General features: G+C 50.3%; 88 protein-coding genes, 1 tRNA gene, 1 other RNA gene and 1 pseudogene. 43 read left to right on the plus strand and 48 right to left on the minus strand.

Annotated elements, in window-relative coordinates; all coding sequences use genetic code 11:
• Nucleotides 1-21: 21 nt before the first annotated feature.
• Nucleotides 22-375, plus strand: coding sequence for a transmembrane 220 family protein (locus tag ACKWCC_RS09085; protein ID WP_413995610.1), 354 nt, complete (start codon nucleotides 22-24; stop codon nucleotides 373-375).
• On the opposite strand, the gene ACKWCC_RS09090 is transcribed toward ACKWCC_RS09085, so the two are convergent.
• The gene (locus tag ACKWCC_RS09090; RefSeq protein WP_413995611.1) at nucleotides 370-2,253 is read right to left on the minus strand and encodes a DNA polymerase III subunit gamma/tau; all 1,884 of its coding nucleotides are present in this window, start codon (nucleotides 2,251-2,253) and stop codon (nucleotides 370-372) included. The genes ACKWCC_RS09085 and ACKWCC_RS09090 overlap by 6 nt on opposite strands.
• A gap of 182 nt (nucleotides 2,254-2,435) precedes the next feature.
• On the opposite strand from ACKWCC_RS09090, the gene rnpB reads away from it, so the two are divergent.
• Nucleotides 2,436-2,734, plus strand: an RNA gene (gene rnpB / locus ACKWCC_RS09095) — RNase P RNA component class A.
• Between the two features lie 81 nt (nucleotides 2,735-2,815).
• Here the strand turns inward: rnpB and ACKWCC_RS09100 are convergent.
• The 7 genes from ACKWCC_RS09100 to ACKWCC_RS09130 form a co-directional block, all read right to left on the minus strand.
• Complete coding sequence (locus ACKWCC_RS09100) at nucleotides 2,816-4,483, minus strand: formate--tetrahydrofolate ligase (RefSeq protein ID WP_413995612.1); 1,668 nt, start codon at nucleotides 4,481-4,483, stop codon at nucleotides 2,816-2,818.
• A 116-nt stretch (nucleotides 4,484-4,599) separates the two neighbouring features.
• Nucleotides 4,600-4,767: a Lacal_2735 family protein gene (locus ACKWCC_RS09105; RefSeq protein ID WP_413995613.1), complete on the minus strand. Its 168-nt coding sequence runs from the start codon at nucleotides 4,765-4,767 to the stop codon at nucleotides 4,600-4,602.
• 151 nt (nucleotides 4,768-4,918) lie between these two features.
• Nucleotides 4,919-6,346, minus strand: coding sequence for an amidohydrolase (locus tag ACKWCC_RS09110; protein ID WP_413995614.1), 1,428 nt, complete (start codon nucleotides 6,344-6,346; stop codon nucleotides 4,919-4,921).
• A 106-nt stretch (nucleotides 6,347-6,452) separates the two neighbouring features.
• Nucleotides 6,453-7,925 (minus strand): cryptochrome/deoxyribodipyrimidine photo-lyase family protein, encoded by a 1,473-nt coding sequence (locus ACKWCC_RS09115; RefSeq protein WP_413995615.1) that lies wholly within the window; start codon nucleotides 7,923-7,925, stop codon nucleotides 6,453-6,455.
• Complete coding sequence (locus ACKWCC_RS09120; protein ID WP_413995616.1) at nucleotides 7,925-9,229, minus strand: cryptochrome/photolyase family protein; 1,305 nt, start codon at nucleotides 9,227-9,229, stop codon at nucleotides 7,925-7,927. Before ACKWCC_RS09120 ends, ACKWCC_RS09115 begins: the two co-directional genes overlap by 1 nt.
• Complete coding sequence (locus tag ACKWCC_RS09125) at nucleotides 9,230-9,922, minus strand: SDR family NAD(P)-dependent oxidoreductase (protein ID WP_413995617.1); 693 nt, start codon at nucleotides 9,920-9,922, stop codon at nucleotides 9,230-9,232.
• A 114-nt stretch (nucleotides 9,923-10,036) separates the two neighbouring features.
• Complete coding sequence (locus ACKWCC_RS09130; RefSeq protein ID WP_413995618.1) at nucleotides 10,037-10,534, minus strand: SRPBCC family protein; 498 nt, start codon at nucleotides 10,532-10,534, stop codon at nucleotides 10,037-10,039.
• A gap of 147 nt (nucleotides 10,535-10,681) precedes the next feature.
• Here ACKWCC_RS09130 and ACKWCC_RS09135 point away from each other — a divergent pair, with 147 nt between their 5' ends.
• From ACKWCC_RS09135 to ACKWCC_RS09145, 3 genes are all read left to right on the plus strand, one after another.
• Nucleotides 10,682-11,887 carry a hypothetical protein gene (locus tag ACKWCC_RS09135; protein WP_413995619.1) on the plus strand — a complete coding sequence of 402 codons (1,206 nt, stop codon included), beginning with the start codon at nucleotides 10,682-10,684 and terminating at the stop codon, nucleotides 11,885-11,887.
• Nucleotides 11,888-11,975: 88 nt separating this feature from the next.
• A complete protein-coding gene (locus ACKWCC_RS09140) occupies nucleotides 11,976-12,821 on the plus strand; it encodes a DUF2911 domain-containing protein (protein ID WP_413995620.1) in 846 nt (281 codons plus the stop codon).
• Between the two features lie 266 nt (nucleotides 12,822-13,087).
• Nucleotides 13,088-13,627: a hypothetical protein gene (locus tag ACKWCC_RS09145; RefSeq protein WP_413995621.1), complete on the plus strand. Its 540-nt coding sequence runs from the start codon at nucleotides 13,088-13,090 to the stop codon at nucleotides 13,625-13,627.
• 120 nt (nucleotides 13,628-13,747) lie between these two features.
• On the opposite strand, the gene ACKWCC_RS09150 is transcribed toward ACKWCC_RS09145, so the two are convergent.
• Nucleotides 13,748-15,484 carry a sodium:solute symporter family protein gene (locus tag ACKWCC_RS09150; RefSeq protein ID WP_413995622.1) on the minus strand — a complete coding sequence of 579 codons (1,737 nt, stop codon included), beginning with the start codon at nucleotides 15,482-15,484 and terminating at the stop codon, nucleotides 13,748-13,750.
• Nucleotides 15,485-15,598: 114 nt separating this feature from the next.
• Nucleotides 15,599-18,130: a PIG-L family deacetylase gene (locus ACKWCC_RS09155; RefSeq protein WP_413995623.1), complete on the minus strand. Its 2,532-nt coding sequence runs from the start codon at nucleotides 18,128-18,130 to the stop codon at nucleotides 15,599-15,601.
• A 491-nt stretch (nucleotides 18,131-18,621) separates the two neighbouring features.
• Between ACKWCC_RS09155 and ACKWCC_RS09160 the strand changes: the two genes are divergently transcribed.
• Entirely contained in the window at nucleotides 18,622-18,915 is a 294-nt protein-coding gene (locus ACKWCC_RS09160; protein ID WP_413995624.1) for a hypothetical protein, read from the plus strand.
• Nucleotides 18,916-19,014: 99 nt separating this feature from the next.
• Here ACKWCC_RS09160 and ACKWCC_RS09165 read toward each other — a convergent pair whose 3' ends face one another.
• From ACKWCC_RS09165 to ACKWCC_RS09185, 5 genes are all read right to left on the minus strand, one after another.
• On the minus strand, nucleotides 19,015-19,578 hold the full coding sequence (locus ACKWCC_RS09165) for a mechanosensitive ion channel domain-containing protein (RefSeq protein WP_413995625.1): 564 nt from the start codon (nucleotides 19,576-19,578) through the stop codon (nucleotides 19,015-19,017).
• 3 nt (nucleotides 19,579-19,581) lie between these two features.
• Nucleotides 19,582-20,532 (minus strand): septum formation inhibitor Maf, encoded by a 951-nt coding sequence (locus ACKWCC_RS09170; RefSeq protein WP_413995626.1) that lies wholly within the window; start codon nucleotides 20,530-20,532, stop codon nucleotides 19,582-19,584.
• Nucleotides 20,533-20,754: 222 nt separating this feature from the next.
• Complete coding sequence (locus ACKWCC_RS09175; protein WP_413995627.1) at nucleotides 20,755-21,342, minus strand: Maf family nucleotide pyrophosphatase; 588 nt, start codon at nucleotides 21,340-21,342, stop codon at nucleotides 20,755-20,757.
• Nucleotides 21,343-21,352: 10 nt separating this feature from the next.
• Entirely contained in the window at nucleotides 21,353-21,880 is a 528-nt protein-coding gene (locus ACKWCC_RS09180) for a KdsC family phosphatase (protein WP_413995628.1), read from the minus strand.
• A complete protein-coding gene (locus ACKWCC_RS09185) occupies nucleotides 21,864-22,628 on the minus strand; it encodes a Rossmann-like and DUF2520 domain-containing protein (RefSeq protein ID WP_413995629.1) in 765 nt (254 codons plus the stop codon). Before ACKWCC_RS09185 ends, ACKWCC_RS09180 begins: the two co-directional genes overlap by 17 nt.
• Before the next feature lie 137 nt (nucleotides 22,629-22,765).
• Here ACKWCC_RS09185 and ACKWCC_RS09190 point away from each other — a divergent pair, with 137 nt between their 5' ends.
• Nucleotides 22,766-25,957: a cytochrome c biogenesis protein gene (locus ACKWCC_RS09190; protein ID WP_413995630.1), complete on the plus strand. Its 3,192-nt coding sequence runs from the start codon at nucleotides 22,766-22,768 to the stop codon at nucleotides 25,955-25,957.
• 206 nt (nucleotides 25,958-26,163) lie between these two features.
• Here the strand turns inward: ACKWCC_RS09190 and ACKWCC_RS09195 are convergent, their stop codons facing one another.
• Nucleotides 26,164-27,465: a M14 family metallopeptidase gene (locus tag ACKWCC_RS09195; protein ID WP_413995631.1), complete on the minus strand. Its 1,302-nt coding sequence runs from the start codon at nucleotides 27,463-27,465 to the stop codon at nucleotides 26,164-26,166.
• A 684-nt stretch (nucleotides 27,466-28,149) separates the two neighbouring features.
• Here ACKWCC_RS09195 and ACKWCC_RS09200 point away from each other — a divergent pair.
• Nucleotides 28,150-29,328 carry a trans-sulfuration enzyme family protein gene (locus ACKWCC_RS09200; RefSeq protein WP_413995632.1) on the plus strand — a complete coding sequence of 393 codons (1,179 nt, stop codon included), beginning with the start codon at nucleotides 28,150-28,152 and terminating at the stop codon, nucleotides 29,326-29,328.
• A gap of 127 nt (nucleotides 29,329-29,455) precedes the next feature.
• Nucleotides 29,456-30,172 (plus strand): bacillithiol biosynthesis deacetylase BshB1, encoded by a 717-nt coding sequence (gene bshB1, locus ACKWCC_RS09205; protein WP_413995633.1) that lies wholly within the window; start codon nucleotides 29,456-29,458, stop codon nucleotides 30,170-30,172.
• Here bshB1 and ACKWCC_RS09210 read toward each other — a convergent pair.
• Together ACKWCC_RS09210 and ACKWCC_RS09215 are read right to left on the minus strand one after the other, a co-directional pair.
• On the minus strand, nucleotides 30,169-32,163 hold the full coding sequence (locus ACKWCC_RS09210) for an ATP-binding protein (RefSeq protein ID WP_413995634.1): 1,995 nt from the start codon (nucleotides 32,161-32,163) through the stop codon (nucleotides 30,169-30,171). The two genes, bshB1 and ACKWCC_RS09210, sit on opposite strands and share 4 nt — an antisense overlap.
• 291 nt (nucleotides 32,164-32,454) lie before the next feature.
• Entirely contained in the window at nucleotides 32,455-34,419 is a 1,965-nt protein-coding gene (locus ACKWCC_RS09215) for a tetratricopeptide repeat-containing sensor histidine kinase (protein WP_413995635.1), read from the minus strand.
• Nucleotides 34,420-35,126: 707 nt separating this feature from the next.
• Here ACKWCC_RS09215 and ACKWCC_RS09220 point away from each other — a divergent pair.
• Nucleotides 35,127-35,202 (plus strand) — tRNA-His (locus ACKWCC_RS09220).
• A 163-nt stretch (nucleotides 35,203-35,365) separates the two neighbouring features.
• Here the strand turns inward: ACKWCC_RS09220 and ACKWCC_RS09225 are convergent.
• Nucleotides 35,366-36,925, minus strand: coding sequence for a M28 family peptidase (locus ACKWCC_RS09225; RefSeq protein ID WP_413995636.1), 1,560 nt, complete (start codon nucleotides 36,923-36,925; stop codon nucleotides 35,366-35,368).
• 270 nt (nucleotides 36,926-37,195) lie between these two features.
• Here ACKWCC_RS09225 and ACKWCC_RS09230 point away from each other — a divergent pair, with 270 nt between their 5' ends.
• A complete protein-coding gene (locus ACKWCC_RS09230; protein WP_413995637.1) occupies nucleotides 37,196-38,074 on the plus strand; it encodes a phytanoyl-CoA dioxygenase family protein in 879 nt (292 codons plus the stop codon).
• 12 nt (nucleotides 38,075-38,086) lie between these two features.
• Here the strand turns inward: ACKWCC_RS09230 and ACKWCC_RS09235 are convergent, their stop codons facing one another.
• Together ACKWCC_RS09235 and ACKWCC_RS09240 are read right to left on the minus strand one after the other, a co-directional pair.
• Nucleotides 38,087-38,782 (minus strand): SGNH/GDSL hydrolase family protein, encoded by a 696-nt coding sequence (locus ACKWCC_RS09235; RefSeq protein WP_413995638.1) that lies wholly within the window; start codon nucleotides 38,780-38,782, stop codon nucleotides 38,087-38,089.
• Complete coding sequence (locus tag ACKWCC_RS09240) at nucleotides 38,779-39,270, minus strand: hypothetical protein (protein ID WP_413995639.1); 492 nt, start codon at nucleotides 39,268-39,270, stop codon at nucleotides 38,779-38,781. Before ACKWCC_RS09240 ends, ACKWCC_RS09235 begins: the two co-directional genes overlap by 4 nt.
• Nucleotides 39,271-39,363: 93 nt before the next feature.
• On the opposite strand from ACKWCC_RS09240, the gene ACKWCC_RS09245 reads away from it, so the two are divergent.
• Nucleotides 39,364-39,846: a hypothetical protein gene (locus tag ACKWCC_RS09245; RefSeq protein WP_413995640.1), complete on the plus strand. Its 483-nt coding sequence runs from the start codon at nucleotides 39,364-39,366 to the stop codon at nucleotides 39,844-39,846.
• 202 nt (nucleotides 39,847-40,048) lie between these two features.
• Here the strand turns inward: ACKWCC_RS09245 and ACKWCC_RS09250 are convergent, their stop codons facing one another.
• A complete protein-coding gene (locus ACKWCC_RS09250; RefSeq protein WP_413995641.1) occupies nucleotides 40,049-41,533 on the minus strand; it encodes a S10 family peptidase in 1,485 nt (494 codons plus the stop codon).
• A gap of 215 nt (nucleotides 41,534-41,748) precedes the next feature.
• Here ACKWCC_RS09250 and ACKWCC_RS09255 point away from each other — a divergent pair, with 215 nt between their 5' ends.
• Entirely contained in the window at nucleotides 41,749-42,888 is a 1,140-nt protein-coding gene (locus tag ACKWCC_RS09255; RefSeq protein WP_413995642.1) for a Gfo/Idh/MocA family protein, read from the plus strand.
• 97 nt (nucleotides 42,889-42,985) lie between these two features.
• Here ACKWCC_RS09255 and ACKWCC_RS09260 read toward each other — a convergent pair whose 3' ends face one another.
• The 3 genes from ACKWCC_RS09260 to ACKWCC_RS09270 are packed head-to-tail and all read right to left on the minus strand — an operon-like array spanning nucleotide 42,986 to nucleotide 44,652.
• Entirely contained in the window at nucleotides 42,986-43,750 is a 765-nt protein-coding gene (locus ACKWCC_RS09260; protein ID WP_413995643.1) for a TIGR02757 family protein, read from the minus strand.
• Nucleotides 43,751-43,759: 9 nt separating this feature from the next.
• Entirely contained in the window at nucleotides 43,760-43,960 is a 201-nt protein-coding gene (locus ACKWCC_RS09265) for a hypothetical protein (RefSeq protein ID WP_413995644.1), read from the minus strand.
• A 2-nt stretch (nucleotides 43,961-43,962) separates the two neighbouring features.
• Nucleotides 43,963-44,652, minus strand: coding sequence for an ABC transporter ATP-binding protein (locus ACKWCC_RS09270; RefSeq protein ID WP_413995697.1), 690 nt, complete (start codon nucleotides 44,650-44,652; stop codon nucleotides 43,963-43,965).
• 182 nt (nucleotides 44,653-44,834) lie between these two features.
• On the opposite strand from ACKWCC_RS09270, the gene folE reads away from it, so the two are divergent.
• Both folE and ACKWCC_RS09280 read left to right on the plus strand, forming a co-directional pair.
• Nucleotides 44,835-45,434: a GTP cyclohydrolase I FolE gene (folE, locus tag ACKWCC_RS09275; RefSeq protein WP_413995645.1), complete on the plus strand. Its 600-nt coding sequence runs from the start codon at nucleotides 44,835-44,837 to the stop codon at nucleotides 45,432-45,434.
• 229 nt (nucleotides 45,435-45,663) lie between these two features.
• Nucleotides 45,664-45,963: a hypothetical protein gene (locus tag ACKWCC_RS09280; RefSeq protein ID WP_413995698.1), complete on the plus strand. Its 300-nt coding sequence runs from the start codon at nucleotides 45,664-45,666 to the stop codon at nucleotides 45,961-45,963.
• 372 nt (nucleotides 45,964-46,335) lie between these two features.
• Here ACKWCC_RS09280 and ACKWCC_RS09285 read toward each other — a convergent pair whose 3' ends face one another.
• From ACKWCC_RS09285 to ACKWCC_RS09320, 8 genes are all read right to left on the minus strand, one after another.
• Nucleotides 46,336-46,911 carry a type 1 periplasmic binding fold superfamily protein gene (locus ACKWCC_RS09285; protein WP_413995646.1) on the minus strand — a complete coding sequence of 192 codons (576 nt, stop codon included), beginning with the start codon at nucleotides 46,909-46,911 and terminating at the stop codon, nucleotides 46,336-46,338.
• Nucleotides 46,912-46,958: 47 nt separating this feature from the next.
• Nucleotides 46,959-49,355, minus strand: coding sequence for a TonB-dependent receptor (locus ACKWCC_RS09290; RefSeq protein WP_413995647.1), 2,397 nt, complete (start codon nucleotides 49,353-49,355; stop codon nucleotides 46,959-46,961).
• Nucleotides 49,356-49,424: 69 nt separating this feature from the next.
• Nucleotides 49,425-49,721 (minus strand): SH3 domain-containing protein, encoded by a 297-nt coding sequence (locus tag ACKWCC_RS09295; protein WP_413995648.1) that lies wholly within the window; start codon nucleotides 49,719-49,721, stop codon nucleotides 49,425-49,427.
• A gap of 53 nt (nucleotides 49,722-49,774) precedes the next feature.
• The gene (locus ACKWCC_RS09300; RefSeq protein WP_413995649.1) at nucleotides 49,775-50,092 is read right to left on the minus strand and encodes a DUF6787 family protein; all 318 of its coding nucleotides are present in this window, start codon (nucleotides 50,090-50,092) and stop codon (nucleotides 49,775-49,777) included.
• A gap of 520 nt (nucleotides 50,093-50,612) precedes the next feature.
• Entirely contained in the window at nucleotides 50,613-51,245 is a 633-nt protein-coding gene (locus ACKWCC_RS09305) for a DUF937 domain-containing protein (RefSeq protein WP_413995650.1), read from the minus strand.
• Nucleotides 51,246-51,312: 67 nt separating this feature from the next.
• The gene (locus tag ACKWCC_RS09310; protein WP_413995651.1) at nucleotides 51,313-52,272 is read right to left on the minus strand and encodes a D-2-hydroxyacid dehydrogenase; all 960 of its coding nucleotides are present in this window, start codon (nucleotides 52,270-52,272) and stop codon (nucleotides 51,313-51,315) included.
• Nucleotides 52,273-53,337 (minus strand): 3-phosphoserine/phosphohydroxythreonine transaminase, encoded by a 1,065-nt coding sequence (serC, locus tag ACKWCC_RS09315; RefSeq protein ID WP_413995652.1) that lies wholly within the window; start codon nucleotides 53,335-53,337, stop codon nucleotides 52,273-52,275.
• A 69-nt stretch (nucleotides 53,338-53,406) separates the two neighbouring features.
• A complete protein-coding gene (locus tag ACKWCC_RS09320; RefSeq protein ID WP_413995653.1) occupies nucleotides 53,407-54,471 on the minus strand; it encodes an acyl-CoA reductase in 1,065 nt (354 codons plus the stop codon).
• Nucleotides 54,472-54,567: 96 nt separating this feature from the next.
• On the opposite strand from ACKWCC_RS09320, the gene ACKWCC_RS09325 reads away from it, so the two are divergent.
• Entirely contained in the window at nucleotides 54,568-54,921 is a 354-nt protein-coding gene (locus ACKWCC_RS09325) for a 4Fe-4S dicluster domain-containing protein (RefSeq protein ID WP_413995654.1), read from the plus strand.
• Nucleotides 54,922-55,048: 127 nt separating this feature from the next.
• Here ACKWCC_RS09325 and speB read toward each other — a convergent pair whose 3' ends face one another.
• A complete protein-coding gene (gene speB, locus ACKWCC_RS09330) occupies nucleotides 55,049-55,834 on the minus strand; it encodes an agmatinase (RefSeq protein WP_413995655.1) in 786 nt (261 codons plus the stop codon).
• Between the two features lie 239 nt (nucleotides 55,835-56,073).
• Here speB and ychF point away from each other — a divergent pair, with 239 nt between their 5' ends.
• The 6 genes and pseudogenes from ychF (at nucleotide 56,074) to ACKWCC_RS09360 (ending at nucleotide 65,002) form a co-directional block, all read left to right on the plus strand.
• Nucleotides 56,074-57,168: a redox-regulated ATPase YchF gene (gene ychF / locus ACKWCC_RS09335; RefSeq protein WP_413995656.1), complete on the plus strand. Its 1,095-nt coding sequence runs from the start codon at nucleotides 56,074-56,076 to the stop codon at nucleotides 57,166-57,168.
• A gap of 151 nt (nucleotides 57,169-57,319) precedes the next feature.
• The gene (locus ACKWCC_RS09340) at nucleotides 57,320-59,185 is read left to right on the plus strand and encodes a DNA topoisomerase IV subunit B (RefSeq protein ID WP_413995657.1); all 1,866 of its coding nucleotides are present in this window, start codon (nucleotides 57,320-57,322) and stop codon (nucleotides 59,183-59,185) included.
• 156 nt (nucleotides 59,186-59,341) lie between these two features.
• Nucleotides 59,342-62,032, plus strand: coding sequence for a DNA gyrase/topoisomerase IV subunit A (locus ACKWCC_RS09345; protein ID WP_413995658.1), 2,691 nt, complete (start codon nucleotides 59,342-59,344; stop codon nucleotides 62,030-62,032).
• Nucleotides 62,033-62,172: 140 nt separating this feature from the next.
• Nucleotides 62,173-63,129, plus strand: coding sequence for a sterol desaturase family protein (locus ACKWCC_RS09350; RefSeq protein ID WP_413995659.1), 957 nt, complete (start codon nucleotides 62,173-62,175; stop codon nucleotides 63,127-63,129).
• A gap of 342 nt (nucleotides 63,130-63,471) precedes the next feature.
• Nucleotides 63,472-64,269 (plus strand): TIGR00266 family protein, encoded by a 798-nt coding sequence (locus ACKWCC_RS09355; protein ID WP_413995660.1) that lies wholly within the window; start codon nucleotides 63,472-63,474, stop codon nucleotides 64,267-64,269.
• Nucleotides 64,270-64,410: 141 nt separating this feature from the next.
• Nucleotides 64,411-65,002: pseudogene (locus ACKWCC_RS09360) on the plus strand (DUF2461 domain-containing protein).
• A gap of 5 nt (nucleotides 65,003-65,007) precedes the next feature.
• On the opposite strand, the gene ACKWCC_RS09365 reads toward ACKWCC_RS09360, so the two are convergent.
• Nucleotides 65,008-66,570 (minus strand): M81 family metallopeptidase, encoded by a 1,563-nt coding sequence (locus ACKWCC_RS09365; protein WP_413995661.1) that lies wholly within the window; start codon nucleotides 66,568-66,570, stop codon nucleotides 65,008-65,010.
• Between the two features lie 140 nt (nucleotides 66,571-66,710).
• On the opposite strand from ACKWCC_RS09365, the gene ACKWCC_RS09370 reads away from it, so the two are divergent.
• The 3 genes from ACKWCC_RS09370 to ACKWCC_RS09380 all read left to right on the plus strand — a co-directional run bounded on the left by ACKWCC_RS09370 (nucleotide 66,711) and on the right by ACKWCC_RS09380 (nucleotide 69,781).
• Complete coding sequence (locus ACKWCC_RS09370) at nucleotides 66,711-68,411, plus strand: GMC oxidoreductase (RefSeq protein ID WP_413995662.1); 1,701 nt, start codon at nucleotides 66,711-66,713, stop codon at nucleotides 68,409-68,411.
• A gap of 5 nt (nucleotides 68,412-68,416) precedes the next feature.
• Complete coding sequence (locus tag ACKWCC_RS09375) at nucleotides 68,417-69,010, plus strand: gluconate 2-dehydrogenase subunit 3 family protein (RefSeq protein ID WP_413995663.1); 594 nt, start codon at nucleotides 68,417-68,419, stop codon at nucleotides 69,008-69,010.
• A gap of 189 nt (nucleotides 69,011-69,199) precedes the next feature.
• A complete protein-coding gene (locus ACKWCC_RS09380; protein ID WP_413995664.1) occupies nucleotides 69,200-69,781 on the plus strand; it encodes an NUDIX domain-containing protein in 582 nt (193 codons plus the stop codon).
• A gap of 101 nt (nucleotides 69,782-69,882) precedes the next feature.
• On the opposite strand, the gene ACKWCC_RS09385 is transcribed toward ACKWCC_RS09380, so the two are convergent.
• Nucleotides 69,883-71,151, minus strand: coding sequence for a D-alanyl-D-alanine carboxypeptidase (locus ACKWCC_RS09385; RefSeq protein WP_413995665.1), 1,269 nt, complete (start codon nucleotides 71,149-71,151; stop codon nucleotides 69,883-69,885).
• Between the two features lie 171 nt (nucleotides 71,152-71,322).
• On the opposite strand from ACKWCC_RS09385, the gene ACKWCC_RS09390 reads away from it, so the two are divergent.
• On the plus strand, nucleotides 71,323-71,535 hold the full coding sequence (locus ACKWCC_RS09390; RefSeq protein WP_413995666.1) for a hypothetical protein: 213 nt from the start codon (nucleotides 71,323-71,325) through the stop codon (nucleotides 71,533-71,535).
• 51 nt (nucleotides 71,536-71,586) lie between these two features.
• Here ACKWCC_RS09390 and ACKWCC_RS09395 read toward each other — a convergent pair whose 3' ends face one another.
• Nucleotides 71,587-72,525 carry a hydrogen peroxide-inducible genes activator gene (locus ACKWCC_RS09395; RefSeq protein WP_413995667.1) on the minus strand — a complete coding sequence of 313 codons (939 nt, stop codon included), beginning with the start codon at nucleotides 72,523-72,525 and terminating at the stop codon, nucleotides 71,587-71,589.
• A 174-nt stretch (nucleotides 72,526-72,699) separates the two neighbouring features.
• Here ACKWCC_RS09395 and ACKWCC_RS09400 point away from each other — a divergent pair, with 174 nt between their 5' ends.
• Complete coding sequence (locus ACKWCC_RS09400) at nucleotides 72,700-73,611, plus strand: sterol desaturase family protein (protein ID WP_413995668.1); 912 nt, start codon at nucleotides 72,700-72,702, stop codon at nucleotides 73,609-73,611.
• A gap of 148 nt (nucleotides 73,612-73,759) precedes the next feature.
• On the opposite strand, the gene ACKWCC_RS09405 is transcribed toward ACKWCC_RS09400, so the two are convergent.
• Nucleotides 73,760-74,707, minus strand: coding sequence for a DUF1853 family protein (locus tag ACKWCC_RS09405; protein WP_413995669.1), 948 nt, complete (start codon nucleotides 74,705-74,707; stop codon nucleotides 73,760-73,762).
• A gap of 23 nt (nucleotides 74,708-74,730) precedes the next feature.
• On the opposite strand from ACKWCC_RS09405, the gene ACKWCC_RS09410 reads away from it, so the two are divergent.
• Together ACKWCC_RS09410 and ACKWCC_RS09415 are read left to right on the plus strand one after the other, a co-directional pair.
• A complete protein-coding gene (locus ACKWCC_RS09410) occupies nucleotides 74,731-75,885 on the plus strand; it encodes a vWA domain-containing protein (protein ID WP_413995670.1) in 1,155 nt (384 codons plus the stop codon).
• Between the two features lie 67 nt (nucleotides 75,886-75,952).
• A complete protein-coding gene (locus ACKWCC_RS09415; protein ID WP_413995671.1) occupies nucleotides 75,953-77,431 on the plus strand; it encodes an AAA family ATPase in 1,479 nt (492 codons plus the stop codon).
• A 115-nt stretch (nucleotides 77,432-77,546) separates the two neighbouring features.
• On the opposite strand, the gene ACKWCC_RS09420 is transcribed toward ACKWCC_RS09415, so the two are convergent.
• Nucleotides 77,547-78,032: a hypothetical protein gene (locus ACKWCC_RS09420; RefSeq protein WP_413995672.1), complete on the minus strand. Its 486-nt coding sequence runs from the start codon at nucleotides 78,030-78,032 to the stop codon at nucleotides 77,547-77,549.
• Nucleotides 78,033-78,411: 379 nt separating this feature from the next.
• Between ACKWCC_RS09420 and ACKWCC_RS09425 the strand changes: the two genes are divergently transcribed.
• Nucleotides 78,412-79,194, plus strand: a complete 783-nt coding sequence (locus ACKWCC_RS09425) for a tRNA pseudouridine synthase A (RefSeq protein ID WP_413995673.1) — start codon at nucleotides 78,412-78,414, stop codon at nucleotides 79,192-79,194.
• 344 nt (nucleotides 79,195-79,538) lie between these two features.
• Nucleotides 79,539-80,630 (plus strand): magnesium/cobalt transporter CorA, encoded by a 1,092-nt coding sequence (gene corA / locus ACKWCC_RS09430; protein WP_413995674.1) that lies wholly within the window; start codon nucleotides 79,539-79,541, stop codon nucleotides 80,628-80,630.
• An 86-nt stretch (nucleotides 80,631-80,716) separates the two neighbouring features.
• On the opposite strand, the gene cysM is transcribed toward corA, so the two are convergent.
• Nucleotides 80,717-81,601 (minus strand): cysteine synthase CysM, encoded by an 885-nt coding sequence (gene cysM / locus ACKWCC_RS09435; RefSeq protein WP_413995675.1) that lies wholly within the window; start codon nucleotides 81,599-81,601, stop codon nucleotides 80,717-80,719.
• Nucleotides 81,594-82,385, minus strand: a complete 792-nt coding sequence (epsC, locus tag ACKWCC_RS09440; RefSeq protein ID WP_413995676.1) for a serine O-acetyltransferase EpsC — start codon at nucleotides 82,383-82,385, stop codon at nucleotides 81,594-81,596. Before epsC ends, cysM begins: the two co-directional genes overlap by 8 nt.
• Before the next feature lie 95 nt (nucleotides 82,386-82,480).
• On the opposite strand from epsC, the gene ACKWCC_RS09445 reads away from it, so the two are divergent.
• Nucleotides 82,481-83,161, plus strand: coding sequence for a DUF2461 domain-containing protein (locus tag ACKWCC_RS09445; protein WP_413995677.1), 681 nt, complete (start codon nucleotides 82,481-82,483; stop codon nucleotides 83,159-83,161).
• On the opposite strand, the gene ACKWCC_RS09450 is transcribed toward ACKWCC_RS09445, so the two are convergent.
• Nucleotides 83,147-83,560 (minus strand): glyoxalase, encoded by a 414-nt coding sequence (locus ACKWCC_RS09450; RefSeq protein WP_413995678.1) that lies wholly within the window; start codon nucleotides 83,558-83,560, stop codon nucleotides 83,147-83,149. The two genes, ACKWCC_RS09445 and ACKWCC_RS09450, sit on opposite strands and share 15 nt — an antisense overlap.
• Nucleotides 83,561-83,995: 435 nt before the next feature.
• On the opposite strand from ACKWCC_RS09450, the gene ACKWCC_RS09455 reads away from it, so the two are divergent.
• Entirely contained in the window at nucleotides 83,996-84,397 is a 402-nt protein-coding gene (locus tag ACKWCC_RS09455) for an acyl-CoA thioesterase (RefSeq protein ID WP_413995679.1), read from the plus strand.
• 20 nt (nucleotides 84,398-84,417) lie between these two features.
• On the opposite strand, the gene ACKWCC_RS09460 is transcribed toward ACKWCC_RS09455, so the two are convergent.
• Entirely contained in the window at nucleotides 84,418-85,710 is a 1,293-nt protein-coding gene (locus ACKWCC_RS09460) for a dipeptidase (RefSeq protein ID WP_413995680.1), read from the minus strand.
• 141 nt (nucleotides 85,711-85,851) lie between these two features.
• On the opposite strand from ACKWCC_RS09460, the gene ACKWCC_RS09465 reads away from it, so the two are divergent.
• The 7 genes from ACKWCC_RS09465 to ACKWCC_RS09495 all read left to right on the plus strand — a co-directional run bounded on the left by ACKWCC_RS09465 (nucleotide 85,852) and on the right by ACKWCC_RS09495 (nucleotide 95,687).
• Nucleotides 85,852-87,615, plus strand: a complete 1,764-nt coding sequence (locus ACKWCC_RS09465) for an ATP-binding protein (protein WP_413995681.1) — start codon at nucleotides 85,852-85,854, stop codon at nucleotides 87,613-87,615.
• Nucleotides 87,605-87,976 carry a response regulator transcription factor gene (locus ACKWCC_RS09470; RefSeq protein ID WP_413995682.1) on the plus strand — a complete coding sequence of 124 codons (372 nt, stop codon included), beginning with the start codon at nucleotides 87,605-87,607 and terminating at the stop codon, nucleotides 87,974-87,976. The genes ACKWCC_RS09465 and ACKWCC_RS09470 overlap by 11 nt, the downstream gene beginning before the upstream one ends.
• A gap of 3 nt (nucleotides 87,977-87,979) precedes the next feature.
• Nucleotides 87,980-90,385 carry a HEAT repeat domain-containing protein gene (locus ACKWCC_RS09475; RefSeq protein WP_413995683.1) on the plus strand — a complete coding sequence of 802 codons (2,406 nt, stop codon included), beginning with the start codon at nucleotides 87,980-87,982 and terminating at the stop codon, nucleotides 90,383-90,385.
• Nucleotides 90,375-91,805, plus strand: a complete 1,431-nt coding sequence (locus ACKWCC_RS09480) for a glycosyltransferase family 2 protein (RefSeq protein WP_413995684.1) — start codon at nucleotides 90,375-90,377, stop codon at nucleotides 91,803-91,805. The genes ACKWCC_RS09475 and ACKWCC_RS09480 overlap by 11 nt, the downstream gene beginning before the upstream one ends.
• Complete coding sequence (locus ACKWCC_RS09485) at nucleotides 91,806-94,166, plus strand: sulfatase-like hydrolase/transferase (protein WP_413995685.1); 2,361 nt, start codon at nucleotides 91,806-91,808, stop codon at nucleotides 94,164-94,166.
• On the plus strand, nucleotides 94,163-95,404 hold the full coding sequence (locus tag ACKWCC_RS09490; protein ID WP_413995686.1) for a YaiO family outer membrane beta-barrel protein: 1,242 nt from the start codon (nucleotides 94,163-94,165) through the stop codon (nucleotides 95,402-95,404). Before ACKWCC_RS09485 ends, ACKWCC_RS09490 begins: the two co-directional genes overlap by 4 nt.
• A 142-nt stretch (nucleotides 95,405-95,546) precedes the next feature.
• A complete protein-coding gene (locus ACKWCC_RS09495; RefSeq protein WP_413995687.1) occupies nucleotides 95,547-95,687 on the plus strand; it encodes a hypothetical protein in 141 nt (46 codons plus the stop codon).
• A gap of 272 nt (nucleotides 95,688-95,959) precedes the next feature.
• On the opposite strand, the gene ACKWCC_RS09500 is transcribed toward ACKWCC_RS09495, so the two are convergent.
• Nucleotides 95,960-96,823 (minus strand): sigma-70 family RNA polymerase sigma factor, encoded by an 864-nt coding sequence (locus ACKWCC_RS09500; RefSeq protein WP_413995688.1) that lies wholly within the window; start codon nucleotides 96,821-96,823, stop codon nucleotides 95,960-95,962.
• A gap of 94 nt (nucleotides 96,824-96,917) precedes the next feature.
• Between ACKWCC_RS09500 and ACKWCC_RS09505 the strand changes: the two genes are divergently transcribed.
• On the plus strand, nucleotides 96,918-97,256 hold the full coding sequence (locus tag ACKWCC_RS09505; protein WP_413995689.1) for a hypothetical protein: 339 nt from the start codon (nucleotides 96,918-96,920) through the stop codon (nucleotides 97,254-97,256).
• A 58-nt stretch (nucleotides 97,257-97,314) separates the two neighbouring features.
• A complete protein-coding gene (locus ACKWCC_RS09510) occupies nucleotides 97,315-98,244 on the plus strand; it encodes a 2-hydroxyacid dehydrogenase (protein WP_413995690.1) in 930 nt (309 codons plus the stop codon).
• Nucleotides 98,245-98,463: 219 nt separating this feature from the next.
• Here ACKWCC_RS09510 and ACKWCC_RS09515 read toward each other — a convergent pair whose 3' ends face one another.
• The 4 genes from ACKWCC_RS09515 to ACKWCC_RS09530 form a co-directional block, all read right to left on the minus strand.
• Entirely contained in the window at nucleotides 98,464-99,054 is a 591-nt protein-coding gene (locus ACKWCC_RS09515; protein ID WP_413995691.1) for a tyrosine-type recombinase/integrase, read from the minus strand.
• A 217-nt stretch (nucleotides 99,055-99,271) separates the two neighbouring features.
• On the minus strand, nucleotides 99,272-99,475 hold the full coding sequence (locus ACKWCC_RS09520) for a hypothetical protein (protein WP_413995692.1): 204 nt from the start codon (nucleotides 99,473-99,475) through the stop codon (nucleotides 99,272-99,274).
• A gap of 397 nt (nucleotides 99,476-99,872) precedes the next feature.
• Entirely contained in the window at nucleotides 99,873-101,510 is a 1,638-nt protein-coding gene (locus ACKWCC_RS09525) for a M12 family metallo-peptidase (protein ID WP_413995693.1), read from the minus strand.
• Between the two features lie 3 nt (nucleotides 101,511-101,513).
• Nucleotides 101,514-101,813 (minus strand): hypothetical protein, encoded by a 300-nt coding sequence (locus tag ACKWCC_RS09530; RefSeq protein WP_413995694.1) that lies wholly within the window; start codon nucleotides 101,811-101,813, stop codon nucleotides 101,514-101,516.
• Between the two features lie 422 nt (nucleotides 101,814-102,235).
• Between ACKWCC_RS09530 and ACKWCC_RS09535 the strand changes: the two genes are divergently transcribed.
• Entirely contained in the window at nucleotides 102,236-102,487 is a 252-nt protein-coding gene (locus ACKWCC_RS09535) for a DUF4158 domain-containing protein (RefSeq protein WP_413995695.1), read from the plus strand.
• Nucleotides 102,488-102,578: the final 91 nt, after the last annotated feature.

Genomic DNA, 102,578 nt, shown 5'->3' on the forward strand with positions numbered 1-102,578 from the left:
ATACGCCTAAGAACAATAACTATGGATCTTTTTTTTAAATTTTTGGGATTTCTCTTTGCGGTGCTTTTTGCTGCCGGTGCCGTGGTACAGCTCAATGATCAAGATGCCGTGGTCTGGGTGGTCATTTACGCCTTGGCGGCCGTGATTTCCCTTTTGTTTGCCCTGGACAGAATTGGATATGTGGCACCCTTGCTCTTGGGCGGGGCCTGCCTTTTCTTTGGTATTTATCTATACCCCGATGATTTTCAAGGCTTTGGTTTGGATGATGGTGATATTGCCACGGTGGAACTGGGCCGCGAGGCCTTTGGCCTATTGATCATTGCAGCGGTCCTTTTGATATTTGCAGCAAGGATCAGGCGGAGGTCCGTTCTATAGATCCAGGTCGAACTCTTTTCTCAAAAGGTCTATGACCGGGTTCTTTTCCCGTAGTTTTTGGTACTTTTCTTCCGGGGTAAAGGCATATTTCTTGGCACTTTCCTCGTTTACCGCGATCTCTAGCCTAATGAAGTGGTTGTTGAGCTCGGTCCTGAGATACTTCATGAGATGGTATTGTTCCCGCTCGATCTCTTTTTTCATGGTACCGTTGGGCAGCTCAATATGGATGCTGTGGTCCGCACCCAGTTTAGGGGTGTCCGTACTCAGGAGGGAGGCAAGGATTTTTTGTCCTTTCGCATCGATGTCCTTCACAAAATTTGCCCAATGCCTCTGTAGGGCTTCCTCCGTAAAATCTTCCCTGGGCAGCTTGTCCTCGTCAATGACCACCTCTATTTTGTTCAGTTCGTGCGCCTTTTTGGCCTGAAGGCTCTTTATGGACAGTCCCGATACTCGTTTTCGGCCAAGCTCGATGCCAATTTTTTCGGCTGGGGCAGGGGTGTGTTGCCCGTTCTTGTCCTCGGTCCGTTCGGCTTCCGTGGGATGCTTTGGTTCCGGTGGTGCCTGGGGCACTTCTTTTTCCGCTGCTTCGGCTAAGTCGGGTTCCTTGTGTGGCTCCTCTACCGGCAATTCCTTTTCGCTGGTCGTTCCGGTGCTCAACGAGGGTTTCGTTGGGGGTGCCATGTCCGTTTCGGTGGCGTTTTCCTGTGGTTTTTGGGAGATTGGCGGGGACGCTTTGGGCAGGCCCCTGTAAAAGGCGGCCGGGGCAATAAAACTGATTTCTTGGTTCTGGAGGGCTACGGATTCAGGATTTTTTTTTTCTCCATTAAAATCAATGGAGGCCAGTTTCATTAGGGTCAGTTCCACCAACAGCCGTTGGTTTTTGCTGGTCCTGTATTTCAGGTCGCAATCGTTGGCCATGTCCAGGGCCTTTAACAGAAAGGGATTACTGGTGCGCCGTGATTGTGCCGCGTACTGTTTTTGTGCGTCTTCGCCCACTTCCAAAAGCGCCACGGTTTCTTGGTGCTTACAGACCATAAGGTCCCTGAAGTGGCTTGCCAGGCCATTGATGAAGTGGTGGCCGTCAAATCCAAGGGAAAGGGTATGGTTAAAGAGCAGTAGCAACTGCGGTATTTGGTGTTCCAAAATAAGGTCCGTGGCCTTGAAGTAGGTCTCGTAGTCCAGCACGTTCAAATTTTCCGTAACGGCTTTCCTGGTCAGTTCCTTGCCGGAAAAACTCACAACGCGGTCAAAAATGGAGAGCGCGTCCCGCATGGCACCATCCGCCTTCTGCGCTATGATATGGAGGGCGTCCGCGTCTGCGTTGATGCCTTGGTTTTCTGCGATGTACATCAGGTATGCCGCCGCATCCTTTACCGTGATGCGCTTAAAATCAAATATTTGGCATCTGGACAGGATGGTGGGAATGATCTTGTGCTTCTCCGTGGTGGCCAAAATGAAGATGGCGTGGTTGGGCGGCTCTTCCAGGGTCTTTAAAAAGGCATTGAAGGCGGCCTGGGAGAGCATGTGCACCTCATCAATGATATAGACTTTGTATTTTCCCACTTGGGGCGGAATGCGTACCTGGTCTATGAGATTCCTGATGTCGTCCACGGAATTGTTGGAGGCGGCATCCAGTTCAAAAATATTGAAGGCGTAGTCTTCGTCCTCGTTTTCGGTGCCGTCGGAGTTGATCTGCTTTGCCAGGATACGGGCGCAGGTGGTCTTGCCCACGCCCCGGGGACCGCAGAAAAGCAGGGCCTGTGCCAAATGATCGTTTTCAATGGCATTCTGGAGGGTATTGGTAATGGCCTGTTGCCCCACAACATCGGCAAATGTCTGGGGCCTGTACTTACGGGCCGATACTATGAAGGGTTCCAAGGCTGCTGTTCTTCTGTTCAACAAATATAAATACTGGGAGGAAATGTAGCTTGTTTTTACCTCGCTTATCATTCATAGTTATCAACAATTGGAGTACCTTTGGCCACAGCAGGCCACCTTATCGCTGCATGCTGGACTTGTGCCAGCGCCCACGTCCTGGTTTACACGGCGTGGGTCCCGATAAAGTTCGGGGTGAAGAGGAAAGTCCGGACACCATAGTGCGGCATAGCGGGTAACGCCCGCCTCCCATGTCCATTGGATGTGGGACGGACCAGTGCAACAGAAAGCAAGTACAGTTAGGCTGTAGTGAAATCAGGTAAACTCTATGCGGTGAAACGCCACGTATATCGGCACTTGAGGGCGGCACGTCCGAGTCGAAGGGTAGGCGGTTGGAGCCTTGGGGCAACCCTTGGCCTAGATAAATGATAAGGGCCCCGATTCCGTTGGGGAACAGAATCCGGCTTACGGCCTGCTTTTTTTATCCGTTCCCCTTTAAAAATCCCGCCCCCAAAAAACGGGTTCGCTTCTCCGGCCCATTTTCAATTGTGCAAGGGTTTTGGCATCAGAACAAGCCCACGATTTCCCCTTCTTCGCTGATGTCCATGCCTTCACTGGCCGGGTGCGCGGGCAATCCGGGCATTCGCATGATGTTGCCGGTTATGGGGATCAGGAACCCGGCTCCGGCCGCAATCTCCACCTCGCGCACCGTGATGATAAAATCCTTGGGCCTGCCCAAGAGCTTGGGGTTGTCCGAGAGCGATTTTTGGGTTTTGGCAATGCAAATGGGCAATGCTTCCAGCCCCAGATCGGCAATGGTGCGCAGATCGGCCTTTGCCTTTGCGGTGTAGTCCACGTGCTTGGCCCCATAGATTTCCTTGGCAATGGTCTCAATTTTTTCGGTAACGGGCAGGTTCCATTCATAGAGGGGCTTAAACGTTGCCGTATTCTTGTCCACGGCGTCCACCACCAGCTGTGCCAGCTCCTTGGCGCCCTCACCTCCTTTTTCCCATACCTCTGCCAGGGCCAGGGCAATCCCGTTTTTCCGGGCAAACTGGGCAATGACCTGTACCTCTTCGTCGGTATCGGTAAGAAATTTGTTTATGGCGATAATGGCGGGGGTGTGGAACTTGGCAATGTTCTCCAGGTGTTTTTCCAGATTGGGCAGTCCCTTGCGCAGGGCCTCCACGTTGGGTTCTGTCAAGGTCTTCAAGGATGCCCCGCCATGATACTTCAATGCCCTTATGGTGGTGGTAAGCACCACTGCCCTGGGGGTTAGCCCGGCGCTCTGGCATTTTATGTCAAAGAATTTTTCGGCACCGAGGTCAAACCCAAATCCGGCTTCGGTTACCGTGTACTCGGAATGGGACATGCCCATCCTTGTGGCTATGACGGAATTGGTGCCCTGGGCTATGTTGGCAAAGGGTCCGCCGTGAATAATGGCAGGGTTTCCGGCAATGGTCTGTACCAAGTTGGGCTTAATGGCGTCCTTTAGAAGTACGGTCATGGCGCCTTCGGCTTTGAGGTCCCTGGCGTAGATGGCGGTTTTGTCATGGGTATAGCCCACAAAGATATTGCCCAGCCGTTTCTTTAGGTCCTGAAGGTTTTCGGCCAGGCACAGGATCGCCATGATTTCCGAGGCCGCCGTAATGTCAAAACCGGTCTCTCGGGGCACTCCGGAGGTGGTGCCGCCCAGGCCTACGATCACGCGCCGCAGCGCTCGGTCGTTCAGGTCCATTACCCTTTTCCAGGTAATGGTTCTGGGGTCCAGTTTCAGCGAGTTGGTCTTGCTTTGTATGTTGTTGTCTATAATGGCCGCCAGGAGGTTGTGTGCCTTTTCGATCGCGGCAAAATCCCCGGTAAAGTGCAGGTTGATGTCCTCCATGGGCAGCACCTGTGACCGGCCTCCCCCGGTGGCCCCGCCCTTGATGCCGAACACGGGCCCCAAAGAGGGCTCGCGCAGCACAACGGTGGTTTTTTTCCCCAGGAGGTTAAGCCCCTCTGACAGCCCTATGGACATCGTGGTCTTACCTTCTCCCGCAGGGGTGGGCGAAATGGCCGATACCAAAATGAGCTTGCTTTGGGCCACCTTGTCTTGGTCTAAGGCGCCCAAAGGAAGTTTGGCCTTGAACTTGCCGTACATTTCCGTGACCTCAGGGTCCAATCCAAATTTGGCAACTATTTCGGTAATGGGCCTAAGGGCCACTTCTTTTGCAATCTGAAGGTCTGTCATGGGCTGGGTCTTTGTTATCCGCCCAAAATACGAAACATTGGCGTGCCCACCAAGATGTTTGGCATTGGCATAATAAAAACACAAGCCCTGGCGTGCTTCATTCCCACGAAAGCACGTTATTCTGCCAGCGCGTCAATTTTCTTCTGGATTTCATCGGCCTGTGAATACTTGTCGTCACTGGCCTTCCTGTTGGTCTTGGAGAGGTCAAAAGCCTCTTTCATGAGCTTTTGGTACTGTTCCTGTAGTTTTTCTTTTTCTGATTTCTTTTTGAACATTCCGAACATAGCTTTTTTTTTTTAATATTAATGTTGATGGCAATTCCCCTAAGGGCCTTGCCCTAAGGCGTGTGGCTTTCCTTTTTTTGGCCGCCCGCTATTTTTTGATGGTTTTGTGGCACGGGTAAGCCTGGCCCTTCGGTGGTTCGGTTGGTTTGTTCTAGTTTTGGCCAATGGGGGGCGGCCCCTCGATCATGGGCTCGTACACTTCGTCCCCTTTTCTGGTCTTGAATTCTTCGGTGACCTTTTGCACCAATTTTTTGTTTTCAAACAGGTCCACCATGGTCATCGCCATCGCCTTGGAGGCATACACCATTCCCTTGTGCCCAATGCTCATGCCCCCGCAGGCCACAACGGCCCAAGAGTGCCAAGGGGTATCCTTGGGTGCCACGGTGACCCCAAGGTTAATGTTGGGTACGTTCCAGCTCACATCGCCCACATCCGTAGATCCGCCACCGGGTATTTCCTTGGTTTCCTTTAAGGGGTATATCTTACTGTCCATGCCCACTTCCGGTTTTCCCGTGGCCTTTTGTATGGCTTTTCCGAATGCATCCTCTTCCGCCGTGTAGGTTATGGGCCCCAGGAGTTCAAGGTTCTTTTGCATGATTTCCCCTCCCGTACGGTTCACAAGGGTTTCATAAATTCCTGAAACCAAGGAAATTTCATGTGTTACATTTGCCATGATGGCGGCTCCTTCGGCCATGGCCTTGACCCTTTCATAGGTTGGTAACATGACCTTTCTCTTGGGGTCCCTGACACGGACCCAAAGTTTGGCGTAATCGGGCACCACATTTACCACTTGCCCGCCGTCCTGTATGTGGTAATGGATTCTTGAACTGGGCAAAATATGTTCCCTGTAGTAGTTGATGCCGGTGGTGTAGAGTTCCAGGGCATCGGAGGCGCTACGCCCGTTCCAAGGATCTCCTGAGGCGTGCGCCGCCTGTCCGTGAAATTCCACTATAAAATCGATCAGGGAGAGTCCGCTCTGCACGTCGGCCTCAATTCCTGAAGATGGATGCCAACTGATGTTCACGTCCACATCGTCCCAAAGCCCCGCCTTTACCATCCATACCTTGGCAAAGTATTTCTCCTCTGCCGGGGTGCCCAGAAATTTTACGGTACCCTTTATTTTGCCCGTTTCCATCAGTTCTTTGATGGCAATGGCCGCGCCAAGGCTGGCGGCACCGAAAAGGTTGTGTCCACAACCATGCCCTGCGGCTCCCTCCTGTAACGGCTCCTTTTCCGGACTGGCTTTCTGGGAGATTCCCGGTAGGGCATCATATTCCCCCAAAATGCTGATCACCGGACTGCCGGAACCGTAGGTGGCCGTGAATGCGGTGGGTATGTCTGCCACCCCCCTGGTGACGGTGAGGCCGTTCTTCTCGGCATAGTCTGCCAAAATGCGGGCCGATTGGCTCTCGTTGAAGGCGGTTTCTGCCAGCGCCCAGATGGAGTCGCTGATCTTTATGAGCGCATCTTTGTGGTTTTCCACGGCCGCAATGACGGTTTTTTTGGTGGTGGTCATCTTTTGTGCGGTTGCCCCAATGGTCATGGTCAGGGCGCAGCACAGCAAAATAATTCGTTTCATTATGGGTTCATTTTAAGTGATTGGTGCCTAAAGATACCAAAATTACGGTAGTTGTCCGTTTTCAACCATTCCAGGGGTGGCGTGCCGTTTGCCCATGTTGCGTTGGCTAATCATGCCGGTCCCAGACCGGCCTTCCGGGAAGCGTGTGTTTTTTCACTATGCGGTGGCCTTCCTTCTTTATCTGGGGCCTTTTTTTGTAGGCGTACAGGGTGTCTCCGGCAAAGGTGCGCATCTTTTTTAGATCAACTATGGGCCTGGGGTAGTCCTTGCCCAGCTCAAAGCCCAGAAAGGCCTGTTCCATTGGGGGCATGGTCCATGGTTCGTGCACATAGGCAGCAGGAATCTGTGCCAGTTCGGGCACCCATTTTTTTACAAAGGCCCCAGAGGGATCGTGTTCCTTGCCGTTTTTCACCGGGTTATAGATCCTAATGGTGTTTACCCCGGTCTCCCCGGACTGCATGTTCAATTGCGGAAAATGGATGCCGGGCTCAAAATCCAGAAAATGCCGCGCCAAATGTTCGGTGCAATCTTGCCAGGGCTGCCAGAGCAGGTGGGTAAAGAAAGAGGCCAGCATGGCGCGCAACCTGAAATTGACAAAACCGGTGGCGGTAAGGCAGCGCATGGCGGCATCCACCATGGGCACGCCGGTCTGGCCCTCGCGCCAGGCCTTTTGCAGTTGGGGCCTTTTTTCCTTGACCAGGGCATGGTAACCTTTGTTCACGCTGTGGAACTCCATACTGCCTTCCATCTCAAATTTTTGGATGAAATGTGCCTGCCAGCGCATTCGCGATAGAAAAGCGCTCAATTGTCTTTTGTTTCCCTTGTCCTTTTGGGCCGCCACAAACTGGCAGACCTGTCGGGTGGAGATGTTGCCCCAGGCCAGATAGGGAGAGAGCCTGCTGCTGTGAAGCCGTGACGACAGGGGTTTGGAGTAGTGCGCATTGTATCCGGCCATGCGGTCTTGCACAAAACTCCTTAGGTATTTCACGGCCATGGTGCTTCCGCCGCGCTGCAGTGCTCCATTGTGCGGGGTATGGAGGTTTACTTTCGTAAAATGGGCCTCAATGAGGGCATCCACTTCTTCCTTACCATAAAAATGGCCTTGTTCCATTTGGGTGCGCACGATGGGCGCGTTGATGAAGGCCACCCAATCATCTTTCCAGCGCAAGCGGTTTTTGAGACCGCGGAACACGCCATTGTTAACGCTTTCATGCCATTGCGTACCTTGTTCCCTGCACCAACGGGCCACCGCTTTGTCCCGGTCATAGGTCATTTTCATTCCGGTTTCTTGGTGGGAGAACAATTGGGTAATGGGCTGGTGCTGCTGCAAGCACTCCAAAACCTGAAGAATGGGCGTGTCTACAATGAGCATTTTGGTGCCGTGGGGTGCCAATTGGCCCTGTAGGTCCTCCAGGCTTTGTTTAATGAAATTTAGGTGCATTTCGCTGTAATGGGGGTCTTGGGTCCAAAGGGGCTCAAAACTGTACAGCAGCAATATTTTTTGCCCGCTGGCAATAGCCCGTACCAAGGGTTCGTGGTCCGTTACCCTCAAATCCCGTTTAAACCAGACCACCACCATTAGCCCACCGCTTCCTTGTACACTTTAAGGCAACGTTCCCGCGCCATCTTGTGGTCCACCATTTTGTCCGGGTAGCTGAGCTCTTGCAGCTCCGGAACCCATTTGTCTATATATTTCCGCTGCTTATCAAACTTGTCCACTTGGGTCATGGGGTTAAAGATGCGGAAATACGGGGCGGCATCCACGCCGCTTCCGGCGGCCCATTGCCAGTTGCCCACGTTGCTGGCCAGTTCAAAATCCAACAGCTTCTCAGCAAAATAGGCCTCGCCCCATCGCCAGTCGATCAAGAGGTGCTTGCAGAGAAAACTGGCCACGAGCATGCGCACCCGGTTGTGCATGTACCCGGTCTGGTTCAGCTCGCGCATGCCAGCATCCACCAGGGCGTAACCGGTTTGTCCGTTCTTCCATTTTTCGAACTCCTCCTCTTGGTTGCGCCAGGCAATACGGTCGTATTTGGGCTTGAAGGCCGCGTTCACGGTATGGGGAAAGTGCCAGAGAATCTGCATAAAGAATTCGCGCCAAATGAGTTCGCTCCAAAACACCTCATTTTCCTCTGCTATGGCCTTGCGCACCATTTGCCTTACGGAAACGGTGCCAAAGCGCAAGTGGGGGCCCAATCTGGAGGTGCCGTTCTCAATGGCCGGAAAATTACGGGTGTCCTCGTAATTTTGAATCAGGTGCTTGCTCACCGTATGATCCGGTACGGCAATGCCCGATGTTGTAAACCCCATATCTTCCAGGGTACACACCGGAAGCCGACTATGATTTACAAAGTTGGAAAAGTCCACGGCATGTTCCGTGAGATGGGTTTTGGGGTTAAAGAGCTCCTTCCATTTGTTCTTATAGGGCGTGTACACCACATAGGGGTCGCCGTCGTTCTTCACGACTTCATCTTTCTCAAAGATCACTTGGTCTTTAAAGGTATGGAACGGAATGCCATGGTCGCTGAGCAGTTTGCCTATTTCTGCATCGCGTTCCTTGGCATAGGGCTCATAGTCGTGGTTGGTGTAAACGGATGCAATGTCGTGTTCCTTCAAAAGTTCCTGAAAGACATGCTTGGGGCTGCCGTGGTGCATGGCCAAAGAACTGTCTGCCTTCTCCTGTAGGGTTCTCCTCATCTTGCCCAACTGCTGGTGGAGAAAACTTACCCGGGCATCGTCCTTGGGCAGCCTGTCCAAAATGTGCTCGTCAAAAATGAACAGCGGAAGCACCGGCACTTTGCCCTTCAAGGCGGCGGCGAGGCCCACATTGTCCTCCAGGCGCAAATCCCTGCGAAACCAAAAAATTGAGATGGGCTCTTTCATTTACGATATGTTTAAGCTGCCCATTCCGCCGTCCACGCCCATGACCTGTCCGGTGACCCAAGTGCTGTCTTCACTGAGCAGAAACACGGCGAGGTTGGCAATGTCCCTTGCCGTGCCCACCCGCTTCAAGGGGTGCCGTTCTGCCATCATCTCCCTTTTCTTCTCGTTGTTCAGCAGGCGCTTTGCCAAGGGCGTGTCCACCAAAGACGGGGCAATGCAGTTTACCCTTATTCTGGGCGCATATTCCGCGGCCAAGGACCTGGCAAAACCCTCAATGGCCCCTTTGGCGGCGGCAACGCTGGTATGGAAGGGCATCCCGGTTCCCACGGCCACGGTACTGAAAAAAACCATACTGGATCCTTCCACCATTTTAGGCACAATGGTCTTTACCACTTGTACCAAGGAAAAGAAATTCAGTTCCATTTCTTCCCTAAAACTCTCCAGCGACAACATTTTCAGGGGTTTTAGGTTAATGCTCCCCGGGCAGTAGGCAAAGCCGTGCAGTTCGGTGGGCAGGCTGCTTTCATCCAAAGTGTCTTGGGTGGCATCAAAGGGGATGTAAGTGGCATTGAGACCGTCCAATTGCTCCTTGGTGCGTGCGGCGATATATACGTTGTAGTCTTTTTCCAGGCTTTTGGCCATTTCAAGGCCAATGCCGTGCGATCCGCCTATGAGCAACATGTTTTTGTTCATAATGTATGTTGAATTTTAAGTTGTGTCAATTTATTGCAATGATCTGTTTGAATGATTGGAAACATCCGTCCCAAAGGTATTTGATACGGGTATGGATGTGTCCAGGAACAGTTTTTAAAAAGAATGCATTTCCACGCTGTTTTCATAGCCTGGCAGGGCACCGAACAATTCGTGCAGCTTGGCCTCGCGAAAGGAAAAAATTTGCCGTAATTGTTTTTTTACCACAATGGGGTGCGCCAACTGTCCCAGAATGCCCAGGGGAATCTTGTAGTCTATGATATCCTCCATTTCCACACCGCCTTCCGCATCATTGATAAAATGTTTGTGGTGCCAAAGGGCATAGGGGCCAAAACGTTGCTCGTCCACAAAATAACTGCCTTTTTCCACGTGGGTTATTTCCGTGACCCATTTGGTGGTAAACCCGGGCAGGGGACTTACTTTGTACTGAATGATCTGGCCGGGGTACATGTCCCGTTCCACACCGGACAATATGTGAAAGCCCATGTGTTCTGGGGTAATGACCTTCAGGTTCTTGGGATCCGAAAGGAATTTCCAGGCCGTTTCCCGGTCTATGGGAAGCCCCTGTTTGGCGCGCAGTTGGTAGAGTTTCATAAAGATGTTTTGACAAAGATAACCGCATATTTGTTTAACATAAAATTTAATACGTTAAACAAATTAAAAATATGTCTTTTATCCAATATATTTGATGGTGCCCCAACAAAACCCTATCTATGGGCAGTGCAACAAGAACAAAGGACAATGAAAGGGTTAGGCTTGGTTTTTATGTGTTTTACCACGGTGCTCTCGGCACAGTTTTCCTTTAACGCCGTGGGCGAACTGCCCGTGGCACTCTCGGAAAGTTCCGGCTTGCTCTTTTTTGAGGACAGGCTGCTTACCTTGAACGATTCCGGCGGACGTGCCGAACTCTATGAAATCGATGTCGAAACCTTGGAAATTACCAGAACGGTAGCGGTTTTGGGGGTGCAAAACACGGACTGGGAAGCCCTGTCCCAGGATACCGACCATATTTACATTGGCGATTTTGGGAACAATGTGGGCACCAGGCGGGACCTGGCCATTTATAAAATTGCCAAGGCCGATTATTTGGATGCCGATGCCGTGACGCCGGAGATCATTATGTTCCGCTACGGAGACCAGGAAAGTTTTGAAAATGAGGGCAACAGCGATTGGGATGCCGAGGCCTTTGTGGTTTTGGACAGCAATATCCTGGTATTTACCAAGCAATGGCAAAGTGGCGGCACGGTAGCCTATAGTCTGCCCAAGACCGCAGGGGAACACACCGCCCAGGTGGTGGATTCCCTTGGCAACGTGGGCTTGGTCACGGATGCCCATTACAACCCCTTGAACCGCACCACGGTTCTGTTGGGGTATTCCACCTTTTTGAGTCCTTTTGTCATCCTGGCCCAAAATACGGATGCCGCCGCTCCCTTTGGCACGCAACAACAGCGTTTGGAGCTAGGGCTGGTGCCCCTGCAAGCGGAGGGGATCACCTTGGGCGGCGAGGGCCATTATTATGTCTCCTCTGAGTTTTTTAGCCGCACCGCCCCCAACATTACCTCTGCGGCAAGGGTGTTCTTGTTTTCGTTGGATGGGGAAGGGGAGCCCAACCCCGGTCCAGAACCACCCTTGCCACCAGGGCCGGGACCAGAACCGGAACCCGGGCCGCCAAACGACAATGAGCTGCCGGAGCTGGGTGATAATGCCAATGAACGGCTCATTGTTTACCGAGACCGAAACCAAGGCAAGCTTCGGTATATCGTTAACTCGGACAAGCCCATTTTTGGCCAACGCGTTTTTGATGTCACCGGAAAGATGGTCTGGGAATCCAAGGGGCCGGAGTTTTCCCGTATCGGGGAATGGCCCCCTTTTGGAAGCACTTCCATTTACTACTTTACCGTCTATTTCAATGATGGGGTCGTGTCCACGCCATTCCTTGCTTATTGATTGATTGACAAGGGCTTATTTAGGATAGTATTAACAAATGAGCATGGGGTTTATTTTTAGTTTTGCTCCAAACTTAAAAACTAATCCCATGAACAAAATTGTATTATATCTGTTGGCCATTGCCACCACGCTTACCTTGGAAGCGCAGATCACCACGCCCGAAGCCAGCCCGGCATCCAAAACGATGCAAGACGTTGGCCTTACCGAGTTTACCATTGATTATTCCAGGCCTTCCATGAAGGGAAGAACCATTTTTGGCGACCTTGTGCCTTACGACAAATTGTGGAGAACAGGTGCCAACGCCTATACCAAAGTAGGTTTTGACACCGATGTCACCATTGCGGGACAATCCGTAAAGGCCGGTACGTATTCCGTTTTTACCAAGCCTGGAAAAAGCAACTGGGAAGTGTTCTTTTATGACGAGACCGAAGGCGGCGGCGTTCCCAGAAACTGGGAAGACAGCAAGGTAGTGGCCAAGGCCACGGTACCCGTTACCACCTTGGCCACCCCCGTGGAAACCTTTACCATAGGTATGGAAAAACTCACCAACAACGGCGCCCACTTTGCCATGTCCTGGGAAAACACCCACGTGGCCGTGCCCTTTGGCGTGCCCACGGATGCCACCGTTGATGCCAGTATATCCCGAGTCATGGGCGGGCCCACGGCGGGAGACTATTACGCGGCCGCCACCTACTATGCCAGTGAGGGCAAGGATATAGGAAAGGCCAAGGAATGGATGGACAAGGCCATGTCCATGACCGAAAATCCTGCTTTCTGGCAGTTGAGGCAACAATCCCTTATTTTGGCCAAGGCCGGGGACAAGAAAGGGGCCATCGCCGCAGCCAAGAAATCATTGGCCGCATCCGAAAAGGCAGGTAATGCAGATTATGTAAAAATGAACAAGGATTCCCTGAAAGAGTGGGGGGCCATGTAACCGCACCTATTTTTTTTTTTGATACGGAAAGCCACGGCCCTTGTAGCCGTGGCTTTTTTTGTGGTGGTGGCCTAACGTCTTACGTGCCATGGTGCTCCCCAAACAACCATATTGCTTTTTTCTTTGGCCGTTAGGGGATTTAAAATGCACCGCGACATCACCATAGATCGTCCTGGATGCGATCAAAGTAAGGGTTTATCTGCTCATGGGCAATTTGCCGCCTGCTCTTTCTGTTCAATGAAAAGCCGCTGACAGTTTTAAAAATGATGGACCGCACCAAATCTTTGGGAAGAATGCTTCTTGGCCTCTTTTTTGTTGTGGGCTGGTTCGGTGCCGCGCAGGAATCGGGTGCAACGGACAACCCCTTTATCCGTGTGTACAACCTTGAAGGAAGAAAAATACACAAGGGAAGGCTCCAACAGGTCAGTGACGCAGGGCTAAGACTAATTTTCAATGACAGCCTTGTGGATGTACCGGTTGCATCCATTGGAAAAATAAGGACCAAGCACTCCGTGGGCGGTTACCTTCTTATGGGCTCCATAATTGGTGGCAGTATGGGATTGGGATTGATACGGGGCAATTGGGAGACGGAAACCTCTTCCGTTTACAGTGGGGAAGAGCGGGTGGTCGCCGTGGTCGGCGGCACGGTCTTGGGCGCTCTTGTTGGCGGCACCACATCGGTGTTCAAGAAATCCAAAAAGTTCGTAATCAACGGAAACCGTGCTGCCTTGCTCAGGTTTGCCCAGGCCTTGGCCCACAAAAAAAAGGTTTTGGACACGCCCCAAACGCCTGCCCAGACCTTATAGGGATGCCTGCAATGCAGCTCCTTTGCATAAGGTTAGGTTGGCGGCTCGTTGGTCTTATTTGCCTAAAACCGCCCTAGAACCTGCCATTTCATTATCCGTTCTTTCGGGTTTGCCTCAACACTAGTTATTTTTGCTCAAGGGCCTACGCAACAATCGGTCCACCGATTCAAAAACAAGGGAGAGGGAAATAACGATGGCCGCGCCATAGAAATTTAGCCACAGGTAGCCCAGCTTTTCCTCTCCGGACGGGTACACGTGGATCAGGTTGTAGTACATCACCAAAATGATGATTTGGGTAACAATGGCGGCAAAAAAAACGGCGTTGCCCTTTACAAATTTAAAGAAGAAGGCCAGAAGGAATATGCCCAGTACGTTGCCATAAAAGATGCTGCCAATGATGTTCACCAGCTGAATGAGATTGTCAAAAAGGTCGGCAACAAAGGCAATGCCAATGGCAACAACGCCCCACATTAGGGTAAAGCCTTTGGACACTTGCACGTATTGTTTCTCGCTCAGCGCTTCCTTGTTGTTTCTCTTGTAAAGGTCCAAGGCCGTAATGGTCCCCAGGGCGTTGAGCTCGGAAGCGGTGGAAGACATCGCGGCAGAGAGGATCACGGCCAACAGAAGGCCAATGAGGCCCCTTGGCAAATTGTTCAGGATAAAGTGGATAAAGACGTAGTCCTTGTCGTTGGTCTCAATCTTCTGGTTGGCCTGTTTGATCAAGGTCTTGGCCGCCACCCGGTTGATGCTGTCCATCTTGTTGATCCGTATGATCTGTTGTTTGGCCTCTTCCACGGCGGTGTACTCCTTTATCTCCAAGGCGGCGGAGAAGCCGTTTTGCGCAATGCGCTTTTGGGCCTCCAGCTCTACCTGTCCCTGTTGTAGCAGTTCGTAGTCCGCTGCATATTCCGATTCCATTACGGCCTTGGTGGCGGCAGGGTTGAAGTTGAGAGGAGAAGGGTTGTACTGGTAGAAGACAAAGACCATGACGCCCACCAAGAGGATAAAAAACTGCATGGGGATTTTAAAGATGCCGTTAAAGACCAGTCCCAGCTGACTTTCCCGGATGGATTTCCCGGTTAGATAGCGCTGCACCTGACTTTGGTCCGTGCCAAAATAGGCCAGGGCCAGGAACAGTCCGCCCGTGATACCGCTCCAGAAGGTATAGCGGCTGCTGGTGTCAAAACTAAAATCCAGGATGTTGAGTTTGTCACTGGCCCCGGCGATCTTCATGGCCTTTGAAAATGTGATATCTGCCGGGAGGTAACCCAGAATGAAGAAAAACGTGATGAACATTCCGGTCATGATCACGAACATCTGTTGTTTTTGGGTAACGCTCACCGCTTTGGTGCCTCCTGACACGGTGTATATGATCACCAGCGTGCCAATGATGACGTTTAGGGTACCCAAATCCCACCCCAGGACCGCCGACAGGATAATGGAAGGTGCAAATATGGTGATGCCCGCGGCAAGGCCCCGTTGAATCAAAAAGAGAATGGCGGCCAGGGACCGGGTTTTAAGATCGAACCTGCCTTCCAGAAATTCATAGGCGGTATAAACCTTCATTTTGTGATAAAGGGGTATGAACACCATACAGATGATGATCATGGCAATGGGCAATCCAAAATAAAACTGAACAAACCCCATGCCATCGTGGAAGGCCTGTCCCGGTGTGGAGAGAAAGGTAATGGCACTGGCCTGCGTGGCCATCACGGAAAGGCCAATGGTCCACCATTGGGCTTCACTGCCGCCCTTTACATAATCGTCCACATTTTTGCTTCCCCGTGTGCGCCACACGCCGTATGCCACGATAAAGAGCAGGGTAACACAGAGAATGGTCCAGTCCAGTATGCCCATATCAGTTAAATAAGGACATTAGAAAAGCGAATAGGAGCACGTAAATTGAATTTAGCACGAGCACAATGGAATATTCCTTTTTCCATTCGCCACTATCATCCCTTTCGTCTTGGTTCATCGTTTGGTGGCTTTAGTTGGTTCTTCGGTCTTCTTTCCCAGGGAGATCATGTTGGCAAAAAGCTTATAGGCCCCGGGCACCCCGGCGGGCAGTTCCCGGAAGAAACTCAATCCCGTATAAATATAGTGGCCTTTCCCGTAAGGGGCAACAAGAAGACTCCCTTTTTTCCAATCTTCACCCTCGTCCCTCATTTGCAGGATGGGTGTGAACTGGTCTGCCCACTCGTTTGGAAAATAAAGCCCACGCTCCTGAACCCAACCGTTGAAATCTGTGGTTAAAATGGGATTGGGCCAATGGATTATGGGATGTTCCTGGGCCAATATGGCTACCTCAGATGCCTCATCGGTTACCCTGTCCCTGCTAATGTTCAAGGGGTAGGGCGCAATGCCCTCGAACTGGTCTCCCCAACGGTTGGCGGTGTTGTACTGTACAATTACCGTGCCGCCACTCTTGGCATAATCCAATATGAAACGTTGTTTAAATTGGAGCTCCTGCACCACGTTGTACGCACGTATGCCCAAGATGACCGCGTCATATTCATTTAAGGTGCCGGCCGCAATGTTACCGGGGTCCACCAGGGTTACGTGGTATCCCATTTGTTCCAAACTCAACGGCACCTTGTCGCCGGCCCCCATAATGTACCCAATGTGCTTTCCGGCGGTCTTGATGTCCAGACGCACCACCTTGGATTTGGAGGGCAGCAACACCGTTTGGGTGGGCACATGGTCATAGGCAATGCGCACCATTTCCTTGTCTATGATGTTCCCGTTTATTTCCAATTGGGGCCGTAGATAGACCTCACTCTCCGAAGATGGTGGCATTAGGTTGAAAAAAAGCGTTTGTTCGTCCCCTTTTTTTGCAATGGCAAAGGGCTGGCTTGTTTTGTCCAGCCCCCATTCCGGTCCGATCTTTAAGTGCAAGGTACCCGAAACCTTGTCTGCATGCGCCTTGACGGTCACTGGGATCTGCTTGGCGTTGCCATTGGAAAAGATGATGACCTTGTCCTGGATGCCCACCGTGGCCTGGGGCACCACCTCAAAGGGCTCGTAGAGTTCCCCTTTGTCTGGCCGGGCGTATTTGTGCACCACAGCTTTGGTTATGGGAACGATGGTTTCGCCAACCTTTATATTATAGGTAATGTGGAACGCCCTTGGGGTCTCCGGTTTTCCAATGAAGCTGGCATCGGTTACGGTGTAAGAACCCAGCGAACCCTCTTCCGTGAGCCAATAGGGGCTTGTGTAGGAAGTGTCTTCCGGCAGGGTTACCGGGATTTCCCTGGTAACCGCGATATTGTTGGGCAGGGAAACGGTTTCCTGCGCCACCCACTTGCCATTTACGGCTATCCCGGCCAGGGAAAGGTTGGCCTTGGAACGGTTAAGGGCGGTGACGTTGAACACCACCTCTTCCCCCGGGTTGGCGTACGCGCTGGCCGCCGTGCCTTCCAAAAACAGTCCGGTAATGGCTGTAATGATGTCCTTGATCTCTGCCGATTTCAACCTCTTCCAATGCTTGTCACGGCTGTCTTGCAAAAGGGAGTAGGCACGCACCAGTTCCGGGAGGTGCACGGACGGGTCCTTAAAGTTGAAGTTGTTCTCCACCCCCTCAAGGATTTCGCCAATGGCCGCACCGCCATCGATACGGGTCCAGCTGGTGTCAATGCCCTCAAAGAGGTTGGACTTGTCCGCCGGCAGATCGCCCTTTAAGAGTTCCAAGTACTCTTGTTGGCTGCCCCGGCTGCTGAGACGCCCAAACCCCTGGCATAGGTGCTGACTGCTGGCAAGGGCAGCGATCTCATTGTTGGATTTTCCCAACATGGGGTAATAGGTACCGGTATCCACGGACAGGAGATTGCTTTTATCCGCTTCTTCAAACTTTTCCCTACTGCCATAAAACCACCAAGACGTGTTAAAAAAGAGGCGTCTGGGTTGCCAGACCTCCAAAGATGCCAATTGCTGGGGGTACACCTCGTTTTTCCCCGCCAGGTCAAACGCCTCTAGGGCGAGCATGGCAGAGGCTGTATGGTGGCCATGGGTGGTTCCTATACTGCGGTGATCAAATCTGTTTACAATGATATCCGGCTTAAACTGTCTTATGATGCGCACCATATCTGACAAGACCGTTTCCTTGTCCCAAAAGGCCAAGGTTTCTTTTGGGGTCTTGGAGTAGCCAAAATCATTGGCGCGCGAAAAAAACTGTTCCCCACCATCTACCCGTCTCGCGGCCAACAGTTCCTGGGTGCGCAGCACGCCCAGCAGTTCCCGAAGCTCTGGGCCGATCATATTCTGTCCGCCATCGCCGCGGGTCAGGGAGAGATAGGCCGTTCTTGCCTTTGCCTCATTGGACAGGTGGGAGATGAGCCGGGTGTTTTCGTCGTCTGGATGTGCCGCCACATAGAGGGCACTTCCCAAAAAGTTCAATTTTTGTATGGCGTGATAAATGTCTGACGGTGAATAGGTCCTGGGTGCCTGCGCTTGCAGCGACAGTTGAAGGATCAAAACTAAAATCAGTAAAATTGGGTTATGCCGCATTGAAGTTGGTTTATGGTGTTTTAAGTTACGCAATCCAGGGGTATGGATAAAGTGACAGGTTGTGGTGTTCGCGCCCACAGGGGTCTTTTCCCTTGTTTACTTCGATCTATGGGGAACATTTCCTTGGTATAACATAAGACGTTTTTTATGGTCGGCCATTTTTTTTGGTGAACCACTTGTAGGGAACGTTCAGTCCCTTCTGCCCGTATGGATTTTAAGGTCTGCAAGAATGGGCCCCTTTGCATTGGGCCGTGGGTTTGTCCCATTTCTGGTTGCGCGGTTATATTGGTCATTTGCCGTTTCAATTAAAAAATAATGCAGGGAAGTGCTGGCCACCACTTAGGGCATTTCTTCCACGGAATCTTGCACACGTGCACTGGCGCCGTAGAAGCGCACCACTAAAAAGCACCAAGATTTTTTTCATATTATCCTGCGGTATCGTTTTAAGCAGCTGTCTCCACAAATACAAAGTGATGCAAAGGCACCACGGTATGGAACAACCCATCTGGCAGTCTTTCCCCACATCCGGTGGGCCACGGGCTCACCTCGTCGATCGCGGGACTGCCCTTGCGCTTTTGGGTCGGGCAATGGCTTTGCCGTTCTTTGGTCTTGTTCCAAAACAAAAAAGTGCATCAAAAATAACGCCAAATCCCTTCTTTTTTGCAAACGCCCTCAAACCAAGGCAAACCATAACGGGTGATGCCTTTTGTATTGGCCTCCGGCGCTGGGACTCCCGAAACAAGCAACAAAAGACCACAAAACCGGCTAACGCAATGAAACCTTGATTCTTATGTACTTAGGGTGATTTTGACCCAGGGACCCATTCGCCCAAATATAGCCAGATCGTACAGCTGCCCTGTTTTTTTTAGTACATCTTTAACATGTTAGACTTGATCGGTGGGAAGGTTGGATTCCTCCTTGTAAGTGGCTACCAAAATGACTCCCTTTTGCAGTACCATATTGTTGGGATAGGTAAGCATTTCGCCATTGCTTCGCCTTAGGTGCATGTGAAAGGCCTTGATATCCTCAATGATAAAGATATCGTTTTCGCCCTGTTCCGAGGGCACCAGGTCTTTATCCAGTATCTTTATTCTGTTGCCAATTTTAAACGGAAAGGAGAAGAAGATAATGACGCCCGCGGTAATGTTGCTCAAAATGGACCATTGGGCAAATAGGGCCACACCAATGACCGCGAAGACAGAGGAGAGGAGTAGCCCCAAATCCTCGTAGTTTACCCCCCAGACGAAGGTGATGGCGCCCAGGGCGGTAAAGGACACGGCCAGTGAAATATACTTAATGACCAAGTTGGTGCGTGCGGGGTTCAAATCGCCCAGTTTGCCCACCTTTCTCGCCGTTTTGGTAAAAAGGAACCTCAAGGTCACCGCCACTGCGATAATAACGGCACTCGTTAGGAGCTGTTGCCCATTATTGGTTATGAATTCGTCCATAGGTCAAAGTCCCAAGCTGTCTCGCAGATGCGCGTGCTCATTGCCATTCTGCTCCCAATAGGGCGTGTTTAAGGTGTTTATCAATTGGGCGGTGGAGGTCAGTGTACGTGCATTCTCCCCTTGTCCCCTTGTACTGCGCTCTTCCCATCCGGTAATTTGGTACGGGGCCTCATCTTCAAAAAAGAGCGTAAGGCCACGTCCCAGTTCGGGATAATCTATGCTGTAGTTTCTTTTTCCATCCGCATTTTCCAGTTTGGCCGTGGCTTCGTAGGCCTTTATTTCCTTGTGTTCCAATCTTAGGTATTCAAAAGAGGGAATGGCCAGGAAGTTTCCGGTGGGCAGTGCGTCTGGATCCAAGCGCAACTGGGTCCACAGTTCGTTCTCCAAGACGGCCTCTTCCAAAGTGATGTCCTGGTCCGCTTCCCCTTCAAAATACGAGTGGGACACAATGTGAAAACCATCGCGGTTGTTCAGTTGCATAAAGGTCTGTCCGCACCATTCTTGGGCAGAAAAGGTCACCTTAACGGCGTGCCCTTCTTGGTACACCGGAAAAAAAGTGCTGCTCATGATGGAATAGGGATAAATGCCGGTAAGATAATTTTTGGTGGCGTTCAGTTTCAACACGGGGATATTGTCCGGATGGGCCCGGTCTGCCTTCACCTGCACCTTGGGCAGAAAGGGTTCGGTAACATATACGAGCACGGCTTGGCCCTCCCGCTTTTCACCGTAGCGTACTTGTTGCAGGCGGTAGGAACTGATCTCTGCTTTGCCGGCGTACCAGTGGTCCTTTAGTTCTTGGGGCAGTTTTTTCTTTTTTGAGTTTTGTGGTGCCGGGGTTTCCGCCTGGGCCTTCTCCGTTTCCGCAGCCTCTTGCTTGCATGCGGTGAGTACCGTGGCGCCCACTGCCAAGAGCACCACCGACAATTCCAATGCCAACCATTTTTTGAACATCATTGCATTCTTTTTTATCTCGTCCATCAAAAATACCCAAAAATAAGACAAGGAAGCGGTCCCTTTTTGCGGAATTTGAAAGTTAGGTGTGAAACGGTGCACATGGCACGGCCTGGCCCTGTTGCCACCTGGGGGTGGGCATGGGAGCCTACCGTTCCCTCGCGGCCATTGTTGCCCTAGCCAGTGGTGAAAGGATGCTGCGCAACCGCAACGATCCTTGTGCCATTAGCGGGCGCCACCCGTCATCTCCATCAGGGTTTTATGGACCAAATGGGTGGGCAGCCCAACCACATTGGTGTAGCTTCCCTTGATCTGTTCAATGCCCACAAGGCCTATCCATTCTTGGATGCCATAGCCCCCGGCCTTGTCAAAAGGTTGGCAAGTGGCAATGTAGTGGGCCATTTCTGTGTCCTTGAGCTTTCGGAATTGTACCTCGGTAACGGCATGCACCACGTTTTGCGACCGCGTGGTGGTAAAGCATACCGAAGTGATCACTTGGTGCCATTTTCCGGAAAGCCGCCTTAACATTTGTGCTGCTTCCTGGGGGTTGGCGGGTTTTGCCAAAGAGGTGCCATCTTGCCATACCACCGTGTCGGCACTGATCAGGATCTCATTGGGGAGCAGGTGCTCTTGTTGTGCCGATGCCTTCAATACCGCCAAGAAATCTGAAATGGCCGCTCCTTGTAAGTGAGTGGGGTAGCTTTCCCGCACCGGCACGGTGCGCACTTCAAAGTCCAGGCCCATTTGCCGCATCAGGTCCTGCCTTCTGGGCGATTCTGAAGCCAATACGAGTTTAAATCCACTGGTGTTCATTGGCGTTTTCTCAAGGGTTTGATGCATCAAAGGTGTCCATCCAATCGCCGCGCACCTTCATTACCTGCTCCAGCACATCGCGCACGCAGCCGTTGCCCCCGCTGAGATGGGAAATGTACACACACCTTCTTTTTACCTCGGGCACCGCGTTTTGCGGACAGGTGGGGAGCCCCACCATTTCAAGGGGCGGTACGTCTGGGATGTCGTCCCCCATGTACAGCACGTTTTTTGGATCCACCCCATATTTGTCCATATAGTCCTGTAGGGCATCCTTTTTTTGGTGGGTGCCCATATAAAAATCGGTCACACCCAGCCCCTGGAGTCGTTTTTTTACCCCATCATTGGTGCCCCCGGTAATGATGCAGACACGGTATCCTTTGTCCACGGCCGCCTTTAGTGCAAAACCATCCTTTACGTTCATGCGCCTTAAGAGTTCCCCTTCCGTGGTCACGATCACGGTTCCGTCCGTGAATACGCCATCCACATCAAAAACAAAGGTATCTATCTCCTTTAAATGCTCTTTATAACTTTTCTCCATGGCTTGCTTTTATGGCATTGCTCAATAAAATGTACAGGTCTTTGTGTTCCTTTTTTTGCAATAGGTTCAGATGGGCGTGCATTGTTTTCAGGTCATTTCTTATGGCGGGCCCCGTTTGCGCCCTTTCCGGGGGAACCTCGCCCACTTTTTTTGCCGTTTGCTGGATCAGCGGCAGCAAGAGTGAAAAATTTAATTCCTGTTTACGGCAAATGTCCGCTGCCACCGAATAGAGGTAATTGGTAAAATTATTGGCAAAAACGGCGGCCAGGTGCAGTTGGGCCCTTTTTGGCGACGGGAGGTCAAATACGGTGTCGCTCAGCGATCTTCCCAGGTCATGCAAAAGTTGGGTGTCCTCATTGTTTTCGGCCTCCACCCCAATGGGCACCTGCCTGAAATTTACGGTAGTGCCGTGCGTAAAGGTCTGTAGGGGATAGAAAACCCCTTTGCGCCCCGCCGGCCCCAGAGCGTTCAGGTCCGTGGCCCCGGAAGTGTGCACCAGCAGACCGCCAAGTTGTGCCATTTGGTCTGCCACCAATGGAATGGCCTTGTCGGCCACGGCCATAAGGTAAACATCTGCGACCTCCAGATGGTCAAAGGTCGTGGTGGTGGGCGTGTCTTTTGAAAAATGGGACAATTTTTCGTGGCTCCTTCCCACCACTTGTTTGATAGTGAAACTATCAATTTTGCTTAGTTCGTCGTATAAAATGCGAGCCAAATTGCCCGTACCCACCAGTACCATTGATCTCATGGCCCAAAAATACGAACTTTAAGCTCCGGAGCATTAAATAAAAATTAACTATTCTGTTCAAGTTTTTCAGCGGTTTGCCCCATTAAAAAAAGGGGAAAAGACCGTATTTTTGTGGATTAGAACCAAAAGTTCCAGGTATGACATCGCTTTTAAAGAAAATCTTTTTTTCCACCCGGTTAATGGCCGTGTTGTTCATTGTCTTTGCAGTGGCCATGGGCATAGGGACGTTCATTGAAAGTAAGTACAGTACGGAAACGGCCCGCATTTGGGTGTACAACGCTACTTGGTTCGAGGTCATTATGGTTTTTTTCGTCATCAATTTTGTGGGCAACACCTACAGATATCGGCTTTGGCGCTGGGAGAAATGGCCGGTGCTCATGCTGCACCTATCCTGGATACTCATCATCGTTGGGGCTTTTGTTACCCGTTATATCAGTTTTGAGGGAATGATGCCCATTCGCGAGGGCCAGTCAGAGAACGTCTTTTATTCAGACAAGACCTACCTAACCGTGCATGTGGATGGCGAAATAGACGGCCAGCCAAGACGCAAGATTTTAGAGGATGATCTCATCGTGACCGCACAGGACATTAAGTCCAACCTCCCTTGGGAAGAGGACTACAACGGGCAGCCCCTGACCATTTCCTACGTGGATTTTATTGAGGGCGCCAAGGAAGGTGTGGTACCGGGCACCGAGGGGCAGTCCTTTTTAAAATTGGTGGAGGCCGGGGAGGGCCAGCGCCATGAGCACTATCTGGAAAATGGAAAGGTGTCCAGCATTCACGGGGTGCTCTTCGCCCTGAACAATCGTACCCAGGGTGCCATAAACATTGATACTTCGGGGGAGCAATATACCATAGAGGCACCGTTTGAGGGCGATTTCATGCGGATGGCAGACCAGTTCAAGGGCAATGTGGCCAAGGACAGTGTGCAACCTTTTCAGTTGCGTTCCCTGTACAATATGGCCAATATGCAATTTGTGGTGCCGGAGCCGCTGACACAGGGAAGCATTGGGGTGGTGCCCATTCCCGATGCGGAAAAAACCGATGTGGACCAAGATGCCCTGGTACTGAACATACAGACAGGTGGCGAAAGCAAGGAGGTTAGGATACTGGGCGGTTTGGGCAGCGCCCGGTTTACGGACAAGGTGCAGGTGGGCGGTTTGGAATTTGCCCTAAAATTTGGCTCCAAAGTACACGAATTGCCATTCTCCGTGAAGCTGAACGATTTTATTGCCGAAAAATATCCGGGAACCGAAACAGGTTATGCCTCTTTTATGAGCAAGGTGACCGTAGAGGACGAGCGTCCTTTTGATTATGATATCTATATGAACCACGTTTTGGACCATAGGGGCTACAGGTTCTTCCAATCGGGGTTCGATCCTGACGAAAAGGGAACCAACCTTTCCGTGAACCACGATCGTTGGGGCACGTGGATCACCTATATAGGTTATTTTTTGCTGTACATTGGCCTTATGGGCATCATGTTCTTTGGAAAAACGCGCTTTAAGGACCTGGCCAGGTCACTGGACAAATTGAAGGAAAAAAAGAAGAAGATGACCGCCACGGCCTCAACCCTTCTTTTGTTGCTGGCCGTGCCCCTGTCCGCGCAAGAACATAGCGGGGAAGACCACGGAAACACCAATGCCCCCACCAAGGAACAGGTGGACTCCTTGATCCTCTCGTCCGTGGTGTCCAAGGAGCACGCGGATGCGTTTGGCAAGTTGGTGATACAGGACGAGGGAGGACGTATGAAGCCCATTAACACCTTCTCCTCGGAGCTGCTGCGAAAACTCAGCCTAAAGGACACCTATTTGGGACTCAACGCCGATCAGGTTTTTCTGAGCATGATGATGAACCCCGCCCTGTGGTACAATGCCGAGTTCATAGCGCTGGACAAAAAAGCGCAGAACGACAGCATCCGTAAAATAGTGGGCATCCCCATGGGAAAAAAATACGTGAAGGCCACGGACTTCTTCAACGAAAAAGGGGAGTACAAATTGGCCCCTTACCTGCAGGAGGCCACTTCCACGGCCAATCCCAATAAGTTTGAGCAGGATTTTAAGGACGCCAACATCCGCCTAAGCCTTCTAAACCAAGCGCTGGGACAGGATATCCTGAAAATTTTTCCCTTGTTGAACGATGAGAACAACAAGTGGATATCTGCCGTGGAGTATAGGGGCGGCCAGTACCAAGTGGCAGATTCTCTATATTCCAATTTTATCAAGAACGCGGTTCCCTATTATATCATGACCCTTGGCAAGGCACAACAGACCGGGGATTACAGCGAAGCGGACAAACTCTTGGCCGCCTTTCACCAGAACCAGTTAAACCATGGGGCCGAGGTCCTGCCCAGTGAACGGAAGGTGAACGTGGAAGTGGTGTACAATAAATTGGATATTTTCAATAGATTGTACAAGTATTATCTTTTGGTGGGCGTGCTCATGTTCTTCGTGGTGGTCTTCCAGATTTTCAAGGAGCGCCGAATTTGGGACATTGGCATCTATTTTTTCAAAGGGGTCATCATTCTTTTCTTTCTCTGGCATACCGCCGGGCTCATCCTCCGGTGGTACATTTCCGGCCACGCTCCCTGGAGCGATGCCTATGAGAGCATTCTCTACGTATCTTGGGCCACCATAGGCATGGGGCTGGCCTTTGGACGAAAAAGTGACATGACCATAGCGGCATCTTCATTTGTGACGGCCATGCTGTTGTGGATTGCCCACCAGAGCTGGGTGGATCCCTCCATTTCTACCTTGGTGCCCGTTTTGGACAGCTATTGGCTCATGATCCATGTGGCGGTGATCGTGGGCAGCTACGGTCCTTTGGCCGTGGGGATGATCCTAGGTGTGGTTTCCCTTCTCCTGATCTTGCTCACCACCAAAAAGAACAAGAAAAAAATGGCCATTAACCTCAAGGAGCTCACCATTATAAACGAGTTGGCACTGACCGTGGGCTTGGTCATGCTCACCATTGGCAACTTCTTGGGCGGTCAGTGGGCCAACGAGAGCTGGGGCCGCTATTGGGGCTGGGACCCAAAAGAAACTTGGGCCTTGATCAGCATTATGGTCTATGCCTTGGTTATTCACGTGCGCTTGGTGCCCGGTTTGCGCAGCCCCTGGACCTTTAATTTCTTGAGTGTGGTCGCCTTTGGCAGTATCATGATGACCTATTTTGGGGTGAACTTCTATTTGGTGGGACTGCATAGCTACGCCAGTGGTGATCAAGTCATTACACCTACCTTCATTTACTACACCGTTGCCGGTGTACTGGCTTTGGGGGCCCTTAGCTATTGGCGCTACCGTGTAAACTACGCCAAGGCCAAAAGTTAATGCCTTGGTTTGTATGGTTTTGCGACGCTGTCCTGGGATTGGTTCAATGACATTAGTGGCTTTTTAACGTTTCTGTTATCTTTAAAAATCGCTGGCCTTGGAGCGCTCCACTGAAGTGTGTCCGCCTTGTCGGACAATGCCCATAAACCTCCCAGCGGCCAAGGACAAGGGGGCAAGTGCCCTGCCTTGCAAAGAACGTCCTCATTTTACCTTTCCATTAAAAGTCGCATCAGCTCCTCGGCCGCTACCCGGCCCTTTAATTTTAAAAATGGTCTCGGGGTGTTGTCTCCCAGTTCAAAGACAATGGAGGGCATCCCGTGGTTTTTAAAAAAATAGTTCCGGGACACCATGGTGGGTTCAAGGGTCTTGGAAGCGCTCACGTTGGTTTTTTTCTGGGGCAGGCGTTGGTTGATGCCATTGATCCATTGAAAGACAATGTCACCTGCTTTCCCGGTGACCAAAGTGTCCAAGGGGTAGTAAATATCGTCCCAGGTAGAGTGGAAATCCACACCAAATACAAAATCCAGCACGCTGTCCTTGTCCATCAGAAAATTCCGCACACTTTGCGTTTCCGGTTGGTTGAAGTTCTGCCAGTCCCTATTTAGATCAATGCCTCCCATATTGTGCCTCCAATGGCCGTGGTGCACCCCATCTGGGTTCATCAAGGGCACCACGAAAACCTGGTGCTCTTTTCTAAAAGCGGTTGCCTGGGCGGAAGGGCCCGCCAAGGTTTCCACAAAGGCTTTCATCGCCAGGAATCCGGTGACCTCCGGAGGATGCTGCCGGGCAATGACCATAATGGCCTTTTTCCCATTATTGGCCTCGTTCATTTCCATCAGGTCAATGGGGCGGCCTTCCTTGGATGTCCCAATAGGGTAGTTTTTCACAAAATTGAGCTGGCTCAGTGAGTCCACCCACTTTTTCACCTCCCGCTGCGTGTAGAGCTCCTGGGCCGCCACATAGGTGGGCGTGGCGTCTATGGCCAGTGACAGTTTGGCCGCCTCGGGCACCGCCTTGATGCCAAACTCGCCCTCCCCAGGGCCAATGGGTGTAAAACGGAGACTGTCCAGGGGTGTAAAGGCAGCCCCATTCTTGCTGATCTTGGGGTAGTACCTGCTTCTGGAATTTTGGTAATTGAGCGTTACCGTGATATTTTCGGGCTCCAAAGACCATATTTTAAAGGCGTACCACGGGCTCACGTTAATGGGCGTGTTCTCTGCCGTTATCCACACGGTGAAGTCCTGCGCTCCGTTCTGGGCAACCCCGTTTAGACGTGCCCCGGCAAAATCATTGGAAAAAAAGACCGTACTGTCATTAAAGGCCCATACACCACGCCACTGTTTTTGTACCGGCCGATCTACGGTGGGCACAATGGGATTGGTTCCTTGGCCTTGATAGCCGCTACTGGTTTTCTTTTTATGGTCTTGAACGGTGGGTTGCGCGGGCTTGCAAGAGGCCAAGGTCACGACGATGACGGTGAGCAGGGCAAACCATATTTTTCTGTACATGGGGTTTTGTTTAAATCTCGAAAATACACAGAAATATGGAACCAACGTATGCCGGCCGGAAGTAGGTTGTTCCTTAATTTTTTATGAGGGGAGTGATCAAAGCCTATGGCCCTCCTGGGCAAGGATGTCACTTGTCATTGCGGGTCAGTAACTTCCGTTTTGCGACGTTTGGTTTTGGGTTGATGGTGCCCATCGGTTTGGCTTTGAGCAATTAAAAGAGGGCAGTTGGGGCAATGGGATAAACAAGGTAATGGGTAGCTATTGTTCCGGTTCTGCGGTTTCCCTTGATTCAGATGATGTGTGAAACATTTGTGATCATGATGCAACACCCCATAAAATCTAGAGGTTTGCTTATGGGGCACCCGTATGAATGACCCGGGCGGGTGGCCATCGCCACGGTAATGGGGCACTGGTCTGCACAGTGATTGATGTTTCTTGGTTTTGCGGCCGTAGAGGTGTTTTTAGTCCCTATACCGGGTTTAAATCCATTGTCCTTGGGCACATTTCAGTGTCCTAATTTTGTACCTTTGAGCATCCCAACATCATTTTTTTGGGCCAAAGGGCTTCTTGCCCCTGCGCTTACAAGATGTGGGTTGGCTTTTTCCAAGAGTGGGGAGAGTCGTTTAAACAAGTATTTAAATAGCTGTTTCACAGCTTTTTTTGAATAAAAATTTAAAGCGATCAATGAAAAAAAAGTACCCTGGTTTCAATACCATTTGCACCCACACAGGGGAATTGGAAGACAAGCAGCACAAGGGTGCGGTGTCCCCGCTGTACATGAGCACTTCCTACGCCTTTACGGATGTGGATGTTAAACGTTATCCCAGATACTTCAACACGCCCAACCAAGAAGGGCTCTGCAAGAAGATAGCGGCCCTTGAGCACGCCGAGGATGCCTTGATTTTTGGAAGTGGCATGGCTGCGGTGAGCACAGCGTTGCTGGCGTTCCTAAGCGCTGGGGACCACGTGGTGCTGCAGCAGACCCTGTACGGTGGCACCCATAACCTGGTGACCGAGGAATTTGCCAAGTACGGCATTTCCCATTCGTTCACTGAAGGCTGGCAGCCCCAGGATTTCGAGGCGAAGATACGGCCCAACACCAAGGTCATTTATATTGAAACGCCTTCCAACCCCTTGTTGACGCTCACTGATATGGAGGCCGTGGCCCAGCTGGCCAAACGGCACGGTCTGGTGAGCATCATAGACAATACCTTTGCCAGCCCGGTGAACCAGAACCCCTTGGATTTTGGCATTGATATTGTCCTTCACAGTGCCACCAAATACATGGGAGGGCACTCAGACATCTGCGCTGGGGCCGTGGCCTCCACCAAGGCGCATATGGAGCGGATTTTTCACCTGGCCAAGAATCTTGGGGGCAGTCTCAGTGATTATACGGTATGGCTTTTGGAGCGGAGCATTAAGACCATGGGCCTTCGGGTGAAGGCACAAAACGGCAACGCCATGACCTTGGCCCATCATCTCAAAGCCCATGAAGATGTGAACGCCGTTTACTATCCCGGACTGGAGGACCATCCCGGGCATGTGTTGGCCAAAAGACAAATGAAGGGTTTTGGCGGCATGCTGTCCTTTGAGCTGAAGCCCTATCTGGATAGCGCCAAATTTCAAAAGAACCTTCAGCTCATAAAATCCTCCATGAGTCTGGCGGGGGTGGAGAGCACCGTGCTCTCACCAAAGGACACCTCGCACGGCCTTTTGAGTCCAGAGGCCCGGGCGGAACAGGGCATCACAGATGGTTTGATCCGTTTTTCAGTGGGCATAGAAGAGGCCGAAGACTTGATGGCGGACATTGATCAGGCCATTAAAGAGACCAAGCTCAGTGCTTCTTATGCCGGCGGACAATGAGGCTTGTGCAACCCCTATGGTGGCCATCCGGAGCATGGTTTTCGCCAGTAGGCAAGGCCAGAATGATAAAGAGGGCGTGCCAAGGATATGGTGGGGCATATAGTGTGGAACCGAAGAGAACAGTGTTATGAAATTGGATATTCTAGTGTTCGGGGCACATCCGGATGATGCAGAACTGGGAGCCGGGGCCACCATTGCCAAAGTCGTGGACCAGGGAAAGAAAGTGGGACTCATAGACCTGACCAGGGGAGAGTTGGGCACCAGGGGAAGTGCGGAGATCAGGGACGCGGAAGCCCGTGCGGCGGCAAAGATCCTTGGGGTTTCCGTTAGGGAAAACCTTGGTTTTAGGGACGGTTTCTTTGTCAATGACGAAGCGCACCAGCTCAAGGTCATACAAACCATCAGGAAGTATAGGCCCACCATTGTGCTCTGCAATGCGGTGAAAGACCGTCATATAGACCATGGCAAGGGCAGTAGCTTGGTCAGCGATGCCTGTTTTCTGAGTGGTCTGGTAAAAATTCCCACGGAATGGGAGGGCACCGTACAAGAGCCATGGCGGCCCAAAGTGGTGTATCACTACATTCAATGGAAAAACTTAAAGCCCGATTTTGTGGTGGATGTAAGCGGTTATATAGATGTAAAGACCAAGGCCATCTTGGCATATGCATCGCAGTTCCATGACCCCAAGAGCAAAGAACCGGAGACCCCCATAAGCAGTAAGAACTTTTTGGACAGCGTGCGCTACCGGGCACGCGATCTGGGCAGGTTGGTGGGCGTTGCCCATGCCGAGGGCTTCACCACCGAGCGCGTGTTGGCCGTTAACGATCTGGAAGATTTGCGCTAGGCGGAGCGTCTGAGCTCTTTTTTGGCTTTTGGAAGCGAAACAAAGAATGTGCTTCCATTTCCAGGCCTACTTTCTGCCCAGATGGTGCCGTTGTTCTGTTCCACCATTTCCTTGCAAAGGTTAAGACCAAGGCCTGTGCCCTTTTCGTTATTGGTGCCATAGGTGGAAGCAATATTGGAAGAAAACAGGGAAGCAAGCACCTTTTTTTCAATGCCCACGCCATTATCCTTTACATAAAGCACCATGGTCTTGTCCGTTTGCGTCATTCCAATATGCACCTGTCCGTGGTTAGGGGTAAATTTCAGGGCATTGCTCAAAAGATTTCGGATCACCACGTCAATTTGGTTGTAGTCAGAATGGATCAGCGTGTTCTCCACCAAGTTGTTCCTAATGGAGATGGACTTGTTTGCGGCAATTTCCGAGAGCAGACTTATGTTTTCCTCAACGGTACGGTAAACATCAAAATCCACCGCTTTGGTAACCTTGCCGTTCATTTGTGTGGTGCTCCAAGAGAGCAGATTGTTAAGGGTAAAGGCCAAGCTGTTTACATCTTCCCTGATCTTGGGAACAAAACCCATAAATTCCTCGTTGGTCATCTCACCATTGCTGGAAAGGTCGAACATGCCCTGTATGGCACCAATGGGCCCCCTTAGGTCGTGGCCAATGATACGGAACATTTTGTTCTTCGTGGCGTTTACTTCTTTTAGGTAAGCCTGACTTTTCTCCAGGTCCTTGGTTTTTGCCAAGAGCTGTTTGTTAAGGTCACTTTGTATCCGTGCATTTCTTTTGTTTATAAGGGCCAATGCCATAAGGGCCAGTAAAAAGCCAATGGCCGCGTACACGTAAAGACGGGTCTGTGCCAATTCCTTTTCATTTTCTTGAATGAGATCGGCTTTTTGTTGTTCGTACCTAAGTTTGGTCTTGAGCAGCATAAGGTCTTCCTCGTTCCGCTTGTTTTGTAAAGTGTCCGTTATCCTTTGATAAGTTTCATGATGGTACAGTGCCGTCTGGTGGTCGCCCAATTTTTTGCTCAAGGTGTACAACAGTTTGGCGCTTTGGGCCTCGCCTTCCAATACGGACAATTTTTTGGAAATTTTATGGGCCTTTTGGGCATAAGCTTCTGCCACTGCGTCATTTTCCTTTAACAGGTACACCTGGGACAGGCCGTTATAAATGTCAATACTGCCTCTTTCATCGTCCAGTTCAGCGTGCAGTTCCTCGCTCTGCTTAAACCAATACAGCGCCCATTTTAGATTGTCCTGTTTAAGGTAAATGTCTGCCTTAACACCATAGGCATAGGCCAACCAGCTGATGATGCGTTCTTTTTGAAAAGTACGTATGGCAGCGTTGATGTTGAACATCCCCAGCTCTAGATCGCCCATTTTGGCGTAGGCACCCGCAATGTTACTCCTGGTTTCGGCAATAAAAATGGGGTCGCCAATTTCCTCGTTTAGGGCAATGACCTTGTTAAAATGATGCATGGCTTGCTCAAAATCTTCCTGAAGCAGATAGAGACTGGCCATGTTTTCGTTGATAACGGACAACATTTTAAGGTCCTTCTCGCCTTGTGCCGTCTTCAAGGCTTGCAAGTAGGCATCCAGGGCTTTCGCATATTTTTCTTGGGTATAGTATTCAGAGGCAAGGTCGTTCAGCGCGGCGGTATATATTTCGTTCAGGTTGTGTTCCGTGGCCAGGTCCTTGGCCTTTTTAAAGTATGATATGGCCAGGTGTTGGTCTCCGTTGTCAGAATGGTAGAGACCGGAGAAAATGAGGGCTTCTGCTTTTTCTTTGTGGTAATCATTCCTATCACTGATGGCATACGCCTCATCTGCCAAGATCTTAAGGCTGTCTGCCTTGTGAAAACGGTAGTTGTACGCGCGGTCCAGCTTGTTTTGTACAGCTTGCAGCGAGATGGTGTCCTTTGGGATAAAGAAGTGCTTGGCCGTAATGTGGAATGGAAGGTGATGGCCTTGTGCCAAAAAGGGGTTCAAACTAAAAAGTATGGAACACAGCACCCAAAAATTCCTTTTGCGCAGCGGATGATATGAGAGCTTTTTTCTTGGGTCCATGTTCAAGGTGCGAACATAAAACTAGCGCTTGTTCTAATCCCTTGTGCAAAATATGTTGTGAAATGCTTTTTTTTGGATGTTTTATCGTCTAAATGGTGTATTTGGTCGATTTTTCCTACTGTCGCAACACCTTGTTTTCCCTAAGGCCAGAAGCAAAATGACGCCCCGTTTTTCCCTACGAAACACATAGGTTGGCCAGATGTCCCCGGAGAATTAGCCGGCCCCTTTTTTGGAGGGAAGACTTACCTTGAAAATACTGCCCTGACCCGGTTTGCTGGCCACAGTAATCTCCCCCTTGTTCTGCTGCACCATATCAGTGCACAAAAGAAGGCCAAGACCGGTTCCTTTTTCCATGTTCGTGCCCACGGTTGAAATGTGTTCTTGGGAATTTAAAATACGCTGTAGCACATCTGGCTTCATTCCCAGTCCGTCGTCTTTCACCTCAATGGTGGTTTTGCCGTACTTTTGTTGGGCACGAACTTCAATGTTTCCTCCGGGATGGGTAAACTTTATGGCGTTGCTGATCAAGTTCCTGAGCAAAATCCTAAAGTGGTCTTCATCTGCATAAACCGTTGTTTCCTCTGCCACGTTGCTGCACACCTTTATGTTTTTGCGCTCTATTTTTTCAAGGAAAAAATCCAGTATATGATCAATTTGGGTTTTTATGGGAACCTCCCGCGGTCGGGTGATGGCGCCCTGCATTTGGTTTTGTCCCCAATTCAAGAGATTGTCCAATGTAAACTGTAGGTGGCCCAGTTTTGTATTGAGGTCGGGTCCAAACCTCTTAAAGTACAAGTTTCCATTTGGATCTTCCTCCAGGGATAGGCCCACCAATTCCTTAAGGGACAGAATGGGACCGCGAAGATCGTGGCCAATAATGGAAAATAGCTTGTCTTTGGTCCTGTTGGTCTTTTCCAAGCCAATTTCCCGTTCGGTAAGGGCTTTGGTCTTTTCCGCCAACATCAGGTTCATTTTTCTATTTCGTTTGCCCTGGTGGTGTATGAGTAGGGCAAAGCAAAGGGAAATGACCATTCCGGCGGTAATGACACGGATATAGGCATTTTGTTTTTCAATGAATTCTTCATCCTGCCTGCGAAGAAGCTCTTTTTCATTTTCGTACGCCAGTTTGGTGCGCAGCATGGCAAGATTGTTTTTATTCTGTTCAATGGCGATACTGTCGGAATATGCCTCTGCCAACTCTAGGTAGCCCAAGGAGGCGGCTGGGGCATTTTCTGCCTTGGCGATCTTGTAGAGCATTCTATAACACCTTTCCATTCCAGATTTTAGGGAGAATGCCTTAAAGAGGGCAAGACTTTTAAGTATTTGTTTTCGGGCTTTTTCATATTCACCCAGGCCCAACTGGGCGGCTCCCATCCCGTACGCAAGATCGGCCAGGCCTTTTTTGTCTCCACTGGCCGTGTAGCCAATACTGGCCAAATTTAAATGGGTCATCGCTTTTTCATAGTCCCCTTGGTAGGTGTGCAACCTACCCAGTGTAAGTTGTCCAAATGCCGCAATATTTGTTTCCTGTCTATTCGCAGATAGGGCCGTCCCTTTCATCAAATAGGGCAGGGCGCCCTCGTAGTCTTTTCTCTCTATGTGCAGTACCCCTATGTTGACCAGCAGTACGGATTGTAACTGGGAGTCCTCCACTTGGTCCAAGATGCTTTCTGCCCGTCCGTAATGAATACCGGCCTCGTCAAAGTCTTTTAAAAGTAAGAACATGGTGCCCAAATTGGAGCGTATCCTAAATTGCTGGCTCAAATTGCCGGATGCTTCGGCATGTTCCAAGGCCACCAGAAAATCCCCGTAAGATTTGGGGTAATCCGAGTTGATGAAATGTGCCTGTGCCATATCGTTGTAGGTCTTGAGCACCAACTCCGGAAAGTCATAAAAACCAGGCCGCTCCATATTCCTTTTATGGATGGAAAGGGCTTGTTCCCAATTGCCTTGGTACAGCTCATAAACAGCGCTATGGTAATGGGCAAAGAGCCTTCCCTTATTGTAATCAATGGCTTCGCTGAGCTTAAGCGCCTCCAAGGCCACTTGCTTTATGTTCTTTGGCCCCGAGTAGCGCAATTGCTCTGCAATTTGGTTCAAAGAGTCTATCCGGACAATATCTTCTGGGCCCCATTGAAATCCGGAATGGGGCAATGCCACCGTATGTTGGTGGGCCAAGGCCATGGCATTTTGTCCCGTAATGGCATGGGCGATAAAAACAAATAAAAGGCGACACAACGCGCATAACGTTCTTCTGGGTTTCGCGCTTGTTCTAATTGTGGGGATCTGCAGGAATGACATGGGACTGGAATGGTTAAATGAACCGTTTTTTAAGGTCAAAACGGGTTGGTACAATGGTAAACTTAAGGTATCATGACAAAAAAGATTGGGAACTGCGGTCCATATCCCTGGTGAAAAAGAAATGTTGTTTTGTTAAAAGGGGACAAGTGTTTCGGTGTCATGCTGCTTATGTTTTACTCTCATCTGGTCTTCGGCGTTGATTGAAAAGAGACCCTTGACTGGTTTTTGGTGTCCATTGCTTTTTTCCATGGTGGGCGTGCCCTTGCCCTTTTAAGAGGTGTACCGCAAACATTATTTTTAAGTTTCTAAAATACCACTATTTTTTCAACTTTCACCAAAAGTTGTTCCTCGATGGAACTGAACGGGAATGGCCATTGCCTTACCCTCCTATAAGGTGGCGGTCCCAAAAACTTTGGGGGGTGGGTTGGTATGTATGGCTTTTATTGTGCAGCTGTTGCAGCAATAGGCCAAGGACAAACATATTGAAATTGAACCTACCCTTTTTTAAGCGGCGGGCAATATTTATAGTCCTTTTCCTTTGATTAGTGTTTCAAAAAAAATTACCTTTGCCACCGCTTCTAAATGGTGGTTGTAGCTCAGCTGGTTAGAGCGCTGGATTGTGGTTCCAGAGGTCGCCGGTTCGAACCCGGTCTTCCACCCTGAAAAGCAAAAGCCTTGGGTCTTGTCCAAGGCTTTTTTTGTACCCATCTGCCGGCCCAAATTTGATCGATGGCCGCAGGATGTCCAAGGTTGCCATCTTTTAGAAAACAAAAGGCCCTTGCTTCCGCAAGGGCCTAAAAGCGATGGTCATAGGGCAGGGGGGTTACTTGGCCTCGGCCTTGTCCACCACCAGTTTTTTGTCCCTATTGGCAATTTCCCATGCCGTGTAAAAAATGAGTCGGCTCCTGTTTTCCAACAGGTCATAATTAATCTTTTCCACCGTATCGCTGGGGCGGTGATAGTCGTCATGGGTACCGTTGAAATAGAAAATGATGGGAATGTTGTTCTTGGCAAAGTTATAGTGGTCGCTGCGGTAATAAAAACGGTTGGGGTCGTTGGGGTCGTTATAGGTGTAATCAAATTCGATATTGGTGTACTTGTTGTTCACCATTTCAGAGAGTTCGTGCAATTCGGTGCTCAATTTGTCTGATCCAATGAGGTAGAGGTAATTCCGGTCGCCCTCACGCTTTGGGTCTATGCGGCCGATCATGTCTATGTTTAGGTTGGCCACGGTCTGTGCCAGCGGAAAGATCGGTTCCGTATCGGTGTAATACTGCGAGCCCAACAGTCCTTTTTCCTCTGCCGTTACATGTAGAAAGACAATGCTTCTCTCAGGGCCGTTTCCTTTTTGTACCGCTTCTTGAAACGCCTCTGCAATTTCCAGCATGGCCACCGTGCCGGAACCATCATCATCTGCCCCGTTGTTGATCTGGCCATCGGGTGTAACGCCAATGTGGTCCAGGTGGGAGGAGATCACCACGTACTCATTGGGTTTGGTGCTTCCTTTTATCACGGCCACCACGTTCTCCGAATCTATCTCCTCATTGCTGCTCTCCACCGCCAACTGCAAGGTGGCAGACAGCTCCTGCGGGCTGTGGTCCGTGCCAATATTGGGCATAAGTGCCTTGGCCATGGTTTCGTTGATGAAGAAATTGTAAAATGGGGCACTCCCATTGTCCTTTAGCGACATTCTGCCACTATCATTGCTCTTCATGGAATCGAACCTTCTTTTAAAACGGTTGAAGTTGTCCGCATCAAAGTAAAATACGGCAGTGGCGCCCTTTTCCTTGGCCAGTTCCAAGCGTTTTCCGAGGGATTCTGACATGTTGCTCCAGACAGACTTCTCCGAAGTGCCCGAGATGACATAATTGCCCTCGGCATCCATTGGCTCGCCCGCCTTGATCAAGACCGGTTTTCCCTGAACGTTCACCTTGTCATAATCAGAATAGCCGTCTTCTTCGATCCCATACCCAACATAGACCAGTTCGTTAAAACTGCCCTCGGCAGCTTCAAAGGTAAGCACGTCATTTCCAATGGAGAAGGTGGCGCCGTTCACTGAAATGCCACCGGTGGGGAGCTTACTGATCTCCAGCGGAACTTTTTGAAAATAATCGCCATCGCTCTTGGCCGCGGGGACGTTCATCTCTTGGTAGGCGTTTCTCAGGTATTCCACTGCTTTTTTCTGTCCCGGGGCACCGGTGTCCCTTCCTTCAAATTCGTCCGAGGCGTAGATGTAGAGGTGCTCCTTGAGCTCCTCTTCCGTAATGGTCTGTGCATAAACGGTTGGGGAGGCGCTGTCCACGGCCTGTTCCTTCACCGTTTTTTGAGAGCTGTTGCAGGCCATTAGCAAACTGCCGGCCAAAATAAAAAATGTTTTGTTCATGATTTTCTGTTCAAATTTTGTCAAAAATAATCAAAAAGAGCCCAATATGGCGGCTTCTGGCAAATATTGCCGGTGACCCGGCCAAATGGGCATTGCTCCTTGTTCTTATGTCGGGATTTGGGGCATATCCGTTGGGGCAAGCGCCCCATTTTTTCGCTTTTTTGTGGGTCACGGGCGGCTTGGTATTTTTTCGGCATACATTAACCAGGCCCTGAATTTGGTTTTCGAGAATATTCGTACCTTTTTTACCTAAAACCAAACATGGCCGTTATGAGTGTCCGCGACCTATCCACAGTGCATGACCTATTATCCCCGCAATTGTTTCAATGGCCCCAGACCAGGGAAGCCTGGGAACCTTATTTGTTGAGTGATGCCCAGGTGGCCCATTTTAAGGAATATGGTTATGTGGATGACATTCCCTTGTTGAACGATGCACAAATTGAAGTTTTGAGGAGGGATTTGGAAGACATTATGGACGTAAACCATCCCGGGCACCATTTGTTCTATGAATTTCACAGCAATGAATCCAAGGACAGTGGGGACATCCTTTTTCATTCCTTGGGGCATTGGCGCCTTTCCGAGGCTTTTCATGACGTTCTTTGGAATCCCGCCTTTGTGATGGCGGCCCACCAACTGTTGGAAAACAAGTCCGTTCGCTTCTGGCATGACCAAGTGTTCTGCAAACCTGCCCAGCATGGAGGGGTGGTGGCCTGGCATCAGGACTATTCGTATTGGACGCGCACGGTGGCCATGCAACATCTTACCTGCTGGACGGGACTGGATGATGCGGATGAGGAGAACGGATGCCTTCACTACGTACCGGGAAGTCATCGGTGGGGGCTTTTGGATGCTCCCGAGCTGGCTGGCGATATGGATGGATTGATGGACTGTTTAACGGATGCGCAAAAGGCCGATTTTAAACCCGTTCCCATTCCCTTGAAAAAGGGGAGGGGCACCTTTCACCACCCTCTTTTGGTGCATGGCTCGTACGGGAACAAATCCCCAAAACCACGCAGGGCCTTTGTGATCAATGTCTTTGCAGATGGTACGGTGAGCAATACCAATGATGTCTTGCTACAGGGCGTGCCCCCAATTCCCAAGGGAAGCCCTATGCAGGGACAGTTTTTTCCCTTGCTCTATGAGGCCTAGACCCGTTTCATTTCACTTTCTTTTGCCCAGGGCTTCCGCAATCCCCCTTTCAACCAAGGGCTCCATCACCTGGTAGCCAAGGGCCGTGGGGTGTATGCCATCTTCGGCATACTTTTTTGGGAGTCCATTTTTATCATCGGCCAGGGCGCTGAAATAATCCACATACACCAGGTCTTGCTCAAGGGCGTAGGTCTTTAGCATTTGGTTCAGGTCCACTATTTTTTGGGCGGGCCGCAGACCGGGCCGCCATGGATAGTCATAGGCCGGCAGTGTGCTGCAGAGCACCACGGAGATACCGTTCATTTTAGCAATTTCCGCCATGCCCTTAATGTTGTCCGCAATCATCTGCAGGGTGGATGGTCCCGTGTTCCCTGCAATATCATTGGTGCCGGCCAAGAGCACCACCACACTGGGTTTCAGGGCAACGACATCTTGCCTAAAACGCAACAGCATTTGGGGTGTGGTCTGCCCGCTAATGCCCCGGTTCACATACGGTTTTCCCTTAAAAAAATCCGGTCGGGCCTCCAACCAGCCTATGGTAATGGAATTCCCCATAAAGACCACCCGATCCTCTCCAGCGGTGGGCATTCCCACCTTTTCGTTGTCTTTTTGAAAATGCTTAAGGTTGGCCCAATCTTGTGCATGTACGGTATGGGTCAGGGCAGAGGCGGTAAAACAGCTCCATAAAAATAACTTCAGTTTCTTCATTTGTTATAGGGTTGGTAGCGAAGCCTTTTTAGCTCCTCGTTTTTCAAGGGTATGGCTTGTTCCATTTTATTGATGGTGGGCCGTTGCACCAAAAGGTAAAGCAGTAGGCAAATCCCTATCACCAGCGGAAGGGCGTTGCCAGAAAGGTAATAGGCCACCAAGGCAAATAGGGCGGGTGCCTCTATCATCGCATACTGCCCCAATGAGGTGGTTTGGAACTTTCGCAGCTTCATTTCCAGGGCATCCTCTTTTTTCAAGGGCTGCAGTTGTTTGCGCATAAACAGCTGACTTCCAAAATAACCCAAAAGGGCCGTCAGGGGAACGGCAAATACCAGCGGGTCGCCTTCTGTGATTTGCGCCCCGAAACTATTTTTTTGCACCACGACAAATACGGTCAATGCGCCCAACGCAAAGAGGAACATTCCATGAATGATCCTAAGGCTTTTTAAGTAATTTTCTATATGCATGCTGCCGTGTTCAAGGCCCAAGATAGCTTTTTTTTTACGATAGGATGTTGTTGCGGATGCCGCCCACCATTTTTTTTCGTCCTTTTTCCATATATTCCAATACCTTTGCCCCTTATGAAAATAAACTATCTCATCATGCTTGTTTTGGGTGGTACCTTTATTTGTGGTGCGCAGATTCCCAAGGACAAGGCGCTTCATTTTTTGGGAGGCAACCTTTATGGTTTGGTGGGGGCTGGTGTGGCCAATGAGCTATCCAACGGAAACCGTGCCTGGACCTTTGCGGGATCGGTCGGGGGCAGCCTATTGGTGGGTCTGGCCAAAGAAGCCATAGATGAAAGGCAATACAACGGTTGGGACAACGGGGACGTGGTGGCCACCGTTCTTGGTGGGCTCAGTGTGGGCGTGGTCATTGATGTGTTTAAGCAAAAGCGCAAGAGAAAACGCGAAAAAATGTTCCGGGAAGTTTTGAAGAGCGCAACCATAGATCACGTGCCCAGCATTGAGATGTTTCCGCCCAAGGAACCTACAGTGCCTTCCCTGGCCCTAATGGCCCTTTCGGATTCGGTGGTGGAACAAATGCGAACCAAGACGGACTAGGGGCTTTATATACCTCCGGCGGTACGGTGTGTCCCGAGTTTGCTTTCACCCCTTTTTAACCAGGGGATCCATACGCACTGTTTTCAGAGCAAGTCCGAAATTTATCATGACATGTTTTCCCATACATCATTAGATGGGTGCCAAGGGGCCTTTCTACCACCTTATATGCCCTTACCCAACGGGCAATGCCAGCCCCAAAATATCAGTACTTTGCACTTTTTCCGTTGGCCAAGGAATTTAAGATGAATTCACGGATGTCATCATTGCTCTTTTTAAGATCCTCTCTGCGCAAGTACATCATATGACCGGATCGGTAGCCCTTAAAGCTAAAGCGGTCCTTCATTTTTCCGCTGGGGTCTATTTGCCACATCGTATATTTTGCGTTAAAGTAGGTGGTGGCCCCATCGTAATAACCGCTTTGCACCAAAACCTTTAAATAGGGATTCTGGGCCATTGCCTGCCTAAGATTGTCCCTAGTATTGTCATTTTCGTTGTTCCAGGGGCGCACAGGGCCAAACATGTTGTATTTTATGTCTGTCTTAAAGTTGAGCTCTTCCTGTAAATAATAGTTTATGGCCGGGGTGAAACTGTGCAACCAAGAGGTGAGCTCGGCACTATAGTCTGGCCGCATTCCCGCCATTTGCCGATCAATGCCCAGATATCTGGAGTCCAATCGCCCCACATGGTACCCTCTGTCCTTTAAAAGGTGTTTCCAGAAATAGGAATTGGGCACCACCAGGTTTTGGTCCAGGATCTCCTGTTTGTCCAGACCGCTGTAATAAGCCATTTTTTCGGCCACCTTGTTTTTTTCCGCATCACTTATGTTCCAGCCTTTTGCCAGGGCAGGGATAAGGGTGTTTATGGTGTAGTCTTCAGATTCCGGCAATATGTCCAACAAGTCTTTTTGTTGCAAGGCGGGCGGCAGGGCTTTGTGGTGCCAAGCAGTGGCCGTGTAGTAGGGGAGGTTCATCGCGTCCGAGACCGGACCTCCGGTTCTGATCACTTTATAATCTGCCGGGGAGACCATGATCACCCCGTTCAGGTACATCCATTGCTGGTCCTGTAGGGCCAGTGAAAGCCCCATGACCCTGGTTCCGCCATAGCTCTCCCCAATGATGTACTTGGGAGAACGCCAGCGGTTGTTGCGCGTTACAAAGGTATTGAGCCATTCTGCCAGATATTTGATATCGGCATTGATGCCAAAGAACTTTTCCCTGTCCACTTCCTTTCCCGTCTCCGGAATGGTACGGCTGTAGCCCGTATTGGCGGGATTAACGTAAACAATGTCGGTCACGTCCAGGACGGAATAGGGATTTTCCCTTACACCATAGGGCTGCACGGGGTACCCCTCATCATCAATGTTAAGGATCCTGGGACCCGTGTAGGCCAGGTGCATCCAAACGGACCCCGATCCAGGTCCTCCGTTAAAGGATATGAGCAAGGGCCGCTCTGCGCGGTTCTTTACGTTGTTCCGGGTATAATAGGTGTAGTGGAGGGAGGCAATGGGCATGCCCGTTTCATCCCATACGGGCTGGGTGCCCACTTGGGCCGTGTAGTCCATCGCCTTTCCATTGATGGTAACGCTGTGCTGGGTGGTCACCACCGTATCAATGGGCAGTTTTCGTTCTTGTGAAAAGGATGTTTGGAAAAGGGCCAGGGCTGCCAGGCCAAAGTAAATGATCTTCATATCATGCGGTTTTCTCGACCTTAAAAATACGTTTTTCCGGACAATTTCAAGGGCCGTACGGCAAGTTCTATTCTTGTTATCTTTAAGTCCTGATAAATTGGTGTTATGAAATGTGCCATAGCAATGCCATACCAACCGAAATGTTGATTGGCGAATTACCCGCCTGAACCGGAACGGGCAGGTCTGAGCTTGAAAAAACAAATAAATAGCAACAGATGAAAAACGTTACAAGAAGGGATTTTGCCGCCACTTTGGGAAAAGGCGCAGCGGCGGTAACCATACTGGGGGCCTCGCCTTTGCTGGGAGCGCCGATCTCCGCCCAAAATAAAAAGAGCCTGGGGGTGGCCCTGGTTGGGCTTGGAAGTTACAGTACCCATCAGTTGGCACCCGCCCTTGAGGAGACCCAGTTTTGCCATTTGGCCGGGATCGTTACCGGGACCAAGGAAAAGGAGGCGGTCTGGAAACGCAGCTACGGTCTTCCGGACAGTAGCGTGTACAATTATGAAAATTTTGATGACATTGCCAACAATGACAGCGTGGACATTGTCTATGTTGTGCTCCCCAACAGCATGCACGCCGATTTCAGTATCAGGGCGGCACGGGCCGGGAAGCACGTCATTGTGGAAAAGCCCATGGCGATGAACGTGGCGGAATGCAATGCCATTATGGAGGCCTGTGCGGCAAGCGACGTAAGGCTAAGCGTGGGATACCGGATGCAATCCGACCCCTATACACAGCAGGTAAAGAGGTTTGTCCGTGATAAAACCTATGGGGAGGTACAATTCATCAATTCCGATGCGGCCTACATCTCTAGGGGAAATCCGGATCAATGGAGGCTTAACCGTGCCCTTTCCGGTGGCGGGGCACTGATGAACATGGGAGTTTACTCCATACAGAGCAGTATCTACGGGGCGGGCGAAAACCCCATTTCGGTGTCCGCCCAGGAATTCAGTACCCGGCCGGATTACTTTAAGGACACGGACGAGACCATTACCGCCCAATTCGAATTTGAAAATGGGGCCGTGGCCCATATGATGACCTCCCACAACATAAGTGGCAACAGGATGAAGGTACACGGTAGTAAAGGTTGGTTTGTTCTGGAACCTGCCCACAGTTATGGCCCCATTGGCGGGCATACTTCAGATGGCACCGTTCTAAAATACCCGCATAAAAGCCAAATGGCCCTACAGATGGATGATTTTGCCCAGCATATCCTGGCGGGCGCGCCCAATATGGCCCCAGGGGAGATGGGCAAAAGGGACATGATCATTGTGGAGGCCATCTACAGGTCCATCCGGGAGGGTGGCAAGCGGCAGCAGTTGGACCTTGCCGAAATGGGACTTGTACGTGTTTAGCCCTATGCGCCGGGTAGCCTTATCTGGGGGTTGATCGGTGTGCGCTGGTTTGGCACGGAGGGTGTTTGCCAGTATGCCAATCCCTTGGTTCGGTGGGTCAGAATTTTTCAAATACCCCCAGGCCAAAGAGGGCATAGTCATATTTAACGGGGTCCTGGGGGTCTAATTTGCGCAACTGGGCATCCAGCGCTGCCACGGCTTTGGCATCGTTCTGTTTTCGTTTCAGCAATTTCAATTTTCTGGCCACATTTCCGGAATGTACGTCCAGGGGGCAGGATAGTTTGGCAGGTGGGATGCCCTTCCACAGACCAAGATCCACTCCAGCGGCATTGCTTCTCACCATCCACCGCAAAAACATGTTGATGCGCTTGGCCGCCGAGCCCTTTTCGGGATCGGAGACGTGCTTGGTGGTGCGTTGCGGGTGGGGGAGTGCAAAAAAGATCCTTTTAAAATGGGCAATGGTGGGTTGCAGGGAGGTTTTGGTCTGGTTTTGGGTAAACACGGCTTCCAGGCCGCCATGGTGTTCATAGATGTTCTTTAGGCTGCGTACAAAATAGACCAGGTCTTCAGCGTTAAAGGTACGGTGCACAAAATGTTCCAGGCCCTTTAGATCGTTTTCTGTGTGGTGCCTTACAAAATCGTGCGGACTGTGGTGCATCAGGTCCATTAAGCGATGCGCGTTGGCAATGATGCTCTTTCTGTTGCCCCAGGCAATGGTGGCGGTTAAAAAACCGCTGACCTCCATATCCTCTTTCTTTGTGAACAGATGGGGAATCTGCACGGGATCGCTCTCCAGAAATTGGTCATTATTGTACAAAGCCACTTTTTCATCCAAAAATTCCCTAAGTTCAGAACGCTTCATCGTGTTGGTTTATTCAAAAATTGCGCGGCCAAAACGCAGTACCAGTCCAAGGGCGGTATGGAACATGCCCGTGAGAACAAGTGGCAATAGACTGGCCACGGCACTGACTACCAGTAGGTTCCCATATAGGGAGAGCCGTTTTGGGCGCTGGGGTGAAACCGCTTCTTGGTATTCAGGGGCTTTGATAATGGCCCGCACCTCTTGGACCATCTTTAGGATTCTTGTTCGGGGCGTCTCTCTGGATAAATGATTTTACCATCGACCATGGTCAGCTTCCGATCGGCCATGGCGGCGAGTTCGGCGTTGTGGGTCACAATGACAAAGGTTTGCCCAAACTCCTCCCGCAGGTCAAAGAACAATTGGTGCAGCCTATCGGCACTTTCAGAATCCAAATTCCCGCTGGGTTCATCCGCAAAGATCACGGACGGGTTGTTCACCAATGCCCTGGCAACGGCCACCCGCTGTTGTTCCCCGCCCGAAAGTTCCGATGGTTTGTGCCTTACCCTATTGCCCAGCCCCAAAAACTGCAACAGTTCCCCAGCCCTTTTCTGGGCCGCTTCCTTGCCCGTGTTCTTGATGAAGGCGGGCAGACAAACATTCTCCATGGCGGTAAACTCCGGCAACAATTGGTGGAACTGAAAGATGAAACCGATGTGCTCGTTCCTGAAACGGGCCAATTGCCTGGCGTTGAGTTGGTTTACCTTGGTGCCGTTTATGGTAAGGTTGCTCTCGGTGCTGTTGGTGGGCATGTCCAGGGTGCCCAAGATTTGCAACAGGGTGGTTTTGCCGGCTCCGGAGGCCCCCACAATGGAGACCACCTCCCCTTTGTTTATGTTGAGGTCCACCCCTTTTAAAACCTGAAGGTCCCCGTAATATTTTTGTATGTTTGCCGCTTGTATCATCCGTTCCATTCCAGTTGGTGAAATTAGTTTATCGGGGGCAAACCACAAAACCGTGGGTGGGCAAAGCCCAAATCTGGTACGCACTTAAAAATTTAGATTAATTTTAAGGATCGATGCGTTTAAATTCCCTAGGTTTGTTTAGGAAATTTTAATTATCATTAAACAAAATAGAACATTCCCTTATGGCTCCATATAGCAATCTGGAAGAGTACAATCTTGAAATTACGGACGAAGTAAAAAACAGGTACGCGTCCATCATCAACGAAATTGGCGAAAATGTAACCCGGGAGGGCTTGGTAAAGACGCCGGAAAGGGCGGCCAAAGCCATGCTTTTTCTCACCCAGGGCTACAAACAGGACGCTGTGGAAATTCTGCAGGGTGCCATGTTCAAGGAAGATTATGATGACATGGTCATCATTAAGGACATAGAACTGTACTCGCTCTGCGAGCACCATATGCTGCCCTTTTTCGGAAAAGCCCACATTGCCTACATTCCAAACGGACACATTGTTGGCCTCAGTAAAATACCGCGGGTAGTGGATGTCTTTGCCCGGAGGCTGCAGGTACAGGAGCGCCTAACGCATGACATCCTGGAGTGCATCAACGATACCTTGCAGCCCAAGGGGGTTGCCGTGGTCATTGAAGCGTCGCACATGTGCATGATGATGCGTGGGGTACAGAAGCAAAATTCGGTGACCACCACTTCGGGCTTTCGCGGCCAGTTTGAAAAAATTGAGACCCGAAACGAGTTTTTAAAGTTGATCAGCTCCAACCTTTCCTAAATTCTGGAACCCCCTTTTTTGTTGGGATTGGGGCATTATGTTTTACGGACCGTGGACGGCAAATAAAGACCCCGCCCACGGTTTTTTTGTGCCCATGGGCCATCGCCGGCACGCACCAACCATATGAAGAGGGTTTCCGCTTTTTTGGTGCCCGGTTTTATTTTTGGGAATTTCCATTTCTTTTTGGCACTTTTGTGGCTATGCTTCAGTAGAACACGAACAGATGACCATGACAAATCCACAAAAAGACCATAAGATCAAATACCTCCTCCTGGGCCTGCTCTTCGATGCCGTGGGAATGATTTCCTTTGTGATTCCCTGGATGGGCGAATTCTCTGATGTGGTCTGGGCACCCCTGGCCGGTTGGCTCATGACCCGAATGTACAAGGGCAAGGCGGGCCAAATTGCCGGGGTGGTCACCTTTATAGAAGAGCTGGTTCCTGGCTTGGATGTCATACCCTCCTTTACCATTATGTGGTTGTACACCTATGTGTTCAACAAATCGAAAAACAAGACGGTGGGCGCCTAGGCATCATCACCTTGAATGGCGCATTGGTTTTTTATACGTTCTTAAGTGCGACGGCCATCCCAAAGAAGAGATTTTGAAGCTATAAAAAAAGGGCACCAACTATGAAATTGGTGCCCTTTTTTATGCTAGATGGATAAACCCAGATTAAGCAATAGAATTTCCCCGCCTGAAAGGAACGGGCAGGTATTACGGCTGTAAATCCCTGCAAAATCAATCGTTGCACTGACTTTTGCTCATTCACCGTAGCGATGGCTACCCGCCCGTACCGAATGGCACATTCGGGCGGGTGCCTCAAGCGCAAAAGGCTTGATTTTATTGGGCTTTACACCCTCATCACGAAAGTCTACTGCATAATCTGGGATAAAGGGACAATTACTCCACCACCAAATTAAAGGTTTGGGCAATGTCCGTTTCGCCACGGGCATCTGCAAGGGTGCCGTCATTGGGCTTCTTGGGCTCGTGCCTAAGGGTAATGCTCAAGCTGGCAGCTCCGGCATCACCGGTTTCAAGGGAAAAGGTAAGCCCCAAGGGGTTGCCATCCCCATCGGTGTCCGTTGCAGTGACGTTGGCAATGGATCCGGTGGCGGCAAAGAAGAACTGGTGTTCGTCATCTTCTTCCCTAATTTCCAAGGTAATGTCCTCGGTGGGGGTTTCCGTTTCGTTCAACAGTTCTATACTGCCCACATAGGTGGTATTGCTGGCCAGGTTGCCGGATACCGTTATTTCGGGCTCATCGGGGCCATCCCCGTCCAGGTCCCTCACCTGCAGATTTACCGTGCTTCCGGTGGCGGTGAGGCTCACGTTCATCGTGGTGATCACCTCTTCCTCGTCCACTGCTTCGGGATTGTCGTCATCATTGTCGCATGATACAAAGAATACGCCGGCCAATAAGGCCATTGAGGCCATGGTGGCACGTCCTGTTCTGAAATCTAAGCTTACTTTTTTCATTTTTACTTGTTTTTAAAAGGGTTATTAAATGATAGTTGATGTTCGTTCTAATAATTAAAGATGATGCGCAGGCTGATGTTGCGTCCCAGATCGTCCACAAAAAAACGCTGTCTGTTCAAATAGTCCCGGTACACGGTGTCCAAGAGATTGGTGACGCCCAGCCCAACACTGATGTCGTTGGGCTGTCTTAGGCCGAATTGCATCCGGGCATCCAGGGACAGCAAGTGATAGGCCGGCGGCGGTGTATTGATGTCCAATTGCACCTCTTGTTGAAGCGATGGCGAAAAGACATTGATGTTCTCCGGAAAACGGGATTGCTCCATTACGTATTGGCTCCATACCGAAACCTGTAGGTTGTGCCAGTCCTTTTGGGTAAAGGACACGCTGTTCTCCAACTGCCCTGCGGGCATGTTGATCAGGGGCACACCGGTTTCCATGTCGTTGCCGTGTATCCAGGCGAATTTGTGGTCCGTTCTCCACTGGTCCGTCCATTGGCTGTAGAGGGAGGCATCGATGCCCACAAGCAGTGCATTTGTCTGGCGGTAAGACCACACGGGGAAGGCGCCCCGGATGGTAAATTCCGTTCCCGTGGGCTCCAGGAGCATAAAATTGTCAATGGCGTTCAGGTAGGGTGCCAGGGTATAGCCCCATTTTTCACCGCTGCGTTCCAGTGAAATTCCCAGCTTATGGGCAGATTCGCTTTGCAATCGCAGGTCGCCCAGCTCAATGCGCGCCGCAGAGTGGTGCAGTCCGTCACTGAAGAGCTCCGAGGGGTTGGGCGGCCTGTTGCCAAAGGAATAATTGAAGCGCAGCCGGTGGTTTTGGTTCAACTCCTGGTTCATCCCCACGGTAACCGATACGTTGTGATAGTCAAACACCGGGTTGGTAAGCAGTTGGGTGCCCAGGTCCTCCAGGACAATATCGGAAAAATCCTCATCGTAGTTCCGTTCTTCCCAACGGGAGGTCCGGTAGAACTTTTTGGCATCCAACCGGGTAAAATCATAGCGCAGCCCTGCGTCCAGGGCCAAAGTCCCGTTAAGGTTAAACGTTGCCACTCCGTAGGCGCCAAGATCGTACTTGTCGTAGTCCGGGATGAGTCTGCGCACCCCGGTGTCCGGATTGGCAAAATTGTTTTGGTAGCGGCCCATCAGGCCCACTTTCAGATCCAAGACCTCCTGGGCATCGAACTTAAAGTTGGAGGCAAGCGTGTGGGTGTTTAGCCTCAGGTCCAAAGAGGCCTTGTCCGCATCATCGCCCACGCGGATATCGAATTCCAAGCGGTTGTTCTGCTGAAAATCGTACTGCAGGTCCCATTTGCCCAGGCCCTTGAACCTGCGGTAGTAGCTGGCCTTCCCCAAATGGTGGGCAACAGTTTGGTTGGGGGCATTTATGGCATAGGTAAAGGGGTCTATACGGTTGGGTTGCTTGCTGTTTATGGAGTTGATCAAATCGTCCACATTTCCAATGTGCGATGCCCTTAAAATCCCTATGTCCGCCTTAAAATAGGAATAATAGGCTTCCCATCCCTGTACAAAAGTGCGCTTGCCCACATTGAGGGAAACGGCCTGTTCCCGCACCCCGGTGTTGGAAAGCACATAGTTGGGGGCATCCATAACGCCCAAATTTTTTAGGGACCCGTGTGCCTTAATGTACAGTCCTCCATCAAAGGCCTTGGTGAGCGAGGAGGTAATGCCACCGCCACGGCCGTTGGTCTGGGCATTGAGCTGGGTACTCCCAAAAAGGGTGTCCTTGTTCACAATGGGCGCGGGCGCCATGACAATGACCCCACCAATGGCATCACCGCCATATTCCAGTGCTGCGGCACCCTTTATAACGCTTACCTTGCTGTTGGCGTTCACATCTATGTTGGGGGCGTGCTCATCTCCCCACTCCATATCCTGCATTCTAACATTGTTGTTCAGCATTAAGATGCGGCTGCCCCTGAGGCCTTGGATAATGGGTTTAACGATGTTTGCCCCGGTGTTCAGGGAAGAGACACCTGTAAGGTGCTTAAGGGCATCTCCCAAACTGGCGCCACTGAACCGCTCCAAAGTGGCCGTTTCCAGGGCTTCTTCTTGGCTGCTATTGGTCTTGTGCACATGGCTTGCCCCGTGTACCTTGACCTCATCCAACGCTTCCATATGGTGCTCCAGAAAAAGGGTTTTAAACGTATCTCCCTCCATTTCCACCACAATGAATTCGGTCTTACATTCTGGGTGGGACACTTCCAGTTCCAGGACGCCGTCGCAAAGGTTCTTAAAGCGAAACTTGCCGTCTGCATCGGTCTGGGTGGTCCTGTTCTTTCCGGTAATGGCAATGGTGGCTTTGGACAAGGGCGTATTGTCATGAAAGTCCATCACCTGCCCCAAAAGAATGCCATCGCAGTCCTGGGAATGCGCTGCCAGACAGAAGGCACTAAAAAACAATGCGATATAAAGCCTCATAAAAAGGGGAATACGAAGGAAATGGTGCGGAAAGGCATCCGCAGAACTACGTTTAAATCCAAGAATTCATTAAACGAGGGCAGGCGGTGGCCTGCTCATAATGTGGGTGGTAAGGGGCAGTGGTACAAGCAAATCGTCTTGCGCCAACATCGGCTCCGTGAAGGCCACGTGCGGTACGGGCCGTATGGAGAACGGCTGTGCGGGTAGAACAACCGCCTCTTCTTCTTGCTCCAAGTAAACATTACAGACCAAGCAGGTCTCCACCTCATCCGTATCGTGATGGGTGTAGGAATGCACTGCCGTTACCTTGAACAGGAACAGGGCACTACAAAAAAGCACAGAAAAGAGGGTGCCGAATGTCTTCATTTCGGCGTAAAATTAGAGAAAGAAAAAAACTTAGTTGTTAAGAAAAGCATAAGTTATTTGAAGAGAAACCCCAGGCCCAGCTTGGCCAGCATCTTTTTTTCAAAGGCCCAGAAGAACTTAAATTGTCCAAAAAGAAAGCCAAACACCACTAGAAGTATCTGATAGAATGGAAAAATCAGCAGAAGCCGCACGATCCAATACAGGGCAGTGCCCCACCAGGCATCCGTGAAGTGCTCTGGATGAAAATTGATCAGTTCCAGAAATGGCTTGGCCACATAGACCGAGGCCGAACCTGTAATGCCAAAGACAATGAAAATAACGGCAAGTTGAAGGTTGCTGGTAATGCCCCAGCGTTCCTTTAATTTCTTCATAGCATGTTCAAAGGGTGCAAAAGTACCGTTTATGGGCGAGGTAGAAAAGAAACCGCGTTTTTCAATGGGCGGATTGTCGCTCCAAGTTACCTCATTTTGTCGCTGTGCCTGCCCAATTGTCCGCTTGGACGGAATGCTTGATATCTTGCAGACCCGGCAACGTTCCATGGGCTTGCCTCCAGGTACAAGGGTGGCAGGGGTTGTTCAGGTGCATTTTTAGGGTGATGGTAGGCGGCGCGGCCTTACCCCGATATCGCGGCACCCCTATGCGGGTTTTCGCAATTATTGTTGGCTTATCCTTGTCCTGGTTGCCGGTATGGCAACAAAGGGGGTCTTTTGTGGTACAAAAAAGACCGCCTGCAACAACAGACGGTCTTCTATGATGTGTTTTTCGTTGGCGCCGCCAAAGGGTTTGATATTCCGTGGCTTGCCTCGTAATTAAAATTCAGTTTCCTATTAATGCCTCGTGGGCTTAGCCCGGGGTAGTTTGCTTTTTTCCGGGGCAAGGTCCCGGTTGGGCTTATTTTCCAAAAAGGCCGCCCAACAAACCGCCGATGCCTCCTTTTTTGCCCCCAAGGGCCATAGCGGCCACGTCGTCCAAAATGCTTCCGTCACCGTCGGAGTCCAAAAAGCTCTCTATGAGCGATTGCTGTTGGTTGCCCGAGTTGCCACCGCCCATAAGACCTCCCAAGAGATCGCCAATGCCATTGGCATCGGAAACTTGGTTCTGTTGGGTCTGCTGTCCCAAAAAGCCCATAAGTATGGGGGCCGCCATTTTAAGGATATTGCCCACATTACCGGCGTCCACGCCCGATTTGCTGCTCAGGGCATTGGCCACCTGGGCCTTCTTGTCTCCCAACACATGGTTCAGGATACCATCCCCATCTTGCATCACCTCATCATCCACGCCACCATCAAACAACCCCCCAAGGTTGTTCAGAATGCTGCCATCGTGTTTGTTGGACAAGGCGTTCATGAGCCCTTGTGCGCCTTCGGGGCTCTGGGCATTTCGCTTCATGGCGCCCATAAGCACCGGTAGGGCCATACTGAGCACACTGCCGGCTTGATCGGTGGACTGTCCTGTTTGGCCAGCTACACCACTTATAAGTTGTTTGCCCATTGGGCTGTTCAATAAATCCATTAATCCTGCCATAATACAGTTAATTTTTAGTGTTCGTGCCGCAATATACTAAAACTCGCTACTATTTTGCGGCTAAAGATCATTTTAGCAAAGAAATAATCTGCTCCGATAGTTCCAGGCCTATTCTTTCCTGTGCTTCCCGTGTGCCCGCACCTATGTGCGGACTAAGGGATATTTGGGGATGCATCAAAATCCGTATTTCCGGTGAGGGTTCGGATTCAAAAACATCCAGCCCTGCAAAGGATATCTTTCCCGACTCCAGGGCATCTACCAAGGCCACTTCATCCAGGACGCCGCCCCTGGAGGTGTTTACAATGGCCGCACCGTCCTTCATCATCTGGAGTTCTTCCTTGGCCATGATCGGTTTTTCTTGTCCGGGGGTATGCAGGGAGATGAAGTCCGACTCCCGCAATACGGTCTCCTTTGAGCTTCCTTGGAGGGAAAATGACAGGGTACGCCCATCAAAAAAAGAAAGGGCCAACTCTTTGTGCTGCACGTCCGTGTCGTGGTAAAGGACGCGCATCCCCAGGGCCAGGGCCATTTTGGCGGTCTCCTGCCCAATTTTGCCAAAACCGATGATGCCCAGGGTCTTGCCCCTGAGTTCCGTTCCGGCACCATAGGCTTTTTTAAGTTGCTTAAACCGGGTGTCTCCCTCCAAGGGCATGGCCCTGTTGGCATCTTGCAGCTGTCTGGCCCCCGCAAAGAGGTGGGCAAATACAAGTTCTGCCACGGATTGCGCAGAGGCTCCGGGAGTGTTGATCACGTGCAGTCCCTTGCTTTGTGCATGGGCCACGTCTATATTGTCCATGCCCACGCCACCGCGGCCAATGAGCCTTAGGGAGGGGCAGGCGTCCATAAGGGCCTTGTTCACCGTGGTGGCACTGCGCACCAAAAGAACGGTGATGTTTTGTTCGTTGATGAAATGGGCCAATTGTTCCTGGGCCACCCGGGTCACGAGCACTTCAAAACCAGCGTTATTTAAAAGCGCCTCGCCCTTGGGGGAAATGCCGTCATTGGCTAAAATCTTGGTTGCGGCCATCTATCCCTTTCTTTCCATTTCGCTCATCACATCCACCAATATGCCGACACTTTCCAAAGAAAGGGCGTTGTACATACTGGCCCTGTAGCCGCCAACACTTCTATGCCCGTTGAGGCCATTGATGCCCGCCTCTGCCAAAAGGGCTTCAAAGGTATCCTTGAACCGGGGCTCTGCCAATCTAAAAGTGGCGTTCATGGTAGAGCGATCCTCCTTATTGGCAAATCCCTTGAACATCGGGTTCAGGTCTATTTCGGAATACAGAAGCTGCGCCTTTTTGGCATTCTCTTTCTCAATGGCCGCAATGCCGCCCAGGTCCTTGAGCCACTGCAGGGTGAGCATGGAGGTGTACACGGCAAAGACCGGCGGCGTGTTGAACATGCTCTCCTTTTCAATGAAGGTGCGGTAGTTGAGCATGGAGGGCACGCGCCTGGAAACCTTTCCCAATATGGCGTCTTTGACCACAACGAGCACTGTTCCGGCGGGCCCCATATTTTTCTGGGCCCCAGCGTAGATGAGATCGAATTTTGAAAAATCGAGCGTTCTAGAGAAGATATCGGAGCTCATATCGCAGACCAGCGGCGCATCAGTGGTGGGGAATTTCTTTATTTGGGTGCCAAAAATGGTGTTGTTGGAGGTAAGGTGCAGATAGTCCAACCCTTGGGGCACGGTATAGCCCTTGGGAATGTAGCTGAAGTTCTCATCCTTGGAGGATCCCACTTCGATCACTTCCCCAAAAAGCTTGGCCTCCTTAATGGCCTTATCGCTCCAGGTACCGGTGTTCAGGTAGCCCGCCTTGGTTTCCAACAGGTTGTAGGCCACCCTTAAAAATTCCATACTGGCCCCTCCTTGCAAGAACAGGGCCGTATAGCCCTTGTCCTGAAGTCCCAGGAGTTCCAGGGCAAGATTTCTGGCATTTTCCATTATGGCCACAAAGGCCGGGCTGCGGTGCGAAATTTCCAATAGGGAAAGGCCGGAGCCGTCCAGGTCCATTACGGCCTCCGAGGCCTTGAGCATAACGGATTGCGGCAAGATGCAAGGACCAGCGCTAAAATTGTGTTTTTTCATGGTGTTCACTAAAATTGAGGTGTAAAGGTGAGAAATTTAGGGCGAACCCAAAAAGGGTTGCGAAGACAATTATGCAAGCCCGTTCAACAGGAACTGCACCGTGTCCACCCCATCGGCATAATCGGTGAGGGCGGGCCACTGTGTTCTGCCAAAGGCCACGGGCTTGTCCGTTGGGGCATGGCCCACCACACATTGCAGAAGGGCACTGTCCTCGTCCAGGCGTTTCCGTAGGGCGTCACGGGAAGCGTAGGTCTCATAAAAAAGGGCCGCTATGGGAGAGGCATGCGCCGTTTCCTCTTTCAGCACCAAAAACCCATTGTCCAATATCTTGAACCCACTCATTAAATAGACCGCTTTGTTGTAATCATAGTTATTGGCGTATTTATGGTGATGAATGATATCCCGATGGCCAAACATGGCCTTGAAAAAGGGCTCAAAATCATATCCTTTGGGCACAAAGAGCTTGGAGACGCTCCTACATCCCAGGCCGTAGTACCTAAAAATATCTTCCCCAAGGGCCTGAAGCTCCTCTGGCGTTTCGGTGCCGGTAAGCACGGCCACACTGTTCCTGTTCTTACGGATCAGATGGGGTTTGTCCTTAAAATAATACTCAAAATAGCGTGCGGTATTGTTGCTCCCCGTTGCAATTACCGCGTGGAAATGGGACAGTTTTTCCTGGGTGAAGGTCACCCTACCCACCAAGGCTTCGTTCTGCTGCTCCAAAAAGGACGTGAACAGGGGCAGCAGCACTTTGTCGTTGTTGGAGAGCTTTACCAAGACCTTGTTGCCGGTGAGCAGTACGGAGAGCAGGTCATGCAGCCCCACCAGCGGAATGTTCCCCGCCATGACAATGGCTATGGTCTTGGGTTCCCCAACAGCAAGGGTATAGGAACTGCGCCAACCTAGCAGCTTTTCTGCGGTAAGTTCACGGGACCACTGCCCAAAGGCAAACCGTACTTGTTCTTCAGTGAACCAGCCATTTTCCTGTCCGGCCCGGGACACGGCCTGGTCAAAACGGGCTGCCCAAGGGTTTTCGGGAACCTTGTTTTTTGGTTCTCCGGACTTGGACTGGACATAGTGCTTCAAAAACACGCCAAGTTTAACAAAAGCTTCCGTAATAGCGTCGTGTTCCATCGTTATATTTGTAATTGGCTGTTTTTGGAATTATCTTTGTACAAAAATACAGCGGCTTTGACGCTGGGGCAAATCAAGCCTGGAAAAAGAAGAATTATGGCAATAATCATAACCGATGAGTGTATAAATTGTGGGGCCTGCGAGCCAGAATGCCCAAATACGGCAATTTATGAAGGTGCGGATGAATGGCGTTACAGTGATGGCACGTCATTGAAGGGAGATGTGGTCTTGCCCAACGGTAAAGCGGTGAACGCGGACGAGGTACAGGAACCCATCAGTGACGAAGTGTACTACATCTCGCCGGACAAGTGTACGGAATGTATGGGCTTTCACGAGGAGCCGCAATGTGCCGCCGTTTGTCCGGTGGACTGTTGTGTGCCCGATGAAGATGTGGTGGAGACCGAAGAGGAATTGCTGGGCAAACAGCGCTTCATGCATCCAGACGGCTAACCCTTGGCCCCAACCCTAGGGGCAGCGTTGTTTTTTTGGGTGATTTCCAAGACTCCAACCAGCGTAAGGCGTTGTATGTGACCGGCCCGCTGCATCCTTACATTTTACCGGTTACGGTCGTTGATTTTCAAGAGGATATCATTTTGGCAGCGATTTCCTTTAGGATCTTTGCGCAGACCATGGCGGTCATGCCGTGCACGTCCCTGGTGGGATTGTATTCCACAATATCCGCGCCCAGAACGGGAACATCAACATGTTGTAAAATGTGCAGCAGCTGCCTTATGGTGAGTCCGCCGGGTTCGTGATGGGAGACGCCGGGCGCAAAGGCCGGGTCCAGAACGTCCATGTCCACGGAGATGTATAGGGCATTGTTGAACAGGGGCAGGTTGCGCATATCCAATTGTTTCATCTGTATCACTTCCACCCCATATTTTTTGGCCTGTTCCCACTGGTGTTGGGACAAGGTCCGGATGCCCACCTGCACCAATCTCTTGGCCAGTCCTTTTTCCATGATGCGGGCAAACGGGCAGGCGTGGGAATGCCGGTCGCCCCCAAAGCTGTCATAAAGGTCGGCATGGGCGTCCAAGTGCAGCACGTCCAAGGGCCCATATTTATTGTAAAAAGCCTGTAGTACCGGGTAGGTAACACTGTGGTCTCCGCCAAGGGTAAGGAGCCGGTCATGGTTCTTAAGGGCCCGGGCCGCAATATCCTGGATCTCCATATAGTCACGCACCTTAAAATCGCCCAAATCCTGAAAACGATCGGGCCGTATCTCGGTCAGGTCCTCGGCAAAATAATTGGCCGATTCGCTTTTGTAGGCTTCCCTTATGAGGGGCGGTGCTTTTGCGGGCCCAGTTAAAAAAGATGATTTTGCATCGAACAACAGGCCTTGCAGGGCAATCTTCCCAATCATCTGAATCGCTTTAAAATGAACCTAAAGATAAGGACTTCCACGGATCTTTGTCCGCGTTGGTGGGCCGTTCCCCATATTGGTGTCCTATTGGGCACGGCGCGGGCGCCAGCAGGCGGCCGCCCCTGCGGCACCGCCCAATTTTTGGTCGCGACCATGGCGTTCAGGTAACTGAGTAAACCCTATCTTTGCGCGGAAATTACGCAAACGGCAGCCCGTGCGCCGCCCTTAACCATACGAGAATGAAAGCAGGAATTGTAGGATTGCCCAATGTGGGAAAATCGACCTTGTTCAATTGTTTGTCCAACGCCAAGGCACAAAGTGCCAATTTTCCCTTTTGCACCATTGAACCCAACATTGGCGTGGTAAACGTGCCCGATCCCAGATTGCAGGCCTTGGAGTCCTTGGTGAAACCGGAACGTGTTATACCCGCCACGGTAGAGATCGTGGACATTGCCGGCTTGGTAAAGGGGGCCAGTAAGGGAGAGGGCCTGGGCAACCAATTTTTGGGCAATATTCGCGAGACCGATGCCATTTTGCACGTGCTGCGCTGTTTTGACAACGACAACATTGTGCACGTAGATGGCAGTGTGGATCCCATAAGGGACAAGGAGACCATTGATATGGAGCTACAGCTCAAGGATTTGGAGACTGTTGAGAAAAAGCTGGAAAAAGTAAAGAGAACGGCCAAGACCGGAAACAAGGACGCGCAAAAGGAGGCCGCCGTACTGGAGCAGCTCAAGGCGGGTCTGGAGGCCGGCACTTCGGTCCGGGCCATTGCCCTGTCCCATGACGATCGTACCGAATTTGTGACGCCTTTGCAGTGCATCACGGACAAGCCCGTGATGTACGTCTGCAACGTGGACGAGGATGCCGCGGCGACGGGAAACGCCTACGTGGAGAAGGTACGGGAGGCCACGGCCCATGAAAATGCCGAAGTGGTGGTGCTGGCCGTGGGCACGGAGGCCGATATTACCGAACTGGAGACCTTTGAGGAGCGCCAAATGTTCTTGGAAGACCTGGGCCTTGAGGAACCAGGATCCGCCAAGCTGATCCGCGGGGCGTACCGGCTGCTGAACCTGGAAACCTATTTCACCGCTGGCCCAAAAGAGGTCAGGGCCTGGACCATTCCCGTTGGCGCCACGGCCCCACAGGCCGCGGGCGTGATCCATACCGATTTTGAAAAGGGCTTTATCCGGGCAGAGGTCATTGCCTTTGCCGACTATGTGCACTACGGCAGCGAGAACAAGGTAAAGGAGGCCGGTAAAATGCGGGTAGAGGGCAAGGAATATGTGGTCAAGGACGGGGATGTCATGCATTTCCGCTTCAACGTGTAGCGACATGGCCATTCCGGTGTTCCCGGTTTCCCGCGGCCTTGGCACTATCAACAAATGGGCCCGCTGCATTGTTAATTACTTTAGGCACAAGCCATTTTATATTTTTGGAAGTCGTGCTATCTTAGCTGCTATGGTCAATTAATACCCATTTATGGCAGAAAACACCAAATATACCGAAGAAAACATCCGATCGCTGGACTGGAAGGAGCACATTAGGCTCCGGCCGGGAATGTACATTGGCAAGTTGGGGGATGGGTCGTCGGCAGATGATGGCATTTACATTCTCCTGAAAGAGGTCATAGACAATTGCATAGATGAGTTTGTGATGGGCGCCGGCAAGACCATTGAGATCGTGATCAAGGACAAAACGGTAAAGGTGCGCGATTATGGTCGTGGCATTCCCCTGGGTAAATTGGTGGATGTGGTCTCCAAGATGAACACCGGCGGAAAGTATGACAGCAGGGCCTTTAAAAAATCCGTTGGGCTAAACGGGGTGGGCACCAAGGCCGTAAACGCCCTGTCCAGTTTCTTTGAGGTGGAATCTTCCCGGGAAAACCAGGTAAAGACCGCCCAGTTTGCCCAAGGGAACCTAACCCAGGTAAATGGGCCTGAGGAAACCACCAAGCGAAAGGGCACCAAGGTCACTTTTGTCCCGGACGAGGCCATTTTCAAGAATTTCAAGTACCGCAACGAGTACGTGGAGCGGATGCTCAAAAATTATGTGTACCTAAATCCCGGGCTCACCATTGTCTTCAACGGGGAAAAGTTTCATTCGGAGAACGGTCTCAAGGACCTTCTGGAAGACAACAACAACATGGAAGACCTGCTCTACCCGGTCATTCACCTAAGGGGGGAAGACATTGAGGTGGCCATTACCCATAGCAAGACCCAGTACAGCGAGGAGTACCACTCCTTTGTGAACGGACAGCACACCACCCAGGGGGGCACCCACCAATCTGCCTTCAGGGAGGCCATTGTAAAGACCGTTCGCGACTTTTATGGAAAGAACTATGAGGCATCGGACATCCGCAAGAGCATTATAAGCGCCATTAGCATCAAGGTGATGGAGCCCGTCTTTGAGAGCCAGACCAAGACCAAGCTGGGATCCACCGATATGGGCGGTTCCTTCCCCACGGTGCGCACCTATGTGAACGATTTTGTGGGGAGGTACCTGGACAACTACCTGCACAAAAATCCGGAAACGGCCGAAAAGCTGCAGCGCAAGATCGTGATGGCCGAAAAAGAGCGCAATGAACTCAGCGGCATCAGGAAATTGGCCCGTGACCGGGCAAAAAAGGCCAGCCTGCACAACAAGAAGTTGCGCGACTGCCGGGTGCACCTGGGCGATATGAAAAACGACAGGAGGCTGGAGAGCACCCTGTTCATCACCGAGGGCGACTCTGCCTCGGGGTCCATCACCAAGTCCAGGGACGTGAATACCCAGGCCGTGTTCAGCCTCAGGGGAAAACCGCTCAACTCCTACGGCATGTCCAAGAAAATCGTGTACGAGAACGAGGAATTCAACCTATTGCAGGCGGCCCTGAACATTGAGGAGTCCATGGAAGACCTCAGGTACAACAACATTGTCATTGCCACGGACGCGGATGTGGACGGGATGCACATACGGCTGTTGCTCATTACCTTCTTTTTGCAGTTCTTTCCGGAGCTGATCAAGGAAAACCACCTTTACATCCTGCAAACGCCCCTTTTCCGGGTGCGCAACAAAAAAGAGACCATTTACTGCTACAGCGATGAGGAGCGGCAGCACGCCATGAACAAATTGAGCGGCAAACCCGAAATAACCCGTTTCAAGGGCTTGGGAGAGATTTCCCCGGACGAGTTCAAACATTTCATCGGGGACGACATTCGCTTGGAGCCGGTCATGCTGGACAAGGCCATGAGCATAGAGGAACTGTTGAATTTTTATATGGGCAAGAACACCCCAGACCGCCAGGAATTCATCATAGAGAATCTAAAAGTGGAAGTGGACCTTATTGAAGAAAAACCTGCGGTGTAGCACACGGGGGCAGCGCCCAAAAGAAGAGAGCCGTGGGCAGTGGGGCAGGTTGGTACCGATAATGGCACTTCCCGGGAAATGCAAAAATAAAGGGAACCTTAACGCGCGGGCACTTCACAAGAGGTGCCGAGGAACAAAAACAACAATAACGTCTTCATGGAGGAACAGGAGGATTTGAACAAGGAGCAACAAGAAGATACCCAAGGGGGCGAGACCCCCAACAACGAAAACGGAGATGCCCTTACCCGGGTCACCGGAATGTACAAGGATTGGTTCTTGGATTATGCCTCCTACGTGATCCTGGAGCGGGCCGTACCGGCCATTGAAGACGGTTTTAAACCCGTGCAGCGGCGCATCATGCACGCCCTAAAGGAGTTGGACGACGGGCGTTACAACAAAGTGGCCAATGTGGTGGGGCACACCATGCAGTACCACCCGCACGGGGATGCCAGTATTGCCGACGCCATGGTGCAACTGGGGCAAAAAGACCTTTTGATAGACACCCAGGGCAACTGGGGCAACATCCTAACCGGAGACAGTGCGGCCGCCTCCCGTTATATTGAGGCCAGACTGTCCAAATTTGCCCTGGAAGTGGTCTTTAGCCCCAAGATCACGGAGTGGCAAATGTCCTACGACGGCCGCAAGAAAGAGCCGGTGAACCTGCCGATGAAGTTTCCCCTGCTATTGGCACAGGGCGCAGAGGGCATCGCCGTGGGCCTGAGCACCAAGATTTTGCCCCACAACTTCAATGAGCTCATCGATGCCTCCATTAAGCACCTGAAAGGGCAGCGCTTTACCCTTTTTCCCGATTTTCCCACGGCCGGCATCATCGATGTGAGCAATTATAACGACGGTTTGCGCGGGGGCAAGGTGCGCGTGCGGGCCAAGATCTCCCAGTACGACAAGAATACCTTGGTGATCAATGAAATACCCTATGGCACCAATACCTCCTCCCTCATTGACTCCATTCTCAAGGCCAATGACAAGGGGAAAATCAAAATAAAAAAAATAGAGGACAATACGGCGGCAGCGGTAGAGATCCTGGTGCACCTGCCCTCTGGCATCTCTCCGGACAAGACCATGGATGCCCTGTACGCCTTTACGGCCTGTGAGTCTTCCATATCCCCGCTGGGATGCATCATTGAGGACAACAAGCCCCTTTTTATCGGGGTCACGGAGATGTTGCGCCGCTCCACGGATGCCACGGTAAACCTTCTGGGACGGGAACTGGAAATACAGCTGGGGGAACTGGAAGAACAATGGCACTTTGCCTCCCTGGAACGCATTTTCATAGAGAACCGGATTTACCGGGACATTGAGGAAGAAGAAACCTGGGAAGGGGTGATCCAAGCCATTGACAAGGGGCTGAAACCCCACACCGGCCATTTGCGCAGGGCCGTGACCGAGGAAGACATTCTAAGGCTCACCGAAATACGGATCAAAAGGATTTCCAAGTTCGATCTGGACAAGGCACAGCAGCAACTGGAGGCCCTGCAGGAAAAAATTGCCGAGGTAAAGCACCATTTGGCCCATTTGACGGAGTTTGCCATAGACTACTTTAAAAAGCTCAAGGCCACCTACGGCAAGGGCAGGGAACGAAAATCTGAAATCAGGATCTTTGATGACATAGAGGCCACCAAGGTGGTCATTAGGAACACCAAGCTCTACGTGAACCGGGATGAGGGATTTGTGGGCACTGCCCTGAAACGGGACGAATACGTGACCGATTGCAGCGATATTGATGACATCATCGTCTTTACGGCAGACGGCAAGATGATGGTGACCAAGGTAGATGCCAAAACCTTCGTGGGCAAGGGCATTATACACGTGGCCATCTTTAAAAAGAAAGATAAGCGCACCATCTACAACATGATCTACAAGGATGGCAAAAGTGGGCCCACCCACATCAAAAGGTTCAGCGTTACCAGTATTACCCGGGACAGGCCCTATGACCTTACCCCCGGAAAGGCGGGCTCCAAGGTGCTTTATTTTTCGGCCAATCCCAACGGGGAGGCAGAGGTGGTCACCATTAACTTGAGACAGGCCGGCAGTATCAAGAAGCTGAAATGGGACATTGATTTTGCCGATGTCCTCATCAAGGGAAGGGCGTCCAAGGGCAACATCGTCACCAAATACAATGTAAAGCGCATAGAGCTCAAGGAAAAGGGCGTCTCTACCCTAAAGCCCAGGAAAATCTGGTTCGATGACGTGGTGCGCAGGTTGAACGTGGATGGCAGGGGAGAGCTATTGGGCGAGTTCAGCGGGGACGATCTCTTGCTCATCATAACCCAAAAGGGCATTGTAAAGACCATAAGCCCCGTGCTTACGGCACATTTTGACCAAGACATGATCGTGCTGGAGAAGTGGGTGCCCGAAAAGCCCATCTCCGCTGTTTATTGGGAAGGTGAGAAAGAGCGGTTTTATGTGAAGCGCTTTTTGGTGGAAAACGAGAACAAGGAAGAACTCTTTATCACGGAACACCCAAAATCTTACCTGGAGCTGGTCTCCACGGACTGGCGCCCCGTAATGGAGGTCACCTTTCCCAAACCAAGGGGAAAGGACCCCAAGGACCCTTTGGAAATCCCGCTGGAGGACTTTATCGCCGTTAAGGGCATCCGTGCCCAGGGGAACCAACTTACCCCAGAGAAGGTAAAGCAGATCAACGCGCTGGAGCCACTGCCCTATGAGCCACCCGCAAAAACCCCCACCAACGAAATGGAAGTGGTGGACGAAGAAAATGTGGAAGCCGGAGACCCCGACCAAAAAACAAGGGAAAACAAGGAAAAGGATGCCGGTGGGCCACCGGAAGCATCGGGCAAGGATGATGGGCAGACCACGTTGTTCTAAACCAGATGGTCAGATTTCCTTTATCCTTTGCCCCTTCTTGTTTAAGGGTGGCAAGGAAGCCTGATCTTTTACCATCATAAAAAGTGAACACTTTAGAGCATATCTACTTTAATGGTTATATTTAGCCAAATTTGTTGAGAATGGATTTTACCAACCCCCTGGTGTACGGCGTACCCTGTTTCATTGCCTTTATTTTATTGGAGCTCACCTATAGCAAAACCCACGGAGACGACGATCTCTATGACTGGAAAGACCTCTTTGCCAGCGGGTTCATGGGGGTGGGGAGTGCCATCATTGGGCCGTTCTTCAAGGTGGTCTTTGCCATTGTGCTCTTTAAGGCCACGTTTGAGTTCTTCAATCCCGAAGTGGATGGTGTGCGCACCCATCTCCTGGGCTACGAGTCCTTTGGTTATGCCTGGTGGGTGTTTTTGTTGTGCCAGTTGGCAGATGACTTTACCTACTATTGGTTCCATAGGGCCAATCATGAGGTCAGGGTGCTTTGGGCCGCCCATATTGTGCACCATTCCTCGGATAATTTTAATCTGGGAACGGCCATCCGAAACGGTTGGTTCACCATTCTGTACAAGCCGCTCTTCTATATGTGGATGCCGGCAGTGGGCTTTCCGCCGGAAGTGGTCATGGTATGCCTGGGCATAGAGGCCTTGTGGCAGTTTCAGTTGCATTCCGTCTATGTGCCCAAATTGGGCTGGGTAGAGAAAATTTTCAATACCCATACGATGCACCAGGTGCACCACGCCCAAAATGTGGAATATCTGGACAAAAACCATGGCGGTTTCCTCAATATTTTCGACAAGATGTTCGGCACCTGGAAGGAGTTGGACGATGATATCGACGTTAAATACGGGGTGATCCACCCTCCAAAGACCCACAACCCCATTGAAATCTTAACGCACGAGTACAGGGACATTTGGCGGGATGTAAAGAAATCGCCCAAGCTTTCCCATAAGCTCATGTACATCTTCGGTCCCCCGGGATGGAGCCATGACGGCAGCACCATGACCGTAAAGCAACAGCAACGGTTGTTTGAAGAGCAGAAAAAAATGAATCCGCAAATGGCCTTTGAACGTCCCAATTGAGTGGCGTTTCCGCATAAATTACAGTGTTCCGCTTTGCGGAAAGGATAGCTACGTTTTTTTTGATGTCCATTCCACAGGCTCCAAAAGGGTTCGGAAAGGCAAAGGAAACCACCTTCCTTCTTTATTTCATATACGTCAGGGTACAAGGGCGGACATCCACCATGGCACCAAACCCCATTACTTTTTCAGCTGTTCCCGATCGCGTCGTTGCATTAAATATTGTACTTTTAGGTGGGCATCGCCAAGAGCTTGCCCTGCCATAGGGATAAGGTGCTTTTGGCACCAAAAAAGCAGTACAAGAACTTATGGAAATCAGTAGAACCAACAATAAAACATTTCAATATGAACGCACACGAAATAGACTACCAGATCTACGGCGAGGAAATGCAATATGTGGAAATAGAGCTGGATCCCCAAGAAGCTGTGGTGGCTGAGGCCGGCAGTTTTATGATGATGGATTCCGAGATAAGGATGAACACCATTTTTGGTGACGGTTCCAATCAGGAAAAAGGGGTGCTGGGCAAATTGTTCTCGGCCGGAAAGCGCATGCTCACGGGAGAAAGCCTTTTCATGACCGCCTTTTTAAACGCGGGCCAAGGGAAAAAAAAGGTAAGTTTCGCATCGCCCTACCCGGGCAAGATCGTACCTGTGGACCTTTCTGAGACCAACGGAAAGTTCATTTGCCAAAAGGATGCGTTTCTATGCGCGGCCCAGGGGGTATCCGTGGGAGTGGAGTTCTCCAAGAAATTGGGCCGCGGACTCTTTGGCGGGGAAGGTTTTATCATGCAGAAATTGGAAGGGGACGGCCTGGCCTTTGTCCATGCGGGCGGCACCTTGGCCAAAAAGCAACTGGCGGCCGGGGAAACCCTTAAGGTGGACACCGGGTGCATCGTGGGCTTTACCCAGACCGTGGACTACGATATTGAGTTCGTGGGCGGCATAAAGAACACCATTTTTGGCGGGGAAGGGCTGTTCTTTGCCAGACTCAGGGGCCCGGGTACCGTGTATGTGCAGTCCCTGCCCTTTAGTAGGCTGGCCGGCCGTATCCTGGCATCCGTTCCCCGGGGCGGAAAGGACAAGGGCGAGGGCAGTATTCTTGGCGGGCTGGGCGATATCATTGGGGGCGATAACCGGTTCTGATCGGGTGCCCCACCACGGCCATTTACCAGATGGGGGCCTGTAACCCAAGGAACAGCTCCTATCAACAACTTATACCAAATGGATTTTAAAGAACAGGTCTCTTTTCTAAAGGCCCTTCAACAGAACAACAATAAGGAATGGATGGACGCCAACCGAAAATGGTACGTGGCCGTCCGCAACGACTTCATAACCTGGCTCGATGGCATAAATGCCCAGTTGGCCGAGCTGGATGATGGGTATTATGACACCCCGGGGAAGAAGGGCATCAATCGCATTAACAACAACCTTATGTTCCACCCCAACAAACCGGTGTACAAAGACCATTTTGGCGCGGGTTTGGACAAACGGCCCAATACGGGCGACTTCTATATTGAAATTGGGGTACAGCGCTGCATGTTCGCGGGGGGTCTCTGGCGCCCCGACCCAAAAAGGCTGCGCAGCATTCGCAATGCCATTGACTACAATGGGGAAGTGCTTAGGTATCTTGTCCCAACCCACCTTTAAAAAGCGGTTTGGCGGCCTTTATGAGGACACCAAACTGCAAAAGGCACCCAAGGGGTTCTCCAATGAGCATCCGCACATAGAACTGTTGCGCCACAAAACCTTTGCCGTGGCCACTGAATTTAAGACCGCGGAAGTGCACCAAAGGGATTTTGATCAAAAAGTGATCGCCGCTTATATGGAAATGCTGCCGTTCAGACGGTACTTGAACCAGGCCCTGACCGTGGTCTAACCATCCTACAACTGATCCGATGCGCGCAGCAGGCGCGCACTCAGGTCTGGGTCCTCCATATCCTTGTCCAACGGAAACATGGGGCGTTTTATGTGCTTGTAGTCCAAGCGCTCCAAATCTTGGTCCACGCCCCCTGGGGTCAGTGCCATGACCCAATCGCCCCGCATATCATAAAGTTCCGGTACCAGATAGCCAATTTTCACCAGCACAATGTCTGCCGCACGGGGATTGAGGTCCAGATCGGTGAAATCGGCCTCTTGGTGGTAGGGTTTGCGCTGTTGGGTTACAATGACGCTCAAGCTGCCCATTTTTACCACCACTTCCACCTTGGCATCGCGATCGCCCTCGCGTATGGCGGTCACCGTGCCTTCCAGTAGCAGGGGAGGGGCAAAGCGATGATCTACCTGTGCCCCGGCAAGGGCGGAGACTTTCCCGCCCACGCCCACCTCAAGGGCCTGGGCCACAAGTTCGGGTCCGGGAATGGAAGCGTAGATAAGGCTGGGGCCATCGTCCGACTTAAACTCGGGACGTTGCATCAGTTCGCGCAGGGTCCAGGTGACATCCCCAGCTCCCCCTGCGGTGGGGTTATCGCCCATATCACTGATCATAAAGGGCTTTTTGTCGCTTTTTAGGGCCATTTCCAAGCTCTCGTCCAAGGTGGCCACCGGGGCCACGAATTCAAAATCGTTCCGCACTGCCCAATAGGCGGCTGCCAGTTCCTCGGCCGCTTGGGTCACCTGCTCCTTGTCATCCCCAACCGCCATCACCACACCGTGGTTTCTGGCTTCATCGGCCCAAGGGTAGCCCATCCAAATGGCCGCATCGACCACCCCTTCCCGCTTTTCATACTCCGGGATCTTGGCGTAAAGGCTTTTCCCCGGCTCTATGCGGGTACTGGTCTTTTCCCCTGGCAGCAGAATGGGTACGGGAACCCAGGCCTTGTAGGCGGGTTTTCCCTTACCGCTCTCCAATCTGTCCAACAGATTGGTAATGGCCCGTGCCTTGGATTCCAGTGCATCTTCGTGCGGGGCCATGCGGTAACAGGTAATGAGGTCCGAATGTTCGGCCAAGGTTTTGGTCACATTGCCGTGCAGGTCCATGGAGGTGCTGATCATAACGTCCTTGCCCACCACTTCGCGAATGCGTTTGATCAGATCGCCCTCTGCATCTTCCAGGCCCACCACGCTCATGGCACCGTGGATGTCAAAGAAAAGACCATCGTAGGGACCGTTTTCCTCCAGCATTTTCAGGGTTTTGCCCACCATGGACTCGTAGGCTTCCCGGGTAACAATGCCGCCGGGAAGGGATTTTCCCAGAAGCGTGGGCACCCATTGCGCACGTTCACGAATGTCACTGCCCTCTTTAAAAAAGGGATAACGGCCAAAGATGGAGTCCCCGATACGGGCATGGAAGGCCGCTTCCTCCGTTTGTGCCGGGGAAAAGGTGCTGGACTCTATCCCTATGCCCGCAATGGCCACTTTGGGCAGCTTGTTTTTCTTTGTTTGGTGAGAATTACAGCCCAAGCAGAACAATAAGCAAAGAAATACGAAGGTGGAAAGTGTTTTCAAGACAGTGACATTTTAGGTTGATGGATAAATAGAAGCGCCGTTATCATTATGGCGCCTAAAGTTACCCCCAATTTTCAGATTGGAAAAAAGAAACCTGGTTTTTTCAAGGATTGATTAACTTAGTCAAAAATTAAAGTAGTATGGCAAACTACAATATAGATGCCAAGAAAGACACCACCTATGATGCCATAGTCATTGGTTCTGGCATCAGCGGGGGCTGGGCGGCCAAGGAGCTCTGTGAAAAAGGACTCAAGACATTGGTCTTGGAGCGGGGGCGCATTGTGGAGCATGTGGTAGATTACCCTACCATGAACCTGGACCCATGGGACAGTGAATTGCGTGGCGGACTTACCCCGGAGCAAAAGAAAAAGCACTATAAAAAAATGCGCTCCGGATGGATGGGAACGGATACCCTGCATTTTTGGGCAGATGATGAGGCCAACCCCTACACGGAAGAGAAACCGTTCTTGTGGTTGCGGGCCCACCAGATGGGAGGGCGCTCCATTCTTTGGGGCAAGCAGACCTACCGTTGGAGCGATCTGGATTTTGAGGCCAATGCCAAGGACGGCCATGGGGTGGACTGGCCCATACGCTACAAGGACATTGCCCCATGGTACACCTATGTGGAGAAGTTTGCCGGCATTAGCGGGGAGCCCTTGGGACTGCCGCAGTTGCCAGACAGTCACTTCTTGCCGCCAATGGAAATGAACTGTGTGGAAAAGCATATCAAGGAAAGAATAGAAAAGTCCTTCCAGGGAAGAAACATGATCATAGGCCGCTGTGCCCACCTCACGGTGCCCCATAATGGTCGGGGCCAATGCCAAAATAGGAACCGTTGCAGTCGTGGATGTCCCTTTGGTGCCTATTTCAGCAGCAATGCCGTGACCTTGCCCGCGGCCCACGCCACCGGCAACCTTACCATTAGGCCCTTCAGTATTGTACAGTCCGTCATCTATGACGATGCCAAGGGGAGGGCCACCGGGGTGCGCATCATCGATGCCGAGACCAATGAGGATATCGAATACTCCGCCAAGGTCATTTTCTGCAATGCCAGTACCTTGAGCACCACCCAGATCCTGCTCAATTCCAAATCCTCGCGCTTTGAGAATGGCTTGGGCAATGACAGCGGTGAACTGGGGCACAATTTAATGGACCATACCTACAGGGTGGGCGCCCTGGGAACGGTAAAGGGGTTTGAGGATAAATACTATAAGGGCAGAAGGCCCAATGGCATCTACATTCCCCGTTATTGGAACATTGATGAAAAAACAAGGACAGATCGCTTTCTGCGCGGATTTGGGTACCAGGGCGCCGCTGCCCGTGGCGGTAACCCGGCCAACAGTCCAGAATTTGGCGCCAATTTCAAGGATGCAATGTTAAAACCCGGACCTTGGGAATTTTTCATTACCGGATTTGCCGAATGTCTTCCCTACCATGAGAACAAGGTGCACCTGAACCACGAGGTTACGGACAAATGGGGACAGCCCACCCTGACCATCGATGCGGAGTTCAAGGAAAACGAAAAGGCCATAAACAAGCAGATACAGGAAGATGCCGTACAAATGCTGGAGACCGCTGGTCTGGAAAACGTGATGGGCTTTGACAACGAGCATTCCCCAGGATGGGGCGTGCATGAAATGGGGACGGCCCGTATGGGAAGGGACCCAAAGACCTCCGTGCTCAACGGTTTTAACCAAGTGCACGGCGCAAAGAACGTCTTTGTCACCGATGGGGCCTGCATGACCTCTTCCTCCTGTGTAAACCCCAGTTTAACGTATATGGCCATTACCGCCAGGGCTGCCAACCACGCCGTGGAAGAACTTAACAGAAGAAATATATAAGGATGATGGATAGAAGAAAAGCACTAAAACATACGGGATTATGGGTTGGGGCCGCGGTGGCCACGCCCACACTGCTATCGCTCTTGCAGTCATGCAAAAATGAAGCACGACCCGCTTGGCAACCGGAATTCTTTTCGGACCATGAGGCCATGACCATTGGGGCCTTGGTGGACACTATTCTGCCCAGGACGGATACCCCGGGAGCCCTGGACGTAAAGGTCGATGTTTTTTTGGACAAGGTATTCTCACGAACTTACGATGCCGAAGGCCAAAACCAGATCAGGCAGGAAATTGCCGCCTTTAATGAAGAGGCCCAGGAGAACTTTGGGGGCCCTTTTGCCCAACTCACCAACGGGGACCAAGCAAAAATGTTGGTAACGGCAGAAAAAAAATCGGCGACCTTCAACCCTGGAATTTGGGGGAAGACGGTGGGAGACCAAGAACCTGTTGGGTTTTATCGCTCCATAAAAGCAATGGCCATATGGGCCTATATGACTTCTGAGGAAATAGGGGAGAACGTGCTTTCCTATGACCCCATGCCCGGAAATTATGAGGGCTGTAAGCCGGTTTCCGAGGTAGGCAACAAGTGGAGCCTTTAGATAATGCACCCGTGGCGCACATAGATGGTTGGCCTTGACTTTTATGGGCCAGGCGGTTGTTGTGTTGGGCTGCCGGTCTGTCTTTAAATTGCTTTTAAAGCCTATCTTTTTGGGTAAATTGCCAAATAACCCACTCCCATTTACAAGAAACGGGATATACCTTCGTTCTAAAAAGCAGTTATCTGGGTCATGAAGCAAGCAGAAATACGGAACGTTAAGGAAGAAGTACTCTCCGACGGTTGGTACACCCTTAAAAAGTACACATTTGATTATCTAAGGGAAGACCGCTCCTGGGAGAACCAGCAACGGGAATCATATGATTGTGGTGATGGTGCCGCCATATTATTGTACCACAAGGAACGGAAAACGGTGGTCATGACCCGTCAATTTCGGATGCCCACCTATGTGAACGATAACAAGGAGGGCATGATGGTAGAGGTCTGTGCCGGACTGTTGGACGGACTGTCTCCCGAAGAATGTATAAAAAAGGAGGCTTTGGAAGAGACCGGATATGAGATCCGCGAGGTCTCTGAGGTCATGAGCGCCTACATGTGCCCGGGATCCGTAACCCAAAAACTCCACCTTTTTGTGGGGGAATATAGAGATGAAATGAAGGTCTCCGAGGGCGGAGGTGCCGTGGATGAGACCGAGAACATAGAAGTACTGGAGCTTCCGTTCAAGGAGGCCCTCTCCATGGCGCACAATGGGGCCATACGGGACGCCAAGAGCATCATGCTCTTGCAGTACGCGGCAATGCAAGGCTTGCTCTAGGGGCTATCCAACCCATATTGCCCCTAGGCTTTACTCGATTAATGGCCCACGGGCCCGTACCACTGTTCCTTCTTTGGGCAACAAATCCAAGATCTTTCTTTTCAATAAGTGTCCCGTATATGCTCAAAGAAGCGCTGCATCCGTTCTTTGACCTGGGCCGTGGGCTTTCTGTAATGATTGTTCATAAAACTGAACAGCAGCGTCTTCCCGGAACGCGTCATTAAATATCCGCTTAGGCAATAGTTGTTTCCCAAGCTCCCCGATTTGGCAAAAATGTAAGGCCCATCTTTGGAAGCATACCCATCTTTCAGGGTGCCCGAGACCCCACCGGCGGGGAAGATGCGGAACAAACGCTCCCGAGGCACTTCTTTCAGCAACTTGTCCAGTACGTGCACCATGGATTGTGGGGTGAACAGGTTGTAGCGGGAGAGCCCGGAGCCATCTACCCAACGTGGCATTTGGGGCAGGTCTCCAAGGGGGCCGTCCAGCACCCTGGTCCTGGCCAAACCGCTCTGCAAGGTATCGGTCCATACCGAGGCCGCCAAAAGGAGCAGCTGTTCCGCGATAAAATTGTCGCTATCCTGCATCAGTAAGGTATAGAGGGAATCGGCCGGGGACCCGTACAGTGTGCTTTTAGGCCCCGGCGGCATTTCTTTTGAGAGCTTCACCGGCTTGTCCAACGCCAACTGCAACATCCCGTGCACTGTCTTGTTCGTGGCCTTGAAGGGCACTTGCAAGGTATCGGTGCGTCCTGCATCATAATAAAACAGATTACGGTCTTCCAGTCGGTTAACGTCCGCCATTTCCGGGACAATACTATCGCGGAAATAGGTGGGGATCGCCCTTGGAGACCCATCTACATTGAACAGGGTGGCCAAATTGCCATAAAGCGGCAGGGCGCTGCGCTCCGGAGCGTAACGGACATCATAATCTTCCCAGGACCAACCCGGGCCAAAGCGCCCATCCTTGAAATTGCCCGTGACCCAGACCAAGTGCTCCTTTTGTTTTAGGAAGTGGAGGGCAGTACTGTCCTTCAGCGCGGTATGCAAGAAAGAGGGATCTCCGGTACCTTCAAAGTAAAGGGTGTCTTTTCGCTCTAGATACTTCAGGGCGGGAATATGTTGCGGCAAGGCCTTTAGTGCCGTGTACAGCGTAAAGATCTTGGTGTTGCTTGCCGGGGTAAAATATTTCTTGCTGTTTTTGCTGTAAAGGGTGTCTTTGCTAAGGGCATCCACAATGAGCACCCCCGTGAATTGGTGGTCATAAAAGGCCCCATTTAGACCTTTTTCCACCACCTTCACGATCTTTTTTTTGGGGGTGGCACACCCAATGGCAAGCAAGAGCAATAGAACGGAAACACCTTTTCCCATTTAATTTAACCAATTAAAAATAACATCGCAAATAATTGAAATACAGAAGGTTGAATTCAATTCAAGAATGTTAATTAACAATCCTTGGTTTTATTTAACATTTCTATTGCAATTTAGGGCGCTATTTGGTGTTAAATTTACGAAGCAACTAATTAATAAATCATCTTTTGTATGGCAAATTCTATGTTGGAGTACAGTAAGACGGTGCTAAAAAAAGTTAGTTTTGATGTACGGTTATTTAGAAAAGAGCTTAAAAAGGCCCTTTTGAACCTGCTGCCCCACGAAGTGGAGGAATTACTGGCCTGGTTGGAACGCTTCACGACCGACAAGCCGGAACTCAAACAAAGTTTACTTCTTATTAAAAATAATAAAAGGCCTTTTTAAAGGCCTTTTTTTTTTTGCGGGAAGATCTGGATGGCCCTTGGCCAAGAAGGTTCACTTTTGGGACAAGGGGCTCACGATCTTTACGTCTTGGAAGGCAATGGCGCCCCGTACCACCGCGGCAATGGTCTCCTTCAAAACTTCGGTAATATGCAGTTTCAGTTCATTTTTATGATAAATGATGCTCACTTCACGGGCCGGTGGCGGATCTTGGAAGAATTTTAGGTTTTTGCGGTGTTCTGCGTCCAGGGAGAGCGTGTTCAGATACGGCAGCAAGGTCATTCCCAGGCCCTCATCGGCCAGGTTCACCAAGGTCTCAAAACTGCCGCTCTGCAGGCTAAAATGTTCCGGATTGGCGTGCTTGGTATGGCAGAGGTTCAGAACACCTTCCCTAAAGCAGTGCCCGTCCTGTAGCAGCAAAATATCGGACACGTCCAGGTCATCGGGTCTCAGCTCTTTTTGTTGGCCCAAGCGGTGTTCTTTGGGCACATAGCCCACAAATGGCTCGTAATAGAGCGGACGTTCCTTTATAAATTCCACCTGCAAGGGGGTGGCCGCTATGGCGGCATCCAGATGACCGGCCTCCAAATTGCCAATAAGGTCCGCTGTGTTCTGTTCCTTGATGACCAGGTTTACCTTTGGATATTTTTTTATGAAGGTACGCAGGAACATGGGCAATAAGGTGGGCATGATGGTGGGAATGATGCCCAAGGTGTACGTGCCCCCGATATAGCCTTTTTCCTGATCTACGATATCCTTTATCCTGTTGGCCTCGTTTACAATGTTCTTGGCCTGTTCCACGATCTTCTTGCCCACTTCCGTGACGCTTATGGGTTTCTTGCTGCGATCAAAAATCAAAATGTCCAGTTCGTCTTCCAGTTTCTGCACCTGCATGCTCAGGGTGGGCTGGGTAACAAAGCTCTTCTCTGCCGCCAGGGTAAAATTGTGGTGCTCTGCCACGGCCAGAACGTATTGTAGTTGTGTAATGGTCATCTCTTAGTGCAATTAGGCACCAAAAATAGGAAAAGCGATCGCAATTCAGGGGAAACGGCGGAAATATTGAAAGGGGACCTTGGTGGGGTTTTGGTTTAAGCATCTGCCCATGTAACACAGGTTGCACAAGGTGGTGGCACAATTCTTATCTTTGTGAACCTAAAACCAAAGTGAATGCTGGCCTATTTTGATGTCTTTGTCGAGGCTTTTCTGGGTACCCTGGACTGGACGTGGAGATCCGTCTTGTTCCAAGTGCCTTGGTACACCAATTATTTTTGGGGCCTCATTCTCATTTCCCTGGTGGTTTGGTCATTGGAGATTGCCTTTCCCTGGCGCAAGCAGCAAAAAATCTTTAGACAGGATTTTTGGCTGGATGCCTTCTACATGTTCTTCAATTTTTTTCTTTTCGCCATCGTGGTAAACGGTGTTTATGCCCTGTTGGAAGCTGCTTTTGCCAATGTGGGCATCACCCTACAAAGTTTGGCCCTGATCAATACCAAGACCTGGCCCGTTTGGGCAGAATTGTTGCTCTTTTTTGTGGTGTTGGATTTTGTTCAGTGGTTCACCCATATTCTATTGCACAGATATCCCGTGCTCTGGGAGTTTCACAAAGTGCACCACAGCGTCAAGGAAATGGGCTTTGCCGCCCATCTCCGCTACCACTGGATGGAAAACATCCTGTACAAGCCCTTAAAGACCTTTGGGGTAATGCTCTTGGGGGGCTTTGAGCCCGAGCATGCCTACATTGTCCATTTTGCCGCCATTGCCATAGGACATCTGAACCATAGCAATATTAAGTTGGATTGGGGGCCCTTGAAATATGTGCTCAACAACCCGGTGATGCATCTGTACCACCACGCCCATGCCTTGCCAAAGGGACGGTACGGGGTAAACTTTGGCATAAGCTTAAGCCTGTGGGATTATATCTTTAACACCCATTTCGTGCCCGAGGACAGTGGCACCATTGAATTGGGATTCCCAGGGGAAGAGACCCTTCCCAAGGATTTTTTGGGTCAGCTTACCCATGGTTTCGGCAGAAAAAAGGCCCACAGGGCCAAGGGTGGCAAAAATGCAGGGCTGCCTTAAGGCCTAGGGATGTAAAACGGCGCCTTGCCCCATACGTTGCGCTCCATCCCAAGGTGGGGTGTGGTGGGTTGGAGGCAGTGCAGAACGGAAAGCGATGCCCAATGTTAAGGGAAAGGCCCCGCTTCCTTACGCTGCGGTCCGTAGCTTGTCAGGGCCACCAGACCACAAAAAACTTTTCCAAATCCCCGTTCGCTTTCAGCATCCAGACCATGGGCGCATTTTTCTTTAGCATATGGAGGTTCACTTCCAAAAGGGTTTCATAATGACCTTGCCAGGCCACGCCCAAATGTGGGTCTATGGGCCATTCCCTTTTGTGGGGCAGGTAAAAACGGGCACCCTTAAAATAGGGTCCTTTAAAATCATGGAGGCGCAACCAGTATCCTTTTATGGCGGCGTGCCGCAGGGGTCTTATGTTCGCAGGGTCTTGGCCAAAGGGCATGAAGAGCTGTGCCTTAAAGCAGGCTTCTTGCCGTATGCCCATTGGGTCACCTGCTAGGTTTTTCAGCGCGGCGATGGCTTCAGGGGAGCGTAAAAGGGGAAACTGTTGGTCCTTCATCTTTTGTACCTTGGTAAAGAACATGTCCCTCTTGTTGGGGCCCATCAACCGGTGTACGGGTTCGGAAATGGCCGTGTTCACAATATAGAATTTAAAAGTGAGCTCTACATGGACCAATTCCATGGTACTTCGCTCCCTGAGAATAAAGTCCAATTCCCCCAGGGTCTGCTTTTGCCGTCTTATGGGAAGGTTGTGCACCAAGATATCGTGGGTTTTGGATGTTTGCAGCAGCTGTCTGAACACATGTTCCATCTGGTGCCCCAGGCGTATGTTCTGTGGGATGGCTTCCGGGACAAGGCGGTGCAGTTGCACGGACGGGAACTGAAATTGGCGTAGGCCAAACTGCGTGTTTTTCCAAAGTGCCGGCGTGTTCAGAAAACCTTTGAGCTGTAACATGTGCTGGTTGGTGTCCATCATTGGGGGCAAAGGTAGGCAACAAGCTTGGTTTCCCGTTTCTTGGCTTGCGCGGTACGCCATGCTCATCCGGTTCAGGGGCAAAGGGAGAACGTTAACGTTCTCAAAAAATAACTTTGCCCCCATTTAAAATAGCTTAATTTTAGGGTATGGCTATGACAACAAGAAAAGGATTCCGCTTTGTCCCATACGAAGCACCGGAACAAACCCCATTTGAAAAACTTTTTGAAATCTTCCAGGAACTCATCACCCATACTTCGGGAGATTTTGATGAAGCGATCGATTGGCTACGGGAATTGGACAAGGAGTACGCCCTTACGGACGAAAACTATACCATTGACGATTTTATAGAGGATTTAAAGGCCAAGGGCTACATACGGGAAGAGTTTGATATTGGGGATGGTGATGAAAACCCGGATGGGGAGGAGGGCGATGGAAAAGGAAGTATCTCCATTACCGCCAAGATGGAACGCCTTATTAGGCAACGCGCCCTAGATCAAATATTTGGCAAGATCAAGCGCAGCGGAAGCGGAAACCACAAGACCGGAAAATCGGGCAGGGGAGATGAGCACACGGGAGATTTCAGGGAATACCGCTATGGAGATGGTTTGGAGAGCATCAGCATGACGGAAAGCCTCAAGAATGCCCAAATAAACCACGGCATCGGAAATTTTACCTTGGACGAAAACGACCTGGTGGTGGAAGATACCGCGCACAAGGCCCAGATGAGCACCGTGCTCATGATCGATATAAGCCACAGCATGATCCTGTACGGCGAAGACCGCATAACCCCGGCCAAAAAGGTGGCCATGGCCCTGGCCGAACTGATCGTTACCCGATATCCAAAGGACACCTTGGATATTTTGGTGTTTGGCAATGACGCCTGGCCCATACCCATTAAGGACCTGCCCTATCTAAAGGTGGGCCCCTACCACACCAACACCGTGGCCGGGCTGCAGTTGGCCATGGACATGTTAAGGCGCAAGCGCAACACCAACAAGCAGATTTTTATGATCACCGATGGCAAGCCCAGTTGTCTTCGCCTGCCGGACGGAACCTATTACAAAAATAGTGTGGGATTGGATGATTACATTGTGGAGAAATGCTACAACATGGCCCGCCAGGCACGTAAGCTGCACATCCCCATCACCACTTTTATGATCGCCCAGGATCCCTACTTAATGCAGTTTATCCGTCATTTTACCGAGGCCAATAAGGGCAAGGCCTTCTTTACGGGCCTAAAAGGCCTGGGGGAAATGATTTTTGAAGATTACGAAAACAATAGAAAAAAGAGGTTAAAATGATGCTTTCCAGGCCCCAACGGCCTTTTTGTCAGCATTTAAAAACCATTAAAAACAAAATAGATCGGCATTGAAAAAGAACAACGAAAAGCTCACATCATTGGGCACTTTAGGAGAATTAAGGGAATTTGGTTACCACAGCAAGGGCATCAAGGACGAGCTCAGGGACAATTTACGGAAAAAGATACAAAATGGGGAAGACACCTTTGTGGGGGTCTGGGGGTATGAGGACACGGTGATCCCCGAACTGGAACGTGCCATATTGAGCCGTCACAACATCAATCTCCTGGGGCTCAGGGGCCAGGCAAAGACGAGATTGGCCCGGTTGATGCTGCATCTGTTGGACGAATACGTGCCCATTGTGGCCGGTTCGGAAATAAACGACGACCCCTTTGCCCCCATGTCCCGATATGCCAAGGAACTGGTCAAGGAAAAGGGGGACGACACCCCGATTAGCTGGTTGCACAGGGAAGAGCGGTTCTATGAAAAGTTGGCCACGCCAGATGTTACCGTGGCCGATCTCATTGGCGATGTGGACCCGATAAAGGCGGCCAACCTTAAACTGTCCTATGCAGACGATCGCGTTATCCATTTTGGAATGATCCCGCGGGCCAACCGTTGCATCTTCGTCATAAACGAGCTCCCGGACCTCCAGTCCCGCATACAGGTGTCCCTTTTCAACATTTTGGAGGAGGGAGACATACAGATACGTGGGTTTAAACTGCGGCTTCCGTTGGATATTCAGTTTGTGTTCACGGCAAATCCGGAGGATTATACCAACAGGGGAAGCATAGTGACCCCGCTCAAAGATCGTATTGGTTCCCAGATATTGACCCATTATCCGGACGATCTGGACGTGGCCCGCAAGATCACCGAACAAGAGGCCCGCCTGGATCCCCGCCAAGCCAGTGCGGTCTATGTTCCGGATATGGCCAAGGACCTGTTGGAACAGATAAGCTTTGAGGCCAGAAGGAGCGAATATGTGGATGCCAAGAGCGGCGTAAGCGCACGTACCAGCATCACGGCCTTTGAGAATTTGTTGAGCACCGCAGAACGCAGGGCCCTGTTGTCCGGGGCCGAACAGACCATGGTGCGCTTGAGCGACTTTTTGGGCGTGGTGCCCGCCATAACGGGAAAGATAGAACTGGTGTACGAAGGGGAACAAGAAGGGGCGGACAGTGTGGCCGTCATGTTGATCGATGAGGCCGTAAAGATGACCTTCCCGGAATATTTTCCTAAAATAAACAAACTGGAACGCAAGGACGACAAAACCCCCTATGACGACTTGCTCCACTGGTTTTTTCAAGGGGAGGGCTTTGAGCTGCTGGACGATTTCACCGACGAGGAATACAAAAGGGCACTGGACTCCATTCCGCCACTCAATGCATTGCTAAGGGAATATCAACCAGACCATCCCGAAAAGGACACCTACTTTCTCAAGGAGTTGCTGCTTTGGGGCCTGGTATCGCACAAAAAACTGAACCGGCAGCGGTTCGCGGAAGGGGTACAGTTCAAGGACCTCTACAGCAGCTTCCTTAAAGACCTATAATTTTTGGGACGCCGTTCCTGGGAACTTATTTTGCCCTGTTTTTGCTAGTCCGGAAAAGTGGGTATTTCCTTGTTCCCATAGGGATGACTTAGGGGATGCCGGGCACTGCTCCACATCAAGATTTCCAAGAATCCACGTGTTGGTTCATTTGGTTGAAATTGTAGTCGCCAACCATTTCGGTGCGGTACTTGTAGGTCATAACGCCCAAGATCAGCAAAAGACCATAAAGCACCGCCATAACGATGGCCATAGGGACAAAGCTGGCGGGAATCAAGTGCTCTTCAAATTGGTTAACGGAAAACAATTTGTAAATGGTTTCACCAAATTTGTAAAGATAGAACGAGAATATAAAATAAAGGGCATATTCGAGGTTTCTCATTTGTGGGTCACTAAGTTCTTCTTCCTTGATCTTAAAGCACATCACATAAAGAAAAACAAAATGCACCAAGGTCATCAACGGAAAAATATAGTTGCCCACCTTAAAGAGATAGAACTTTTCGCTGTACAGCCCGTAGAAACTCAAAATGTTCAATAAGGAAAGTACAACTATGGTGCAGATGAGGGTAAATCTCCAGGGCATTAATTTTTTCAGGGAATTCATACGGTCCTATTTTAAAGAATACGGGTGGTTCACCAAAGAAACACACCAATCGGGTAATATTTCCTTATTTTTCGACATAAAACAAAATATGTTGGTGAATGGCTTTAAGTTGGTTTCTTTACGACGAATTTCGTCCTTTGGTGCAAAGCTATGATTTTTATGCAAGCGGTTGGTGGGTTGAAAGCAATTGCCAAAAAAGTAAACCTGAACCCAGATGATGTATTGGGCTTTCCCAAGAAGGGTGTTCCCCGATAAATCCTTACTCTTGGGGTGGCAGCAAGGCCAGAGCCGCAGGGATCGGTAAAACGTCGGCCCGGCGAGTGGTTTTGCAGGGATTGTAAATCGTAATGGAATTTTTTAAGGCATAATCTGGGGTACATTGAAAAAAGACGATCATCGGTACTTGATAGAGGTACAGTTCTTGGGTTTCCGCTACAGCGGATGGCAAAGACAACCGGGCCAAAGGACGGTGGAAGGGATGTTGGCCAAAACCTTGTCGTTTGTGCTGCCCCAACAGCGGTTTAAGCTCCTTGGCGCCAGCCGCACCGATGCCAAGGTATCGGCCATGGGGGCTGTGTTTCAATTGTGGTTGGAAAAGGGGCCGTTAATGGATCTGGGTGACTTTCTGAATTCCATGAACGCAAATTTGCCACCGGACATAAGATTGTTGCGGATGGAACCGGCCCCAAGGGAAATCAATCTCCTCCAAGATGCCAAGGAAAAGAACTACGTGTACCTTTTTTCCTTTGGGGAAAAGAACCACCCGTATTGCGCGCCCTTTATGGCCAACATCCTTGGGGATCTGGACCTTGGGGCCATGCAACGGGCGGCCGCTTTGTTCCAGGGCACCCATTATTTTGGCAACTATACCGCGCAACTGCAGCCCAATGCCCAGGTGATCAGGACCGTTGCGCGCTGTGAACTCTTACGGAACAACCTGCTGCACGCCAGCTTTTTCCCAGAAGACAGCTATGCGCTGCACGTGTGCGGCAAGGGATTCATGCGCTATCAAATACGGATGATGATGGGTGCCCTCATAGCCCTTGGGAAGGGCGAGTTGGGTGCAGACACCATTGTACGTTCCCTGCGCCAGGGCGAAATAGTGAAAATGGCCACCGTGGCGCCCGGCTCCGGCCTGCATTTGGAGCGCTTGGATTTTTGACCACCCCAGCCAATGGCCAGGGCCATGTTTAAGCACGGATCACGCATTGGACTTTAGTGATGAGCGTGCAAAACTGAACAAAAACAAGACTTTTGCCATTGGGGCATGGCCCTTGTCGCGGTGATTGAGCGGCAAAAGGACGCACCGATGCATTGGACGGGATTTGTAGCTGTAACAGCATTTCCTGCTAAAGGGTTCTTCCCGTTCCGTAGTGGAGCTGTGGCGTTCTGGCCCCATAAAAATCAGGCCAAAAACAGATCGGCCCTGTTTTTCCCCAAGGGGCCAAAAACTACGGTGATCCATTGTTCTTCAGAACTTATGGGTATATTTAAAAAAAAATGGGGATGGCACTGAAGAAAGAAAGCACCGCCAAAAAGAAGCGACGTATTTCCAGGGTTTACGGTAAAATGGGAAAGGCTCCCGGCACCGTCAGTTATTTGGGGAACAAAGAAATTGCCCATAGCCAGGTAGAGCTCATTGCCTATGATGCCCAAAATCACAGCAGGTCTTTTTTAACCGATCTGGACCTTATTCTCAAGGCCTCCCAAGCCAAGAATGTGGCTTGGTTAGACGTGGTGGGCATCAATGATGTGGCTTTTGTCGAGGCCCTTGGAAAAAAGTTTCATTTGAGCTCCCTGGTCTTGGAAGACGCCGTGAACACGGAACAGCGCCCCAAACTGGATGAGTACGATGATTACATCTTTGGGGTGTTCAAGATGCTGTACGTCAATGGTCAGGACACCATTGTGGCAGAGCACGTTGCCCTGGTGCTTCTTAAAGACACATTGCTGGTTTTCCAGGAGGTGGAAGACGATGTGTTCAACGGGGTGCGGGAGCGCATAGCCGCAAAAACGGGCAGGATAAGGGAACGAGGGGCAGACTACCTATTCTTTGCCCTCTTGGATGCCTTGATTGATCATTATTTCTTGGTCACGGAGCACCTTGGCCTTCAATTGGACGCCTTGGAAACTGAGGTATATGCCGATCCCACTCCAGAAGTCTCCCAAAAGATACAGGCCCTGAAGAAAGAAGTGATGCGGGTAAGACGGTGGGTGTATCCAATGAAAGAATTGGTGGCCCGGCTTTTGGTCACGGAGCATCCACTGATCACCAAGGACACCAAACTCTTTTTGCGCGATGTGCACGATCATACCGTTGAAATCAACGAAAACCTTCAGATTTACCGTGAAATGGCCATGAGCCTTATGGAAATGTACATGAGCAACATGAGCAACAAAATGAACGAAGTCATGAAGGTGCTCACCATTATGGCCACCATTTTCATTCCCTTGACCTTCATTGTGGGCGTTTATGGAATGAATTTTGACCATATGCCGGAACTGCACGCAAAAAATGGGTATTACTATGTGTGGGGCCTTATGGTGGTCATTTTTCTGGGCCTGCTCCTCTTTTTTAAAAAAAAGGGCTGGCTTTAGATGGGCACTGTCCCTTGTACCGTCTCCAAGGCATTGGGACCGCACTGGTTTTGGGACCATTCCCCATTCTTGGGCCATCCTCTTCCCTAATCGAACAACGGGGAAGAAAGATAGCGGTCCCCACGGTCGCACACAATGCTCACAATGGTTCCTTCCTGGAGTTCCTGGGCCAACCTCAGGGCAATGGTAGCGGCCCCGCCGCTGCTCATTCCGGAGAAGATGCCTTCTTCCTTGGCCAGCCTTCTGGCCATTAGTGCCGCATCCGTTTCGCTCACTTCCATGATACGATCCACTTTTTTGGCATTGAATATTTTGGGCAGATAGGCTTCCGGCCACTTCCGGATTCCCGGTATGCGCGAATTGTCCGTGGGCTGTACCCCAACGATCTGCACCTGTTCGTTTTGTTCCTTGAGGTAGGTAGAGGTGCCCATAATGGTGCCCGTAGTGCCCATGGAAGACACAAAGTGTGTGATTTTTCCTTGGGTGTCGCGCCAAATTTCCGGCCCTGTACTGGCATAATGGGCTTTCCAGTTATTGTCGTTGCCAAACTGGTCGATCATGACATACCCCTCATTTTCCACCTTGTTCGCTGCGTAGTCCCGTGCCCCCTCAATGCCAATGTCGGCCGGGGTAAGGGTAACCTTGGCCCCATAGGCCCTCATCGTCTGCACGCGTTCTTTTGTGCTGTTCTCCGGCATGACAAGCTCTATGTCCAAACCGTAGATGCCCGCGATCATGGCCAGGGCAATGCCGGTGTTGCCACTGGTGGCCTCAATGAGCTTTTGATCGCTTTTAAAGTCCCCTCGCTCCAGTCCCTTTTTGAGCATGTTCAATGCGGCCCGGTCCTTAACGCTGCCCCCCGGGTTGTGCCCCTCCAGTTTAAAGTACAGATCTACATTCTTGTTGGTGTTCAGCGTCCGGGAGCGTACCATAGGGGTGTTTCCAATAAGGTCTATGATTGAACTATGCATTGGGAAGGGTCTTTATTTTTATTTCTGGGGTATGGAATACGGTGGAGTGTGCCGGTACGGAGTCCGTGAGCCAGGCATTGCCACCAATGGTGCTGTGGGCCCCAATATGGGTGTCCCCGCCCAAGATGGTGGCGTTGGCATATATGGTCACATGATCCCCAATGGTGGGGTGGCGCTTTGTTTTTTGAAGATGCTTTGCCACATAGAGCCCGCCAAGGGTAACCCCTTGGTATATCTTTACATGGTCTTTGATCACCGCTGTTTCCCCGATCACCACACCGGTACCGTGATCAATATGAAAGGATTTTCCAATAACGGCCCCTGGATTGATGTCCACCCCGGTCTGCCTGTGCGCATACTCCGTCATTAAGCGGGGCACCAACGGGAAACCGGCCGTGTAAAGTTCGTGGGCAAGCCTGTAAATGGCAATGGCATAAAAGCCCGGATAGGCCATGTACACCTCTTCAATGGAGAGGGAGGCCGGATCACAGTTCAGGGTGGCCTCCGCATCCAAGTTAAGCCGTTCCAATATGTGGGGCAGCTTGGCCACATAGGCTTCCCATACCTTGTGGCAGGGACGTTCGCTTTGCCAGCAGGCCAGCTCCACCAAACCGTCAAAACGTTCCTTTAAAACCGTTAGGTTCCGGTCCACCGGGGTATCCATATCAAAAAGGGTGTAAAACAGGAGATCGGTAAAGGCCTCCGTATCCCTTTTTAGACGAAACCTCAGGTGGGGCTGTTTTTTGTGCTCCTTTATCCTTTCAATGATGTCTGTGGTATCCATGTATGCGCTTTATCAGGTTCCAAAATTAACCATTAATCGGCTAGTGCTTTTCCGTATGGGTTAACTTTGGCCTAAATTAACAAAAACCAGGTGTTATGTTAGCTACGGGCATTGCTAGGGAGACTTTTGAATTTCTGTCGCTCCTACGGGAGAACAACAACCGGGAATGGTTCATGGAGAACAAGGAGCTCTTTAAACGTCACGAAACGGGTTTCAAGTCCTTTATGGAAGTGTTGCGTGCCAAAATGGAGTGGCATGACCAATTGGAACGGCTCAAGGTGTTCAGGATTTACAGGGATGTGCGTTTCAGCAAGGACAAAACGCCTTATAAATCCAGTTTTTCGGGATTTATGTCCCGGGCCGGTGCAACGCGCAGAGGGGGCTATTACGTGCATGTGGAACCTGGCAATTGTTTTTTGGGCAGTGGCTTTTGGAAACCCAACAAGGCCGATACGCTTCGTGTACGAAAGGAATGGGAGCAAGATGCCGCAGCCTTGCGCCAAATCATGTCTGAAAAGGTATTTGTGCGAATCTGGGGAAAGATGTCCGGTGAGGAGGTAAAAACCGCCCCCAAGGGTTTTGACAGGGAGCACAGAAACATTGACCTGATCAAAAAAAAGCAGTTTATCTTTACACGGCATTTTTCGGATGCCCAAGTGCAACAGCCCCATTTTTTGGATGAGGTGAACGCGTCTTTTAAGGCCATAAGACCTTTTTTGGACTATATGGGCCATGTGCTCTCCACGGATGGCAACGGTACCTCACTGCTGGATTGAGGCGTTCTTTTCAAAATACTGCAATTGGTCCTGTATGCGGGTAATGGCCATGGAGGCAATGCGCTTGTTATGGGCAGAGGCGGCTCGAGAATAAAGGGCATGTTCCTGTACGGTAAAGTGCCCGATCACCATGCCCAGCACAATGTTCCTGAACCTGATGTCCCTTTGCAGTGCATTGCTTATATAGGCCAACCTTTTCTCCAAGGACAGCTGGTGAAAGGTGTTTTTTCTTCGGGCTATGTATTGCTGGAACACTTGGAGCAGCAGATCGTTCTGTAATTTTAGAATGGGCCTTAGCGTGGTGTTCTGGAAATGCTCTTCCGCTCCGGTTTGCTCCGTGGTCTTGGCCTTTGGCACCAAGGGCCTAAGGGCCAGCAATTGCTCGTTTCGCTCTTTCATCGCATCTTTTGGCCTAAAGGTAGGCATTGTCCCGGCTCTCGCGGAAACCAAGGGGCCAAGTTGCAAAGACGTTGTCAACGTTTTAATCCGTATCATCCCTAGACTTTTGTAGTGAGGGTGTACCGCGTACTCGGGACCCACAAAATCAAGACTTTTGCGATAGTGGTGTCCGCCATCATGATTGAGCCAAAGTCAGTGCAACGATCGGTTTTACAGGGATTTGCAGCCGTAGTTGAATTTTTATGGCTTCATCCGGGTTTCATGGAACAGCACCCATCTTCCATTGTGGAATTGGATCGTAAAGCCGGTTGAAATCATTAAATATCCCAGATCATCGGCGGGAATTTATCAAAATGGGAATTCACCTTCAGAATGCATCCCAACGTGGTTTGGGCAGGGTAAATAATGCTAATTTTGCCCTTAAACTGTAGCATCATGAGATTTCATACCAGAAAATTGGTGAAACCCGAAGACCTGAACGCCAACGGCACCCTTTTTGGCGGCAAGGTATTGGCCTGGATAGATGAGGAGGCCGCCCTCTACGCCATCATACAACTTGAAAATTCAAAGGTGGTGACCAAATATATATCGGAAATCAACTTTATGAGCACGGCACAGCAGGGCGATATCGTTGAAATTGGCATGGCGGTGGTTAAATTTGGAAAGACGTCCATTACCCTGAACTGTGAGGTGCGCAACAAGATGAACCACGAGACCATTGTCACGGTGGACAACATCATTATGGTGAACTTGGATGCCCAGGGAAAACCTTCGCCACACGGAAAAACCAAGGTGGAGTTCGTGAGGGACCGCTTGGCGAAGACGGCAGAGGGATGATCACTCCCAACGCAGAGAGGCTACCCTTTGGCTTGCAGGGCCCGGGACACCTCCTGAACCTCGTCCAAGACCCGGAGCAGGTTACCGCCCCAGAGCATTTCAATCTCATGCTCGGTGTACCCCCTTTTCACCAGCTCCAGGGTAACATTGAAGGTCTCTGAGGCATCTTGCCAGCCTTCAATGCCACCACCTCCATCAAAATCAGAGCTGATCCCAACGTGTTCCAGTCCAATGAGGTCCACCATATAGTCTATGTGGTCCACAAGATCGGTAACGCCAACGGCGGGTGGTGCATCCTCTTTGCCCTTGACCCGATCCCTGGCCAATTTTAGCACCTTGGGGTAGTTTACGCGAAACGCGGCCTGTTGTTCCGGGCTAAGGTCATTGTACTGCCATCTCTCGAACCAGTCGATGCCCAGGGAATCGGCAATTTTTTGGTGAACACCTTTCATATATTCGGCCCTTGCCTCGTGTTTCTCGGTGTTTAGGTAAGAACTGAAGGCCACGGTCTGCACCACCCCGCCGTTTTCTTTTATCAGCATCAATTGCTCATCATCCAGGTTTCTGCTGTGATCGCAAAGGGCGCGCGCAGAAGAATGGGAGGCAATGATGGGCGCTTTGCTCAGGGCCACCATCTGCTTCATGGCCTCTTTGGATGGGTGGGAGACATCGATCATCATGCCCAGACGGTTCATTTCCTCCACCGCTTGCCTTCCCAGTTCGCTAAGGCCGTTGTGCAGCCAGACACTGTCCCTTTCCCCGGTATTGGAATCACAGAACTGACTGTGCCCGTTGTGCGAGAGGCTTATGTAGCGGGCACCCATGGCGTGATAGCGTTCAAATTCTGACAGATCCTCCCCTATGGGATAGGCATTCTCCACTCCAATAAGGGCTACTTTCTTTCCTTTTTTAGCAATGCTCCTTACATCATCCGAAGTCAACGCCAGTTCTATGTCGTTTGGGGCAAATTCCTCGCAGAGCCTGTGGATGGCCTCAAATTTGGCCATGGCATTTTCTTTTGCCGCGGCATATCCCTTGGGCGTCAGTGAATCTTGTCCTGTGTAAACAATGAACCAAACGGCATCGAGGCCGCCCTCTTTCATCTTGGGCAGGTCCACCTGGGTGTTTAACCGTTGGGAGTAGTTTACGCTGTCCGTGAAATTGCTTACCCTAAAATCGGCATGGGTATCTACGGTAATGACCTTTTTGTGGATGGCGTGAGCCCTATCTTCCACGCTCTCCAAGGGTTTTTCTGTCTTTTCCTTACAAGAAAAAATGACAAGGGCGGTAAGCAATAGTGCAGAATATCTCATTTCAGTAACATTTATACCTACAAATAAAGGCCATTCACAACAAAAATGGAAGACTAGCAAACATATAATTGCCAAGGGTGCCCAAAAATGGGATTTTTACCATAAACGAACCAAAGAGAACAACACCCTAATCCATTACCTATGCCCTCAACAAAAAGCAAGGACCTCTTGGACCAACTTCTGGAACTGGAACAAGCCATGGACACCTTTTCCTACGAAGAGCTCAACGCTGAGGAAGCCACAAGCCTAAAAAATTCCTTTCAACGCTTCAAGAGCCGTTTGGAGAACAAGATCTTAGCCCCTGGGAACCCGTTGCCAAAAGAAGCATCTTTGGCCGGCGAAACAGGACTCAAGGCAGACCCTGGGCTGTTCATGGCGCAGATCAGCCATGAGATCAGGACACCCCTGAACGGCATCATAGGTTTTGCCAATCTCTTGATGGAAGAACAGCTCACCAGCACCCAGAGCAGCAGGGTATATGCCATACGCTCTGCCTCCTACGCCATGTTGGACATCATCAACGAGGTACTGGACTACAACAGATTGGCCTCTGGGAAAGAACCCCTGAACCGAGTGGATTTTGAGCTGAACGCGGTGGTGCAAGATGTCATTTTTCTCTGCAAGACCCTGCTCATGGAACGCGAGGTGGCCTTGAACGTGAAGATTGAAGAGGATGTGCCCAAGCATCTTATGGGCGATCCGGCCAAGCTTACCCAAGTGCTCTTGAACCTGTACGGAAACGCCATGAAATTTGTGGAGAAGGGCCATATAGACCTTAGTGTGGCGGTCAGTGCAAAGCGCCAAGGGCAGTACCATTTGCGCTTTACCCTGGAAGACACGGGCATTGGCATTTCCCCCAAGGCCCTGGAAACCATATTTCACCGTTACACACAGGCCAGCCCCGGTTCCAAGAAATATGGTGGGTCCGGATTGGGCCTTAGCATTGTAAAAAAGATCATTGAGCTCCAAAATGGAACCATCTCGGCCACCAGCACCAAGGGAAAGGGAACCACCTTTACGTTCTGCATCCCTTATGAAGCGGGCAAGCCATCTGCACAACACAGACCCTTTGATCCAACAGAAGAGGTTAAAAGTGATGCAGACGAGCTTGCCGGGACTCAGATTTTGGTGTTTGAGGACAATGAGCTGAACCAAAAATTGATTTCAGAACAACTGGAACGTTGGCGTTGCCGGGTATATGTGACCGATGATCCGGACACGGGATTTGCACATTACCAAAACTACCCCATAGACGTGGTGCTCATGGATCTTAAAATGCCCAAGATGAACGGGTTTGAAGTGGCCCGTCGCATAAGGGGCTTACGGAACAGCCAAGGGCAGGCTGCCCCCATCTTGGCTTTGAGTGCCGACTTCACGGCCAAGGACCAAAGAAGGTTCACTGATTCCGGAATCGATGATTTTTTACTAAAGCCCTATGCATCCAAGGACCTCAGGGAGAAGCTCAAAAACAACATTGGGGCGGGCGGCCTTTCCAAGAGCAGTAGGGACTTGTTGCAAACAAAAATGGTGTGCGCAGAACGGCCAAAGTTCATCAATCTCTCTGCCCTGTGGGAAGAGTGTTCCGGCAACGTGGGCGTCTTGGCAGAGTTGGTACGTTTGTTAAAACAGAATTGCTACGAATTCTTGGGCGCTGTAAAAACAAACTTGAACATGGGCAATTATGCGGACATCGCCGCTGCGGCCCATAAGGTAAAGGCCGGGCTGGACATGGCCGGGGCGGCTGCCCTAAGGGAGCACGCGCAAGCCATGGAACAGTTCGCAAAAATTGGGGCCAAGCAAAAAATATCCGAAGAGTACACGGCCTTCTTGGAGCTGTACCCCATAGTGGAGGCACAGATGGACAAGGCATTGGAAAACATAAAAAACGAAGACAATGGAAGCTAGGCACCTTTTGTTGGCGGAGGATGATGACATGCTGGCCCAATTGCTCCATTTTAAGTTGGCAAAGGAAGGTTTTGCCGTGCATCACTGTTCGGACGGCAAGCAGGTAAAGGAGCAGCTGGCCCAACAGGTTCCGGACATTATTGTCACGGACATTATGATGCCCTATTTCTCCGGTATTGAATTGGTGGATCACGTACGCAACCATATGGGACTTTCCCTGCCCATCATCATCATTTCCGCCGCCGGAAATGAAGTGAACGTTCTCAATGCCTTTGATTTGGGCGCCAATGATTTTGTGGCCAAGCCCTTTAGCCCCTCGGAGCTCTTGGTGCGCATTGCAAAAGAACTCAAGAAAGTATAAAAAGTGACCGTTTCCCCCCACTACATATTGGCTCTTCCGTGGATCGGCGCCCCTAGCATAGGGGTCGATTTGCTTTGGACGCTATCCTATGTTTTTATGGGGATGCTGTTCTTGTACTTGTTCTCCGTTTTTGTGTTCAGGACCAAATTGGCCAAGAAACAAAAACGCAACAGAAAGAAAAAGAAGGCCCTGTCGCCCATGATCGGTGCCTTTCTCTTTCATGACGCCAACGGCAGCAAAAAAGAGAAGCTGGAATACATAGACCTAAAGATACAGGTACGGGAGCTGATCAAGTGCCGTTTAGACCGGCAGGTGCTCATCTCCTTGCTCTTGGACCTGCAAAAAGACGTATCGGGCGAGGCGCGTAACGGACTCCTCAGGCTTTACCAAGATTTGGAGCTGCACAGGGACGCGTACACCAAATTGCGCAGTTGGCGCTGGGAAACCATATCCAAGGGAATTTTTGAATTGACCCAAATGGAGGTGGTAGAGGCCTATGGCCACCTTGCCCGGTTCCTGAACGATAGGCGATCGGTGATCCGGAAACAGGCAGAGTTGGCTGTTGTTGCCCTCAAGGACGAGGGCATTTGTCATTTTTTGGATACCACCCAATGCCGAATCTCCGAGTGGCAGCAGCTTAAACTGACAGAAACCCTGAAACACAAGACCCACTTTGTGCCACCGGCCTTTAGGTTGTGGCTCACCAGTCACAACAATGATGTGGTGCTGTTCTCACTGAGGCTCATAAAGCACTACCAACAGAGCGATGCCATTGCGTCCATTACGCGCTTGGTGGAGCACCGAAACCATAAAATAAAGCAAGAAGCGCTCATTTGCCTGCGTGATTTCAATGCCGTGAGTGCCGTGGCCACCCTCAAAGCCCTTTATCACAAGAATACGGAGGCCATTAAAATGTTCTTTCTGGACGCTTTTGCCCATTTGGGCACGGAAGAGGATATTCCGTTCCTAACGGAAATAGGGCAGGGCAATGCCAGCTTTACGATCAAAAACAAGGCCATAATGGCCATTAACACCATACGGCCAGAAGGGGTCTTGCCCAGTAAGGACATAGACAGTGGCCCAACCGAAAAGGAGTACGCCCATACCCGTACGGACAATACAGCGGGCAAGGAGACCACACCAACGCCCAAACCACAAAATCCCACGCCCAGCAGCACGGAAAGGGAGCCAAAGACCTCCTTGGAGAACATTCCCGTTTGGTATGACCTGGTGCAAGGGGAGGAAGCGGATGCGGTTGTTGCGCCGCAGACCGCCCCATGGCCCCATCATGTTACCGATGGCTCTTTTTTGCCGGTGGTGGTCGATAAGGAAATGGAAGATACCTCCCCATCCAAAGTCCCACAGCCCCCGGAAGAGGATGGGAAAATGGATTTGTCCTTGGCCTTTTTGCCCCTTGTGGTGGAGGAGGGTGTGGAGACCCTGCCACGGGACACCAATGAAATAAAGGTTTGTTTTGAGATGGTGGCACCTACCACGATCCTTCCAGACCCCAAAGAAAAAGATGAAAGCCCTGAACGGCCCAATATTAAAGCGATGAAAGAAGAACACACGGAGGGCGTGGCCGCGCTGCACGAACTGGAGGTGATTTTTGAGTCCCTCTCCATTGAAGTCCCTAAACATGAGACGGCTTCCGAACAGGAGATCAGTATTGACTGGAACACGGCCTTCTCCGAGCCCCAACAAGGGGAAGTGACCGCGGAAAAGGACAGGTTTGGGGGCGGGCAAAGCGGTTTGAACACCACGGAAAGCCTTTGTGGGCATGGCCCCAAATGGAACCTCAGCGCTTCTTTTTGTGATGGCGATACCATGGACAAGATGGTACTTCTGCAACATTTGGCCGAGTTGGGCGATGCCAGGGAAATTCCTTATTTGGAATCCCTCAAGGCAGGGGAGGAGTCAGTTTTGGTGCTGCAAAGGCTGGAAGAGCTCATTGAGCGTTTTTCCATCGAAAAAGAGTCGTCAGGTTTTTATCAAGTGGCCCAATTCAGGGAAGTGGACAGCGTTTTTCACGAGATACTGCAACACTGTGATGAAGAGTCCAAAATTTTGCTGGTGCAAGAAATGGGAAAGGTGGGCGATGCCAAGGAACTGCCCCTGTTGAACCAGTTGATGGCAGAGGGGTCCCAGTCCGTGGCCCACATGGCAAAGGTGGCCTACAACAACATAGTGGGAAGACTAAAGATCAGTGAAGAGACCGCAAGGGCCATTGTGCAGAAGGGCAAATCTCCCAAAGCAAGTGGCCAAAGTGCAACCAAAAAGAAAAAAGTGGGTGCTTTACAAAAGGAACCTGGTTCGGGCTTGTCCGCGGTTTCCTATGACGGCATGACCCAGTTCGATCAATTGACGCGTTACAGCTACAAACCAAAGAGTGGACAGGATGGACAGTGAATTTTTCCATATTGCCCTGGACTACATCAACATTGTGTTCTTTACGTTTACAGTGGTGCTGTTCCTTATGTTCTGTGCCATGGGCTACTTTTCCACCAGAAATTCCATACACTACCGCAACAAGAACAGTTTTGGGGACATGAGCAAACTTATGGCTTCCCCAATGGCCCCTTCCATGACCATCATTGCCCCGGCCTACAATGAAGGCCTTACCATAGTGGAGAACATAAGGTCGCTCTTGTCATTGAAATACGTGAACTACGAGGTCATGGTGGTCAACGATGGCAGCAAGGACGACACCTTGGAAAAAATGATCGAAGCCTACGACCTGGAGAAGGTCTCGCGGCCCATGGACCCCAATTGGCGATCAAAGCCCATCAGGGGAATTTACAAATCGTCCCAGAAGGCCTTTTCCAAGTTAACGGTGGTGGACAAGGAGAACGGGGGGAAATCTGATGCCCTGAACACCGGAATGGCCCTTTCCACCAACCAATATGTGGGCTGTATAGATGTGGACTGCCTATTGTTGCCAGATGCCCTACTGCACGTGGTAAAGTCGTTCTACCAGCATTCCCATAAGAAAGTGATTGCCGTGGGGGGCGTGATCAGGGTGGCCAATTCCTGCAAAATACAGGGAGGGGAACTGGAGGAGATCAGGCTTCCCAAAAACTGGCTGGCGCGTTTTCAATTACTGGAATATACGCGTTCCTTCATTTTGGGGAGAATGGCCTGGGGCCGTATAGACAGCCTGCTCATCATTTCCGGCGCCTTTGGTTTCTTTGATCGGGAGGTGGCCTTGGCCGTTGGGGGTTACGATACCAACACGGTGGGCGAGGACATGGAGATCATTTTTAAGATGAGACGGTACATGCATGACAAAAAGGAGCCCTATACCGTTGCCTACATCCCGGACCCTTTGTGCTGGACCGAGGTGCCCGAGGACGCCAAGATTCTGGTGAACCAACGCGACCGGTGGGCCCGCGGCAATCTGGAAACCCTGTTCAAGCACAAAGAGATGTTCCTGAACCCCAAATACGGGCGGTTGGGAATGCTCAGCTATCCGTACTGGTTCTTTTACGAGTGGTTGGCCCCCTTGTTGGAGTTTTTTGGTTTTTTTACGCTCGTGCTCTTCTATTTCCTGGGCATATTGAACTGGGACTTCTTTTTGGCCATTACGGTGGCCGTGTACACCTTTTCGGTCATGTTCTCCTTTTACGCCATTCTATGGGATGTCTTTTCCTATAACCAATACAGGCGCACCAAAGACCTGTTGTTGTTAATGTTCTGTGCCATCATTGAGCCGGTTACCTTTCATCCCATTGTGGTGTGGTCTGCCGTGCGGGGCAATTACAAGAAACTTTTTAAAATAAAATCCGGTTGGGGCACCCAGGTGCGCAAGGGATTTGCCAAACCAGCATAAATGGAATCGCGAGCAGATATATTGGTACCTACGGCACCCAAGCGTTTAAGGGACTACTTGCCATTGTGCATGGGTTTTTTCCTGGCCCTATTTGCCATTGGCCTGTTCCAGCAAGTCAGTTTTTATGCCCAGGGCATATTGGACCAGCTCTTTACGGCAAGTCTGTTCGCCCTGTGGCTGAACCAACTGGGATTTGCCTCCGTGACCGGGTTGGTACTGGCCTTTGTCTTTAAGTATTTTGAAAAAAGGAAGGCCGGCCAGGGTGTGGGCGTCACCAAGTTGCTCTTTGCCGTCCTGGTGGTCTTGGAGGCCATGCTCACCGCTTACTATGTTGCCCATTTGGAACCTTTTGATTTGGCATCCCCAGCCCCGAGCTTCGGCCCGTACGGAGTGTTTTTGCTGTTGGGAGCCGTACTGGTGGGTCTGGGCACGTTTTATGGCTCCCAACGGTATTTGGGAAATTTGTATCGGGTCATCAACGGAATGTATCCCGTGACCCTCATCTTGTTCAGTTTGTTCCTGGCCACCCTTTTTTCAAACAAAAGGCCCATCAACCAAAATAAGACTCAGCACATGGCACACCACTTGGGCCAGGCGGTCTTCTCGGTGGCCCCGTATTCTGGGACAGAGGAGTACCCTCTTTTGCAAGATTGGAACCTAACGGCCCCGACCGCCCATTTTGCTTTTAAGGACACCCTGCCCAACGTGACCATCATCATCGTGGAGGGCCTTGGGGCATCGGTGATGGAGGGTGCCGGACCCTACGCCAAGGTGATGCCCTTTTTGAACGGTTTAAGAAAAGAGGCCCTATACTGGCCCAACATGCTGTCCAATGCCACGATGGACGGAACGGCAGTGCCCGGCATCTTGGGATCCCTCCCTTTTGGGGAAAGTGGCTTTACCCATTTATCGCAATACGTCCACAGGAATACCCTCTACGGCATCATGGCCGCCAATGGCTACGGAACCTCCTTTGCTTACGGAGGCAATATGGGATTGCATGGCCTGGACAGATTTATAAAGGAAGAGGGCGTGGACCTGGTGCTGGACAAGCACAGGGTTACAATGGAACAGGCACAACTGCCGCCAGATGCCGCTGGCACTTCCGTGGGGTATCCTGTGGGTGCTCTTTTTGAAACGTATGGCCGAAGGGCCCTGGCAGATGCACCGGCCTTTGATGTCTTGTACAGCCGCATCCCGAACGGACCGTACGCCATTCCCCAAAAAGGGGAGTATGTGCAACGGGTGAAGCAACTATTGGCGGACAGTGCACATGGGCATGATGGGGATGCATTTGCGAAAGAGCGGCCAGAAGTATTGGCCAGCTATGTCTATTTGGACGATGCACTGCGGAAGTTCATGGACAAAGAGCGTTCTCGCAGTGGGTACGAGAACACCCTCTACCTTGTTGTGGGAGGGCGCCCAAACGTTGATTTTCCCCTGGACGGCGCACTTGGGGCCTACCGGGTTCCCCTGTTGATCCATTGTCCGTTGGTCAAAAAAGCACAAGAATTTAAAACGGTGGGCTCCCACGCGGACATTGCCCCAACCATTACCGGTGTCCTGGCCAGCAGCTTTCCCTTGGCGCTGCCCAACAAGGCGGCGTGGGTGGGCAGGGACCTTTTTCAAAAGGGGACCAAGGGCATTCCATTATGGGACGGCAAAGGTAGGATAAGGGACTTTTTGGCAGGAAGGTTTTTGTTGTCCAACGGGGAGCTTATGGAGCTGGACCAGAATCTCCTTGCTGCACCTGCCAACCGGCCGGAAAAGGAGCGGGAAATGAAAAGTAAATTGAAGGAATTTATGGCCATTAACCATTATGTGACCAAGAAGGACAAGCTCCTTCCGGCATCCATGGCCCTGGTAGAGAATGACGTATATCCCTTGACAAAGGAGCAAAGGCTTTGGGTGGAGGCTAGGTTGGCCACGGACGATTTTGACAAGGCCTACGTGCTTGCCCGTGACCTGGCCCAAGATGGCAAATGGGAGCGTGCCAAGACCCTATGCCACCATATTTTAAATTATTTGCCCAGAAATGCGGACACAGAGATACTTTTGGGCAGGATCCACGGCTGGCAAAAGGAATATGACCGTTCCATTGCCATCCTTGAAAACAGCATACAGAAGTATCCCAGGAACAAAGAGGCCTATGGGGCCCTTTTGGACACCTATTATTGGGCAGGTGCCAACGATAGGGCCGTGGGTGTTTTGGAACGGACAACGGCTTTGGGCCTTTCAGGGGGGGCGCTTACCGCAAAACTGGAGCGCTCCCTGGAACTTTCTGCCCAGGACGCCAACCCCAAGGGGAACAACACCCGGCAATGGGATGGAAATAGATTCACCATAAAAGAAGATAGATGAAGTTGTGCCCTCCATTTTTATGTGGGTTGCTCTTGCTGTTGTGCCTAAAACTAGTGGCCCAGGACAAGGAGTACTCAGGAGATCCGGACGCCTCCTTCTTGGTGGCGCGGGACCTGGCTTTTTCAGGAAACTATGCCCAGGCACAGGACACCCTGAGACGGGTGCTGGACAAATATCCCGATTATGCGGATGTGAGGACACTGATGGCAAAGACCTACAGTTGGGAAAAACGATACGATCTGGCAAGAGGTCATTTTAACCGGGTCACCAGCCAGGAGAGACACCATAAGGAGACTTGGGTGGCAGCGATCAAGAATGAGCAATATGCCGGCAATTGGCAAATTGCGCTGGGCTTGACCAACAAGGCCCTGAACTATATGGGGCAAGATACCACCTTGCTGCGGTTGCGGGAAGCGTCCATCGCAGCCTTGGAGTCTCCCATCCAGGGTAGTGCCGCCCGTATGGAGCAACCTGCCGCCCTGGATACGGAATCGCTCACCTTGTACACGGAGGGCGAAGTGTTCGATCAACTTTTGGATCCCATGTACCTCGGGGCCCTTGAGTATAAAAAGAAGTTTAAATGGGGTACCCTGCTTCCCAGGCTCACCTACAATCGCAGATTCAACATCAATGGGGTGCAGGCAGAACTGGATGCGTATCCCCAATTCTCAAAGACCCTTAGGGGATATGTTAATGTAGGGGTTTCCCCTGCCGAGATTTTTCCACGATTTAGGGCGGGCGGTGAACTCACCGCGGCATTCCCCAAGGGAATGGAGGTTTCCCTAGGGCTTAGGCACCTGGCGTTCAGCGAAGACCGCGCCACCCTGCTAACGGGAAGTTTTGGTTTTTACAAGGGGAACTATTATACGGTCTTCCGCCCCTATCTGTTGCCCAGCGGGCAGAGGGGACCAAGCCTTTCCGGTTCTCTATTGTCCCGTAAGTACCTAAGGGACAAAAACCATTTCTTTGGCCTTAATCTGGTCTATGGTTTTGATGCAGAGGTGAACCAATTTATTGTGGATGGCACCCTCTTGGCAGAAACCCTAATGTATCTGGAGGTACAGCGTTTGCGGCTGGAGTATCAATTTACCAACAGCAAGGGCAATGAACAATACCGCCTGCATTTGGGCGCCAATAGACAGGAAATGGCCTTTGATTCCAACAACTTCTTTTTGTCCGTAACGGCCGGTATCGCCTACCAGATAAAATTTGAAGAAAGGAATGTACCGTCCCCTTAGCCCTAGAAGGCCTTGGCGGGCATTGATTTCTGCCTTGACATAGGGTTGCGTCCGGGCTACTGCACGCGCGCTTTGTTTTTACAACAAAAAATAGTGCATACACCACATTTTATTGTCCCCACTTGGGCTTATACTTACATTTATGAAAAATAAAGCCCAAGTCCAACACCAAAATTTTTTGATCATGCTTTACGATACCTACGGCGAGGAATACCTCATTTTTTTACAGGAATTGAATGAAATCCTGAGCATCAATGAACTAGCCGAATTGGATTATATGTAACCGATACATCAACACAACCCTAAATCTTTAGATATGGCCTTGCACAACAACGACAGCAACTCGTACCAAAACTTTATTCAGGACCTCAATGAGATCTTGAGCAATTTCAATATCAAGAATTTAAATTACTCTTAGTGTTTAGTGTTTATTTCAAAAGAAAGCGCCCAACGGATCGTTGGGCGCTTTTTTTTTGGCCTTTGCCAGTGGTTTCGCTTTTTTCCAATGCTTGCCAGACCCTTGGGGTGGGCAGGTTCAGTAGGGCAAAGGGGGGCTTAGCCCAGATAGGTTTTCAGCAATTTGCTTCTGGAGTTATGACGTAATTTTCTTATGGCCTTCTCCCTGATCTGGCGTACCCGTTCACGGGTAAGATCAAAGGTCTGTCCAATTTCCGCAAGGGTCATGGATTGCTGGTCGCCAATGCCATAATACAGTTTTACCACGTCTGCCTCCCTGGGCGAAAGCGTGTCCAACGCCCTGTTGATTTCCGTGTTCAAAGATTGGTGCAAGAGATCATTGTCCGGTTTGGGCGACTCTCCCGAGCGGAGCACATCGTACAGGTTGGAGTCCTCACCTTCCCTGAGCGGCGCATCCATGGAGACGTGGCGCCCTGAGTTTTTCAGGGACTGTTTTACTTCGGAAACGGTCATTTCCAATTCCTTGGCAATTTCCTCGGCAGAGGGCGGCCGTTCGTGCGCCTGCTCCAAATAGGAGAAGGTCTTTTTTATTTTGTTGATGGATCCTATTTTGTTCAATGGAAGACGCACCACCCGCGACTGTTCTGCCAAGGCCTGTAAAATGGATTGCCTGATCCACCAAACGGCATAGGAGATGAACTTGAACCCCCGGGTCTCATCGAACCTTTTGGCAGCCTTTACCAGTCCCAAATTGCCTTCATTGATCAAATCGGGGAGCTTAAGTCCTTGGTTTTGATACTGTTTGGCCACGGAGACCACGAACCTGAGGTTGGCGGTGGTCAGTTTTTCCAAAGCCACCTGATCGCCCTGTTTTATGCGCTGGGCCAGCTCTACTTCTTCATTGGCTGTGATTAAGTCTATCTTACTGATATCCTGCAGGTACTTGTCCAACGATTTCGATTCACGATTGGTTACCTGCTTGATGATCTTTAATTGCCTCATGTATATATCTGAATTTTAGGATTCGTACAAGTTCTCATTATACTTTATTTTTCGGTCTTTTCCAAAAAGAAGCCAATATTCTTATACATAAATTATGAGACATTGGGAAATTTCAGGGCTTTTTTCCTTTGGTTTAACACGCTTTTTTGTTTTTGACGCCCCTAAAACCCCCAAATGCCCTGGCGTATTTCCTTTTCTGTGGGATAAAACTTCTTTTTTGGGAACGGCGCACCCAGACACATTTCCACTTCCCGGTCATTTTTCCGCGCTTTCCTTCTCTTTTCTCGCTTGGTTTTTTTGGCGTCATTTTCCGGGCTGTGGCAAGAATAACCACCTGTGGTGGTTATGGCATCCGGAGGTCCCAGGTGGGTATGTTGCGCTATTTTTGCCGTATCCAGGGCAGGGGTTGTATTTCTATGGGCAAAGCCCTTAATTTGCCAAACCACCTTTTCCACCGCCAAAAAGGCTTGGAAATGCTAAAAAAATTGAAAATGAGCATAGTGATCATAAGGAACGATGGTAAAACTGACCTTTGGAAAGCCGCTTTGTTGCGTCAGGACAGTACCGTAAAGGTGTACGATCATCGGGAAGACCATCCAAGGGAGGCCATCACCATGGCCTTGATATGGAAACATCCCAAGGGAAGTTTGCGACCTTATCCCAACTTGAAATGTATTGCCTCTGCCGGAGCCGGTGTGGATTTTATTTTCGAGGACCCCGAGGCGCCCACCCACCTGCCCATTACCCGGGTGGTGGATCCCTACCTGGCCAGTGACATGTCCGAACATGTGTTGGCGGTTATCTTGGGAGAACTAAAACACCTTTATGCCTACAAGGCACAACAGCTGGCAGGGCACTGGCAGCCCCGTTCCTATGCACGCATCCAGGATGTGACCGTGGGCGTTATGGGCCTGGGGGAGCTGGGCGCCCTAACGGCCAAGGACCTTGCCCGTGTGGGCTTCCGGGTCTTGGGATGGTCCAGAACGCAAAAGGACATCCCAGGGGTCTCCTGTTTTCACGGCGAGGCCGGTCAACGGGAGTTTTTGTCCAAGGCCAATATGTTGGTCTGTTTGCTCCCTTTGACCCCGGAAACCACGGGCATTTTGAACCGGGAGGTCTTTGCCCGCCTGCCCAAAGGCGCTTACGTGGTCAATGTGGCCCGTGGGGGCCATTTGGTGGATGTGGATTTGCTGGAACAAATTGATGCCGGTCATCTTTCCGGGGCCTGTCTGGACGTGTACCACCAAGAGCCCCTGCCCAAAGGGCATCCTTTCTGGAAACATCCCAAAATCATGATGACCCCGCACTACGCCAGTGTATCGGACACCCATTCGGTGGTTCCCCAAATCCTTGAAAATTACCACCGTCTTTCCAGTGGTAAGGAGCTGTTGCACCAAGTGGATAAGGACAAGGGATATTGATCGGCTGTTTTCCCTGTGGGCATTTTAGCACGCTCGTGGGATGATGGCCACCAGTGGTGGGCACGCCCTTAACAACCCAAACGCAGAATTTTGGGAGGTTCATCTGGGCGTGGTGGTGTCCCGGTCTTGTACCAAAAATGGGACAAAATTCGGATTAAGGCTCGTAATTAATTGAAAATCAATTATATTACGAAAATCGATAACAATTCCATCGAACATCTAATCCCAAAGCTTTTCAAAGCGCTTGCTTACCATCCTTGTATAATGGGCAGTATGTTTTGGGTCTCGGTGCCCGAGATAATCTTGTATCAAACGAAGGTCATACCCTTTGTTGGCCAGATAAAAGCCACAAGAGTGTCTTAATGTGTGCGGATGAACATTTTCCAATTTTGCTATGTTTGAAATAACATTGACAATATAATTGATTGCCTGTCTTGTCAATGGCAGCTCCCTTTCATTTACGAACAGCCATGGCAGATTATCCTTTCTCGAATTCAGGTATCTTTTGATTGCGCGAAGTTCGTCCCCTGAAATGGGATGCTCTACGGAAAGCCCGCTCTTGAGCCTATTGACCCAAATTCTGGATTCCCTTATGTTGACATCGGATTTTTTGATTGCAATCGCTTCACTTACTCTGAGACCATGGCGGTATATCATTAAAATTAAAAGGTAGTTCCGTTTAGGGTATCTGGTTCTTTTGGAGGCTGCTAAAAGCGATTTTATTTCAGCATCACTTAAAAAGTCTTTTGGTCTTTCGTGGGCATTCGTAGTCTCTTTTTTTACACTCTTTACATTTCGCTTGTTGGTCATGATTTTTAGATTGCAGTTCTGCGCCCTGAAATATACATCGAAAAACGGAAACTCTTTACATAAGACGGTTTTTGTTAAGAGTCCTAATAAGATTCAAATACAATTAGGAACATTCCTCAATAATTCATGTTAGCATATGAATGTCAAGAAACAATAGATCGTTTATAAATATATAGTGAGGATTAAAAATTGTCTGACTCTGACCTTTAAATTTGCATTACTTGAGGAGTTCAGCCTTGAAAGAAACATTCCTGAATCTTAGTGTATCGGGAAGTTTTGAAATGGGGTTTGGACCGTTTTTTTTAAGAAAGGTAGCGGAAAAAACACCTTCAATATTATCCGCCTCCAAAACTATTATTTCCAATTGTGCTTCCTCCTCCTCGTATAGATCGAATTCACCTAGTATCACATCATCATCCATATGGAAGAAAAAACTTTCTCCGGGACTGATTACATCTTCTGCTAAAAATTTGTATAAACCTTGTTCCCCAAGTTTTTTTCAATATGCATTATTAAGCTTCCTGTTAATATGCAATCGCTGCTATATGTATACGCCTGCAAAGGTATTATGTCGTCCTCGAATTCCTGATAATACACGTATCTCGGATTAAAATCCAAAGTATCATTTATCTTTGTTGTAAGGCTGCCAATGGCTTCGGGACATGTCGATTGCTCCTTTTCAGGTTCTGTTTCGTTATCGCATGCGAACAAAGCTAAGGCAAATAAAATCAGTATATTATTTTTCATAGGGCATTTAGATTTACGAACCGAGTAAAACGGGCTGTCAAGACAGCCCGTTAATTATACTTGCTAGAAGGTTATCTTGAAATTAAGAATCTTTTTGATAATACCTTATTCCCGTTCTCGAACATTTCCAATTGATAAAGCCCTTGATCTAAATGGGATACATCCAATCTCAATTCACCTGATCCGACGAATGATTTTCCAGAGAATAATCTTTTGGCCTTTCCACCACGGAGAATATTGATAACTTTAACCTCGATATCGCTTTCGTCTAAAAAATCCGTAGCAATGAAAACTTCATTGTCAGCAGGGTTGGGATAAAGAATCATATCTCCGATCGCTGCTGTCTCTTCCTGCACTATTTCGTCAGGCGTATCCGAAGCTTTTGCCGTTGCAGACTTTTGAAATGGCCCACCAGAGGCACCATTGATATACACAGTTCTGAATACTGTTCTTGTCTGCCCATCGTTACAGGTAACCCTTAACCTATAATAAACTAGGCTCCCATTATAAGGTACTGCGAAGTCGCTTATCGAACTCCCTGTGCCGACGTTAGAATAATTGAAGCCATCATAGCTCCTTTCCCATCTATAGGTAGTGCCTGGACAGTTATTGACGTTTGCCGTTAGTGTATATCTATTATTAACATTTACGGAGCTTGGCCCGCTAATGGAAGCGGTCAGTTCTTGAAAAGGGTCATAGGCTGCAACAACTCTCGCCGCGTTTCGCAGCTGTTGAAAATTATTGCGATCCGCGGTGCCTGTGTTATCCCTTGCCTGGCTTTCCGATTTGACCGCAGGATTGGAGTAAAAGGCTTGTCTTATACCCCTGGTGTCTCTTCGGGCCAAAACACTTTTTCGATATAATTTCTGGCAAAAAAAACAATTTCTTTTATACCAAGAGTGACCTCTTGCGGTCCTACTAAGATTATCAGGAGGGTTGTTACCTCCTGGATCCCAATCGTGTCTAGCTCCTAAGTTGTGAGCTAGTTCATGTGCAAATGTAAAGCCTCCGGCATCTGCCTCTACCATAGCAAAATAACCGTCTTCAGGATCTCCAAATTCAAGTAATGAAGATACTCCAAAGGTGGTTCCGCCGCCTGTTGTAAAATTCCCGTCTGTAAGTAGTACCACTAAATCTGCATTGGCTTGGTCTCTCAAGAGTCTTATATTGGCATTATCCCTAGCTTGACCAAACACTGTTAATACATCTCTTCTATCGTTGAAGGCGAACCTTCTCGTTTCAGCTAAAGAAAACACCAAGTTGTTCGAATATAGACGACTATTCCTTAATGCAGCGTTGGTTTCGTTCATAAGCGTCACGGCCAATTGTTGTGGATTGGAAACGGCATTTGCATTATCTGTAAACAGTACGAGTACGCGTACATTACAGAGAGCGTTGTTACGTGCGGACAGCTCTGTCTGAGAAACTTTCTTAGCCGAGGATTCCTTTTTCTCCAATTTAGGAACCAAATCGGTGCCGCAGGCGGCTTCATTATCCAATTTCTTATTATTTATCTCAATAAGATAGTCATCATCCACACCATTTGATTCAATGGTGAAAACACGTTTGCCGAAGGTAATCGAACCATAGTTTTGACCTTTGCTATGGTTTAATATTAAAGTTCCTTTTGAGTTTTTCCCTTTTATCAGTTCCGCTACATATAAGTAATCACCGTTATCGTAGGATTCGATTTGTTGCGGTATGGCCAATACCTACACATAGCCCTTCTTCTTTTTCCTTTTTGGAATTTTAATAGATAAATATCCAGGACTTAAAGTATCGAATTTTTTTGCCGAAGCAAGATTTCCCAAATCCTTAAAGTCTATCCTCCGAACCTCGACGTTCATTGGATTGTTAATTCGACTTACTATTTTATTTCCAGACTTAGATGTTTTCGAAGTACTTGCCGTTAAAGGTTCCGAAAAACTGAACAAATCGGGAATTGATGACATTTCTTGTGCGCTCGTCGAGAAAGCGAAACAGATAAAAAATGAGAGTAGAATTTTTTTCATAATATGGTTTTTTATGGTTAATAATTATTTTAGATTCATCTAAATTGGTTCGCTATAAAACCGGCTGTATGGTCAATGGGCGTTAACATTCACTTACAGGTTTTTGTTCTAAATATCCTCCGACAGAGGTTTTTTTATGATGGGTATGTCATTTCGTAAGGCAAAATTTTTTTTTTGTAGTCAAAATTTTGTTAATGATTGTTAAAATTAGCAAAAAAAAGAACTTCTTACAAGTTTCTAAAGAATAATTCTATCTAATTTAACGATATGCAGGAAAAATCAACTTAACCAAAAAGAAAATCCTACTTTTCAAATATCCGATTTTCATTTTGTCTCAAGTTACAATGAAACGTATCACCAAAGTAGAACTTGCAAAACGGACATTCCGTCGTTTTCTTTTTATCTTGTAAGATAAAATTCGAATGTCCCGTATCAGCCTTTTCAAAAAAGAAGAAATTACTGCATTCGACAGCCCTCCAGTTCTGACCGAAAAGGAGAGAATGGCAATTTTCACTACTAGTGAAACGGATAACCGTAAAATACACTTCAGAAAGAAAATATCGAAAGTCGGGTTTTTGTTACAACTTGGGTACTTCAAGGCGCATAAGAAATTCTTCACGCCCGAACAATATCTTATTTCGGATCTAACCATCCCCCGAAAAAAAGATGGATAGTTTATGAAAGCCTTGGTTTTATTGATGTTCCGGGAGGTTCTAAAATAGGAAAACTGTTTTAAAAGTGGTAAATTGTAATAGCAAAAACGAA

The organism is Maribacter aquimarinus (assembly GCF_047345505.1).
GTDB lineage: Bacteria > Bacteroidota > Bacteroidia > Flavobacteriales > Flavobacteriaceae > Maribacter.

Excerpts from the sequence above, each read along its gene's own strand:
- ACKWCC_RS09255 (WP_413995642.1), top strand. The coding sequence starts at position 41,749 with ATGAAAAACGTTACAAGAAGGGATTTTGCCGCCACTTTGGGAAAAGGC.
- ACKWCC_RS09190 (WP_413995630.1), top strand. The coding sequence starts at position 22,766 with ATGACATCGCTTTTAAAGAAAATCTTTTTTTCCACCCGGTTAATGGCC.
- corA (WP_413995674.1), top strand. The coding sequence starts at position 79,539 with ATGGCACTGAAGAAAGAAAGCACCGCCAAAAAGAAGCGACGTATTTCC.
- ACKWCC_RS09135 (WP_413995619.1), top strand. The coding sequence starts at position 10,682 with ATGAAAGGGTTAGGCTTGGTTTTTATGTGTTTTACCACGGTGCTCTCG.
- ACKWCC_RS09395 (WP_413995667.1), bottom strand. The coding sequence starts at position 72,525 with ATGACCATTACACAACTACAATACGTTCTGGCCGTGGCAGAGCACCAC.
- ACKWCC_RS09260 (WP_413995643.1), bottom strand. The coding sequence starts at position 43,750 with ATGAAGCGTTCTGAACTTAGGGAATTTTTGGATGAAAAAGTGGCTTTG.
- ACKWCC_RS09250 (WP_413995641.1), bottom strand. The coding sequence starts at position 41,533 with ATGAAGATCATTTACTTTGGCCTGGCAGCCCTGGCCCTTTTCCAAACA.
- ACKWCC_RS09410 (WP_413995670.1), top strand. The coding sequence starts at position 74,731 with ATGGCTATGACAACAAGAAAAGGATTCCGCTTTGTCCCATACGAAGCA.
- ACKWCC_RS09470 (WP_413995682.1), top strand. The coding sequence starts at position 87,605 with ATGGAAGCTAGGCACCTTTTGTTGGCGGAGGATGATGACATGCTGGCC.
- ACKWCC_RS09235 (WP_413995638.1), bottom strand. The coding sequence starts at position 38,782 with ATGAAGAAACTGAAGTTATTTTTATGGAGCTGTTTTACCGCCTCTGCC.
- ACKWCC_RS09390 (WP_413995666.1), top strand. The coding sequence starts at position 71,323 with ATGGCAAATTCTATGTTGGAGTACAGTAAGACGGTGCTAAAAAAAGTT.
- ACKWCC_RS09120 (WP_413995616.1), bottom strand. The coding sequence starts at position 9,229 with ATGAAAGAGCCCATCTCAATTTTTTGGTTTCGCAGGGATTTGCGCCTG.
- ACKWCC_RS09145 (WP_413995621.1), top strand. The coding sequence starts at position 13,088 with ATGGACCGCACCAAATCTTTGGGAAGAATGCTTCTTGGCCTCTTTTTT.
- ACKWCC_RS09085 (WP_413995610.1), top strand. The coding sequence starts at position 22 with ATGGATCTTTTTTTTAAATTTTTGGGATTTCTCTTTGCGGTGCTTTTT.
- ACKWCC_RS09125 (WP_413995617.1), bottom strand. The coding sequence starts at position 9,922 with ATGAACAAAAACATGTTGCTCATAGGCGGATCGCACGGCATTGGCCTT.
- ACKWCC_RS09495 (WP_413995687.1), top strand. The coding sequence starts at position 95,547 with ATGAAAAATAAAGCCCAAGTCCAACACCAAAATTTTTTGATCATGCTT.
- ACKWCC_RS09375 (WP_413995663.1), top strand. The coding sequence starts at position 68,417 with ATGGATAGAAGAAAAGCACTAAAACATACGGGATTATGGGTTGGGGCC.
- ACKWCC_RS09480 (WP_413995684.1), top strand. The coding sequence starts at position 90,375 with ATGGACAGTGAATTTTTCCATATTGCCCTGGACTACATCAACATTGTG.
- ACKWCC_RS09505 (WP_413995689.1), top strand. The coding sequence starts at position 96,918 with ATGAGACATTGGGAAATTTCAGGGCTTTTTTCCTTTGGTTTAACACGC.
- ACKWCC_RS09180 (WP_413995628.1), bottom strand. The coding sequence starts at position 21,880 with ATGGAGAAAAGTTATAAAGAGCATTTAAAGGAGATAGATACCTTTGTT.
- ACKWCC_RS09140 (WP_413995620.1), top strand. The coding sequence starts at position 11,976 with ATGAACAAAATTGTATTATATCTGTTGGCCATTGCCACCACGCTTACC.
- ACKWCC_RS09450 (WP_413995678.1), bottom strand. The coding sequence starts at position 83,560 with ATGAAAGAGCGAAACGAGCAATTGCTGGCCCTTAGGCCCTTGGTGCCA.
- ACKWCC_RS09455 (WP_413995679.1), top strand. The coding sequence starts at position 83,996 with ATGAGATTTCATACCAGAAAATTGGTGAAACCCGAAGACCTGAACGCC.
- ACKWCC_RS09185 (WP_413995629.1), bottom strand. The coding sequence starts at position 22,628 with ATGAGATCAATGGTACTGGTGGGTACGGGCAATTTGGCTCGCATTTTA.
- ACKWCC_RS09345 (WP_413995658.1), top strand. The coding sequence starts at position 59,342 with ATGGAGGAACAGGAGGATTTGAACAAGGAGCAACAAGAAGATACCCAA.
- ACKWCC_RS09150 (WP_413995622.1), bottom strand. The coding sequence starts at position 15,484 with ATGGGCATACTGGACTGGACCATTCTCTGTGTTACCCTGCTCTTTATC.
- ACKWCC_RS09285 (WP_413995646.1), bottom strand. The coding sequence starts at position 46,911 with ATGAAAAAAGTAAGCTTAGATTTCAGAACAGGACGTGCCACCATGGCC.
- ACKWCC_RS09310 (WP_413995651.1), bottom strand. The coding sequence starts at position 52,272 with ATGGCCGCAACCAAGATTTTAGCCAATGACGGCATTTCCCCCAAGGGC.
- ACKWCC_RS09305 (WP_413995650.1), bottom strand. The coding sequence starts at position 51,245 with ATGGCAGGATTAATGGATTTATTGAACAGCCCAATGGGCAAACAACTT.
- ACKWCC_RS09130 (WP_413995618.1), bottom strand. The coding sequence starts at position 10,534 with ATGAAACTCTACCAACTGCGCGCCAAACAGGGGCTTCCCATAGACCGG.
- ACKWCC_RS09270 (WP_413995697.1), bottom strand. The coding sequence starts at position 44,652 with ATGATACAAGCGGCAAACATACAAAAATATTACGGGGACCTTCAGGTT.
- ACKWCC_RS09105 (WP_413995613.1), bottom strand. The coding sequence starts at position 4,767 with ATGTTCGGAATGTTCAAAAAGAAATCAGAAAAAGAAAAACTACAGGAA.
- ACKWCC_RS09290 (WP_413995647.1), bottom strand. The coding sequence starts at position 49,355 with ATGAGGCTTTATATCGCATTGTTTTTTAGTGCCTTCTGTCTGGCAGCG.
- ACKWCC_RS09195 (WP_413995631.1), bottom strand. The coding sequence starts at position 27,465 with ATGTACAGAAAAATATGGTTTGCCCTGCTCACCGTCATCGTCGTGACC.
- ACKWCC_RS09520 (WP_413995692.1), bottom strand. The coding sequence starts at position 99,475 with ATGGATGATGATGTGATACTAGGTGAATTCGATCTATACGAGGAGGAG.
- ACKWCC_RS09320 (WP_413995653.1), bottom strand. The coding sequence starts at position 54,471 with ATGGAACACGACGCTATTACGGAAGCTTTTGTTAAACTTGGCGTGTTT.
- ACKWCC_RS09280 (WP_413995698.1), top strand. The coding sequence starts at position 45,664 with ATGACAAATCCACAAAAAGACCATAAGATCAAATACCTCCTCCTGGGC.
- ACKWCC_RS09265 (WP_413995644.1), bottom strand. The coding sequence starts at position 43,960 with ATGGTCCAAGAGGTGCGGGCCATTATCAAAGCCCCTGAATACCAAGAA.
- ACKWCC_RS09230 (WP_413995637.1), top strand. The coding sequence starts at position 37,196 with ATGAGTGTCCGCGACCTATCCACAGTGCATGACCTATTATCCCCGCAA.
- ACKWCC_RS09170 (WP_413995626.1), bottom strand. The coding sequence starts at position 20,532 with ATGATGTTCAAAAAATGGTTGGCATTGGAATTGTCGGTGGTGCTCTTG.
- ychF (WP_413995656.1), top strand. The coding sequence starts at position 56,074 with ATGAAAGCAGGAATTGTAGGATTGCCCAATGTGGGAAAATCGACCTTG.
- ACKWCC_RS09300 (WP_413995649.1), bottom strand. The coding sequence starts at position 50,092 with ATGAAGAAATTAAAGGAACGCTGGGGCATTACCAGCAACCTTCAACTT.
- bshB1 (WP_413995633.1), top strand. The coding sequence starts at position 29,456 with ATGAAATTGGATATTCTAGTGTTCGGGGCACATCCGGATGATGCAGAA.
- ACKWCC_RS09530 (WP_413995694.1), bottom strand. The coding sequence starts at position 101,813 with ATGAAAAAAATTCTACTCTCATTTTTTATCTGTTTCGCTTTCTCGACG.
- ACKWCC_RS09325 (WP_413995654.1), top strand. The coding sequence starts at position 54,568 with ATGGCAATAATCATAACCGATGAGTGTATAAATTGTGGGGCCTGCGAG.
- ACKWCC_RS09380 (WP_413995664.1), top strand. The coding sequence starts at position 69,200 with ATGAAGCAAGCAGAAATACGGAACGTTAAGGAAGAAGTACTCTCCGAC.
- ACKWCC_RS09485 (WP_413995685.1), top strand. The coding sequence starts at position 91,806 with ATGGAATCGCGAGCAGATATATTGGTACCTACGGCACCCAAGCGTTTA.
- ACKWCC_RS09225 (WP_413995636.1), bottom strand. The coding sequence starts at position 36,925 with ATGAACAAAACATTTTTTATTTTGGCCGGCAGTTTGCTAATGGCCTGC.
- ACKWCC_RS09340 (WP_413995657.1), top strand. The coding sequence starts at position 57,320 with ATGGCAGAAAACACCAAATATACCGAAGAAAACATCCGATCGCTGGAC.
- serC (WP_413995652.1), bottom strand. The coding sequence starts at position 53,337 with ATGAAAAAACACAATTTTAGCGCTGGTCCTTGCATCTTGCCGCAATCC.
- ACKWCC_RS09165 (WP_413995625.1), bottom strand. The coding sequence starts at position 19,578 with ATGGACGAATTCATAACCAATAATGGGCAACAGCTCCTAACGAGTGCC.
- ACKWCC_RS09490 (WP_413995686.1), top strand. The coding sequence starts at position 94,163 with ATGAAGTTGTGCCCTCCATTTTTATGTGGGTTGCTCTTGCTGTTGTGC.
- ACKWCC_RS09160 (WP_413995624.1), top strand. The coding sequence starts at position 18,622 with ATGGAACAACCCATCTGGCAGTCTTTCCCCACATCCGGTGGGCCACGG.
- ACKWCC_RS09115 (WP_413995615.1), bottom strand. The coding sequence starts at position 7,925 with ATGGTGGTGGTCTGGTTTAAACGGGATTTGAGGGTAACGGACCACGAA.
- ACKWCC_RS09110 (WP_413995614.1), bottom strand. The coding sequence starts at position 6,346 with ATGAAACGAATTATTTTGCTGTGCTGCGCCCTGACCATGACCATTGGG.
- ACKWCC_RS09155 (WP_413995623.1), bottom strand. The coding sequence starts at position 18,130 with ATGCGGCATAACCCAATTTTACTGATTTTAGTTTTGATCCTTCAACTG.
- ACKWCC_RS09350 (WP_413995659.1), top strand. The coding sequence starts at position 62,173 with ATGGATTTTACCAACCCCCTGGTGTACGGCGTACCCTGTTTCATTGCC.
- ACKWCC_RS09355 (WP_413995660.1), top strand. The coding sequence starts at position 63,472 with ATGAACGCACACGAAATAGACTACCAGATCTACGGCGAGGAAATGCAA.
- ACKWCC_RS09445 (WP_413995677.1), top strand. The coding sequence starts at position 82,481 with ATGTTAGCTACGGGCATTGCTAGGGAGACTTTTGAATTTCTGTCGCTC.
- speB (WP_413995655.1), bottom strand. The coding sequence starts at position 55,834 with ATGATTGGGAAGATTGCCCTGCAAGGCCTGTTGTTCGATGCAAAATCA.
- ACKWCC_RS09245 (WP_413995640.1), top strand. The coding sequence starts at position 39,364 with ATGAAAATAAACTATCTCATCATGCTTGTTTTGGGTGGTACCTTTATT.
- ACKWCC_RS09200 (WP_413995632.1), top strand. The coding sequence starts at position 28,150 with ATGAAAAAAAAGTACCCTGGTTTCAATACCATTTGCACCCACACAGGG.
- ACKWCC_RS09460 (WP_413995680.1), bottom strand. The coding sequence starts at position 85,710 with ATGAGATATTCTGCACTATTGCTTACCGCCCTTGTCATTTTTTCTTGT.
- ACKWCC_RS09400 (WP_413995668.1), top strand. The coding sequence starts at position 72,700 with ATGCTGGCCTATTTTGATGTCTTTGTCGAGGCTTTTCTGGGTACCCTG.
- ACKWCC_RS09405 (WP_413995669.1), bottom strand. The coding sequence starts at position 74,707 with ATGGGGGCAAAGTTATTTTTTGAGAACGTTAACGTTCTCCCTTTGCCC.
- ACKWCC_RS09175 (WP_413995627.1), bottom strand. The coding sequence starts at position 21,342 with ATGAACACCAGTGGATTTAAACTCGTATTGGCTTCAGAATCGCCCAGA.
- epsC (WP_413995676.1), bottom strand. The coding sequence starts at position 82,385 with ATGGATACCACAGACATCATTGAAAGGATAAAGGAGCACAAAAAACAG.
- ACKWCC_RS09420 (WP_413995672.1), bottom strand. The coding sequence starts at position 78,032 with ATGAATTCCCTGAAAAAATTAATGCCCTGGAGATTTACCCTCATCTGC.
- folE (WP_413995645.1), top strand. The coding sequence starts at position 44,835 with ATGGCTCCATATAGCAATCTGGAAGAGTACAATCTTGAAATTACGGAC.
- ACKWCC_RS09385 (WP_413995665.1), bottom strand. The coding sequence starts at position 71,151 with ATGGGAAAAGGTGTTTCCGTTCTATTGCTCTTGCTTGCCATTGGGTGT.
- cysM (WP_413995675.1), bottom strand. The coding sequence starts at position 81,601 with ATGCATAGTTCAATCATAGACCTTATTGGAAACACCCCTATGGTACGC.
- ACKWCC_RS09500 (WP_413995688.1), bottom strand. The coding sequence starts at position 96,823 with ATGAGGCAATTAAAGATCATCAAGCAGGTAACCAATCGTGAATCGAAA.
- ACKWCC_RS09100 (WP_413995612.1), bottom strand. The coding sequence starts at position 4,483 with ATGACAGACCTTCAGATTGCAAAAGAAGTGGCCCTTAGGCCCATTACC.
- ACKWCC_RS09370 (WP_413995662.1), top strand. The coding sequence starts at position 66,711 with ATGGCAAACTACAATATAGATGCCAAGAAAGACACCACCTATGATGCC.
- ACKWCC_RS09465 (WP_413995681.1), top strand. The coding sequence starts at position 85,852 with ATGCCCTCAACAAAAAGCAAGGACCTCTTGGACCAACTTCTGGAACTG.
- ACKWCC_RS09295 (WP_413995648.1), bottom strand. The coding sequence starts at position 49,721 with ATGAAGACATTCGGCACCCTCTTTTCTGTGCTTTTTTGTAGTGCCCTG.
- ACKWCC_RS09510 (WP_413995690.1), top strand. The coding sequence starts at position 97,315 with ATGAGCATAGTGATCATAAGGAACGATGGTAAAACTGACCTTTGGAAA.
- ACKWCC_RS09515 (WP_413995691.1), bottom strand. The coding sequence starts at position 99,054 with ATGACCAACAAGCGAAATGTAAAGAGTGTAAAAAAAGAGACTACGAAT.
- ACKWCC_RS09535 (WP_413995695.1), top strand. The coding sequence starts at position 102,236 with ATGTCCCGTATCAGCCTTTTCAAAAAAGAAGAAATTACTGCATTCGAC.